At 60.0% G+C, this 111,945-nt stretch carries 115 protein-coding genes, 1 tRNA gene and 1 pseudogene (1 of these 117 only partly in view); 60 read left to right on the forward strand and 57 right to left on the reverse strand.

What is annotated here, in order from left to right:
* From DWU98_RS22280 to DWU98_RS22290, 3 genes and pseudogenes are all read left to right on the forward strand, one after another.
* A pseudogene (locus DWU98_RS22280) lies at positions 1 to 220 on the forward strand (SEL1-like repeat protein); the annotation flags it as partial.
* Entirely contained in the window at positions 201 to 620 is a 420-nt protein-coding gene (locus DWU98_RS22285; protein ID WP_230474870.1) for a hypothetical protein, read from the forward strand. The pseudogene DWU98_RS22280 and the gene DWU98_RS22285, both read left to right, overlap by 20 nt.
* On the forward strand, positions 607 to 804 hold the full coding sequence (locus DWU98_RS22290) for a hypothetical protein (protein WP_230474871.1): 198 nt from the start codon (positions 607 to 609) through the stop codon (positions 802 to 804). Before DWU98_RS22285 ends, DWU98_RS22290 begins: the two co-directional genes overlap by 14 nt.
* Before the next feature lie 346 nt (positions 805 to 1,150).
* Here the strand turns inward: DWU98_RS22290 and DWU98_RS15320 are convergent, their stop codons facing one another.
* Positions 1,151 to 1,561, reverse strand: coding sequence for a DUF302 domain-containing protein (locus tag DWU98_RS15320; protein WP_115496440.1), 411 nt, complete (start codon positions 1,559 to 1,561; stop codon positions 1,151 to 1,153).
* 14 nt (positions 1,562 to 1,575) lie between these two features.
* Positions 1,576 to 2,223: a hypothetical protein gene (locus DWU98_RS15325; protein WP_147293338.1), complete on the reverse strand. Its 648-nt coding sequence runs from the start codon at positions 2,221 to 2,223 to the stop codon at positions 1,576 to 1,578.
* Between the two features lie 187 nt (positions 2,224 to 2,410).
* Here DWU98_RS15325 and DWU98_RS15330 point away from each other — a divergent pair, with 187 nt between their 5' ends.
* The 3 genes from DWU98_RS15330 (at position 2,411) to DWU98_RS15340 (ending at position 5,511) form a co-directional block, all read left to right on the forward strand.
* Positions 2,411 to 3,409: an alpha/beta hydrolase gene (locus tag DWU98_RS15330; RefSeq protein ID WP_115496442.1), complete on the forward strand. Its 999-nt coding sequence runs from the start codon at positions 2,411 to 2,413 to the stop codon at positions 3,407 to 3,409.
* Between the two features lie 11 nt (positions 3,410 to 3,420).
* Positions 3,421 to 4,077: an antibiotic biosynthesis monooxygenase family protein gene (locus DWU98_RS15335; protein WP_158545072.1), complete on the forward strand. Its 657-nt coding sequence runs from the start codon at positions 3,421 to 3,423 to the stop codon at positions 4,075 to 4,077.
* A 99-nt stretch (positions 4,078 to 4,176) separates the two neighbouring features.
* On the forward strand, positions 4,177 to 5,511 hold the full coding sequence (locus tag DWU98_RS15340; RefSeq protein ID WP_115496595.1) for a metal-dependent hydrolase family protein: 1,335 nt from the start codon (positions 4,177 to 4,179) through the stop codon (positions 5,509 to 5,511).
* 24 nt (positions 5,512 to 5,535) lie between these two features.
* Here the strand turns inward: DWU98_RS15340 and DWU98_RS15345 are convergent, their stop codons facing one another.
* Together DWU98_RS15345 and hutU are read right to left on the reverse strand one after the other, a co-directional pair.
* On the reverse strand, positions 5,536 to 5,952 hold the full coding sequence (locus DWU98_RS15345; protein ID WP_115496444.1) for a hypothetical protein: 417 nt from the start codon (positions 5,950 to 5,952) through the stop codon (positions 5,536 to 5,538).
* 188 nt (positions 5,953 to 6,140) lie between these two features.
* Entirely contained in the window at positions 6,141 to 7,811 is a 1,671-nt protein-coding gene (gene hutU / locus DWU98_RS15350) for a urocanate hydratase (RefSeq protein WP_115496445.1), read from the reverse strand.
* A 185-nt stretch (positions 7,812 to 7,996) separates the two neighbouring features.
* Between hutU and DWU98_RS15355 the strand changes: the two genes are divergently transcribed.
* The 9 genes from DWU98_RS15355 to DWU98_RS15395 all read left to right on the forward strand — a co-directional run bounded on the left by DWU98_RS15355 (position 7,997) and on the right by DWU98_RS15395 (position 17,215).
* The gene (locus DWU98_RS15355) at positions 7,997 to 8,563 is read left to right on the forward strand and encodes a hypothetical protein (protein ID WP_115496596.1); all 567 of its coding nucleotides are present in this window, start codon (positions 7,997 to 7,999) and stop codon (positions 8,561 to 8,563) included.
* Between the two features lie 169 nt (positions 8,564 to 8,732).
* The gene (locus DWU98_RS15360; RefSeq protein WP_115496446.1) at positions 8,733 to 9,806 is read left to right on the forward strand and encodes a catalase family peroxidase; all 1,074 of its coding nucleotides are present in this window, start codon (positions 8,733 to 8,735) and stop codon (positions 9,804 to 9,806) included.
* Positions 9,806 to 10,393, forward strand: a complete 588-nt coding sequence (locus tag DWU98_RS15365) for a cytochrome b (protein WP_115496447.1) — start codon at positions 9,806 to 9,808, stop codon at positions 10,391 to 10,393. The genes DWU98_RS15360 and DWU98_RS15365 overlap by 1 nt, the downstream gene beginning before the upstream one ends.
* A gap of 98 nt (positions 10,394 to 10,491) precedes the next feature.
* On the forward strand, positions 10,492 to 12,000 hold the full coding sequence (locus DWU98_RS15370; protein ID WP_115496448.1) for an AlkA N-terminal domain-containing protein: 1,509 nt from the start codon (positions 10,492 to 10,494) through the stop codon (positions 11,998 to 12,000).
* Positions 11,997 to 12,533 (forward strand): methylated-DNA--[protein]-cysteine S-methyltransferase, encoded by a 537-nt coding sequence (locus DWU98_RS15375; protein ID WP_115496449.1) that lies wholly within the window; start codon positions 11,997 to 11,999, stop codon positions 12,531 to 12,533. The genes DWU98_RS15370 and DWU98_RS15375 overlap by 4 nt, the downstream gene beginning before the upstream one ends.
* A 105-nt stretch (positions 12,534 to 12,638) precedes the next feature.
* Positions 12,639 to 13,895 carry a TIGR03862 family flavoprotein gene (locus tag DWU98_RS15380; RefSeq protein ID WP_196239522.1) on the forward strand — a complete coding sequence of 419 codons (1,257 nt, stop codon included), beginning with the start codon at positions 12,639 to 12,641 and terminating at the stop codon, positions 13,893 to 13,895.
* A 162-nt stretch (positions 13,896 to 14,057) separates the two neighbouring features.
* A complete protein-coding gene (locus tag DWU98_RS15385; protein ID WP_115496451.1) occupies positions 14,058 to 14,795 on the forward strand; it encodes a carbonic anhydrase in 738 nt (245 codons plus the stop codon).
* 153 nt (positions 14,796 to 14,948) lie between these two features.
* On the forward strand, positions 14,949 to 16,238 hold the full coding sequence (locus tag DWU98_RS15390; RefSeq protein WP_115496452.1) for an alkaline phosphatase family protein: 1,290 nt from the start codon (positions 14,949 to 14,951) through the stop codon (positions 16,236 to 16,238).
* 74 nt (positions 16,239 to 16,312) lie between these two features.
* The gene (locus DWU98_RS15395) at positions 16,313 to 17,215 is read left to right on the forward strand and encodes a LysR family transcriptional regulator (RefSeq protein ID WP_115496453.1); all 903 of its coding nucleotides are present in this window, start codon (positions 16,313 to 16,315) and stop codon (positions 17,213 to 17,215) included.
* Positions 17,216 to 17,223: 8 nt separating this feature from the next.
* Here DWU98_RS15395 and DWU98_RS15400 read toward each other — a convergent pair whose 3' ends face one another.
* The 3 genes from DWU98_RS15400 to DWU98_RS15410 all read right to left on the reverse strand — a co-directional run bounded on the left by DWU98_RS15400 (position 17,224) and on the right by DWU98_RS15410 (position 20,562).
* Positions 17,224 to 18,477 carry an MFS transporter gene (locus DWU98_RS15400; protein ID WP_115496454.1) on the reverse strand — a complete coding sequence of 418 codons (1,254 nt, stop codon included), beginning with the start codon at positions 18,475 to 18,477 and terminating at the stop codon, positions 17,224 to 17,226.
* 104 nt (positions 18,478 to 18,581) lie between these two features.
* Positions 18,582 to 19,415, reverse strand: a complete 834-nt coding sequence (locus DWU98_RS15405) for an alpha/beta fold hydrolase (RefSeq protein ID WP_158545073.1) — start codon at positions 19,413 to 19,415, stop codon at positions 18,582 to 18,584.
* Between the two features lie 31 nt (positions 19,416 to 19,446).
* The gene (locus DWU98_RS15410; protein ID WP_115496456.1) at positions 19,447 to 20,562 is read right to left on the reverse strand and encodes an aldo/keto reductase; all 1,116 of its coding nucleotides are present in this window, start codon (positions 20,560 to 20,562) and stop codon (positions 19,447 to 19,449) included.
* A gap of 113 nt (positions 20,563 to 20,675) precedes the next feature.
* On the opposite strand from DWU98_RS15410, the gene DWU98_RS15415 reads away from it, so the two are divergent.
* Positions 20,676 to 21,617, forward strand: coding sequence for a LysR family transcriptional regulator (locus tag DWU98_RS15415; protein ID WP_115496457.1), 942 nt, complete (start codon positions 20,676 to 20,678; stop codon positions 21,615 to 21,617).
* Here DWU98_RS15415 and DWU98_RS22105 read toward each other — a convergent pair.
* Entirely contained in the window at positions 21,608 to 21,772 is a 165-nt protein-coding gene (locus DWU98_RS22105; protein ID WP_196239523.1) for a hypothetical protein, read from the reverse strand. The genes DWU98_RS15415 and DWU98_RS22105 overlap by 10 nt on opposite strands.
* Positions 21,773 to 22,202: 430 nt before the next feature.
* Entirely contained in the window at positions 22,203 to 23,573 is a 1,371-nt protein-coding gene (locus DWU98_RS15420; RefSeq protein WP_115496458.1) for a formimidoylglutamate deiminase, read from the reverse strand.
* Between the two features lie 89 nt (positions 23,574 to 23,662).
* Between DWU98_RS15420 and DWU98_RS15425 the strand changes: the two genes are divergently transcribed.
* The 3 genes from DWU98_RS15425 (at position 23,663) to hutI (ending at position 27,975) form a co-directional block, all read left to right on the forward strand.
* A complete protein-coding gene (locus DWU98_RS15425; protein ID WP_115496597.1) occupies positions 23,663 to 25,225 on the forward strand; it encodes a bifunctional GNAT family N-acetyltransferase/carbon-nitrogen hydrolase family protein in 1,563 nt (520 codons plus the stop codon).
* A 63-nt stretch (positions 25,226 to 25,288) separates the two neighbouring features.
* Complete coding sequence (locus DWU98_RS15430; RefSeq protein WP_115496459.1) at positions 25,289 to 26,758, forward strand: chloride channel protein; 1,470 nt, start codon at positions 25,289 to 25,291, stop codon at positions 26,756 to 26,758.
* The gene (gene hutI, locus DWU98_RS15435; RefSeq protein WP_115496460.1) at positions 26,755 to 27,975 is read left to right on the forward strand and encodes an imidazolonepropionase; all 1,221 of its coding nucleotides are present in this window, start codon (positions 26,755 to 26,757) and stop codon (positions 27,973 to 27,975) included. Before DWU98_RS15430 ends, hutI begins: the two co-directional genes overlap by 4 nt.
* Before the next feature lie 95 nt (positions 27,976 to 28,070).
* On the opposite strand, the gene DWU98_RS15440 is transcribed toward hutI, so the two are convergent.
* The 7 genes from DWU98_RS15440 to DWU98_RS15470 all read right to left on the reverse strand — a co-directional run bounded on the left by DWU98_RS15440 (position 28,071) and on the right by DWU98_RS15470 (position 32,767).
* On the reverse strand, positions 28,071 to 28,235 hold the full coding sequence (locus DWU98_RS15440) for a 30S ribosomal protein THX (protein ID WP_115496461.1): 165 nt from the start codon (positions 28,233 to 28,235) through the stop codon (positions 28,071 to 28,073).
* A 70-nt stretch (positions 28,236 to 28,305) separates the two neighbouring features.
* The gene (locus tag DWU98_RS15445) at positions 28,306 to 29,247 is read right to left on the reverse strand and encodes a cation diffusion facilitator family transporter (RefSeq protein WP_115496598.1); all 942 of its coding nucleotides are present in this window, start codon (positions 29,245 to 29,247) and stop codon (positions 28,306 to 28,308) included.
* 55 nt (positions 29,248 to 29,302) lie between these two features.
* Entirely contained in the window at positions 29,303 to 29,737 is a 435-nt protein-coding gene (locus DWU98_RS15450) for a MerC domain-containing protein (RefSeq protein WP_115496462.1), read from the reverse strand.
* A gap of 130 nt (positions 29,738 to 29,867) precedes the next feature.
* The gene (locus DWU98_RS15455; RefSeq protein ID WP_115496463.1) at positions 29,868 to 30,368 is read right to left on the reverse strand and encodes a transcriptional repressor; all 501 of its coding nucleotides are present in this window, start codon (positions 30,366 to 30,368) and stop codon (positions 29,868 to 29,870) included.
* Between the two features lie 4 nt (positions 30,369 to 30,372).
* Positions 30,373 to 30,642 (reverse strand): hypothetical protein, encoded by a 270-nt coding sequence (locus DWU98_RS15460; protein ID WP_115496464.1) that lies wholly within the window; start codon positions 30,640 to 30,642, stop codon positions 30,373 to 30,375.
* A 190-nt stretch (positions 30,643 to 30,832) separates the two neighbouring features.
* The gene (gene gltX / locus DWU98_RS15465; RefSeq protein WP_115496465.1) at positions 30,833 to 32,233 is read right to left on the reverse strand and encodes a glutamate--tRNA ligase; all 1,401 of its coding nucleotides are present in this window, start codon (positions 32,231 to 32,233) and stop codon (positions 30,833 to 30,835) included.
* Positions 32,234 to 32,332: 99 nt separating this feature from the next.
* Complete coding sequence (locus tag DWU98_RS15470; protein ID WP_115496466.1) at positions 32,333 to 32,767, reverse strand: DUF4399 domain-containing protein; 435 nt, start codon at positions 32,765 to 32,767, stop codon at positions 32,333 to 32,335.
* Positions 32,768 to 32,936: 169 nt separating this feature from the next.
* Here DWU98_RS15470 and DWU98_RS15475 point away from each other — a divergent pair, with 169 nt between their 5' ends.
* Entirely contained in the window at positions 32,937 to 34,097 is a 1,161-nt protein-coding gene (locus DWU98_RS15475) for a glycosyltransferase family 4 protein (RefSeq protein ID WP_115496467.1), read from the forward strand.
* On the forward strand, positions 34,066 to 34,641 hold the full coding sequence (locus tag DWU98_RS15480) for a phosphatase PAP2 family protein (protein WP_115496468.1): 576 nt from the start codon (positions 34,066 to 34,068) through the stop codon (positions 34,639 to 34,641). Before DWU98_RS15475 ends, DWU98_RS15480 begins: the two co-directional genes overlap by 32 nt.
* Before the next feature lie 409 nt (positions 34,642 to 35,050).
* Here the strand turns inward: DWU98_RS15480 and accD are convergent, their stop codons facing one another.
* The 3 genes from accD to trpB form a co-directional block, all read right to left on the reverse strand.
* The gene (gene accD / locus DWU98_RS15485) at positions 35,051 to 35,920 is read right to left on the reverse strand and encodes an acetyl-CoA carboxylase, carboxyltransferase subunit beta (RefSeq protein ID WP_115496469.1); all 870 of its coding nucleotides are present in this window, start codon (positions 35,918 to 35,920) and stop codon (positions 35,051 to 35,053) included.
* Between the two features lie 218 nt (positions 35,921 to 36,138).
* Positions 36,139 to 36,939 carry a tryptophan synthase subunit alpha gene (gene trpA, locus DWU98_RS15490; protein ID WP_115496470.1) on the reverse strand — a complete coding sequence of 267 codons (801 nt, stop codon included), beginning with the start codon at positions 36,937 to 36,939 and terminating at the stop codon, positions 36,139 to 36,141.
* Positions 36,936 to 38,147 (reverse strand): tryptophan synthase subunit beta, encoded by a 1,212-nt coding sequence (gene trpB / locus DWU98_RS15495; RefSeq protein ID WP_115496471.1) that lies wholly within the window; start codon positions 38,145 to 38,147, stop codon positions 36,936 to 36,938. Before trpB ends, trpA begins: the two co-directional genes overlap by 4 nt.
* 111 nt (positions 38,148 to 38,258) lie before the next feature.
* Between trpB and DWU98_RS15500 the strand changes: the two genes are divergently transcribed.
* Complete coding sequence (locus DWU98_RS15500) at positions 38,259 to 39,161, forward strand: LysR family transcriptional regulator (protein ID WP_115496472.1); 903 nt, start codon at positions 38,259 to 38,261, stop codon at positions 39,159 to 39,161.
* Positions 39,162 to 39,198: 37 nt separating this feature from the next.
* Here the strand turns inward: DWU98_RS15500 and DWU98_RS15505 are convergent, their stop codons facing one another.
* The 9 genes from DWU98_RS15505 to prmB all read right to left on the reverse strand — a co-directional run bounded on the left by DWU98_RS15505 (position 39,199) and on the right by prmB (position 48,303).
* The gene (locus DWU98_RS15505; RefSeq protein WP_115496473.1) at positions 39,199 to 39,828 is read right to left on the reverse strand and encodes a phosphoribosylanthranilate isomerase; all 630 of its coding nucleotides are present in this window, start codon (positions 39,826 to 39,828) and stop codon (positions 39,199 to 39,201) included.
* The gene (gene truA, locus DWU98_RS15510) at positions 39,825 to 40,592 is read right to left on the reverse strand and encodes a tRNA pseudouridine(38-40) synthase TruA (RefSeq protein ID WP_115496474.1); all 768 of its coding nucleotides are present in this window, start codon (positions 40,590 to 40,592) and stop codon (positions 39,825 to 39,827) included. The genes DWU98_RS15505 and truA overlap by 4 nt, the downstream gene beginning before the upstream one ends.
* Before the next feature lie 120 nt (positions 40,593 to 40,712).
* Positions 40,713 to 42,980 carry a motility hub landmark protein FimV gene (locus DWU98_RS15515; RefSeq protein WP_115496475.1) on the reverse strand — a complete coding sequence of 756 codons (2,268 nt, stop codon included), beginning with the start codon at positions 42,978 to 42,980 and terminating at the stop codon, positions 40,713 to 40,715.
* A gap of 169 nt (positions 42,981 to 43,149) precedes the next feature.
* Positions 43,150 to 43,428 carry a hypothetical protein gene (locus DWU98_RS15520; RefSeq protein WP_115496476.1) on the reverse strand — a complete coding sequence of 93 codons (279 nt, stop codon included), beginning with the start codon at positions 43,426 to 43,428 and terminating at the stop codon, positions 43,150 to 43,152.
* Positions 43,428 to 44,456 (reverse strand): aspartate-semialdehyde dehydrogenase, encoded by a 1,029-nt coding sequence (locus DWU98_RS15525; protein WP_115496477.1) that lies wholly within the window; start codon positions 44,454 to 44,456, stop codon positions 43,428 to 43,430. Before DWU98_RS15525 ends, DWU98_RS15520 begins: the two co-directional genes overlap by 1 nt.
* Before the next feature lie 106 nt (positions 44,457 to 44,562).
* Complete coding sequence (locus DWU98_RS15530) at positions 44,563 to 45,576, reverse strand: 2-hydroxyacid dehydrogenase (protein ID WP_115496478.1); 1,014 nt, start codon at positions 45,574 to 45,576, stop codon at positions 44,563 to 44,565.
* Between the two features lie 66 nt (positions 45,577 to 45,642).
* A complete protein-coding gene (gene aroC, locus DWU98_RS15535) occupies positions 45,643 to 46,731 on the reverse strand; it encodes a chorismate synthase (protein ID WP_115496599.1) in 1,089 nt (362 codons plus the stop codon).
* Positions 46,732 to 46,830: 99 nt separating this feature from the next.
* A complete protein-coding gene (locus tag DWU98_RS15540; RefSeq protein WP_115496479.1) occupies positions 46,831 to 47,364 on the reverse strand; it encodes a GNAT family N-acetyltransferase in 534 nt (177 codons plus the stop codon).
* Positions 47,365 to 47,376: 12 nt separating this feature from the next.
* Entirely contained in the window at positions 47,377 to 48,303 is a 927-nt protein-coding gene (gene prmB / locus DWU98_RS15545; protein WP_115496600.1) for a 50S ribosomal protein L3 N(5)-glutamine methyltransferase, read from the reverse strand.
* A 154-nt stretch (positions 48,304 to 48,457) separates the two neighbouring features.
* Here prmB and asd point away from each other — a divergent pair, with 154 nt between their 5' ends.
* A complete protein-coding gene (gene asd / locus DWU98_RS15550) occupies positions 48,458 to 49,303 on the forward strand; it encodes an archaetidylserine decarboxylase (RefSeq protein WP_115496480.1) in 846 nt (281 codons plus the stop codon).
* Positions 49,304 to 49,454: 151 nt separating this feature from the next.
* Complete coding sequence (locus DWU98_RS15555; RefSeq protein WP_115496481.1) at positions 49,455 to 49,895, forward strand: hypothetical protein; 441 nt, start codon at positions 49,455 to 49,457, stop codon at positions 49,893 to 49,895.
* Between the two features lie 40 nt (positions 49,896 to 49,935).
* Here the strand turns inward: DWU98_RS15555 and DWU98_RS15560 are convergent, their stop codons facing one another.
* Complete coding sequence (locus DWU98_RS15560) at positions 49,936 to 51,429, reverse strand: transglycosylase SLT domain-containing protein (protein WP_115496482.1); 1,494 nt, start codon at positions 51,427 to 51,429, stop codon at positions 49,936 to 49,938.
* 146 nt (positions 51,430 to 51,575) lie between these two features.
* Here DWU98_RS15560 and DWU98_RS22430 point away from each other — a divergent pair, with 146 nt between their 5' ends.
* Both DWU98_RS22430 and greB read left to right on the forward strand, forming a co-directional pair.
* On the forward strand, positions 51,576 to 51,707 hold the full coding sequence (locus DWU98_RS22430) for a hypothetical protein (protein ID WP_268990243.1): 132 nt from the start codon (positions 51,576 to 51,578) through the stop codon (positions 51,705 to 51,707).
* Positions 51,704 to 52,210, forward strand: coding sequence for a transcription elongation factor GreB (gene greB / locus DWU98_RS15565; protein ID WP_115496483.1), 507 nt, complete (start codon positions 51,704 to 51,706; stop codon positions 52,208 to 52,210). Before DWU98_RS22430 ends, greB begins: the two co-directional genes overlap by 4 nt.
* 87 nt (positions 52,211 to 52,297) lie before the next feature.
* Here the strand turns inward: greB and DWU98_RS15570 are convergent, their stop codons facing one another.
* Positions 52,298 to 53,125, reverse strand: a complete 828-nt coding sequence (locus DWU98_RS15570) for a DUF3025 domain-containing protein (RefSeq protein WP_115496484.1) — start codon at positions 53,123 to 53,125, stop codon at positions 52,298 to 52,300.
* A gap of 13 nt (positions 53,126 to 53,138) precedes the next feature.
* Complete coding sequence (gene rimO, locus DWU98_RS15575; protein WP_115496485.1) at positions 53,139 to 54,458, reverse strand: 30S ribosomal protein S12 methylthiotransferase RimO; 1,320 nt, start codon at positions 54,456 to 54,458, stop codon at positions 53,139 to 53,141.
* Between the two features lie 359 nt (positions 54,459 to 54,817).
* Between rimO and DWU98_RS15580 the strand changes: the two genes are divergently transcribed.
* The 3 genes from DWU98_RS15580 (at position 54,818) to DWU98_RS15590 (ending at position 57,099) form a co-directional block, all read left to right on the forward strand.
* Positions 54,818 to 55,618: a hypothetical protein gene (locus DWU98_RS15580; RefSeq protein WP_115496486.1), complete on the forward strand. Its 801-nt coding sequence runs from the start codon at positions 54,818 to 54,820 to the stop codon at positions 55,616 to 55,618.
* Positions 55,619 to 56,008: 390 nt separating this feature from the next.
* A complete protein-coding gene (locus DWU98_RS15585; protein WP_115496601.1) occupies positions 56,009 to 56,683 on the forward strand; it encodes a dienelactone hydrolase family protein in 675 nt (224 codons plus the stop codon).
* The gene (locus tag DWU98_RS15590; RefSeq protein WP_115496487.1) at positions 56,680 to 57,099 is read left to right on the forward strand and encodes an HIT domain-containing protein; all 420 of its coding nucleotides are present in this window, start codon (positions 56,680 to 56,682) and stop codon (positions 57,097 to 57,099) included. Before DWU98_RS15585 ends, DWU98_RS15590 begins: the two co-directional genes overlap by 4 nt.
* 73 nt (positions 57,100 to 57,172) lie before the next feature.
* Here DWU98_RS15590 and DWU98_RS15595 read toward each other — a convergent pair whose 3' ends face one another.
* The 4 genes from DWU98_RS15595 to apbC all read right to left on the reverse strand — a co-directional run bounded on the left by DWU98_RS15595 (position 57,173) and on the right by apbC (position 60,084).
* The gene (locus DWU98_RS15595; protein WP_230474872.1) at positions 57,173 to 57,694 is read right to left on the reverse strand and encodes a hypothetical protein; all 522 of its coding nucleotides are present in this window, start codon (positions 57,692 to 57,694) and stop codon (positions 57,173 to 57,175) included.
* A 92-nt stretch (positions 57,695 to 57,786) separates the two neighbouring features.
* Positions 57,787 to 58,353: a dCTP deaminase gene (gene dcd, locus DWU98_RS15600; protein ID WP_115496602.1), complete on the reverse strand. Its 567-nt coding sequence runs from the start codon at positions 58,351 to 58,353 to the stop codon at positions 57,787 to 57,789.
* A gap of 91 nt (positions 58,354 to 58,444) precedes the next feature.
* Entirely contained in the window at positions 58,445 to 58,993 is a 549-nt protein-coding gene (locus DWU98_RS15605; RefSeq protein ID WP_115496488.1) for an NADPH-dependent FMN reductase, read from the reverse strand.
* Complete coding sequence (apbC, locus tag DWU98_RS15610) at positions 58,990 to 60,084, reverse strand: iron-sulfur cluster carrier protein ApbC (RefSeq protein WP_115496489.1); 1,095 nt, start codon at positions 60,082 to 60,084, stop codon at positions 58,990 to 58,992. The genes DWU98_RS15605 and apbC overlap by 4 nt, the downstream gene beginning before the upstream one ends.
* 143 nt (positions 60,085 to 60,227) lie before the next feature.
* On the opposite strand from apbC, the gene DWU98_RS15615 reads away from it, so the two are divergent.
* The 4 genes from DWU98_RS15615 (at position 60,228) to nth (ending at position 64,364) form a co-directional block, all read left to right on the forward strand.
* Positions 60,228 to 60,674, forward strand: a complete 447-nt coding sequence (locus tag DWU98_RS15615; protein ID WP_115496490.1) for a DUF2147 domain-containing protein — start codon at positions 60,228 to 60,230, stop codon at positions 60,672 to 60,674.
* A 178-nt stretch (positions 60,675 to 60,852) separates the two neighbouring features.
* On the forward strand, positions 60,853 to 62,946 hold the full coding sequence (gene metG, locus DWU98_RS15620) for a methionine--tRNA ligase (RefSeq protein WP_115496603.1): 2,094 nt from the start codon (positions 60,853 to 60,855) through the stop codon (positions 62,944 to 62,946).
* A 180-nt stretch (positions 62,947 to 63,126) separates the two neighbouring features.
* Entirely contained in the window at positions 63,127 to 63,729 is a 603-nt protein-coding gene (locus DWU98_RS15625; protein ID WP_115496491.1) for an RnfABCDGE type electron transport complex subunit B, read from the forward strand.
* Entirely contained in the window at positions 63,726 to 64,364 is a 639-nt protein-coding gene (gene nth / locus DWU98_RS15630; RefSeq protein WP_115496492.1) for an endonuclease III, read from the forward strand. Before DWU98_RS15625 ends, nth begins: the two co-directional genes overlap by 4 nt.
* A 241-nt stretch (positions 64,365 to 64,605) precedes the next feature.
* On the opposite strand, the gene DWU98_RS15635 is transcribed toward nth, so the two are convergent.
* Positions 64,606 to 66,303 carry a hypothetical protein gene (locus DWU98_RS15635; RefSeq protein WP_115496493.1) on the reverse strand — a complete coding sequence of 566 codons (1,698 nt, stop codon included), beginning with the start codon at positions 66,301 to 66,303 and terminating at the stop codon, positions 64,606 to 64,608.
* Between the two features lie 177 nt (positions 66,304 to 66,480).
* Here DWU98_RS15635 and rnt point away from each other — a divergent pair, with 177 nt between their 5' ends.
* The 7 genes from rnt (at position 66,481) to DWU98_RS15670 (ending at position 73,781) form a co-directional block, all read left to right on the forward strand.
* Positions 66,481 to 67,140, forward strand: a complete 660-nt coding sequence (gene rnt, locus DWU98_RS15640; protein ID WP_115496494.1) for a ribonuclease T — start codon at positions 66,481 to 66,483, stop codon at positions 67,138 to 67,140.
* A 137-nt stretch (positions 67,141 to 67,277) separates the two neighbouring features.
* The gene (gene pstS / locus DWU98_RS15645; protein ID WP_425480236.1) at positions 67,278 to 68,309 is read left to right on the forward strand and encodes a phosphate ABC transporter substrate-binding protein PstS; all 1,032 of its coding nucleotides are present in this window, start codon (positions 67,278 to 67,280) and stop codon (positions 68,307 to 68,309) included.
* A 101-nt stretch (positions 68,310 to 68,410) separates the two neighbouring features.
* Positions 68,411 to 69,382, forward strand: a complete 972-nt coding sequence (pstC, locus tag DWU98_RS15650; RefSeq protein ID WP_115496496.1) for a phosphate ABC transporter permease subunit PstC — start codon at positions 68,411 to 68,413, stop codon at positions 69,380 to 69,382.
* On the forward strand, positions 69,382 to 70,248 hold the full coding sequence (pstA, locus tag DWU98_RS15655) for a phosphate ABC transporter permease PstA (protein ID WP_115496497.1): 867 nt from the start codon (positions 69,382 to 69,384) through the stop codon (positions 70,246 to 70,248). The genes pstC and pstA overlap by 1 nt, the downstream gene beginning before the upstream one ends.
* Positions 70,241 to 71,041, forward strand: coding sequence for a phosphate ABC transporter ATP-binding protein PstB (gene pstB / locus DWU98_RS15660; protein WP_115496498.1), 801 nt, complete (start codon positions 70,241 to 70,243; stop codon positions 71,039 to 71,041). The genes pstA and pstB overlap by 8 nt, the downstream gene beginning before the upstream one ends.
* A gap of 102 nt (positions 71,042 to 71,143) precedes the next feature.
* The gene (gene phoU / locus DWU98_RS15665) at positions 71,144 to 71,878 is read left to right on the forward strand and encodes a phosphate signaling complex protein PhoU (protein WP_115496499.1); all 735 of its coding nucleotides are present in this window, start codon (positions 71,144 to 71,146) and stop codon (positions 71,876 to 71,878) included.
* A 148-nt stretch (positions 71,879 to 72,026) separates the two neighbouring features.
* A complete protein-coding gene (locus DWU98_RS15670) occupies positions 72,027 to 73,781 on the forward strand; it encodes a glycosyltransferase family 39 protein (protein WP_158545074.1) in 1,755 nt (584 codons plus the stop codon).
* 81 nt (positions 73,782 to 73,862) lie between these two features.
* On the opposite strand, the gene DWU98_RS15675 is transcribed toward DWU98_RS15670, so the two are convergent.
* On the reverse strand, positions 73,863 to 74,711 hold the full coding sequence (locus DWU98_RS15675) for an SGNH/GDSL hydrolase family protein (RefSeq protein ID WP_158545075.1): 849 nt from the start codon (positions 74,709 to 74,711) through the stop codon (positions 73,863 to 73,865).
* 92 nt (positions 74,712 to 74,803) lie between these two features.
* On the reverse strand, positions 74,804 to 75,553 hold the full coding sequence (locus DWU98_RS15680) for a 3-keto-disaccharide hydrolase (RefSeq protein ID WP_115496502.1): 750 nt from the start codon (positions 75,551 to 75,553) through the stop codon (positions 74,804 to 74,806).
* Between the two features lie 209 nt (positions 75,554 to 75,762).
* Here DWU98_RS15680 and DWU98_RS15685 point away from each other — a divergent pair, with 209 nt between their 5' ends.
* Positions 75,763 to 78,087 carry an FdhF/YdeP family oxidoreductase gene (locus tag DWU98_RS15685; RefSeq protein ID WP_115496503.1) on the forward strand — a complete coding sequence of 775 codons (2,325 nt, stop codon included), beginning with the start codon at positions 75,763 to 75,765 and terminating at the stop codon, positions 78,085 to 78,087.
* A 446-nt stretch (positions 78,088 to 78,533) separates the two neighbouring features.
* The gene (locus DWU98_RS15690; RefSeq protein WP_115496504.1) at positions 78,534 to 79,424 is read left to right on the forward strand and encodes a glycosyltransferase family 2 protein; all 891 of its coding nucleotides are present in this window, start codon (positions 78,534 to 78,536) and stop codon (positions 79,422 to 79,424) included.
* Positions 79,425 to 79,454: 30 nt separating this feature from the next.
* Here the strand turns inward: DWU98_RS15690 and DWU98_RS15695 are convergent, their stop codons facing one another.
* Positions 79,455 to 79,910, reverse strand: coding sequence for a cupin domain-containing protein (locus tag DWU98_RS15695; protein ID WP_115496505.1), 456 nt, complete (start codon positions 79,908 to 79,910; stop codon positions 79,455 to 79,457).
* Positions 79,911 to 80,126: 216 nt separating this feature from the next.
* Here DWU98_RS15695 and DWU98_RS15700 point away from each other — a divergent pair, with 216 nt between their 5' ends.
* Both DWU98_RS15700 and DWU98_RS15705 read left to right on the forward strand, forming a co-directional pair.
* A complete protein-coding gene (locus DWU98_RS15700; RefSeq protein WP_115496506.1) occupies positions 80,127 to 81,065 on the forward strand; it encodes an alpha/beta hydrolase in 939 nt (312 codons plus the stop codon).
* A gap of 96 nt (positions 81,066 to 81,161) precedes the next feature.
* Positions 81,162 to 81,677 carry a hypothetical protein gene (locus tag DWU98_RS15705; RefSeq protein WP_115496507.1) on the forward strand — a complete coding sequence of 172 codons (516 nt, stop codon included), beginning with the start codon at positions 81,162 to 81,164 and terminating at the stop codon, positions 81,675 to 81,677.
* A gap of 101 nt (positions 81,678 to 81,778) precedes the next feature.
* Here DWU98_RS15705 and DWU98_RS15710 read toward each other — a convergent pair whose 3' ends face one another.
* Entirely contained in the window at positions 81,779 to 82,189 is a 411-nt protein-coding gene (locus DWU98_RS15710; protein ID WP_115496508.1) for a hemerythrin domain-containing protein, read from the reverse strand.
* A gap of 425 nt (positions 82,190 to 82,614) precedes the next feature.
* Here DWU98_RS15710 and DWU98_RS15715 point away from each other — a divergent pair, with 425 nt between their 5' ends.
* The 3 genes from DWU98_RS15715 to DWU98_RS15725 all read left to right on the forward strand — a co-directional run bounded on the left by DWU98_RS15715 (position 82,615) and on the right by DWU98_RS15725 (position 85,908).
* Entirely contained in the window at positions 82,615 to 83,055 is a 441-nt protein-coding gene (locus DWU98_RS15715; RefSeq protein WP_115496509.1) for an Sbal_3080 family lipoprotein, read from the forward strand.
* A gap of 49 nt (positions 83,056 to 83,104) precedes the next feature.
* The gene (locus DWU98_RS15720) at positions 83,105 to 84,784 is read left to right on the forward strand and encodes a carboxylesterase/lipase family protein (protein WP_230474873.1); all 1,680 of its coding nucleotides are present in this window, start codon (positions 83,105 to 83,107) and stop codon (positions 84,782 to 84,784) included.
* 869 nt (positions 84,785 to 85,653) lie between these two features.
* Positions 85,654 to 85,908 (forward strand): XAC0095 family protein, encoded by a 255-nt coding sequence (locus tag DWU98_RS15725; protein WP_115496510.1) that lies wholly within the window; start codon positions 85,654 to 85,656, stop codon positions 85,906 to 85,908.
* 117 nt (positions 85,909 to 86,025) lie between these two features.
* On the opposite strand, the gene DWU98_RS22295 is transcribed toward DWU98_RS15725, so the two are convergent.
* Entirely contained in the window at positions 86,026 to 86,253 is a 228-nt protein-coding gene (locus tag DWU98_RS22295; RefSeq protein ID WP_425480234.1) for a GDCCVxC domain-containing (seleno)protein, read from the reverse strand.
* Positions 86,254 to 86,394: 141 nt separating this feature from the next.
* Here DWU98_RS22295 and DWU98_RS15735 point away from each other — a divergent pair, with 141 nt between their 5' ends.
* A complete protein-coding gene (locus DWU98_RS15735) occupies positions 86,395 to 86,799 on the forward strand; it encodes a response regulator (RefSeq protein ID WP_115496512.1) in 405 nt (134 codons plus the stop codon).
* A gap of 14 nt (positions 86,800 to 86,813) precedes the next feature.
* Positions 86,814 to 87,065 (forward strand): hypothetical protein, encoded by a 252-nt coding sequence (locus DWU98_RS15740; protein ID WP_147293339.1) that lies wholly within the window; start codon positions 86,814 to 86,816, stop codon positions 87,063 to 87,065.
* Here DWU98_RS15740 and DWU98_RS15745 read toward each other — a convergent pair whose 3' ends face one another.
* From DWU98_RS15745 to DWU98_RS15755, 4 genes are all read right to left on the reverse strand, one after another.
* Positions 87,066 to 87,626: a hypothetical protein gene (locus DWU98_RS15745; RefSeq protein WP_115496514.1), complete on the reverse strand. Its 561-nt coding sequence runs from the start codon at positions 87,624 to 87,626 to the stop codon at positions 87,066 to 87,068.
* A 465-nt stretch (positions 87,627 to 88,091) separates the two neighbouring features.
* Positions 88,092 to 88,703: a DUF3313 domain-containing protein gene (locus DWU98_RS15750; RefSeq protein WP_158545077.1), complete on the reverse strand. Its 612-nt coding sequence runs from the start codon at positions 88,701 to 88,703 to the stop codon at positions 88,092 to 88,094.
* An 84-nt stretch (positions 88,704 to 88,787) separates the two neighbouring features.
* Complete coding sequence (locus DWU98_RS21730; protein ID WP_147293340.1) at positions 88,788 to 89,141, reverse strand: hypothetical protein; 354 nt, start codon at positions 89,139 to 89,141, stop codon at positions 88,788 to 88,790.
* 62 nt (positions 89,142 to 89,203) lie between these two features.
* Positions 89,204 to 90,037 (reverse strand): sterol desaturase family protein, encoded by an 834-nt coding sequence (locus DWU98_RS15755; RefSeq protein WP_115496516.1) that lies wholly within the window; start codon positions 90,035 to 90,037, stop codon positions 89,204 to 89,206.
* Positions 90,038 to 90,335: 298 nt separating this feature from the next.
* Between DWU98_RS15755 and DWU98_RS15760 the strand changes: the two genes are divergently transcribed.
* From DWU98_RS15760 to DWU98_RS21990, 4 genes are all read left to right on the forward strand, one after another.
* Positions 90,336 to 91,058 carry a response regulator gene (locus DWU98_RS15760; protein ID WP_484488897.1) on the forward strand — a complete coding sequence of 241 codons (723 nt, stop codon included), beginning with the start codon at positions 90,336 to 90,338 and terminating at the stop codon, positions 91,056 to 91,058.
* Positions 91,051 to 92,382: an ATP-binding protein gene (locus DWU98_RS15765; RefSeq protein WP_158545078.1), complete on the forward strand. Its 1,332-nt coding sequence runs from the start codon at positions 91,051 to 91,053 to the stop codon at positions 92,380 to 92,382. The genes DWU98_RS15760 and DWU98_RS15765 overlap by 8 nt, the downstream gene beginning before the upstream one ends.
* Before the next feature lie 135 nt (positions 92,383 to 92,517).
* Complete coding sequence (locus DWU98_RS15770; protein ID WP_115496518.1) at positions 92,518 to 92,805, forward strand: EF-hand domain-containing protein; 288 nt, start codon at positions 92,518 to 92,520, stop codon at positions 92,803 to 92,805.
* 211 nt (positions 92,806 to 93,016) lie between these two features.
* Entirely contained in the window at positions 93,017 to 93,193 is a 177-nt protein-coding gene (locus tag DWU98_RS21990; protein ID WP_158545079.1) for a hypothetical protein, read from the forward strand.
* Positions 93,194 to 93,375: 182 nt separating this feature from the next.
* Here DWU98_RS21990 and DWU98_RS15775 read toward each other — a convergent pair whose 3' ends face one another.
* On the reverse strand, positions 93,376 to 94,038 hold the full coding sequence (locus DWU98_RS15775; protein ID WP_115496519.1) for a hypothetical protein: 663 nt from the start codon (positions 94,036 to 94,038) through the stop codon (positions 93,376 to 93,378).
* Between the two features lie 336 nt (positions 94,039 to 94,374).
* Here DWU98_RS15775 and DWU98_RS15780 point away from each other — a divergent pair, with 336 nt between their 5' ends.
* Both DWU98_RS15780 and DWU98_RS15785 read left to right on the forward strand, forming a co-directional pair.
* Positions 94,375 to 96,171 (forward strand): peptide-N4-asparagine amidase, encoded by a 1,797-nt coding sequence (locus DWU98_RS15780; RefSeq protein ID WP_158545080.1) that lies wholly within the window; start codon positions 94,375 to 94,377, stop codon positions 96,169 to 96,171.
* Between the two features lie 210 nt (positions 96,172 to 96,381).
* Positions 96,382 to 97,149, forward strand: coding sequence for a hypothetical protein (locus tag DWU98_RS15785; protein ID WP_115496521.1), 768 nt, complete (start codon positions 96,382 to 96,384; stop codon positions 97,147 to 97,149).
* Between the two features lie 113 nt (positions 97,150 to 97,262).
* Here the strand turns inward: DWU98_RS15785 and DWU98_RS15790 are convergent, their stop codons facing one another.
* Entirely contained in the window at positions 97,263 to 98,222 is a 960-nt protein-coding gene (locus DWU98_RS15790) for a GlxA family transcriptional regulator (protein ID WP_115496522.1), read from the reverse strand.
* Between the two features lie 105 nt (positions 98,223 to 98,327).
* Here DWU98_RS15790 and DWU98_RS15795 point away from each other — a divergent pair, with 105 nt between their 5' ends.
* On the forward strand, positions 98,328 to 98,618 hold the full coding sequence (locus DWU98_RS15795) for a hypothetical protein (RefSeq protein ID WP_115496523.1): 291 nt from the start codon (positions 98,328 to 98,330) through the stop codon (positions 98,616 to 98,618).
* Between the two features lie 158 nt (positions 98,619 to 98,776).
* On the forward strand, positions 98,777 to 99,649 hold the full coding sequence (locus DWU98_RS15800; protein WP_115496524.1) for an NmrA family NAD(P)-binding protein: 873 nt from the start codon (positions 98,777 to 98,779) through the stop codon (positions 99,647 to 99,649).
* A gap of 269 nt (positions 99,650 to 99,918) precedes the next feature.
* Here DWU98_RS15800 and DWU98_RS21735 read toward each other — a convergent pair whose 3' ends face one another.
* The gene (locus tag DWU98_RS21735) at positions 99,919 to 100,164 is read right to left on the reverse strand and encodes a hypothetical protein (protein ID WP_147293342.1); all 246 of its coding nucleotides are present in this window, start codon (positions 100,162 to 100,164) and stop codon (positions 99,919 to 99,921) included.
* A 1,320-nt stretch (positions 100,165 to 101,484) separates the two neighbouring features.
* Between DWU98_RS21735 and DWU98_RS15810 the strand changes: the two genes are divergently transcribed.
* Positions 101,485 to 102,342: a hypothetical protein gene (locus DWU98_RS15810; protein WP_115496526.1), complete on the forward strand. Its 858-nt coding sequence runs from the start codon at positions 101,485 to 101,487 to the stop codon at positions 102,340 to 102,342.
* A 351-nt stretch (positions 102,343 to 102,693) separates the two neighbouring features.
* On the opposite strand, the gene DWU98_RS15815 is transcribed toward DWU98_RS15810, so the two are convergent.
* Entirely contained in the window at positions 102,694 to 103,656 is a 963-nt protein-coding gene (locus tag DWU98_RS15815; RefSeq protein WP_158545081.1) for a DUF2971 domain-containing protein, read from the reverse strand.
* Between the two features lie 656 nt (positions 103,657 to 104,312).
* Between DWU98_RS15815 and DWU98_RS22565 the strand changes: the two genes are divergently transcribed.
* A complete protein-coding gene (locus DWU98_RS22565; protein ID WP_425480237.1) occupies positions 104,313 to 104,507 on the forward strand; it encodes a DUF2188 domain-containing protein in 195 nt (64 codons plus the stop codon).
* Between the two features lie 320 nt (positions 104,508 to 104,827).
* On the opposite strand, the gene DWU98_RS15825 is transcribed toward DWU98_RS22565, so the two are convergent.
* The 8 genes from DWU98_RS15825 to tpiA form a co-directional block, all read right to left on the reverse strand.
* Entirely contained in the window at positions 104,828 to 106,759 is a 1,932-nt protein-coding gene (locus tag DWU98_RS15825; protein ID WP_115496529.1) for a DUF927 domain-containing protein, read from the reverse strand.
* Positions 106,756 to 107,190 carry a DNA primase gene (locus DWU98_RS15830; RefSeq protein WP_115496530.1) on the reverse strand — a complete coding sequence of 145 codons (435 nt, stop codon included), beginning with the start codon at positions 107,188 to 107,190 and terminating at the stop codon, positions 106,756 to 106,758. Before DWU98_RS15830 ends, DWU98_RS15825 begins: the two co-directional genes overlap by 4 nt.
* Positions 107,187 to 107,399 carry a helix-turn-helix transcriptional regulator gene (locus DWU98_RS15835; protein ID WP_115496531.1) on the reverse strand — a complete coding sequence of 71 codons (213 nt, stop codon included), beginning with the start codon at positions 107,397 to 107,399 and terminating at the stop codon, positions 107,187 to 107,189. The genes DWU98_RS15830 and DWU98_RS15835 overlap by 4 nt, the downstream gene beginning before the upstream one ends.
* 659 nt (positions 107,400 to 108,058) lie before the next feature.
* Positions 108,059 to 108,316, reverse strand: coding sequence for a hypothetical protein (locus DWU98_RS15845; RefSeq protein ID WP_115496533.1), 258 nt, complete (start codon positions 108,314 to 108,316; stop codon positions 108,059 to 108,061).
* A gap of 28 nt (positions 108,317 to 108,344) precedes the next feature.
* Positions 108,345 to 109,574 carry a tyrosine-type recombinase/integrase gene (locus DWU98_RS15850; RefSeq protein ID WP_115496534.1) on the reverse strand — a complete coding sequence of 410 codons (1,230 nt, stop codon included), beginning with the start codon at positions 109,572 to 109,574 and terminating at the stop codon, positions 108,345 to 108,347.
* Between the two features lie 183 nt (positions 109,575 to 109,757).
* A tRNA-Leu gene (locus tag DWU98_RS15855) sits at positions 109,758 to 109,842 on the reverse strand.
* A 15-nt stretch (positions 109,843 to 109,857) separates the two neighbouring features.
* Positions 109,858 to 110,334, reverse strand: coding sequence for a preprotein translocase subunit SecG (secG, locus tag DWU98_RS15860; RefSeq protein ID WP_115496535.1), 477 nt, complete (start codon positions 110,332 to 110,334; stop codon positions 109,858 to 109,860).
* A gap of 27 nt (positions 110,335 to 110,361) precedes the next feature.
* Complete coding sequence (gene tpiA / locus DWU98_RS15865; RefSeq protein ID WP_115496606.1) at positions 110,362 to 111,111, reverse strand: triose-phosphate isomerase; 750 nt, start codon at positions 111,109 to 111,111, stop codon at positions 110,362 to 110,364.
* A gap of 112 nt (positions 111,112 to 111,223) precedes the next feature.
* Between tpiA and DWU98_RS15870 the strand changes: the two genes are divergently transcribed.
* On the forward strand, positions 111,224 to 111,945 hold the 5' portion of the coding sequence (locus DWU98_RS15870) for an SDR family NAD(P)-dependent oxidoreductase (RefSeq protein ID WP_115496536.1). The gene runs 85 nt beyond the window's last position; only the first 722 of its 807 coding nucleotides appear in the window; its start codon is at positions 111,224 to 111,226; the stop codon falls past the right edge of the window.

A 111,945-nucleotide genomic window follows, 5' to 3' on the forward strand; every position in this document is an offset into this window, starting at 1 on the left:
AAAAACCGGCCTGCGTTGCCCGGAAAGCGGGCAATGGTGCATCCGCATCGAAGAGGGCCTGGTGCTGCACAAACGACGCTTCCGCAAGGGCGATGTACTGCCCACGTATCGCCGCTACCAACCCCGCTGGCTTAGCCTGCTGGACGATATCTTCGGCATGCGCTACCAGGACATCGAGGTTACTTGGGAGTTGGTGCGTCATGCCGATCACGCATCGTGAAAGGCCACGCATGCAAGGCGTCATCGACAGTAGCGGCCAAATTCCGGTGAAATACCCGTCCGGCACGCAGGCGTTAGGCGATGCCTTGTTTGCGCGGCCACTCGATGGCGCATGGCAAACGATTCTGCAACCGACCGCTGCCAGTTTGAACGTGCTGTGGCGCGCGAGCCTGGCGATGCCGTTCAACAGTGCTTTCGATGGGCGCTATCCGTTCTACGACACAAACGCCGATGCGTCATTCGCCGAATTGGGCCAGTACGTCAAACCCTTCACGGTATTGATCACACGACTCCTTGCCGTGGAGCTGGCCGGTGCTCGGCGCCCATTTATATGCACAAGGCGACGCCGGCTATCGCTTCGAAATCATGCCGCAACCCACGCCGAACGTGACGCACTCTGAGCTGACCATCGACAAGCAGCAGGTGGTGTACTTCAGCCAACAAGAGGCATGCTCGCTCATCGCGTGGCCGGGCGATGGGCTCAATGGCCACACCGCGCTAACGTGGCAAACGCTGGATGCCGGTGTGCGGCAGGTTTTGATCGCACAGGTGATTGGGCGTTCCTGCCCCTGCTCGCCAAGGTGAAGCCGCTCGATAGCACGCGCTATGAACTGACCTGATCGCCGCCGGATACCGAAGCGCTGCGTTATGTGCTGCGTACACAGGTCGGCGCCGGGCCGCTTGCTCTGTTAAAGCTGCGCGGCTTCACATTGCCCGAGCGTATCTTCATGTCACAGGAGCCTTCGCGTGTCGCTTGCAACAATGCTGGGCCATCCACCCTACCGCTGCCGACAGAACTGACAGCACCATGAGTTCACCGTTTGTTTTCAGGCGGTGCCTCCGCGCGGTCGCGTGCAGTACTGAGCGCTCTGCCGCAGTCCAAGGCCATGATTTCATCGAACATCATCCACCTGAGGCTAACTCGGCATGATCAAAGCTTTGCTGCCGTCAGCGTGTTCGCAACAAGCCGCTCGACCGGTGAAAGATTTGCTTCGAACGCTGGCGACAGTGCGTGCCGTTCGATCACGTATTTGGCCGTATTCATAAAGGCTTCCACGTTTCCGGCCCCGGACTCAACGATCAGCACCTTCAATGGAAGATCGATACCCGCAGCCGGGTTGGCAAGCATCAGCGGCGTACCGGCTTTGGGGCTGCCGAAGACGATGAGCGTGGTGGGTGGCATCGACAATCCCACCGCCACGGCCTCCGCTTGCTGATCGATGGTGGCAAATACCTTGATACCGTGCGCTGCGAATGCCGCATGCAACCGCTGCACGGTAACGTCGAATGAAAAGTTGCTTGCAAAACGCAGAACGCCGGAGCTTTCGGTTGAACGAGTCATTGTGCATCACCTCATCAGTGGTCGGCATGCATGCGCCGGATCCTGACCGTCGTGCCATCTTCATACGTAACCACAAAGGTCGAACCTTCGTGTGATTGCGATGTCACCGGCACCGGGTTCTCGGCGCGCGCCTCCAGAATGGCATCTTTGTTGAAGGCAGCCAGTTCCCCACTCGGCATAAGCACCATGGGTGGGCTGAACGGCTCGAAGCTCGTGTAGTAGTGACTTTGGCAGTCCGCGCAAGCGAGCGGTTCGGGAAAATGCTTCAACCAGATCCAATACTTGTTTTCATGTTGAATCAGGATGCGATTTTCGCTGTTCTGCGAGGCCGTGGCCGCACCGCTGGGATTCCACACGCGCACGATGCTGGCGCGACTGCAATCGACCGACGCGCATTCCTGCACCACGAGGTAGTCGTCATCGGCGAGGTAAGTGGGCTGCACGCTGAGTATGTCATCGGTCACCAGGGCCTGCGATGGAAACACCACGGAGGGTAGATGCGGATCCGTCCTGAAATCGCCGGAGATGAGATAACCGCCGTGATGTGATGTGTACGCCGGGGCAGTGACTTGCACGGGTGCAAGCGTGTTTTGCCCCACGACCCCACCCGGTGCGCAGATAGCGATAAATACCCATGTTTGCCTCAACATCGTCGCTTTCACGCCAGCTCCTGCCAAGACACCTCAGTGCCCGGATGGTACACGCTGCCTAGAGGCGGCGGCGAGCCGGCGGACATGGGCTGCCAGCGAGCCCGGAGCATCCGATTTGCGTGCATGTTTTGGTGAAGACCGAAACATCCCCCATCCCAGCGGACTAGCTTCACGCCAACAGCCTACTTCAGGATCACACATGCTCGCATCGCTCATGCTGGCGCTGGCTTCATCGGTTGCACTGCACGCTATTCCCGTCAACACGATCTATATCGACATGCCAGGTGCGCCCAAGCAACATCTCGCCCTGCACTGCGCACGCCCTGCTCAAGCTTCCCGCACGAGTGTGCTGTTTATTCATGGGGCGAGCTTCCCCACGATGCTGGCTTCCGGCTTCGAATTTGCACCGGGCGATTCCTGGCTCGAATACATGGCACGAAAAGGCTATGTTGCGTGCGGCCTGGATTTTCTCGGCTTTGGTGCGTCCAGCCGGCCGCCGGCAATGATGGGGCCGGCGCATGCCGCGGCACCGGTGACTGATGCAAACGAAGCCGCAAACGAAATCGCCCTTGCTGTGGATGCGTTGCGCAAAAAACAAGGCATGACGGCGGTCCACATCGTGGCGCATTCCTGGGGAACGGTAGCGGCCGCAGCTTTCGCGGCCCGTCATCCTGATGCGCTTTCGTCGCTGACGTTGTTCGGCCCGATCGTTCCGGTGAAGGCCACTGCCGACACTACGCCTCAAGCCGCCTGGTGGCCCCTTACCGCACAGCAACGCTTGGAGCAGCTGCGCTTCAAGGACGTCCTTCCGCCCGACCAGCATTTGCTCGAGCCCGCCGTGGACAACACCTGGGCGCCCTCCTTCGCCGCTTCCGTGCCCCATGTTGCGGGCGACAAGCCGGAAACATTGCGCATTCCCTACGGTCCGCTTGCTGATATCGATGCGGTTTCTGCGGGACAGTATCCCTATGACGCTCGGGACGTGATCGTTCCTGTTTTTGTGGTGTACGGCAACTACGATGACGTGGTGAACGATGCGGGTGCAACGTCTTTTCTTCAGAGGTTCACTGCCAGCCCGCTAAAGTGGCGCCTGCGCATCGACGATGGCACACACGTCATGCACTTGGAACGAAACAGGTATTCGCTCTACGAAAGCGTGAACGCTTTCATCCATGCCGCCGAAGACATGGCGCCCTGATGGTTACCACTATGCCCATCCGCTCACTGTTCGCCGTCGTTTTCGAGGTGAAGCCCAATCCTTCACACGCGGACGACTATTTGCAGATGGCTCGCAGCCTGCGCCCGGAGCTGGAGAAGATACCCGGCTTTCTGGAGAACGAACGGTTTCGCAGTCGCTCCCGCGATGGCTACCTGCTTTCCTTGTCCTTGTGGGATAACGAGAAAGCGATCGTGCATTGGCGAACGCTGGAGCAACACCATGCGGCGCAAGTGCGCGGACGGCAAGGTGTGCTCGACGATTATCGCATTCGCGTCGGTGAGGTTACGCGTGTTGCCGGCCCTTTTTCGGATCGCGATGTAGGTTGGGTTCGGCAGGATTCGACGCAAACGGGGCAAGCCACCGCCCTCACCCTCATCGATGGCCTGCTTTCATCACGTTCTTCGCTTTGGGAATCGGCTCATGCGGCGAACCCGGGTGTCGTCGACAGCGATGTGTTCGATCACCTCGATGGAGCTGGCCGCGTAGCGCTTCTGGCCGCATGGAACACCCAGGCGCAAGCGGATGATATCGCTCGTGAAGCCATCCGCCGCGACGATGCCGGCGCACGCGTCTATGCGATTCGAGTGATTCGCGATTACCGGCTGCGCGATCGCCGCGAGGCGCCCCAGTACTACCCGGCTGTCTAGCTTCTTCAGCCGTCTGTGAAGAAAGGCCTGCTTATCGGAACTGGTCCGTTCTTGCTATAAATGGGCGATCCGGCCGAAGACAAGCATGGGGGGAAAGACATGTCGAAGCATCGGTTCCAGCGCATTGCTGCGCTGTTTGGCAGCATGGCGATCGCTTGCGTGATGGGCGCGTCCGCGCTCGCCGCCGACACGACTACCGTTCCCAAACCCGTTGATCATCCTTGGCTGCTCAAGGCCGATCGCGTGTTTGATGCACGTAGCGAACAGGCTCATGCGGGCTGGGTCGTGCTGGTGCAAGGCGGCAAAATCGCCGCCGTGGGGTCCGCGTCGGATGTGCATGCGCCGCCCGGCACACAAACCATCGACCTGCCCGGCACCACACTGCTGCCTGGTCTGATCGATGCGCACTCGCACATTTTCCTGCATCCTTACAACGAAACGTTGTGGAACGATCAGGTTCTGAAAGAGACGCTCTCCTATCGCACCATCGAAGCCGTCAAACATGTGCACGACACCTTGATGGCCGGCTTCACCGCGCTGCGCGATCTGGGCACGGAAGGCGCAGGCTATTCCGACGTGGACGTGCAACATGCCATCAATGATGGCCTGATCCCTGGTCCGCACCTGTTCGTGGCCACGCGCGCGACGATTGCCGCCCATTGTTATGGCCCGGGACCGATGGGTTTTCGCACCGACATGACGATTCCGCAGGGCGGCATCCCGGTCAGCGGTGTTCCCGAGATGATCGACGCGGTGCGCGACCAGGCCGGCCATGGCGCGGACTGGATCAAGATCTATGCCGATTACCACTGCGGCAAAAGCAAGGGCTCCGTACCCACCTTCACACAGGAAGAATTGAACGCCGGCGTCGAAGCCGCCCACTCGCTGGGCCTGCCCGTTTCCGTGCACTCCACCACGGCAGAAGGCATGCGCCGTTCAGTGCTTGCCGGCGTCAACACCATCGAACATGGCTTCGGCGGGACGCCCGACGTATTCAGGCTGATGAAGCAGCACGACGTTGCCTATCTGCCCACGTTGGAAGCGGTCGCCGCATACGCCGAATACTTCCAAGGCTGGAAACCCGGTGACGCGCCGACCGCGGAAATGCAACAAGCCGCTAATGCATTCAAGTTCGCCATGCAAGCCGGCGTCACCATCGGCTGCGGCAGCGACGTGGGCGTATTCACCCACGGCACCAACTACAAAGAACTCGAATGGATGGTGCGCGACGGCATGTCACCCGCTCGCGCCCTGCTGGCCGCAACGGCCGTGGATGCGAAGATTTTGCGGCAGCAGGATAACTTCGGGCAGCTCAAGGCCGGGCTGGATGCGGACGTCATCGCTGTGCAAGGCGATCCTACCCAGGATATCAGCGCCATCGAGCACGTACCGTTTGTGATGAAAGGCGGTGCGATCTACAAGCAGCCGCAGTGAAGCTGCGTGTAGATCGTATCGGCATCAGGTTGGCAAGGACGCCAACTGCCTCTGTACCTTCACGCGAAATGGAATAACCGCCAGCAGCGCTATATTTAACGCTAAGGCAATCGGGGAAAATAGCAGCGTAGCCGCGATAATGCCGATGGTTAACACTGCCGGCAACGCGATAAGCCACCAGCGCGGCGATTTGCTGGTCCAAACGTGATGTGCGGCAACTGCATAAATAACTCCCAGCACCAATGAGCTGATCGTCGACATCAGTGAAGGCGAACTTGTAAAGAACCGCACCACGCCGACGACTGAATTGGCAAAAGCGGAATACGCCAGAACGCCGAACATGAACATCATGAGCTTGTGATCGCGCTCGCCCAGGTCACGACGCTGATTGCGCAAGGCGATTTCCGAACGTCGGCTGTCATCTACATTCAAGTTATCCATACGTGTTCCTCAAGTCCTTCAACGTGGATTCGATCGGGATTGAGGACGCCAGCCACACGCGCACCAGCAGCTGGCCGCGCAATTGGATTGCGTGGCTGTTTTTATAAATAGATCCCCTAAACCCGAATACCATTACGCCCTCTCACGAGGGCGTAATGCACACGTAGCATAGATGAGGCAATTACCCGTCACAACATGGGCAATTTCAGCCCCTGCTCCTTGGCGCACTGAACGGCGATTTCATATCCCGCATCCGCATGCCGCATCACACCGGTGCCTGGATCGTTCCACAGCACGCGCGCGATGCGCTTGTCAGCCGCTTCGCTACCATCGCACACAATCACCACACCCGAATGCTGGCTGTAACCCATGCCGACGCCACCACCGTGGTGGAAGCTTACCCAGGTCGCACCGCCGGCGGTGTTGAGCAAAGCGTTCAACAGCGGCCAATCGGAAACGGCATCGCTGCCATCTTTCATGGCTTCGGTTTCGCGGTTGGGGCTGGCGACGGAACCGGAATCCAAATGATCACGGCCGATCACGACGGGGGCTTTCAACTCGCCCTTGCGCACCATTTCGTTGAAGGCGAGACCGAGTTTGTGGCGTTGCCCCAAACCCACCCAGCAGATGCGCGCCGGCAAACCCTGGAAGCTGATGCGCTTTTGCGCCATGTCGAGCCAGTTGTGCAGGTGCGGATCGTCGGGGATCAGCTCCTTCACCTTGGCATCGGTTTTGATGATGTCTTCCGGATCGCCGGAAAGCGCGACCCAACGGAACGGCCCCACACCACGGCAGAACAGCGGGCGCACGAAGGCCGGTACGAAGCCCGGGAAATCGAACGCATTGGCACAGCCCTCGTCCTTCGCCATCTGGCGGATGTTGTTGCCGTAGTCGAACGTGGGAATGCCTTGCGCGTGGAAAGCGAGCATCGCTTCCACGTGTTTCTTCATCGATTTCTTGGCGGCATCGCGCGTGCCGTTCGGATCGCTCTTGCGGCGCTCGAACCACTGCTCCACCGTCCAGCCTTGCGGCAGATAACCGTTGACCGGATCGTGTGCGCTGGTTTGATCGGTAACGGCTTCAGGCTTCACGCCACGGCGCACGAGTTCGGGTAGCACGTCGGCAGCATTGCCGAGCAAGGCGATGGATTTCGCTTCGCCGGCCTTGGTGTATTTCTCGATGCGTGCCAATGCATCGTCGAGATCGCTCGCTTGCTCATCGACATACCGCGTCTTGAGGCGGAAATCGATGCGGCTTTGCTGGCATTCGATATTCAGGCTGCAGGCGCCGGCCAACGACGCGGCCAACGGTTGCGCACCGCCCATGCCACCGAGCCCGGCGGTGAGAATCCATTTACCCTTGAGGCTGCCGCCATAGTGTTGACGACCCATTTCAACGAAGGTTTCGTAAGTGCCTTGCACGATGCCTTGCGAGCCGATGTAGATCCATGAACCGGCCGTCATCTGGCCGTACATCATCAAGCCCTTCTTATCCAGCTCGTTGAAGTGCTCCCAGTTCGACCAGGCCGGCACGAGATTGGAGTTGGCGATCAGCACGCGCGGTGCGTCGGGGTGGGTGGGAAACACGCCCACCGGCTTACCCGATTGCACGAGCAAGGTTTCATCATCGTTGAGATCGCGCAGTGCGCGCAGGATGGCGTCGAAGCATTCCCAGTTGCGCGCGGCGCGACCAATACCACCGTAAACTACGAGTTCTGCCGGGTTTTCCGCCACGGCCGGATCCAGGTTGTTCTGGATCATGCGATACGGCGCCTCGGTAAGCCAGCTCTTGCAGGTGAGCTCCGTGCCGCGTGGGGCGTGAATGATGCGAGTGGTGTCGATGCGGGTGGGGGCGTTCATCGGGGTGCCTGCGACTGCCATGGGAAACCGTCATTATGGTCGTCCCGTTTCAAGGCCGCCAACTGCAGTGCGGCAAAAGCGCGGGCGCCAAATGCGGCGCTCAGCCGCGATTGACAGGCACGAACGCCGCGCCCAGACTCACTCGCGGAATCTGGGATGGTCGCTCCATCGACGCGGGAGGCCTTATGAGAGCGACAGGCTCGATGTACCGGACCGCCGTCATCGCTGCGCTGCTCGTCGCTACGAGCGGAGGATTGGCAGCCGACAGAAATACCCCCAGCGACGCCGAGCTCATTGCCAGCGCGATGCGTGCGGCGCCAGCAACCGTTGGAAAAGGGGCCACCATCATCGCCATGAATGCCGACGGCACCCTGCGCACGCTGCGCCAGGGCACCAACGGTTATACCTGCATGCCGGACAACCCGGCCACGCCCGGCCCCGATTCCATGTGCATGGATAAAAATGCATTGGCATGGGCCCAGGCCTATATGGCTCACAAACCGCCACCAACCGGCAAGATGGGGGTGATGTACATGCTCGAAGGCGGCACGGATGCCAGCAACACCGATCCCTACGCACCCAAACCGCTGCCGAACAATCATTGGATCAAGACCGGACCGCATTTCATGATCGTGGGTGCCGACCCTGCTTTCTACGACATGTACCCGAAGAGCCCGAACCCGGACACAAGCATGCCTTATGTGATGTGGGCGGGCACGCCGTACGAGCATTTGATGGCGCCGGTGAAATAACCGGTATCCGAAGGAACTGTCGCCCAACCGTTCCGGCATTCACGCGCGTGGCGCATGACCCGCGTAGCGCAACAGGTACTCACATGCCTGGCAGGTCGTTCTACGCCAACGATGTAACCCTCTGCCGGTGGCCTTCGAAGTAACCGGCGTTATTCCCGGAAACATACCCATGCGAACCCAACAATCGCTCTCCGCTCCAAGCCTGATGCTGCGATTTGCGCTCATAGCCATTGTGCTGATCCTTATCGTTCTCACATTCGTCTACGTTGGCGGATGGTTCGCGCCGCACCGAGTGACGGCGCAACGCATGGTCGATCAGTTGCAGACCAATGCGGGAGTGTTTTCCGGTTACCGGCGCAATCATGCCAAGGGTGTTTGCGTGGCGGGTTACTTCGACAGCAATGGACAGGCGCAGGCGTATTCGCTTGCACAAGTATTCGCGCCCGGCCGAACGCCCGTGGTGGGTCGCTTTGCGGTTCCTGTCGGCAACCCCTATGCACCCGACAGCAGTTCGCCGATTCGAAGCATGGCATTGCGTTTTACTCAAGCCAATGGCCAACAGTGGCGCACCGGCATGAACAGCATGCCGGTGTTTCCCGTTACCACACCGCAGGCATTCTTCGAACTATTGCAAGCGCAGCAGCCCGATCCTTCCACGCATAAACCCGATCCGGCAAAACTCGCTGCGTTCTTTGCCGCCCATCCGGAAACCGCCGCGTTTGGCGCGTGGGTGAAAACAGCGAAACCATCTGCCAGCTACGTGACCGAAAGCTATTGGAGCTTGAATGCGTTTGTCTTCGTCGATGCAAACGGCGTACACCATGCGGTGCGCTGGCGGATGGTGCCGGAAGCGAGCGATGCATCAACCGGCGGCAGCGATCCGAATTATCTCGATGCCGATCTCGCGCAACGGCTGGCACAAGGCCCGCAGCGCTGGCATCTGGTGATTACCCTGGCCAATCCTGGCGATCCCACCAATGATGCGACCAAAGAATGGCCATCCGATCGTCGTGAGGTCGATGCGGGCACGCTGGTACTCACCAGCACCACGCCGCAGGAAAGCGGTGCCTGTCGCGATATCAACTATGACCCGACCGTGCTGCCGCACGGCATCGAGATATCGGATGACCCCCTGCTTCCCGCGCGCTCGGCAGCGTATGCCACGTCCTATTTACGCCGCACCAGCGAAGAAGCGCATTTGCCAGGTACCGCCACACCGAAAACCTCACCGGAGGCCAACTGATGACTCGCGCTCCTGCATCCTTTGTATGGGCCGCCCGTGCGCTGCACTGGTTGATGGCGATACTGATTGTGTCGATGCTGTTCATCGGCGTGGGCATGGTGGCATCCGTCTCCGAACGCCACGCGTGGTTGATCGCCATTCACAAGCCGCTTGGCATCGCCATCCTCCTTCTTGCCATCGTGCGATTGATCGTACGTCTGCGCAATCCGCCGCCGCCCTTGCCTGATGATCTGCCTGCTATCCAAAAAATCGCTGCGTACGCATCGCACTACTTGCTCTATGCACTGATGCTGGTCATCCCGCTCGTTGGCTGGGCCATGCTGTCGGCGGGCGGCTATCCGGTGATGCTGAGTCATTCGCTGCGGCTTCCGCCGATTTTCCCTGTGAGCGCGACAGCCTTCGCGATCCTGCGTCATACGCATGCGTGGCTGGCGATGTTGTTGTTCCTCACCTTCCTCGCACACCTGGGTGCCGCGCTGTATCACGGATTGATTCGGCGCGATGGCGTGCTTTCGAGCATGACCGGTTTTGGCCGCAAACCTGAGGGGAACGTGGCAGAGCCGCCGCCTTCGCTGCCGCAGGAATAGAACGACCCTCCCCCGCATCGCGGGGAGGTTTAAAGGCGATTGGCATTGATGTCCGAAAACGGCGAGTTTTGCGCTGGCGATGATGTTAGCCTGCGTACATGCCAAATCCTCCCGCCCTCCCCGCGCTGGACCCGCAGACCTGCGAACGGGCTCGGTTGAGCCGCGACGCACGCTTCGATGGATTGTTCTTCATTGCCGTGCGCAGCACCGGCATTTATTGCAGGCCGGTGTGCCCTGCACCGTCGCCTAAGCGTGAAAACATTCGTTACTACACCACCGCCGCGGCCGCCGAAACGGCAGGTTTCCGTCCGTGCCTGCGCTGCAGGCCGGAACTGGCGCCTGGCAACGATGCATGGCAACGCGGCGATCATGTGATAACACGGGCCTTGAAGCTGATCGAAGGCGGATTACTGCAGGACCACCCCGTGGACGAGCTGGCACGACGCGTGGGCCTCGGCGCACGTCAATTACGCCGGCTGTTCGTGGAACGACTGGGCGCGCCGCCGATCGATGTGCACACCACGCGCCGCCTGTTGTTCGCCAAGCAACTGCTGACTGAAACGCGCATGCCCGTCACGGAAGTCGCGCTTGCGTCGGGGTTCGGCAGCCTGCGCCGCTTCAATGCGGCGTTTGCGCAAGCCAATCGCATGCCACCGCGCGATCTACGTCGTCAACCGCATGCAGGCAGCGCAGACTGGTTGACGCTGCGGCTGAACTATCGGCCACCTTACGATTTTGCATCGATGCTGGCGTTTCTACGCGGCCGTGCGCTGCCCGGCATCGAAGTCGTCGACGAAGAAAGTTATTCGCGCGTATTCGGCCCCACGCAATCGCCGGGCTGGTTGCGCCTGAGCGCATGGACCGGCCAAGAAAATGCGCTGCGCCTCCAACTGCATTGCCCGCAACCGGCGCAGATGCTGAATGTGGTGACGCGCATCCGCCGCATGTTCGACCTGGATGCCGATCCGCAAGCCATCGCCGATGCGCTGCATCCCGATCGACCGATGCGTGCGTTATTGCGCAAGCACCCAGGCCTTCGCCTGCCTGGAAGCTGGGATGGTTTCGAAGTAGCGGTACGCGCCATTCTCGGTCAACAAGTCAGTGTGGCGGCGGCGCGCACGCTGGCGTCGCGGATCGTGCACCGCTATGGCGAGCCATTGCCGACGGCAATCGCACCTGGCCTTGAGTGCCTATTCCCTACACCGGATGCGTTGGTTGATGCGGATCTGGGCGCTCTGGGCATTACCACGGCCCGCGCACAAAGCATCCGTGGCGTAGCGCGTGCCGTTTTGGATGGCCGCGTAGATTTTCGCGTGGAGCAATCACTGGACGAATTCGTCCAGCGCTGGGTAGCGTTGCCGGGCATCGGCGAGTGGACCGCGCATTACATGGCGATGCGCGCATTGAGTCACCCGGATGCATTTCCCGCGGCCGATCTGATTCTGCGCCGCGCCGCTTCGCAAGGTGCGGACATGCTCACCACCAAAGCCTTGACGCAACGCGCCCAAGCCTGGCGCCCGTGGCGTGCCTATGCGGTGATCCATCTGTGGCGTAGCGCCAGCTCATCCAGCAAGCCAGCAGCACCTCGAGCGAGAGTAACGGCATGACGACATCGAACGACATCATCTGGTACGACCACATGTCCACGCCAATCGGCAGCCTGTTGCTGGCGGCCGATGCCAGCGGTCTGCGTGAAGTGTGGTTTGAAACCGGCAAGCACCGTAGAGCGCCCGACCCTGCATGGAAGCACGATCCATCCAAGCTCACGTTCGCGCGCACGCAACTGGATGAGTACTTCGCCGGCACGCGCAAACACTTCAAACTGCCGCTGCATCCGCTGGGAACGAGCTTCCAGGTGACGGTATGGCAAGCACTGGCAAAGATTCCCTACGGCACCACCATCAGCTACGGCGAACTCGCACGCCGCATCGGCCAGCCGCAGGCGATGCGTGCTGTGGGTGCCGCCAATGGACGCAACCCTCTGCCGATTGTGCTGCCTTGCCATCGCGTGATCGGCAGCAATGGCAGTCTGACTGGTTTCGGCGGCGGTTTGCCGACGAAGCGCTTTTTGCTGGCGATGGAAGACCGTGTGGCACGTGGCGATCTGTTCGGCGATTGCAATGCGCTTCCATTGGCGTGATGTATTCCCGCTCCAGCGGACGTTGGGGCACCGAATGATCCCCATACGTTAAGCAACCTGGGGATGCCGTGTTTACAATGTGCCTCTTTCCCGGCGTTGCATGGCATGTCTCGCGCACAACATCTTCCCAGTCTGGCGATCATCGGCGGTGGCCCTGCGGGGCTGATGGCGGCCGAAACCGCACGTGCGCACGGTGCGGAGGTGGATGTGTATGAAGCCAAAGGTTCCGTCGGGCGCAAATTTCTGATCGCCGGCAAAGGCGGCATGAACCTTACGCACAGCGAAGCACGACCCGGCTTCGAGCAGCGCTATGGCGAGCGTGTCCATGAGGTCGCCGCATGGCTGGACGATTTCGATGCCGATGCACTGCGCGCGTGGGCACGTGAGCTGGGCGTGGAAACCTTCGTGGGGAGCTCCGGCCGCGTTTTTCCGAACGACTTGAAGGCCGCGCCGTTATTGCGCAGCTGGGTGCATCGCCTACGCGAGAGTGGTGTGCGCTTTCACGTGCATCATCGCTGGCTTGGCTGGCGCGATGATGGCGCGTTACGGTTCGCTACGTCGGATGGCGAATGCTTTGTACGCACGGACGCCGTCGTGCTCGCATTGGGCGGCGGTAGCTGGCCACAGCTTGGTTCGGATGGTGCATGGCAATCGTGGTTGACGCAGCGTGGCGTTGAGGTAGCACCGTTGCAGGCATCCAATTGCGGGTTCGACATCGCATGGAGCACGTATATGGCGACACATCACGCCGGTGCGCCGCTCAAGTCCGTGGTTGCACGCTGGTACGACACGTCCGGAACGTTGCAGCAACGCCGTGGTGAATGCGTGATGACACAAACCGGTATCGAAGGCAGCCTGATCTATGCGCTCTCGGCCGACCTGCGCAAAAGCATCGCCCGGCACGGTCACGCCGTGCTCGAACTGGATCTCGCACCGGATCGTACCGTGGAGCGCCTCGCTCACGATCTGGCCAAGCCCCACGGGCGCCGCAGCTTAGCCGAACATCTGCGTCGCCAGACGGGATTGACCGGCGTGAAGGTCGCGTTGCTGCATGAAGTGCTGGATCCGGCGCAACGCCACGATCCCGACGTCCTGGCCCGTACCATCAAGAGCCTGCCGCTACGCCTCACCCAGGCGCGCCCGCTGGCCGAGGCCATCAGCAGTGCCGGTGGCGTGCGGTTCGACGCCACGGACCGCTCGCTCATGCTGACAGCCCTGCCCGGTGTGTTTTGTGCGGGCGAAATGCTGGACTGGGAAGCACCCACCGGCGGCTATCTTTTGACGGCGTGCTTCGCCAGTGGCTACCGCGCGGGCCGCGCCGCCGCGGCGTGGCTTGAGCAGTCCGCCCGCCAGCCTCGCTAAAACACCGAGCCGGCAGCGGAAAACCCTTGCAAAGTCACGGGTTTTGCGACTAAAACGCACGCAGCATCAGCGCAGTATTTCCCCGATCGGCACTCCGCGATCGAGGTGCGTCACCTCTCGTTGAAGATCTTTCATGTTCTGGCAACTCGAAGGAGGCGAACCATGTGCGACCGTGCTTCATGTGATCATGCTTTGCATTCGCTGCAATCACGCAGACAGTTCCTGGGTATGAGCCTGGGATGGCTCGCCGTTACGGCGCTCGCTCCCACGCTGGCGTTCGCGGATAAGGCGCCACCGCAAAACGCCATTTCGCCGGATGCCGCGTTACGGCGCCTGCTCGCAGGTAACGCGCTGTACGCGGCCAACAAGCTTGATGCCAAGGATTTCTCCGTCGGCCGCGCCGCACGTGCAAAAGCGCAATACCCGATCGCCGCGATCCTTGGCTGCGCCGACTCACGCGTAGCGCCGGAGCTGGTGTTCGACCAAGGGCCGGGCGATCTGTTCGTGGTGCGCGTGGCCGGCAACTATCTGAGTGGCGACAGCCTGGCGAGCCTCGAATACGCGGTGGGAGTGCTCAAGGTGCCGTTGATCGTGGTGCTTGGCCACACCGAGTGCGGTGCGGTCAAGGCCACCATCAGCGAGATCAAACAACCTGCACCGCTGCCGGGACATATCTGGGATATCGTGGACGCCGTGCGGCCGGGCATCACCAAAGCGGTGGAAGCCGGCGGCAACGATGTCCTGGTCAATGCCATCGGCGCGAATGTCGATTACAACGTATCGCGCATCGCATCGGCACAGCCGGTGATATCCAAAGCGGTAAGCGAGGGCAGCGTGAAGGTGGTGGGCGGGGTCTATCAACTGGCCACCGGCAAGGTGCTGATGCGACAACCCGCATGAAGACCGCGCGCCATGCCGGTACGGCATGGCGCGCCTGTCTCGGAGGGTGGCAACGGGCGCGAATTCCTGCGATCGACGGTGACCTGCTGAATTAGTCATATAAGTACGTCATCATTCGCAACTGGTCATTCGAAAAAACGGATCGCGTTGCCCATGAAATGCCTGCCCCGCCTGTTGCTCTGTTCGTTCGTCGTGTTCGGCGCCGCCTGTGCCACGCATCCAGCGGCACCATCCGCACCGAGCCCGGCGCAGCAGGCGAAGGTGGCAAGCACCGCGCCACTGCTGCTCATTTCCATTGACGCCTACCGAGCCGACTACATCCATCGCGGCTTCAGCCCCACTCTCGCGCAACTGGCGGCAACAGGCGTGCATGCCGACTCGATGCAGCCTTCGTTTCCTTCGCTCACCTTTCCCAACCACTACGCCATCGTCACGGGCATGGTTCCCGATCACAACGGCATCGTGAACAACACGATGGTCGATCCTGAATTGGGCAAGTTCTCGCTGAGTGATCGCAAGGCGGTGAGTAATGGCCTGTGGTGGGACGAGGCCACGCCGCTATGGGTGACGGCCGATGAAAACGGGCTGCGTACGGCCACCATGTTCTGGCCGGGTTCGGAAGCGGATATCCAGGGTAAGCACCCGGATTATTGGAAACCCTATGACGGCAAGGTAACGCCCGATCAGCGCGTGGATCAGGTGCTCAAATGGCTGGATCTGCCGCAAGACCAGCGGCCGGGCTTCATCACCCTGTACTTCGATGCGGTCGACCATGCCGGCCATTCGTATGGGCCGGATTCGCCCGAGGTGAACCAGGCGCTTCGTGAAACCGATGAAGCGATGACGCGCCTTGTGGAGGGACTTCGCCAACGTAACCTGCTGGACGCGATCAACATCATCGTGGTGGCAGACCATGGCATGGCCAGCGTCCCGAAAGAAAACAGCGTTCTGATCGACACGCTGATGCCGATGGATGACGTGCAGGAAGTCAGCCTGGGCGTGGTGGCCGGCTTCAACCCCAAGCGCGGCCATGATTTCAACGCCATCGAGGAGAAGATGGAGCAGCCGCAGCAGCACATGCAGTGCTGGGACAAGACGCGCATACCCAAGCGCTTCAACTACGGCGCCAATGCGCGCGTGCCGCAATTGGTGTGCCTGGCCGATGTGGGCTGGCGCATCACCACCACCAAGTATCTGGCCAAGCATCCGCACGTCAGCATCGGAGAACATGGCTATGACAATGCCGATCCGCGCATGCAGGCGCTGTTCGTGGCTCACGGACCCGCGTTCCAGAGCGGCATCCGGTTTCATAGCTTTCCCAACGTGGACGTCTATCCGCTGATGGCGCACTTGCTCGGCGTCACGCCGAACTTCAGCGATGGGAAGCTTGAAGATGTGCAGGGGATGTTGAAGCCGGTGCCTGCCACCACGGCAGCGCCGTAACACCGTGTGCTCCCTCTGCCTGCCGGCAAGAGGGAGCACTTGAGCTGCGCCGCGCATGCCGCGACAGTAGCGACATGAACATCGAACTTCGTCACCTGCGCTATTTCGTCGCCGTTGCCGACACCCTGCATTTCGGCAAGGCGGCGGAACGGCTGGGCATGTCGCAGCCGCCGCTCAGCCAGCAGATTCGTCAATTGGAAGAAACCGTTGGCGCGCGCCTGCTTATGCGCACCAACCGCCGCGTGGCCCTCACCGAGCCGGGCCGGGTGTTTCTGCAGGAGGCGCGCGATATTCTGGCGCGCGTGGATCACGCCGTGGATCTTGCCCAGCGCGCGCAGCGCGGTGAGCTCGGTGAACTGCACATTGGCTTCACGCGCACCACTCCGCTTTCGCAGGATATTCCCGGCGCCATCTTTGCCTTTCGCCAGCGCTTTCCCGCCGTGCATCTGCAACTGGAGGAAATGAACTCCTTGCAGCAGATCGATGCGCTGCTCGAACGCCGATTGCACATCGGCATTCTGCGACCTGGCACGTTGCCGACAACGCTGGTTTCCAAGCGGTTGTTCCGCGATCCGCTGGTGGCCGTCATGCGCTCGGATCATCCCGCACTAAAGCGCGTGGGGGCGCGCGGAAAACTGCCTACCAAGGCGCTGGCGCAGGAACCGTTCGTGGTGTTCGCGCGCAACGCTGGCGCGGGCGTACATGAACACGTACTCACGTTGTGCCGCGAAGCGGGTTTCGCGCCGCGTATTTCGCAAGAAGCGCGCGAGGCATCCACCATCATCGGCCTGGTCGCGGCAGGTTTCGGCGTTGCCATTCTGCCGGCATCGTGTAGCCACATTAACGTGGAAGGGGTCAGCTACGTGCCGCTGATGGAAGCCAATGCGATGTCGGAAATCCATGTGGTGTATCGCGACGATGAGCGCTCGCCGCTTGTGCCACGCTTTGTTCAATTGCTCACCGCCAGCAAAAGCTAGTGCTTTGCTCACGGCATTGCACCCTTGCTCATCGGCGTGGGTGGCGTAACGAGCAGCGGCAGCGGCGGCAGGCGATACAAACGCAGCGCGATCAACAAACCCATCAGCACCAACACGCCGACGAACAGCGCGACGCCGTACCATCCATCCGCTGCATAGAACAAGCCTCCGCTCCACCCTGCAATGCTCGATCCCATGTAGTAACTGAACAGGTACATGGACGATGCCTGCGCCTTGGCGACACCGCCGCGCCGCCCTACCCAACTGCTCACGATCGAGTGCCCACCGAAGAAGCCGAAGGTGATGGCAGTGATGCCGAGAATGATCAGCCACAACGACGACATCGCCGTGCACGCCACACCCACCAGCATCAGCACGAACGCCGTCCACAGGACTTTGCGTCGACCGAGCTTGCCTGCCAGATGCCCCATCCATGCGGAACTGAACGTACCCACCAGATAGATACCGAAAATCAGGCCCACCACGCTCTGACTGAGGTTGTACGGCGCCGCCATCAAGCGATAGCCCAGATAGTTGTAGACAGTGACGAACGCGCCGAGCAGCAAGAACCCTTCCGTGAACAACCACGGCAAACCCGGGTCGCGAAACATGCCGGCGAACCGCCCAAGCAACGCGCGCCATTGCAACGCCTGCGGATGAAAGTGACGCGAAGACGGCAACGCCTTCCAAAACACCAGGCCGGACACCAGCCCGATCACGCCAACCACACCCACGCCCGCCCGCCAGCCGGCGAAATCCGCCACCACGCCGGCAATCAGGCGTCCGCTCATGCCACCTACCGCACTGCCGCTGATGTACAGCCCCATGCCGAGGCCGATCGAGTCGGCATGCATTTCTTCGGTGAGATACGTCATCGCCACCGCGGGCAAGCCGCTGAGCGCGATGCCCAGCAGTGTGCGTAGCGTGAGCAAGGCATACCAGTTCGGCATGGCTGCCGTCAGCAGCACCAGCACTGCCGACGAGAGCAGCGACGCCACCATGACGGTCTTGCGCCCCAGCGCATCGGATAGACCACCCGCAAACAACATCGCAAACGCCAGCACACCCGTCGTCAATGAAAGCGACAAAGCACTGGTAGCTGCACTTATTCCGTAGTGCCGACTGAATTGCGGCATCAGCGGTTGCACGCAATAAAGCAGGCCGAACGTGGCCAAGCCCGCCGCGAACAAGGCAAGGTTGGTACGCTTGAAAGCTGGCGTACCGTGGCGAATCAGATCATCCGGTGAATCAGGGTTGCTCATACTGGCTAGGGGGCCTGGAATGGCATATCGAATGCTTCAGAGCATAAGGCCATGCTGGTAGACGGTCGATAATGCGGCAGGTACGGCTCGATAGCCGGCATATATCAATCCCGCAAGGCAGCCTCCGATAAAGCATCGCGCACGATGCCGAGCACCTGGGCAGGCGCTTCCAGATTGGCGTGATGCCCAGCCCCCTGCGCCACGATCATGCGTGCGCGCGGCATACCGTCCCGCAGTTCTTTCGCTAGGTGATGCACTTCGATCTGGTCTTCGCGGCCAACGATCAGAACGGTCGGTGCGTCGACCTCATGCAGGCGATCGAGCGCTGCGGGTTTTGGCGTGCGTTGATCGCGTGTCGCAAACGTCCAATAGCTGATATTGCGTTTAAACAGATGCGTCGTCATCGCCTCCACATGGTTGCGTACCGCAACGTCCACATCACTTTGCGCACGACGCGGACCGTCGGTAAAAGCGCGCAATGAGCTGTCGATCAAGCCATTCACATCGAAACTTGCTAATGCCTGCCCAAACGCACGCGCTGCTGGCGTGCTATTGGCGAATCGACCCCAGTAACCAGCGCCAACGAAAATCAGCGCACTCACCCGTTCTGGATGTGCCAGCGAGAAATCCAACGCGGTTGCCGCACCACCGGAACAAGCGAGCAAGGCGGTGCGCTGTACGTTGCACGCATCCAGCACAGCGGCGAGGTCTTCATGATGCGCGTAGCGGCCAGGTTCGATCGTGGAGCGGCCAAAACCACGCGCGTCGTAACGGATGACATGATGGCTATCGGCCAGCGCGGCAAATTCATTGTTCCACTGTCCGCTGTCCACCAGGAAGCCGTGCAACATCGTGATCGGCTCGCCCTCGCCTGCTTCTTCCACATGCAGGCGAGCGTGTTCAACTTCGACCCAGTGTGATGTTGATGGGTTGGTCATGGTATTTCCCTTCAGGCTAAGCAAAGAAAAATCAGCGTGCCTTGATCTCACGTGCCTCAAGCTTGGGCACGAATACCGGCGCCGCATAACCGGCGGGCTTGTCCCCCACGGCCACGCCACCGTGGATACGTGTCTGCTGGATGTCCGCGAACATGTAATAAGGGAATGGCTTTTCCGGAGCGCTCACCGCATCGAGCCGCGCGCGCAGTTCCGTCGACAGCTCGAACGAAAGCGCCGCAAGATTGGCCTCGAGCTGTTCCAGCTTGGTGGCGCCGATAATCACGGAGGCAACCCCCGGCTGCGTGGCGACCCAATTTAAGGCGACTGCCGCCATGCTGTGACCGGCTTCCTTTGCGACCTTTTCCAGCTCCGCCACGATGTCCCAGTTCCGCTTGGTGAAGCGTTCGAACCCCGGTGCGCGGGTGACCTTGGCCAACCGTCCGTCACCCTCACCACCCTGCTGACTGGCTTTGTATTTACCCGACAACATGCCCATCGCGAGCGGGCTCCACACCGTAATGCCCAAACCGAGAGTTTGTGCCAGCGGTACGTATTCATGCTCGATGTTGCGCTCGGCCAGCGAATATTCGAGTTGCATGTTGACCAGTGGCGTCAACCCATGTGCCTCAGCAAGGGTCTGCGCGCGAGCCGCGTACCAGGCAGGAATGTCCGAAAGGCCTGCATAACGGATTTTGCCGGCACGTACCAGATCATCAAACGTGCGTACCACTTCTTCGGCCGGTGTGATGCGATCCCAGGTGTGCAGCAGATAAAGGTCGATGTAATCCGTTCGCAGGCGACGCAGCGAACCCTCCACCGCACGCATGATGTTCTTGCGCCCGTTGCCGCCCGCATTCGGATTGCCCGGTTCAGCGTTGTAAGTGAACTTGGTGCTCAACACCACGCGATCGCGCGTGCCGCTTTCCTGGATGAACTTGCCCAGCATGCTTTCGCTGGCGCCTTCGGTGTACATGTCAGCGGTGTCGATGACATTGCCGCCGGCATCCAGATAACGATCGAACATGGCACGTGCGGTGTCTTCTGCCGCACCCCAGCCCCAGTTTTCGCCGAACGTCATGGCACCAAGGGCGAGACGGCTTACGCGCAAACCGGAACGACCGAGTGTGAAGTAGTGATCGAGCGACATGGCTGAACTCCGTGATGGGTAAGGAGGAGTGCAGTCTGCACCAGTCGATCCCGTTGAAAAACCAGCCCCCACTTGATGCATTATTTAGCCAAGCTAACGAATGGGAGCCGTCCATGCGCGACCAGTACACCCTGCGTGCCTTTCGCAGCATCGCCGAGCACGGCAGCTTTACGCGTGCCGCCGCGACGCTGGACGTCACGCCATCGGCGCTCAGCCAGGCCATGCGGCAACTGGAAAATGAGCTGGGTACGCGATTGCTCCAGCGCACCACGCGCCGCGTAGGGCTTACCGAGGCGGGACAGGAAATGCTGCAGCGCATTGCGCCGGCGCTGGACGAACTGGAACTGGCCATGGATGCCATCCGCCAGCATGGTGACCGGCCGCGTGGCACCTTGCACGTAACCGTGCCGGCGGTCGTGGCGCAAACCGTGATTCAGCCCATGCTCGCCGAATTCATGGCGCGCTGGCCTGACGTGCGCCTGGATATTCGCGTAGAAGACGGCCTCACGGATTTGGTAGCCGAAGGCCTCGATGCCGGCATTCGACTTGGGGAACGTCTGCAGCGTGATATGGTGGCCGTTCCCATCAGTGGACCGATGCGCGCAGTCGTCGTCGGCGCACCAAGCTATTTCAAACGTCACGGTTATCCGAAAGATCCCAAAGATCTGCAACGCCACCATTGCATCAAGCACCGCCTCGCCAGTAGCGGTGCCATCTATCGCTGGGAATTCGCGCATCGCCATGGTGCGCACAAAGGCCGTTGGTATGAGATCGCCGTCGACGGGAACCTTACCGTCAACGACGTTCCGTTAGCCCTGCGCGCCGCTGAAGACGGCATTGGTCTGGCATGCGTGCTGGATATCTCCGCGCGTGCAGCATTGGATGCAGGGCGCCTGGAAAGCGTACTCGAGCCTTGGCTGCCACCCTTCGATGGCATGTACCTGTATTACCCGAGCCGCTTCCAGGTCCCTCCCAAGTTGCGCGTGTTCGTCGACTTTCTGCGCGAATGGGGTGCGCGCGAAGCCAACATCAAACAGCGTCACACTCAGCGGTAACGCCAATACCCACCTACCCAAACGTGCCCAGCACCCCAATAACCCGGCACCCATACGCGCGCCGGACGCGGTGCGACTACAACGCATCCCGTTTGTGCAACGACACCGCCCAGCAGCGCAAGCGCGATAAAAGCACGAGAAAGGTAACGACGCATGGTGACTCTCCCAGTGAGTGAAAACTCACGTCGGAAAACGCAAGTTCTCATCACCGCGATGACTTCGCAAAGCTGAACTGATGCCGAGGGTTCAGGCATGGCGTAAGGCGAGCGAAAGCCTTGTGTCGTGGCCTCAATGGCATGTCATGAAGCCGAAATCCCGCTCCGGTCTTCGCCGGAATGACGCCGAGCAAGGTGTCTGCATGACACGGTTGTACGCCACTTTTCGAAAATTACGATTTCTCTACGCGCCGCGCCGCGCGCTTTACCCGCTTTCTATATCACTTCCACCATGATGCGCAGCGCGCCAATGTCCAGCAGGCTTGCAGCCGGAGGCCGCCACGCAAGGTAGCGGGCAGCAGCCTTCCGATGATCCGGCTCCGGCTGCAAACCTGCTGGACATGGCGCAGGTGCATACGCGCAAATCGCGTCATGCTTGGGCCAGTCGCTCCATTGCAAGCCGGTAACGGGAAGTAATGCGCATCTCATCACGATGCCTGCCATCGCGCACCATCCACTTGCCGCCTGTCATGACATCACGAACAGGCGATACGTTTCCGGCAAATAGAAAACCATCCATCACCGAGCGCGCATTACGTGCCGTCAATGCTGGCGATGCGTGGTCGAGCATGATGAAGTCCGCACGCATGCCCGCATCAAGCGCACCCACCGGCAAGTCCGCCGCCTGCGTGCCACCCTTCAGTGCGGCGCGCCACAACGTTTCGCCCACACTGTCACCGGCATGCGCCGCGGCGACATTGCGATGACGTGTACTCAAGCGCTGGCCGTACTCGAGCCACCGCAGTTCTTCGACAGGTGACACGGAAATATGCGAATCAGAGCCGATGCCGAGCCTGCCACCGGCATGGAGATAACGCGCCAGTGGAAACAGACCATCCCCCAGATTGGCCTCAGTCGTCGGACATAGCCCTGCGACGGCACCACTTTTTGCAAGACGAAGTGTTTCCGTTTCGGTGAGATGGGTGGCATGCACCAGACACCAGCGATGATCGACTGGCGCATGATCGAACAGCCACTCCACTGGGCGTGCACCGCGTGTAGCCAGACAATCTTGCACTTCACCGATCTGCTCGGCGATATGGATATGGATCGGGCCGCTCTTCAAGGCGTCTTGCTCGATCACACTGCGCCACGCGCTTTCGGGAATGGCGCGCAGCGAATGCAGCGCCACGCCGACGCGTACGTCCTTGCTTTCATGCTTGCGCAAGTTGCCGAGCAATTGCAGATAGCTATCCACGCTGTTACCAAAACGACGCTGGCGCGGTGAGAGCGGGCGACCGTCGAACCCTCCGCTCATGTACAACACGGGCAGCAGGGTGAGCGCGATGCCCGCCTCGCGCGCCGCTTCGATCAATGCCAGCGACATGGCTTCCGGCTGCGCATAAGGTGTGCCATCGGGCTGATGATGCAGGTAATGGAATTCACATACCTGGGTGTACCCGGCCTTGAGCATTTCCACGTAGAGCTGCGCGGCAATAGCTTGCAACGTATCCGGGTCGATGCGCTCAGCGAAGCCATACATGGTTTCGCGCCAGGTCCAGAAGGAGTCATCGCCAGGACCGCGCCGTTCGGCGAGACCGACCATCGCCCGCTGGAAGGCGTGCGAATGCAGGTTCGGCATACCCGGGAGCACCCAGCCATCGAGGTATTCCGGGGAGTCTCCGGCCGCCGCAATGACGTTGCCGGTGCTGTCCACGCCAAAGGTGGCATCCGCATGCCATTGCGCACCGTTCCAAAGATGACCTGCCTCGAACTGGTAGACCGCAGCCGTATCGCTCATGAACAATCTCCGTATAACGCGCCAAGTGTAACCGGCCACAGCGGCAATACTCGCATCTGCTTCACCTTCCGTAGGAAAGGATGAAGACCATGGCTAAGAAGAATGAAAACGCGCCCCTTCTACGTTTGCGCCAGGCCGCTCCCGCAGACGTGCCGGCGCTGGTTGACCTCACCGCCCGCATCTACACCGCCGAGTGGGGCCATTCGGCGGAAATGCTCCGCTCCCAGCAGACACACTTCCCCGAAGGTCAGTTCGTGGTGGAGTACGAAGGCAACATCGTCGGCTATTGCGCGACGTTTCGCCTCGATGAATCGCTGGCACTGGCGCCGCATACATGGATGCAGATCACCGGCGGCGGCATGGCTTCGCGCCACAATCCAAATGGCAACTGGCTCTACGGCATGGAAGTGGTGGTGCATCCGGATTACCGCGGCATGCGCATCGGTCAGCGCCTGTATCAGGCACGCAAGCGTCTTTGCATGGATTTGAAGTTGCGCGGCATTACCTTCGGCGGACGCATTCCCGGGCTGGCGCGCAACATCCAGCGTTATGGCAACGCTGAAGCCTACGTGCAGGCCGTGGTGGAAGGTCACCGGCGTGATCCTACGTTGAGTTTTCAACTGGCGAACGATTTCGAGATCGTCGGTTTGCTGCGCGGCTACGTGCCCTCGGATTACGAATCGCTCGGCTACGCCGCGCACCTGGTATGGCGCAATCCTGCCCTGCTCGATCAGCCGGACATCCCCGCCGTGCCATCGCCGCGGCACCTGCCTGATTCGGTGCGCGTGGCCACTGTGCAATATCTGCAGCGACGCATCAGCTCCTTCGATGATTTTGCGACGCAGGTGGAATACTTCACCGATATCGCCGCCGATTACAGCGCCGATTTCGTCACCTTCCCCGAGTTGATCACGCTGCAGTTGTTGTCCATCGAGAACGCCGAACTTTCGCCGGTAGAATCCATCCGCAAGCTGAGCCATTACACGCCAGAGGTGAAAGCGCTCTTCAGCAGGCTCGCCATGCATTACAACATCAACATCGTGGCCGGCTCGCATCCTACGGAACAGGCCAATGGCGATATCCACAACGTCTGTTATGTATGCCTGCGCGATGGTTCGGTCCATGAGCGCGAGAAACTGCATCCCACTCCGAGCGAACGTGTCGTGTGGAACATCACCGGTGGCGACAGTGCCGCGACGATTCAAACCGATTGCGGCCCGATCGGCGTGATGATCTGTTATGACTCGGAGTTCCCGGAAGTGGCGAGACATTTAGCCGACCAGGGCGCGCTGATGCTGTTTGTTCCATTCTGCACCGATGTGCGCGAGGGTTACCTGCGGGTGCGTTATTGCGCGCAGGCGCGCGCGATCGAAAACCAGTGCTATGTGATTCTTTCCGGTAACGTAGGCAACCTGCCCGGCGTGAACAACTTCGATATCCAGTATGGGCAAAGTTGCATTCTTACACCCAGCGATTTTCTTTTCGCGCGCGATGGGGTCGCGGCCGATTCCACGCCCAACATTGAAACCGTGCTGTTCGCCGACTTGCGGCTGGACGGCCTGGCTCGTGCGCGCAATGCCGGGTCAGTGCAAAACTTGAAAGACCGGCGGTACGACCTTTATGAGACGCGCTGGCTGAGGCAATCGCGATGAGTGGTGGATTCCTTTTTCCCACGGGGAGAAGGAACGACCAGGCGGGTCTGCCATAATTGACCCATGTCCAGACCATCCGCTTTCTCATTCCGGGCCTCCAACCCACGCCTGCGTTCCGTCCTGGGGCATGAGTTCTTTGCGCCTTATCAGTGGAAACGCCGTATTGCGCTGTGGAGTGGCGCGGTGCTGGTTGCACTGGCGGCCATCCTGTTCGCGAAGGCAAGCGACTTCGCGTACAGGCTCTTCGAAAAAATGCTCACGCATGGTTTCTGGCTGCCGTTGATCATTACGCCGGTGGTCTTTGGACTACTGTCGTGGGTGACCTCGGGGCGATTGCGCGCTGCACGGGGCAGCGGCATTCCGCAGGTTATCGCCACCATCCATGTCGATGACGTCAGCTTCCGGTCGCGCATGCTCTCCCTGCCGATTGCAGCCAGCAAGATGCTACTCACCTTGCTGGCGTTGACCGTCGGCGCATCCATCGGCCGCGAAGGGCCCACCGTGCACGTCGGCGCGGGCTTGATGCACTGGCTGGGTAAGCGCTTCGGCTTTTCCGATCCCAAGTCGTTGTCGCGCTTCATTCTTGCCGGCGGTGCCGCAGGCATTGCGGCAGCGTTCAACACGCCATTGGCAGGCGTGGTGTTTGCCATCGAAGAATTGGCCGGCACGTTCGAGCACCGTTTCAGCGGCTTGCTGTTGACGGCGGTATTCGTGGGCGGCGTGGTTTCCATGGGCATTCTGGGTAACTACGCCTACTTCGGCACCGTACAGACCAGTCTGCCGCTGGGGCATGCATGGCTGGCAGTTCTTCTGTGCGGCCTCGTGTGCGGCTTGCTGGGCGGATTGTTCGCGCGACTGATTCTGCTGAGCCGGCGCGGTCCGCTGGCGATGATTGGGCGGCTACGTGAGCGCAACCCGGTGTTGTTCGCTGTCGGCTGCGGGTTGGCGTTGGCGGTCATCGGCGTGGTGTCGCATGACACGGTGTATGGCACCGGCTATGCGCAGGCACGTGCATTCGTGCAAGAGTCTGCCAGCACGCCCGGGGAGAGCTTCGGCATTCTCAAACTGCTGGCCAACGTGGTCTCGTATTGGGCAGGCATTCCGGGTGGCATTTTTTCGCCGGCGTTGGCAGTAGGTGCGGGCCTTGGCCATAACATCGCCTACTTCCTGCCCAACGCGCCGGCAGCAGCGGTGGTACTGCTGGGCATGAGCGCCTATCTGTCGGGTGTCACCGGCGCTCCGCTGACCTCTGCGGTGATCGCCATGGAACTCACCAACAATCAGGATATGGTGATCCCTATCATGGCCGTCTGCCTGCTGGCACGCGCAGCAGCGTCCATTTTTTCGCCCACGCCGGTGTACAAGGATTTCGCCGAACGCATGATCCAGGATTTCGAACGGCAACAGGCCGCGCGCGTCGAAGCAGAAAGACAAACCGCGGCACCTTCGGCCGCCGAAGAGATCGGGCCTACCAGTACTTACGGGGAACCCGTGGCACCGAACGTTGCAGATACCGGGGAATCCGAACAATGAGTTGGGACCTGCTGCTCACGCATGCATCGCTGGCCACCTTTACCGGCGATGCACCCTACGGTTGGCAGCCCGATGCTGCGGTGGCCTGTGAGGATGGACGCATCGCGTGGATCGGCTCGATGCGCGATTTGCCTGCGCACCAGGCATCCACCGCACGCGAGATGCACGATCTGGGTGGCGCACTGGTGACGCCGGGGCTGATCGACTGCCACACGCATTTGGTATTCGGTGGTGATCGTGCGCAGGAATTCGATCTGCGGCTCAATGGCGCGACTTATGAAGACATCTCACGCGCAGGCGGCGGTATCGTTTCCACCGTACGCGCCACGCGCGAGGCGAGCGAAGATGAGCTGTTCGCGCAATCGCTGCCGCGCGCTCGCGCCTTGCTGGCCGATGGCGTCACGACGCTGGAAATCAAATCGGGCTATGGTCTGGAGCTGGAAGCGGAACGGCGCATGCTGCGCGTAGCGCGCCGTATCGGTCAGACGTTGGGCGTACATGTGCAAACCAGCTTTCTGGGCTTGCACGCGCTGCCGCCCGAATACAAGGATCGTCGCGACGACTACGTTGCCCTGGTCTGCAACGAACTGCTTCCGGCGCTCGCCAACGAAGGGCTTGTGGATGCGGTCGATGCCTTTTGCGAAGGCATCGGTTTCACGCGTGCCGAAACGCAATGCGTGTTCGAGCATGCACGTCAGCTCGATCTGCGCGTGAAATTGCATGCCGAGCAGTTGTCCGATCTGAGCGGTGCAGCACTGGTGGCCGAGTTCGATGGCCTGTCGGCGGACCATCTCGAATATTTGAGCGTGTCAGGCATCGAGGCCATGGCGCGCGCAGGAACGGTAGCCGTACTGCTGCCAGGCGCGTTTTACGCCCTGCGCGAAAGCAAACTGCCGCCAGTAGCTGCCTTGCGCGCGCACGATGTACCCATCGCCATTGCCACGGATTGCAACCCTGGCACGTCGCCCCTGCTTTCCTTGCGATTGGCGGCCAACATGGCGTGCACCTTGTTCCGCCTGACGCCGGAAGAGGCCTTGCGTGGCATCACGGTGAACGCCGCGCGGGCACTGGGTTTGCCGGATCGTGGCACGCTTGCGGTCGGCATGTGTGCGGACCTGGTGGCGTGGAACGCGAAGCAGCCGGCCGAGCTTTGCTACTGGATGGGTGGCCAGCTTGTGCGGCAGGTCTGGGTAGGCGCCATGGCAGTTAGGCCGTAAGGCGAAATCCGGACATGAAAAACCCCCAGAAGCTGGACCGATGTCCAACCGCTGGGGGTTAGTCAGGCGTCACTCGTGCCTGAGCGCGAAAAGACTCAGGCCGATTTCTTCTTCGGAGCGACGGCCTTCTTCACGGCTGCCGGCTTGGTCACGGCCGACTTGGTGCCAGCCACCGCAGGTTTTACGGTGTGCGCGCGCGTGTTGCCGTAACTACCACGATAGGTCTTGCCACGGCGGGTTTTGCGGTCGCCCTTGCCCATAGGAAACTCCTTGATTCGCAATACTGTTGACGGTCCATCGTAACAGCGGCAGGCCAAAGCGCAAGCGGCCCTAGTGATGGTGGTGCCCATTGCAGCCGGGGCTTTCATCCGGGCAGTGCCCCGGATCGATCTGCACGGTGGCATGACGAATGCCAAAGCGTTCCAGCAGCGTGCTGTTCACTGCCGCCAGTGCGCGTGCGCCGGCGTCCCGATCATGCAATTCCAGATGCAAAGTGGCCATGCGCGAGCCCGATGCAAGCTGCCACACGTGCAAATGATGCACGTCGCGAATCGAGGTATCGGCGATACGCAACGCCGCTTCCACCTCATGCGGATCCATGCCCTCGGGCACACCTTCCAGCAGAATGTGCGTGGAACGTCTCAGCAATTGCCATGCGCTGCGCAAGATCAGCAGTGATACCAGCAGCGATAGCGCCGGATCGGCCCAGTTCCAACTCAGCCAACGCACCAGAAGTGCCGCCAGCACCGCGCCAACCGAACCCAGCAGATCACCCAGCACATGCAGGCTTGCCGCACTGAGGTTGACGTCATCGTGCGCATGATCGTGCAGGCTGCGCAACACAATCAGATTCACCAACAGACCGACGATTGCCACGCCGAGCATGACGCCCGACAGGATCTCTACCGGCTTAAAGAAGCGTGTGATGGCTTCATAGGCGATAAACCCCACTAGCACGAACTGCGTAAGCGCATTGACGAACCCGGCCAGCACTTCCATGCGCCCATAGCCAAACGTACGGCGCGTATCTGCCGGACGCTGCGCCATGCGTGCAGCAAACAATGCCAGCAGCAACGCACCCGCATCGACAAACATATGGCCGGCATCGGCCATCAATGCCAACGAGCCCGACCACCAGCCACCTGCGGCCTCAGCAACCATCATGCCTGCGGTCAGCGCGAAGGCGACAAACAATTTGCGCTCACGGGTGCCCGCGCCCGCGGCATGAGCGTGTTCGTGATCAGCGTGAGCGTGGCTATGCGCGTGATGCATGCCCGCCATGCTAGAAAGTGGTGCGGCCGTTACACAATTACCGCGTGGCCGCGAATCAGCCATGCGCGCAATGCGGGCCATGCACGTGGCCGAATTGGCGATCGAAGCGAAGATTTACGAAGTGAGCGCTAGCCACCAGCAGACCTCCACACGTCACCATCAGGCTATGCACGATGATCGAATAGCTTTCCGCAAAGGTGACGCCCACGATGAGCAGTGCCAGCCCCGGAAGCGCCAGCCGCAGCGGCAGCGGACGATGGTGGCGACGGTAACCGTTGACCAGGGCAAACATCGCCAGTGCGCTGGCACACAGCACGAACACCCGCTCGAACGTATGCCCGGCAAGGAAGCTCAAGCCGAGCAATGGCAGGATCGCCAGCACAAAGGGCAACGCAGCGCAGTGGATGGCGCACAGGAACGAGGCGGTTGCACCGAGCCGGTCGGCGAGGTTCCACCAGCGGGCATGCTGGAGCGGCGGCGTGGAATCCATGGGGGATGACACCCTACGAGATGAACCGAGGGGAATCGGTACGGTTTTGATACATTATAACATTCACTGAGCACACGCAAGCAGCCTCGCAACCCCAGGACGGGGGCACTTTATCGGGCAACAGTGACGGTCAGGCCTTGCGGCACTCCTTGCAAACGCCGTGCACTTCCAGCGTTTGCGCCTGCGGACGGAAGCCGAACGCCTTGGCCTGGGCCTCAATCAGCTCCGCAACACGTTCATCGCATACTTCCTGCGCGCTGGAGCAGACATCGCAGATCAGAAACGGCACCTGATGCGCCTCCGCCGGATGGTGGCAGGACACGAAGGCGTTGATCGATTCGAGCTTATGAATGAAACCGTGCTCCAGCAGGAAATCGAGCGCACGATAAACGGTAGGCGGCGCGGCATTACCGTGGCGCTCGCGCAGGTGATCGAGCAGATCGTACGCCTTTACCGGCTTGCCGGCGGCGGCGATCAGTTCCAGCACTTCCTTGCGCAGCGGCGTCAGCCGCAGGCCACGCTCTTCGCTGGCATGCTCCACCGCCGCCACGAAATCACTAGGACTTTCGTGATGGTGATGTGCATGTTTGGCCGATGTGCTGTTCAACAGGTTCACCTCGCTAATGATCATACCGCTAATGCGGCAAAGGCGGCGGCCTCGCTGATTTGGGGGTGAACAGCACGACAATCCAGCCTATCGGCCCCAGCACCAGCGCCCAGATCACGCCGGCAAGCAACCGCCCACGCCACCAGCCGAGCAAGGCGCCCACTACTACGAACACGACGTTCCACCAGAACAGCGCCATCCACGGGATCATCGCCATCAGATTGATGAAGATGTGCAGGTAGGCATCGGGGGCGCTCATGTCGACGCCCTGGGTGGCTTTGGCGATCAGTTCTTCCATGGGAGGAGGCTGTACGTTGCGGGGTGACCTATCTTGCCAGCATCCAGTCTCGCCCCACCGTTATAAGCGTCACTCTTACCAGTCGTCATTCCGGCGAAGAGCGGAATGACGACTGGCGAGATGAAGCTCCCCTGAGAAATGGAACTACCAAAAAAGTACAACAGTGCGCTTGAGCGAGAATGACGGCACGTCAACCCCTCGCCAGTGCTACCGCATCATCAATTCGCTTGAGTGAAACATCGCGCCCGGCAAGAAAGACCGTGTGATCGATGGATGGCGACACCTGCGTTCCGGTCATCGCTACACGCAAAGGTTGCGCAATCTTGCCCATGCCCAGTTCAAGCGTGGCCGCAATCTGCTCGATCACGTGATGGATGGGCTCAGGCTTCCACTCACACGCGGCCAGGAGCTCGCGCGCCAACTGCAGTACCTGCACGGCACTCTCGTTTTTCAGATGCTTGGCAACGGCCTTGTCGTCCCATTCGATGATCGGGCCGTACCAGATCTTCGCACGCTCGGCCATGTCCTTGAGCGTTTGCACGCGATCGCGCAAGGCAACGATCACATCGGCGGGTGCGGGCCCCTTGCTGATGTCCACGCCGGCGCGCGCGAGATGCCATTCGAATTCTGGCGCCAGCGTGTGCGGATCGTCCGTTTTCAAATAATGCTGGTTAAGCCACAGCAACTTTTCGGTGTCGAAACGCGAAGCGGCCTTGTTGACGTCGGCCACGTCGAACAGCGCGATCATTTCCTCGCGCGAGAAGATTTCCTGATCGCCGTGTGACCAGCCCAGACGCACCAGGTAGTTGAGGATCGCGTGCGGCAGAAAACCGTTTTCGCGATACTCCATCACGCTGACCGAGTTAGTGCGCTTGGAAAGTTTCTTGCCTTCCTTGTCCAGGATCATCGGCAAGTGCGCGAACTCCGGCACCTTGCCGCCGAGCGCGTGATAGATGTTGATCTGGCGCGGCGTGTTGTTGACATGGTCGTCGCCACGAATCACTTCGGTGATGCCCATGTCGATGTCGTCGACCACCACGGCGAAGTTGTAGGTAGGCCAGCCATCGGAACGGAAAATCACAAGATCATCCAGTTCCGCGTTCGACCATTCCACCGTGCCCTTCACCTTGTCGTCGAATACCACCGAGCCTTCCAGCGGGTTCTTGAAACGGATCACCCGGTTTGGATCATCGCGATAGGGTTCGTTGCGATCGCGGTAATAACCGTTGTAGCGGGGCTTTTCGCCGCGCGCCATGGCGGCCTCACGCATGGCCTCGATCTGATCCTTGGATTCATAGGCGTAATACGCCTTGCCTGCTGCCACCAGGTCGAGCGCAACCTGCTTGTAGCGCTCCAGGCGATGGGTTTGATAGATCGGCGCCTCATCGGCGTTCAGATCCAGCCATTGCATGGCTTCGAGAATGGCCTTCACGGCCGCGTCCGTAGAGCGCTCGCGATCAGTGTCTTCGATGCGCAACAGGAATTCACCGCCGCGGCGACGCGCCTCCAGCCAGCAATACAGCGCGGTGCGCGCGCCGCCAATGTGCAGGAAGCCGGTGGGGCTGGGGGCGAAGCGGGTGCGGACGGTCATGATCGGGGCGCGACGGCAGATGGAACGGTAAATTTTAACCGATCCCCACGCTTTTGCTCCCTCTCCCCGAAGGGAGAGGGCATTGACCAACGCATCTGGCTATTTGACGTGCACCGTGATCGGTTTGGACACCAGCGGCGGGTCGAACGGAATATGGTTCGAATCGCCCAGCTCCAATTGCAGCGTATGCGTGCCAGGCGGCAGTTTGATGGTGGCCTCGGTCTGGCCGCCGCCAAAGTGCATGTGCTGCTCATCTTTGGGAATGGGCTGGCCGGCCGCGGGCAATACCTTCACATCCACCAGCAGATGGTGATGGCCGGTGTTTTCGTGGGCGACGCCCGCAGGCGCCACACCCATGCCTCTGAGTCCAAAGCGCACAGTAAAGGTCTGCGCAACGGTGGCGCCATTTTGCGGCGAGATGATGTAGACCTCGGCGCCGGCCGGCGCTTTGGTCACGGGTAAGCCAGGCGTGTCGGCGGCGACAACGGTACCGGCCACGGCAGCTAACACAACGGCAAGCAGCAGATGTTTCATGAGCACGCTCTCCTGTCCGGACGATCCGTTCACGCAATCTAGCCCAGTTCGAGGTTCCACGACACGGCTTTCCCCGTTCGGTAACACACGTAATGGCCTTGTCACGTGGGCGCCATCCTGGCGAAACGCCGCACGTTCAAGCTGCCGCCGTACAAGACGAGGATGCGCCATGCGTATCGGCATCATCAGCGAGACGTATCCGCCTGAGATCAACGGTGTCGCGCTCACCGTGCATGGTCTGGCGACCGGTCTGGCCGCAAAGGGCCACGAGATCGATCTCATCCGCCCTCGCCAGGCGATCGGCCACGTCGACGAACCCGGCATCGATGCACTGGAAACACGTGGGGCGGCCGTGCCGCGCTACCCGGGCCTGCGCTTCGGATTACCGGCACCGCGCACGTTACGTCAGCGCTGGACGCAACGGCGCCCCGATGCGATCTACGTTGCCACCGAGGGTCCGCTTGGGCGCTCGGCGGTGCGTGCAGCGGTGCGCCTGGGCATTCCGGTCGCGACCGGTTTCCACACGCGCTTTGACACCTATGCCAACCACTACGGCGTGGGCTTTTTGACACCGGTGGTGCACGGTTACCTGCGCCGCTTTCATCAGCGCGCGAACATTACCCTGGTTCCCACCGACGCGCTTGCCGCAGAGCTGACAAGCATGGGCGTGGAGCACGCGCGGCTGCTGCGCCGCGCGGTGGATACCAAGCTGTTCCATCCTTCCAAGCGCGATATCGCCCTGCGGGAAAGCTGGGGCGTGGATGCGGATACGCCGGTGGTGCTCTACGTGGGGCGCATTGCACCGGAAAAGAATCTTGAACTGGCGGTGGAAACGTTCCGCGCCATGCAGCAGGCATCGCCGAAATCGCGCTACGTGTGGGTGGGTGATGGTCCTGCCCGCGCGGCACTGCAGGCAGCCCATCCGGATTTCATCTTCGTCGGCATGAAGCGTGACGAAACACTGGCCGCCCATTATGCCAGTGCGGATCTATTCCCATTTCCCAGCCTCAGCGAAACCTTCGGCAACGTGATTTTGGAAGCGTTCGCCGCCGGCTTGCCGGTCGTGGCCTACGCCGAAGGCGCCGCACGCGAACATCTGATCGATGGGATCAATGGGTTCCGCATCGCTTCGGGCCATGCGCACGCCTTCACCGCGGCAGCGGTGACGCTGGCCGGCGACATCGAACTGGTCCGCCATATGGGGCGCGCCGCGGCGGCGAGCGTGGAGCGGCTTTCGCCCGATGCGGTGATCCGCGAATTCGAAAACCTGCTGCGCGAACTGGTCGAGGAGAACATGCATGACCGCCATGTCACCATCGCACCTGCCTGAATCGGTCGCGCTCCCACGCCATGCGCTGGATCGGCGCATGTGCATTGCCGCCAATCGGTGGGGCGCACGTCACGCCGTTGGTTTGTTCTTCGGAATCATCAGTCGCCTGGGCGATGGCGTGTTCTGGTATGCACTGATGCTTGCGCTGGCGCTAATTGACGGCCGGCGCGGCCTTGAAGCCGCCGCGCACATGGCGGTGACGGGGCTGGTCGCACTGCTGCTTTACCGCCTTCTCAAGCGCTGGACACGCCGTCCGCGCCCATTTCGCACGTGCCCCGGCGTGATCGCCCACGTGCCGCCGCTGGATGAATTCAGCTTCCCCTCGGGACACACGCTGCAAGCGGTGGGCTTCACCATCGTGGCGCTGGCGTGGTATCCGATGCTCGCACCGTTGCTGTTGACCTTCACCGCACTGGTGGCCGCATCACGCGTGATTCTTGGCTTGCATTATCCGAGCGACGTGCTTGCCGCGATGTTTGTCGGCAGCGGCCTTGGTGCGTTGTCGCTGTGGTTGGTGCACAGTGCACCGCAATTGCTCATGTGATTATTTTTTGCGCTGAGCAATTGCTCGCCACGTTGTACTCACACGCTTTGCACTCAACGAGATAGCGCATCTATCCACAGGCTCTACCGGAAACTTTCCACAATCATTGTGGAAAAGTACGCGCAGTTGCTGCGCAAACTTTCAGCACGGTGTGCCAAGTGGTTGATCGCAAAGTAGCGAGTGTGAGTTTTCCACAGGGTTTTCAAGAAGGCATCCACATTTGCTGTGGACAAGGTGCAGCGCGGTTGCTTCATCGCGACGTCGAGGTTTTGACGAGTCGCGCAGCGGGAACGTGCTTTCGCCAGAAAATTCTCCCGTACCTCAGGATTCGACCTGCCGCAAGACCTGAATTGCCCGCACAAAAAAGCCGCCCCGAAGGCGGCATTTCGTTGCGTTCGATGCGTGTAGCTTATGCCGCGCGCGGCACCTTGCGCAGAATGTTCAACACATCCGCCAGCTTGTCGCGCATCTGGCGACGATCCACGATCATGTCGATCGCGCCGTGCTCCAGCAAAAACTCCGAACGCTGGAAGCCTTCCGGCAAGGTCTCGCGCACTGTCTGCTCGATCACGCGCGGGCCAGCGAAGCCGATCAGCGCTTTGGGTTCGCCCACGTTGATATCACCGAGCATGCCCAAGCTGGCGGAAACGCCGCCCGTGGTCGGATGCGTGAGCACGCTGATGTAGGGCACACCCGCTTCGCGCAAGCGAGCCAACGCGGCGGAGGTCTTGGCCATTTGCATGAGCGAGAACAGCGCTTCTTGCATGCGCGCGCCGCCCGTGGCGGAGAAACACACCAGTCCGCTGCGTTCGGCCAGCGCGCGCTCCGCGGCGCGGGTGAACTTCTCGCCGACGACCGAGCCCATGGATCCGCCCATGTAGGAGAACTCGAACGCCACGGCCATCAGCGGCTGGTCCTTGAGCGTGCCGCTCATCGCGACTAGCGCGTCCTTTTCACCGGTCGACTTCTGTGCAGCGGTGATGCGATCGCGGTATTTCTTGGAATCGCGGAACTTGAGCGGATCGTTGGCCTCCATGCTCGCCCACCATTCCTGTGCACTGCCTTCGTCCAGGAATGACAGCAGACGCTCGCGCGCACCGATGGCGTGATGATGCGCGCACTTGGGGCACACCATCAGGTTGCGTTCCAGCTCCGGCCTGTACAGCACAGCGCCACAGCCGCCGCATTTCTCCCATACACCTTCGGGTACCTTGCCCTTGCCTGCCGCAGGACCTTGCGTCCGCGCGCGGGGTGTCATGATTTTTTGTAGCCAATTCATTGCTTGTGCCTCAATCTGGAAACAAGCGCGGCCTTATCGGCGCGCTTGGGTCACGCGGCTACCGCGCGGCCCCTTTTTCTCTATGGAGACGTTTCCACGGAGATAAAAGGGCGAGGATGACCCGGCCTCGTACCGGTTCCTAGACCACGAAGAGCCCGGAAGCGTTCCATGTTTTTTGCCAGTCCCGATGCCTCGCCGTTCCATGGGGAGGCAAATCATCATGACGCATCCAATGCCGTGCGAATCGGGCGCAGAAAATCATCCACTCGTGCGGCGATATCCTGTGCGGTTTTCGCGCCATCCAGGCGCTCCACCAAAGCACTACCAATGACCACCGCATCGGCGAATTCACTGATGGCTTTTGCACTCTGCGCATCCTTGACGCCAAACCCCACGGCCACCGGTGCTTTTGCACGCGAACGCAACTCGGCCACGCGTGTGGCGATGTCTTGCGTGCTCAAGCGCCCCGCCCCCGTGATGCCGGCGAAGGATACATAGTACAGGAAACCTTCTGCGGCTTCGCACAACTGCGCCATACGCGCGGGTGCGGTGGTGGGCGCGGCGAGCAGGATCTGCTTCAGTCCTGCCTTGCGCAAAGGCGCCAGCACGGCGGCTTCTTCCAGCGGGCAATCCACCAGCAGCACACCATCGACACCCGCTGTCACCGCTGCCGCTGCGAAGCGCTGATAACCATGGATTTCCACCGGGTTGAGGTACCCCATCAGAACGACGGGCGTGTCTTTGTCCCGTTCGCGGAACGCAGTGACCCACGCGAGCACGTCCACAAGACCGACGCCTTTGGCAATGGCTCGTTCGCTGGCGTGCTGGATGACCGGGCCATCGGCCATCGGATCAGAAAACGGCACGCCCAGTTCGATGATGTCCGCACCCGCATCGACGAGTGCGTGCATCAAGTCCACGGCGCGCTCCGGCGCAGGATCACCTGCGGTCACGAAAGGAATCAGACCTGTGCGGCCGGCAACCTTCAGGGCGTTGAAACGGCGATCGATACGGTTCATACCTGCACTCCTTCGCGTGCAGCAATCGTATGCACGTCCTTGTCACCGCGGCCGGAAAGGTTGCATAGCACGATGCCGTCTTTCGGCAATTCGCGCGCCAGTTTTATCGCCTGCGCTACGGCATGGCTGGATTCGAGCGCGGCGAGGATACCTTCGGTACGCGCAAGCAGATGGAAGGCTTCCAAGGCCTCCTCGTCGGTGACACCGACATATTCGGCGCGACCGGCGTCTTTGAGAAACGCGTGCTCGGGGCCAACGCCAGGGTAATCCAGGCCTGCGGAAACCGAATGCGTTTCGATGATCTGGCCGTGTTCGTCACACAGCACATAGGTGCGATTGCCGTGCAGCACGCCGGGGCGACCGGCCGCCAGCGACGCCGCATGATGACCGGTGGCAATACCCTCGCCTGCGGCTTCGGCACCGACCATGCGCACGCCCTCATCATTGAGAAACTCATGAAACAGGCCGATGGCGTTGGAACCACCGCCCACGCATGCGGTAAGCACGTCCGGCAAACGGCCATATTGCTCGAGCATCTGCGCGCGCGCTTCGCGCCCTACGATGGCATTGAAGTCGCGCACCATCATCGGATACGGATGCGGGCCGGCTACGGTGCCGATGATGTAGAAGGTGTCGGCCACATGGGTGACCCAGTCACGCATCGCCTCGTTCAGCGCATCCTTCAGTGTTTTGGAACCTGATGTCACCGGCACCACTTCGGCGCCCAGCAGCTTCATGCGATAGACGTTGATCTTCTGCCGCTCGATGTCGACGGCCCCCATGTACACCACGCACTTCAAACCAAAACGCGCAGCCACCGTCGCTGTCGCCACGCCGTGCTGGCCCGCACCGGTCTCGGCGATGACGCGCGGCTTGCCCATGCGCTTGGCCACCAGGGCCTGGCCGATGGTGTTGTTGATCTTGTGGGCGCCGGTGTGATTGAGATCCTCGCGCTTGAGCAGGATGCGTGCGCCGCCCACGTGCTGGGACAAGCGCTCGGCGTGATAGATCGGGCTGGGCCGCCCCACATAATGGGTGAGGTCGCGGTCCAGCTCGGCAAGGAACTGGGGATCCTCACGCAAGCGCAGGTAGGCCTCGGTGAGTTCGGCCAGCGGGGCCATCAAGGTCTCGGCCACGTACTGGCCGCCGAAGCTGCCGAAACGCCCGCGGGCATCGGGCCATTGGCGGAAATCCTGAATGCTGGGCATTGGTTAAAAATCCTGCGAAAACATGATGGGCAGACACGCAAAATAGCGCGTATCGTTGCGGCGCAAAAGCGATATCATGGCCACAACCCGTTAGAAAAACTCACACTATTCGTGCGTGACCTGCCCTCCCTCAACGCCTTGCGAGCCTTTGAGGCCACCGCCCGTCTGGGGAGCGTCAGCCGTGCGGCTGAAGAGCTGCATGTCACGCACGGTGCGATCAGCCGGCAACTGCGCGTGCTTGAGGAGGCACTTGGGCAGGCGCTGTTCGCCCGTCACGGGCGCGGCGTGGCCCTTACCGTGATCGGGGAGGAGCTTCGCGATCGCGTGAGCAGCGCCTTTGAGCAATTGCGGGAAGGCTGGGCTCACTTGCAGCGCGGTAGCGAAAACGCCCCGTTCGTGCTCGGCTGCGCGGGCAGCCTGCTCGCCCGCTGGGTGATTCCGCGCCTGGAGCGGCTGGAACGCGACCTCCCGACGCTCAGGCTGCACCTGTCGCCCGAAGAGGATCCCCTTGCCCCCAAGCACGCCGAACCCGACGCCGCGCTCGCCGTCGCAACGCCTCCGTGGCCGCTGGGCTGGCACGTGCATGTGCTGGCGCCAGAACGCATCGGTCCGGTGGTAAGCCCACGCCACGCCGCGCTCCCACGCTTGCTGGACGGTGGGCCGGCAGCCTTGAGCGAGGAAGCTTTGCTCCATACCAGCTCTCGCCCGCAAGCGTGGCCGGCATGGGCGCAGGCCAGCGGCCTGTCGGTCGAATCGCTGCATTACGGGCAAGGCTTTACGCGGTTGTTCTATCTGCTGGAAGCGGCCGTGGCAGGGCTTGGCGTGGCGATCGCGCCAGCCCAGCTGGTGCAGGACGACATCAGCGCAGGCCGCCTGGTTGCGCCCTGGGGATTTCGGCAGACGGATGCCAGCTGGATCCTGGCGACGCACCGGCGCAACGACAGCTGCATCGACGCGGTGGCATCGTGGATGCGCAACGCGTTGCAGGAGAACGATGGGCTTTCCGGCGGTTAGCAGCGGACCGGACTATCTCCTCGTTCCAGAGCCCCCGTCACTGGGTGGCCGGACTGCCCTGTCGAACCGCCGCAATGAAGCTGCGCATTTTGGCTGGATCTTTAATGCCCGGCGCCGATTCGATACCGCTGGACACATCCACCGCCCAAGGACGCGCGATGCTGATGGCGGTCGCAACGTTGGTGGGCGTCAAGCCGCCGGCAAGAATCAGTGGCTGGGTAAGCTGGCGCGGCATCAACGACCAGTCGAAGGATTTGCCACTGCCACCGGCCTCACCAAGGCCATGGCCATCGAGCAAAAGCGCCGCAGCATGCGGATGGTCGCGCAGTTGATAGAGCGCTGCGGCACCGTCGCCCATCGCAATGGCCTTCAGATAAGGCTGGCCGAATTGCGCGCACCACTCATCGCTTTCATCGCCGTGGAATTGCAACATCGAGGGTCGAACAACGTCGACGATTTCCTGGACGAAGCTTGCTTCGTCATCCATGCATAACGCCACAGTCGTCACGAATGGCGGCATTGCCTGGACGATGGCCCGCGCCTGAGCGAGCGACACCTGCCGCTTGCTGTGCGCGGTGAGTACGACGCCGATGGCATCGGCGCCCAGTTCGGCGGCGAACAAGGCATCCTCGACGCGGGTCATGCCACAACATTTGATGCGAGTCATTCGCTGACCTCCTCAGGCAAGCCCCAACGCTTCTCGTAGCGCGGACCGATGAACGTAAGGCCCGATGCCGCCGCGGTCGGCCCGGCCACCTCGCGGTCGCGTCCTGCAAGCAGGCCCGCCACCCATTCCACCGGTTGCTCGCCACGTCCTACGGGCAACAGCGAGCCTACGATGTTACGCACCATGTGATGCAAAAAGGCATTCGCCTCGATATCCACGACAACATGCTCGCCTTCGCGCTGCACGCTCAGGTATTTCACTTCGCGGCGTGCATGCGCAGCTTGGCACGATATCGCGCGGAATGCGGAAAAGTCGTGCTCGCCGATCAAGCTCTGCGCCGCGGCATGCATGCGCTCGGCATCCAGGGGCAGACGTTCCCAGGCTACGTAGCGGGCATCCAGGGCAGGACGGATGGCGCGATTGAGAATGGTGTAGCGATACCGGCGACTGCGCGCGGAGAAACGCGCATGGAAATCATCCGGCACTGGCTGCGCCCACAGCACGGCAACCGTGGACGGAAGATTGGAGCAGGCGCCAAGCACCCAACTGCGCCTATCGCGCTGCACGTCGGTATCGAAATGCACTACTTGGCAGCGACCGTGAACACCGGCGTCGGTGCGTCCTGCGCAAGTCACCGCAATGGATTGAGCGGCCACGAACGAAAGCGCGTGCTCCAGGCTGGCTTGCACGCTGGCGCCATGACTGAGCCGCTGCCAGCCAAAGAAATCGGTGCCGTCGTATTCAATGCCTAAGGCGATGCGCATGCGTGATCTGAAAACGGCGAAGTGGATAAGGGTAGCAGGTGCCGCTTTCGAACCAGCAAACCCTAAAATACATCGGGCCGGCAATGCCGGCCCGATCGGAGAGGCGCAGACCGCTCGGCGTCAGTGGATTTTTTCCATTAACTGCCTGGCTACGTCCTTCTGCATCTGGGTACCTTCGTGCAGGACTTCCTCGAGCATGGCGCGAGCGCCATCGGGGTCGCCCATGTCCAGATACGCACGCGCAAGATCGAGCTTGGTATCGACCGGATCGTCGTGCAGTTCCTCGAATGCACCGTGATCGGTATGCGCCGCGGGTGCGGCTTCGGCCGCATCGTCGAATTTCCAGGTGGAAACCGGTTCCGGCTCTTCCGCCTGCGTCGCCGTAGTGGCGGCATCGGTACGCACAAGCGCGTCAGGATGGTGCGGCGTCAGATCGAAATCGAAATGGTACTCGCTGACCTTGGCCGGTTGCGTTGACGGGTTCTTGGCCGGTGCCATCGGCTCAGCCTCGGAGCGGCTGGCGTAGCTATCCAGATCGAAGTGGTGCGGCGCCGGATGATCGTCCTGCCCGGACGCCGTGGTCGACTCGACGAACAACGGATGGCCCGGCGCGAGATCGCGCCCCATGTGCACCACATCCTGCCATTCCGGCTCATTCGGATCGGCGATGTGCGCGTGCATGGCTTCGGCAGCCGCCTCGAAGTGCTCCACATCGCGACGGGTGTAATACAGGCTGACCAGTTCCAGATGCAGGCCGATGTCGTCGGGCTGTTCGGCGAGCTGATCGAGCAGTTCGTCCTGATCCGGGTCGGAACCCGAAGCAGGGTGCCCGTCCTCATCGGTATCCACCGTGCCGAAGCGATCAGCAAGCGAACCCTTGATCGGCGGCATCACTTTGGTGGGCTTACCACTTGATTTGCCGCGACGCGCCAACAGGCCCAGTGCGAGCAGAACGATCACGCCACCGCCCGCAGCCCAGGCCCAGGACTGCATGTACCAAGGTTGCTCTTCCGGCGCGCCAGCAGGCGCATGGTGCACAGGGTGAGCGACTGGCTTGGCGGGACCATTCAATGGCGTGGTGACCGCGGCATGCAAAGCAGTGGAAGCGCTGGCCGGCGCCGTTAAAGGCTTGGTCGGTGCGGTTGAAGCGTTGGCGAGCTCCGGCGCAGGAGCGGCAGCAGGTGTGGGCGCGGTAGCTTCGGGCGTAACCTTGGCTGGCGCTGCAGCGGCAGCGGCAGCGGGTGCATTGGCAACGGCCGCTGCCGGCGGCATGCCGGCAGTCTTGCGCGCTTGAGCGAGTTTTTTCTGTAGATCGGCGATTTCGTCGTCTTTGAGCGACAACAGACGCTGATTCTTGGTGTTGATGTCTTCGAGGTCTTTCAGGCGCGACTTGAGGTCGTTGCTTTGCTGCTGCAAGGAGGCAAGCATTTCCTGGCTGCGCTGCAATTGCTGCCGAACGGCAGCACTGCCCTTTCCATTCGTGTCGCCTGCAGTCTGACCTTCGCTGCCCGGAGGTACCAGCGCGAGACGGTCGGTATTGCTATTGGCCGTGGGTGCCACGGACGAGTTTTCACGCGTAGCACCCGCCGCCACCGCAACCGGCGCGCTGACCGCACCATTGCGCCAGTCACTGTTCTGCTCGCGTACGGCCGCGGCGGCCTGGGCAATGGCCGTCGTCAGCGCGTCATCGCGCGAAGGCACACGCAGGATGGCGCCGGCCTTTAGTGCGTTGATGTTGTCGCGATAGAAGGCGTCTGGATTGGCAGCCTTCAAGGCAAGCATCATCTGATCGGTGTTCACACCCGAAGGTGCCACTTCGGTCGCGATGTGGGAGAGCGTCTGCCCTTTCTCCACCGGCCCGAACTGACCGTTCTTCACTTCAGCGGTTGCACTGTGCGCAGGCGCGCGACGCGGAGCGGGCGCCGCTTCACTCTGCGCTGAAGCCGTCGCGGCGGGGGCCGGATGATGAGCCGGCGCGCTGCTGCTTGCCGCTTGCCCGACCTTGTTGGCCGGATCGAGCAGTATGGCGAATTCGCGTACGGTGCTGCCGGCGTTGCTGTGCACTTCCACCAGCAGATCCAGATAAGGATCGTCCACGCTGGCGCTACTGGTGACGCGGATGACCCTATGGCCGTTCTCGTTCACCAGATTGAACTGCAGGGGTATGGTGGGGCGCTGTCCGCCGACCTTGGCGAAGGCATCGTTGGACGCCAGCTGGGCGCTCAGGCTCTGGAGCTCGGCCGCCGTGGCCTGGGTCACGGGAATGTCGACCAGCAGGGGCTGTCCCAGGGCCGATTTGACGTGCGCCTGCCCCAGCTCAACGGCTGCCGCCTGGGTGCTGCCCAACGCAAGCGCCAACAGTATCGACAGCTTCAACGAACGATTCATCGCGTGCTCCCCCGAGACAACCCGGACGCTATTTAGTGAAAAGCCACCGCAGCTTGCGGCGACTTTCTCCTGAAGGTCGTCACTTTAGTTAGATAAACGTCAATCAACAATACCAGATTCGCCTGGCAGGCCCCTTTCAGAGCGTTTTTTTCGCGAGCCGTGATCGGCATCAATGCCCGGCGGGCTGGCGGCTGGGAGCATCCTGGGCCGCCTTGAGCTGTTTACGCAGCTCCGCGATGGTACGGTCTTGCTGTTGCAGTTGTTCCGCGGCCTGCTCACTGGCCGACTCCTGCTGGCTGACATCCTTCTGCAGGTGCTGCACTTCGGCCTGGTGCTGGGCCACCTGCTGGCTCACCGTTGCCGCCTGATGGGCCGTCTCGGCGGACGATTGGGCAAAGAGGTTGGAAGCCAGCAGGCAGCCCAGCAAAACCAGTCCGAAGCGTTGCATTACAGATAATCCTCGATCAGCAATTCCGCGATCTGCACCGCATTGAGCGCGGCGCCTTTGCGAATGTTGTCGGATACCACCCACATGTCGAGCCCGCGATCGTGCGAGATGTCCTCGCGAATGCGGCCCACGTAGACAGGATCCTGCCCGGCGGCATCACCCACCGGCGTGGGATAACCACCCGCCTTGCGCTCGTCCTGCACGACGATGCCGGGCGCTTGTTCCAGCAGCTCGCGCGCCTGTTCGGCGGTGATCTTGTCGCGCGTTTCGATGTGCACGGCTTCGGAGTGTCCGTAGAACACGGGCACGCGCACGGCGGTGGGATTCACCTGGATGGATTCGTCCTCCAGGATCTTGCGCGTTTCCCACACCATCTTCATTTCTTCCTTGGTGTAGCCGTTGGCCTGGAAGTCGTCGATGTGCGGAATCACGTTGAACGCGATCTGCTTGGGAAACTTCGACTTCTCCACATCCTGGAAATTGAGCAACGCGGCAGTCTGCTTGCCAAGTTCCTCCATGCCCGAACGACCGGCGCCGGAGACCGATTGATACGTGGCCACGTTGATACGCTCGATGCCCACCGCCCGATGGATCGGCGCCAACGCCACCAGCATCTGCATGGTGGAGCAATTGGGGTTGGCGATGATGCCGCGGGTGGTGTACTGCGCGATGGCATGCGGATTCACTTCGCTCACCACCAGCGGAATGTCATCCTGGTAGCGGAATTCAGAGGTGTTGTCGATCACCACCGCGCCCGCCGCCGCAGCGCGCGGTGCATGCACACGGCTTACGGAACCACCTGCGGAGAAGAAGGCGATGTCCACGCCATTGAAGTCGTAGTCGTCCAGGTTCCGCACTGTGACCTGTTTGCCGGCGAACTCCACCTTGCTGCCGGCCGAGCGCTCGCTCGCCAGCGGCACCAGCTCGCTGACCGGGAAGTCGCGCTGCGCCAGGATGCTCAGCAGCGTTTCACCCACGGCACCGGTCGCGCCTACCATGGCTACCTTGTAACTACTCTTCTTGCTCATCTCTTAGGTCACTTGTCTGGGATGGATGATCGCCGCGCCCAAACCGGGGAATCTAGCCTGCGTGGCACGCAAACAACACGGCACAGCCTCGTCAACGTGAGGCGTATCACGTTTCCGCCGCATGCTTTCCCCACGCCTCCGGATTGAGTGGCGAACGGGGATGTCCGGCATCGGGCCCGTAACCCAGCGCCGCCAGCAGATTGTCCGCCGCCAGTTGTGCCATCGCGCGGCGCGTATCGGCGCTGGCGCTGGCGATGTGCGGGCTGAGCACGGCGTTGTCGAGTTCGCGCAGGGCCGGATGCACGGCCGGCTCGCCCTCGAACACGTCGAGGCCCGCGGCGGCCACGCGACCTTCACGCAGGGCCACGGCAAGTGCGGCATCGTCGACGATGCCGCCGCGCGCGATGTTTACCAGCACGGCGGTGGACTTCATCAGGGCCAGTTCGGCAGCGCCGATAGCGTGATGGTTTTGCGCGCTGTACGGCAACACCAGCATCAGGTGATCGGCGCGTTTGAGCAATTCCGATTTCTCGACCCAGGTCGCGCAGCAATCGTGTTCCACGGTTTGCGGCAGACGCGAGCGGTTGTGATAGAGCACCGGCATACCGAAGCCGCAGGCACGGCGAGCGATCGCCTGACCGATGCGCCCCATGCCGAGAATACCCAGCGTCTTGCCGTGCACATCCACGCCCAGCCAATCATCGAAGCGCATACCCCCGCGCCAATGGCCTGCGCGCAGCCAGCGCTCGGCACTGCTAACGCGCCGAGCCGCCGCCAACAGCAACGCCCAGGCGTAATCTGCCGTGGTTTCGTTGAGCACGTCCGGCGTATTGGTCGCGAGGATGCCCGCAGCGGTTAGCGCAGGCACATCGAAATTGTTGTAGCCCACCGCAAGATTGGACACCACGCGCAATCGCTGGTTGCCAGCGATGACATTGCCGTCGATGCGGTCACTCAACGCCACGATGGCGCCGTCGACGGCGGCAAGCTTTTCACGCAGCTCCGCAGAACTGTGCTTGCGGTCTTCGGTTTCCGCATGCACATGGACGTACTGCGCCAGGTGGGCCAGTACTTCCGGAAAAAGCGGGCGGGAAACCCAGACGCTGTGTGACTTGCTCATCTCGATCAACTACCTTGGGGCGCTTACCGCCTGCATCCCTCGAAAGGCGTGCAGGTTCCTCTTCCATTAAGGAATGCGCGGTTTTATGTCACCCACGTCGCCACACTGCCCGCGATGACGCAAGGCGTGATCCATTAGCACCAGCGCCACCATCGCCTCGGCGATGGGCGTGGCGCGGATGCCGACGCAGGGGTCATGGCGCCCCTTAGTCACCACTTCGACCGGTTCACCGGCCAGGTTCACGCTGCGGCCGGGAATCAGGATGCTCGAGGTGGGCTTGAGCGCGATCGAGGCACGTACCACCTGCCCCGTACTGATGCCTCCCAGAATGCCACCGGCATGATTGGACGTAAAGCCGTCCATATGCATTTCGTCGCGGTGCTGACTGCCTCGCTGCGTGACCGCGGCGAAGCCATCGCCGATCTCCACACCCTTGACGGCATTGATCGACATCAACGCGGCGGCCAGATCGCCATCCAGCTTGCCATAGATGGGTTCACCCCAGCCGGGCGGCACGCCATCGGCATCTACATTGACGCGTGCGCCGACCGAGTCGCCGGACTTGCGCAGCGCGTCCATGTATTTCTCAAGTTCGGGCACCTGGGGCGCATGGGGCCAGAAGAACGGGTTTTCTTCCACCGCATCCCAGTCGAAACCGGCGGGAACGACGCCGCCCAGTTGCGCAAGGTAACCACGCACACGCACGCCATACCGCTCGGCCAGCCACTTCTTGGCGACCACCGCCGCCGCCACACGCATGGTGGTTTCCCGCGCGGATGACCGCCCGCCGCCGCGCGGATCGCGGATGCCGTATTTCTGCCAGTAGGTGTAATCGGCATGTCCGGGACGGAATGTCTGGGCGATGTCGCTGTAATCCTTGCTGCGCTGATCCGTATTGCGGATCAGCAGCGCGATCGGCGTGCCAGTAGTACAGCCTTCGAATACGCCGGACAGAATCTCCACCTCGTCCGCCTCGCGCCGCTGCGAGGTATGGCGGCTGCGGCCGGTAGCGCGGCGATCGAGATCCGTGCGGAATTCCTCCGCGGAGATCGGCAATCCAGGCGGACAGCCGTCGATCACGCAGCCGATGGCCGGCCCGTGGCTCTCGCCAAAAGTGGTAACGGTAAACAGCTTGCCGGTGGAATTGCTGGACACGGGGTAACCAAAGGCGCGAATGATCAGGCTGGATTGACCTTGCATCTTGCCATGCTTGGATGCCTCGCGCTTGCCGAACCCAGCGGTCGTCTTATTCCATTACCGCCATTCTCTCGCAAGCAAGGCATAAATCACCTCATCCACCCACTCGCCGTGCAACCTCAGGCTTTCACGAAAATACGCCTCCTGCCGCATGCCCAACGAGCGCAACAGGGCTACGCTAGCAAGATTGCGCGGATCGATCGATGCGTGCACGCGATGGGCACGCAGCTGACCGAACACCCAACCAAGCCATGCGCACAGCGCCTCGCGGGAGTAACCCTGGCTCTGGCAAGCGGGCGCAATGCTGATGCCGAACTCGTAGGAATCCCCTGAATCGGCTGGGATGTGCAGGCCGACATCGCCGATCAGCCGGTCATCGGTGGTCCGACGGATGGCCCGTTGCAACCAGCTATCGCGTGAATCCAACGAAACCTGTTGCTGCGCCCTGATAAACGCCAGCGCTTCCTCGCACGTAGCCGGATACCAGCCTTGGTATCGCGCCACCACGGGATCGGAGCGGTAGGCAAATAAGGCCTCCGCATCGCTTTCGTGCAGCGCGACCAGGCACAGCCTTGCCGTGGTCAGCTCCACCTGACAGAACGATCAACCGCGACGGCGCGCGGCCGCAGCCGCGTGAATGGCGTCGGCATGATCGATCAGCTCACGCCGTTCCAGCACGAACACGCCCATCGGGCCGACCTTGAACTCGATCCATACAAACGGTACGTCGGGCAACAAAGCGCTCAGCGCATGCTCGCTTTCGCCCACCTCCACGATCAACAACCCTTCTTCGGTAAGCAGATCAGCCGCTTCATCCAGGATGCGCAGGCAGATGTCCAATCCATCCTCGCCCGAGGTAAGGCCGAGCTTGGGCTCGTGGCTGTATTCACCAGGCAGCGCGGCGTATTCGTCCTCGGTGACGTAAGGCGGGTTGGATACGATCAAGTCGTACTTGCGGCCCTTCAGCGCCGAAAAGAGATCGGACCGCACCACGTCCACGCGGTCTCCCACGTGCTGAAAGGCCACATTCTCGCGCGCCAGCGACAGTGCATCCTCACTGATGTCGACGATATCGACCTGCCAGTGAGGGTTGTAGGAAGCCATGGCGATGCCGATGCAACCCGAGCCGGTGCACAGGTCCAGCGCGCGTTCCAAGTGGCGGCCATCCAGCCAGGGCGTGAACCCCGCTTCGATCAGTTCGGCAATGGGCGAACGCGGCACCAGGGCGCGGCGGTCGCTCTTGAACTTCATGCCGGCGAACCAGGTTTCACCGACGAGGTAAGCCACCGGCAGACGCTCGTTGATGCGCCGCTCGATCAGGTTGAGCACCCGCACGCGCTCTTCGGCGGTGAGTTTGCCAGCGCCGTAAGCCGGCGGAATGTCCGGCGGCAGATGCAGGCTCGCCAACACCAGATGGGTGGCTTCATCGATCGGATTGTCATGGCTATGGCCGAAGGTGAGCCCGGCCGCGGAAAAGCGGCTGGCACCGTAGCGAATGAAATCGATGATGGAGGCGAGTTCGGCGGTCACGGGAGGCAGGTCCGACTTGGGGGTTGTGAAGTATAGCGATTGCGGGTCGCGTAGCTGATGGTTCATGGCACCCTCCGCCTTCGTCAGGCGTCGCGCCGATGCGTTAGAGCCCGTCTACGGTTTCTCGGCCTGCACTGGCACTTATACTGGCGGGATGACTTTCAACGTACTCCTGCAATACATCCTCCCCCATCGGGCATTGTCGCGCGTGGTCTATTGGGCTACGCGATGGACATTCGCGCCATGGAAGAATTTTCTGATCGGCAAGGTCGTGCGCAGTTATCAGGTCGATATGACGCAGGCCGCGCAATCGGATCCGTTCGCCTATCCCCACTTCAATGCGTTCTTTACGCGCAAACTGCGCCCCGATGCCCGCCGGGCAGATGCGACGCCCGGCGCCCTGATTTCGCCGGCCGACGGCCGCATCAGCCAGGCGGGCCCCATTGTCGATGGACGCATTTTCCAGGCCAAAGGCCAGGACTACACCGCCGCCGAATTGCTTGGCGACGAGGCCGCGGCAGCGCCTTACCGAAACGGGCGCTTCGTCACCATCTACTTGTCACCGCGCGACTATCACCGTGTGCACATGCCACTGCGTGGCGTGTTGAAGGAAACAGTGCATATTCCCGGTCGAATTTTCAGCGTGGCGCCGTTCGCGGTGAACGCCATCCCCCGCCTGTTCGCACGCAATGAACGACTGGTCTGCCACTTCGAAGGCGCCCAAGGTCCCTTCGCCGTCGTGATGGTCGGCGCGATCCTGGTGTCGTCCGTCGCCACCGTGTGGGATGGACTGGTGATTCCGCCGTATGCGCCGTCGATTCGGCGCAAGTCGTTTGTCGGCCAGAACATCACGCTGGATCGCTTCGGCGAGATGGCGCGCTTCAACATGGGCTCCACCGTGATCGTGCTGCTGCCCGAAGGCGTGGCCGAACTGGACACGCTCACCTCGCAGCAGGCGATCAAGGTTGGCGAGCGATTAGGTGAACTGCATCACATTTAAGGCATCAAATCGACGATCATTGCACGCCTTCTTCGCCGCACTTTGACATTTGTCGTCATTTTGTGACGTTTTCGGCGCATCGTGGTGAGACACGCCGTTATCCTGCGTGTCCAATCCGCACGCCCGTGCGGCTTGTCCTACGAGGGGTCACATGCAGATTGTCACCCGCTTAATCGCGATGAATCGCGCCCGGCAGTTGCAGCGTCAATTCCGGCAAATCGAACGCAGCATTGCCGCTTTGCCGGTACGCACGCGTGCGCGCTTGGGGATCATGGCCCTGCGGGAAATCGGACAAGCATCCCGATGCGAGTTCCCGCATCTGTACAGCACCTCACCCGAGCAGCGTTATGTACCGTGGGGTCAGGGTACGGCGATCGGCTTCGGTCGCGCGCAATCGGACAACCCGGAGGTCGCGTTGCGCGGCATCGCGTTATGGTTGGCCGTGGCCTACCACGAAACCAAAGACTCCCCGCATCCCAGCTTGCAGCCGCAACACCGCCAACTGCTGCGGGTGTTGCGCGAACTGCGTGACGTGGGCGGTGAGCAGCCGGATGCCACGGCGCGGTGGATGCGCTCGGGTGCAGCGGCATAGCTCCCCCTAAAATCACTCAAAGGTTCGTCGGGGCGACGCCCTAACGACAACTGGGCAACTTCAGCACCTGCCCCGCTTTGATGTGGCTGAACTTGAGATTGTTCATGCGCGCAACCTGCGCTTCGCTGGCACAGCTGCCATGCCTGCGCACGATGGTCGCCAGCGTGTCGCCACGACGAACGGTGTAGCGAACGACGGGATCCGCAGCGGCTGGCGCCGGTTCCGGAAACACTGGCACCACCGCATTGTGCAGGTCACTGGCGAGGATCGGCCACGGACCATCCACGCAACGCGCGTCGTAGACCTTTTCCAATGATTTGGGAATCTGCAGTTCGGCGCCCAGCGGCTGCTCCTGCTGCGGGTCCAGGCGCGGGTTCAGATTACGCAAGGTACGGAACCAGCCGTCCGGCATGTCGTTGGGGGAGCCCAGGCAGACAGTGAGTTCTGAAAGCGAAGCCGAACGCTTGAGCGTGATGTTCGCAGTCTGGCCATCCACACGTGGAAAGCGCAGGTTGTAGCTATCCGGATGCAGGAACAGCCAGGCAGCCGCCAGCACCTCAGGTACATAGTCGCGCGTCTCCTGCGAAAGCTGTGCGTAGATGCGGGGGTCGTAGAAACTCACCGAGGTGTCCTCGCCCACCAGGCGATGCATACGCCCTTCGCCGCCGTTGTAAGCGGCCAAGGTGAGTTCGAGATTGTCGTTGAAGGACTTCAACTGCTCGTTGATGTATTCGGCATTCGCACGCGCGGAGTCAGCCGGATCAAAACGGGTGTCGAAGCCATCCTGATCGGTGAGCCCAAAACGCAGCCCCGTGGCATACATGAATTGCAATGGCCCTGCCGCGCCCGAGCGCGATACGGCGTGCACCTTGCCGCCCGATTCCTTGGCCATGATGCCGAACAACAAGGCTTCCGGCAGCCCTTGCTGCTGATACTGCGGCCACATTTCCTGGCGCAGGAACTGATAATTGACGTAGGCCTCCATCAGGTTGCCGCGCCACTGTGTGAGCCACATCTCCAGCGCAGCCTTCACCGGCCCGTTCATCGCAATCAGCTCGGAAAGCTGGTGGCCGCGCAGCAGCGTCACGCTGCGCTGCGCTTCCGGCAGGCTGCCGGCACCGGCTTGGCCGGTCAATGGCGCCAACGGCGGGCTGGTGCTGGTGTCCTCATCATCGGGCGTCTGGTCGCCAATGAAGCTGCCATCCTTCAGGCGCAGCAGATGGTCGAAAACCGAGAAAAAGCGCTGCGGATCGCATCCGGGCGTGGCGCCGCAGTGCGCGGCGGCGTCGCGCAGCTGATCGAGGGAGGCATCCAGCGTTTTCTGCGCGCCCTCCATATCCCCGGCGCGCGTCTGCTGGAGCGCGGTTTCATAGCTGCGGCTGGCCTGATCGAGCTGCCCGTAAAGAGCAACGACGGAGGCTGGCGGCGGCGGCTTGGTTGCATTGCTCTGGGTGGACGCACAGGCGGTCAGTTGCACCAAAGCCGCAACGCATGCAACCAGACGGAACGAACGAACAAGGGCACGATAAGGCATGTCGGGTTACACCGGTACTGAAGGGCGCAGCCTTAGCCCGGCTGCGCGGGCAGACTCAAAACACGTTCTTGTCGATGTCGTGCGGTTTTTGTTCGATACCGCGCAACTACACCGTTAAAATCGAGCCCCAGTCTTTGGACGCTTTCATGCCAGACATTGTCATCAAACGCAACCATTGGTTGCACAAAACGGTAATCGTCGACAGCGCCGATCGCTCGATCGCCTGTACACGCGGCCAACGCAACCCATGCCTGCTCGACGCGGCGGCATCGACATGACTCGCTGGCGCCCTCCTGCCCCGCGCTCCACCGCGATCATCACCCGCGGCGGCTTCGAAAAGCTCAAAGCCGAGCTCGATCACCTGTGGCACACCCTCCGCCCCGAGGTCGTCAAGGCATTGGCCGCTGCGGCGGCCGAGGGGGACCGTTCAGAAAATGCTGAATACACCTACCGCAAGAAGCAGCTCGGCGAGATCGATCGCCGCGTGCGCTATCTCAGCAAACGGATTCCTTCGCTAAAGGTGGCTGAGGGTGCTCCGGTCGATCAGCAGACGGTGTTCTTCGGGGCGGTGATCGAGCTGGAGAACGTTGAGAGTGGCGAGACGGCGCGCTATCGCATCGTGGGTCCGGACGAGACCGATGCCAAGCGTGGATGGATCAGCGTGGACTCGCCCATGGCGCGTGCAGTGTTGAAGAAGAAGGTGGACGACGAATTCGAGGCTGAATTGCCGGGCGGCCGGACGCGGTTTGCAGTGATTGCGGTGGAGTACCTGGCTGCATAGACGATTCGGCACCATCTAAGGGTGCGAATCCTGCCCAGGCGTCATTCCGGCATATTGGCAGGAATGACGGTTAGGCATCCGCATACATCACTGCAAATGGCTCACCGCCAACGGTAGCGGCGCGGGATAACGCCGCCCCTCACGCAACGGCTGATAACACGGCGCCTCGCGATGAAACGCCTCCTCTTCATTGGCCGGATCCCAGCCTGGAATCCCTGACAACGGCAATGGACGCAATTCCAGCGGATCACGCAGCAGACGCGCCTGCCCAATCGCATCCGCACAGCGCGCCACGGCAGTGGAGCGATCCGCGCTGTCTTCCACCCATACGGCCAGCGCCTTGCCCACCAACAGCTTGCCGGGCGTCAAAGCATGTTCGAGTAATGCGTGCCCAAACACCTCCACGGCGATGGAACCATCCAGCCATGCCGTGCGATGGCGCCAGAACAATCCGTACCAATCGTGCCGGTCCCACAGTTCCAGCAACCGCTGATCTCTCACCAAGACGATGACGCCCGCTTCATCGAAATGCGTTTGCGCGCATTGCGGACGTGAACGTTCGCGTCGCCCGACGCGGGCAATCTCCATCACCTGCTGCTGGTTGAGCGCACGCTTGAGCGCGGGATAGCGCAGCCAGACCATCGCGTTGAAGAGGTCGTGCCAGTTGGCTTGACGCGTGGCGATCAGCGCCTGCGTCGCAATGCGTTCTTCGTAATGCAGGCCGTCCTCAAGCACCTCACGCGTCTGTGCGATGAAACGCTCACCGGCATGCTGTAGCCACCGTGCATTGAGTTCGTCGATGGATGGCCACTGCAGGCCCTCAAGCCAGGGGGCGTATTCGTTCCAATGACTCAGCGGCGCATGCGTGAAGACGATCGGATCGATCGCTGCTCGCGTTGGCGCGACATAACGCATGGCCGCATGCAGATCAGTGAATGACGGACGCGTACAAGTCGTGCTCGTCTGCCGCGTCGACCGCCACGTCAACGAACTGCCCCGGCTTCAGCGCTTGGCCGTTGGCAATGCGCACGACGCCATCGATTTCCGGTGCATCGGCGGACGAACGTGCGATGGCGCCGTGTGGACCGGCTTCGTCGACCAGAACCTTAATCGTACGACCGATCTTGCGCTTGAGCTTGGCAGCAGAAATCTCCGCCTGCACCGCCATGAATTGCTCCAGGCGATCTTCTTTCAGCTCGTCCGAAACGGGATCCGGCAGCTCGTTGGCTTTGGCGCCTTCCACCGGCGAATAGGTAAATGCACCCACGCGATCCAGCTCGGCTTCGCGCAGAAAATCCAGCAATTCCTCGAACTCCGCATCGGTCTCGCCCGGAAAGCCGACGATAAACGTGCTGCGCAAGGTGAGATCCGGTACCTGCTTGCGCCAGTCCTGGATGCGCTCCAACGTTTTGTCGATGTTACCCGGGCGCTTCATCAGCTTGAGGATGCGCGGACTGGCGTGCTGGAACGGAATGTCCAGGTAAGGCAACAATTTGCCTTCCGCCATCAGGGGCATTACTTCGTCCACGTGCGGATACGGATAGACGTAATGCAAACGCGTCCAGGCGCCCAGTTCCGCCAAACCCGTGCAAAGGTCGGTCATGCGCGTGCGGTAGGCCCTCTCCCGCCAACTGCGCTCGGCGTATTTGATGTCCACGCCGTACGCACTGGTGTCCTGCGAGATCACCAGCAATTCCTTCACGCCGCCTTTCACCAATCGCTCGGCTTCGACGAGCACTTCATCCACCGGTCGCGACACCAGGTCCCCGCGCATCGAGGGAATGATGCAGAAGCTGCAGCGGTGATTGCAGCCTTCGGAAATCTTCAAATAGGCATAGTGTTTCGGCGTCAGCTTGATGCCGGTATCCGGAATGATATCCAACAGCCGATTGCGCTTGGGCGGCAATGCCGTGTGGACGGCATGCATCACGCTCGCATAATCCTGCGGACCGGTAATCGCGAGCACATCCGGATACGCGTCGCGAATCAGCTCCGAACGCTTGCCCAGGCATCCCGTGACGATCACCTTGCCGTTCTCATGCAAAGCCTCGCCGATGGCATCCAGGGATTCCTGCACGGCGGCATCGATAAACCCGCAGGTGTTGACCACCACCGCGTCAGCCGCGTCGTAGCTGGGCACGATCTCGTAACCCTCGACCTTCAGCTGAGTGAGGATGCGCTCGGAATCGACCAGGGCCTTGGGGCAGCCGAGGCTGACGAAGCCGATTTTCGGGGTGGCCTTGGACATGATCTGGGAACCGTTAAGGTATTGCCAAACCGCCAATTATAGCGGTAATCGGGGCTGATACTCTGACAGAGTCTTTAACCATTCCCCCTTAATGGCACCAGGCCTCGTTTAATGTGCTATGGCTCCTCCAGGTCTCGCACCGGAATGCGCCGCAAGACGGCCCGTAAAAACGACTTCAGGTTTGCCGGTGTTGAAGAAGTCAGCGTGGAACGGTCTTCGGATGGTCGCGCTTGCTTTGCGCAGGGTGCGAGTACCCCAGTTGCCGCCACTACTCATCAATGACTTCCTTCACGTGTTTGGAAGAACTTCGAGCAATACGCTCGGCCGGCGATGTGCGCCCTCGTAAACAGGATGCCTCTATGAAGCCCTACACGCTCGGTGCTTTTCTCCTATCTTTGGCCATTTCTGGATCAATCCTCGCAAAAGAGAGCGTAGATAATACTTACCTGAATCCTCAGCTCATCGCAGGCCAGACATATAGCAATGTATTTTCCATCTTGCGCTGGATAAAGGCGCCAGGCTTTGATGAACATGTTGGCCGCAACGGTGGCTCAGCCGACTATGCGGTACTTTCTTCGTCGCCATCAGAATGGCGCTTCAGCTCAACGTGGCGCTATGACGGTCTGCAGGGAGGCCAGGATCAGGAAGCTCTTCGCGATAATGGCCGCACTTATTGTTCCATCAAGTTAGGCGCTGTCGACACTTGCAAACCTTATCTCGAGGCAAGCGGACTGCTTTATAACCCAGCCATCTGGGGCGTACCGCCTTCGCGCATCGTCGATGGCATGACGTGGAACGTCAAGCTAAACCAAGCCTGGGAGTTGGGCGGCAAGGATGGAGTTGAAACCGTGACGGTGATACGCGTCGACAATCAGCGCGGAAGTGTGACCCTGATGCGCGAAGGCGACGCTACGGGCTTCTATGCGGAAAGCGATCCTTCAACCATCCAGCTGAGTCATGATGGCAACATGGAAACATTCGATGTCATGCCAGGCCGTTCTCATTGGAAGGGTTACACCACCTTTGTGAAAGGCGTTGTTTTTAGCGATGAACTGCTTGTGACTCGTAAAGACGTATTGCGAGCGAAGAATGGAAAAACGTTCGAAGCCACCGAGCGGCGCATCATGTTGTTGAATGCAGCCCCCTACCCGACGCTTTGATTTGCATTCCTCTATTACATCAGCCAGACCCGCAATCGATCGAGCATATATCCAGCGCACTAGGCCGCCTCAGCGATACAAATCCCATCCTGGGGCTTCGGCCGTGGTATCGACCGCTTAGCATTTGACTTCAAAGGACTTTTTACTCAACCACTCGTCCAACCGGGGAGGTTCCTTGCCTGCGTTCTTTTGCACCAAGGCGAAGTCACGATCTCCTGCCGAGCCAATATGTTTGCGCAAACACCTTCAAGCATCAGAGCGCGGAAAGACAGTCAGCGGAAAAGTGCCCATTTCATCTGGGCTGCACACTACACCAGCGCTCACCACGCACGCTGCATACTATCGTCCTTGCGTAAACTTGATTTCCAATCGCGTTCGAGGAAAAACATGATGGGCAAGCAGATCAATATCCCTACCGCAGGCACGCAATGCATCGGGGCCTACGTGGCCGAAGCCGAAGGCAAACCGAAGGGCGGTGTGGTGGTAATCCAGGAGATCTTCGGTGTCACGCCACACATCCGCAGCGTCGCCGATCGTTTCGCCGCCATGGGCTATACCGCTATCGCTCCAGCGTTTTTCGATCACCTGGAAAGCGATGTGCAGTTGGATTATTCGGATGGCGGCATGACCAAAGGTCGCCAACTGGTGGGTGAATTGGGGCTTGATCGCGCCGTGGAAGATGTCGCCAGCGCCGCCGAGGCGATCGCATCGGCCGGCAAAATCGGCACGGTGGGTTATTGCTGGGGCGGAACGGTGGCGTTTCTGTCAGCCATCCGGCTCGGGCTGCCTTCGGTGAGTTACTACGGTGGGCGCAATGTGCCGTTTCTGGAGGAGAAGCTCAAAGCCCCGGTGATGTTCCATTTCGGCGAGGACGACACATCCATTCCGCCTGACATGGTTGCCAAGCATCGCCAGATGCTTCCACAGATGGACGTCTATACGTATTCTGGCGCGGGCCATGCGTTCAATCGCGACGTCGACCCAAGTCACTATCATCAGGCGAGCGCGGAGTTGGCACTGAAACGCACGATAGCCTTCTTCGATAAATACCTGGCCGGCACATGAGCGGCGGCTTCGTGCTCGACTCTCGACTGGAAGCGGATACGCGACATCTCACCTCCCTACCCTTGTGCGACGTGCGGCTCATGAACGACGCACGTTTTCCGTGGCTGGTGTTGGTGCCACGTCAACCGCAACTGGTCGAACTGCTGGATCTGTCAGATGAGGCGAGTGCGACCCTGTGGAAGGAAATCCGCCATATCGCCGCCGTACTGCGCGAGATCGTGCCGTGCGACAAGATCAATATCGGCGCGCTCGGCAATATCGTGCGGCAGCTTCACATACACATCGTCGCGCGCAAGGAAGGCGATGCGGCGTGGCCTGGGCCCGTGTGGGGCAGCGGTCGCGCGCAACCCTATGGTGCTGATGATCTGCACTCGCTCGCGGAGCGCCTCAAACGTGCTATGGACGTATCAGGTTGAACTCACGCCGCAAGCAGATAAAACAAAAGCGCCCGCGAACCGCGGGCGCTTTTGTTTCGACGCATCAAAACAATCAGTGGCCGCCGCCACCCTGGGACGAATCATCCGAAGACTGATCGCCATACGACTTGCCGGCCGCGTCCTTGTTGGTGTCGCTGCTCGGTGCAGAGGCTGGGGCATGGTAATCCTCCAGCGCGCGCGCCTTGGTCTCGACCGGGTTGATGCGCGCGAGCTTGCCGCCGTCGTCGTAATAGGCGACAAAGCCGTAATCGAGTTCCAGGCGCGCCATGTACTGCAGGTGCTGCTTGCGGATCTTCGAATCATCGCTGGGCAGCAGCAGCACGGTCTTGGGAAGCTTGCCCGTGTCCTTCAGGTAAGAGAAGTGGCTGCCCGCATCAAGCGCGGAAACCACGGCACCATCAATCAGGAACTGACCACTCTTGTAAGCCTTCATGGTCATGTCGAACTGGTTTTGTACCTGCGTGGTTCCCACCGTGTCCTTGGTCGCATTGCGATGGCAACCGCCAAGCACCAGCAAGCTGCCGAGCAGAAGTACGGCCGCGCCGCGGGTCGACAGTGTGGAAAGACGGATCATGCGGATCTCCTGCAAATATCAGTGTAGCCAGGCGAAGTGTAGCGCCGCCGGGAAAAGGTGGATGACATCAATACGTGTAGTACATGGCGCATTCAGGTCCGCGGCAAGGTGACGCCTTGCTGGCCCTGGTACTTGCCGCCGCGGTCCTTGTAGCTGGTTTCGCACTCTTCGTCGGACTCGAAAAACAGCATCTGGGCCACGCCTTCATTGGCATAAATCTTGGCGGGCAGCGGCGTGGTGTTGGAGAACTCCAGCGTCACGTGGCCTTCCCATTCCGGCTCCAGCGGCGTCACGTTCACGATGATGCCGCAACGGGCGTAGGTGCTCTTGCCCAGGCACACGGTAAGAACCTGCCGTGGAATACGAAAATATTCCACGGTCCGGGCGAGTGCAAAGGAATTGGGCGGGATGATGCACACATCCGCTTGCACATCGACGAAGCTGGTCGGATCGAAAGCCTTCGGATCGACGATGGTGGAGTTGATGTTGGTGAAGATCTTGAACTCGCGTGCGCAGCGCACGTCGTAGCCATAGCTGGAAGTACCGTACGAAATCAGCCTGTTGCCGTCGCGCAACTTGACCTGCCCGGCCTCGAACGGCTCGATCATGCCGTGCTGTTCCGCCATGCGGCGGATCCACTTGTCGGATTTGATGCTCACGCGGACTCCGGTGCTCCCAGCCGCGCCCGGTGGGTCCAGGCGCAAAGCGACAAAAATACATGGTTGGCGGGTGTATTCGCCAGAGTGCCGCTCAAGCCGCTCCGGCCAATGCCGCCTGCAGACAGCTCAGCACCGTCTCAAGTTCTACCCGGCGCGCCGGATCGGCAAGAATCTGCTCCGGTGTGCAGCCTGCCCCGGGCAACGCCACGGGCATCGGTTCGGGCGCCAGCAAGCGTGCCGACATGGTGCGCAAGATTTCGCACAAGGCGTCCTGTGCATGGTACGAACCGCGCGCAGACGCATTGATCAGGAGCACCGGTTTGTCGGGAAATTCCAGGCTACCGACCAGCCAGTCGAGCAGATTCTTGAACGCGCCGGGCACGCCATGGGCGTATTCCGGACAAGCGATCAGCAACGCATCGCTGTGTCCGACCGCAGCACGCAATGCCTGCACGCCGCCCGGCAGCCCGACGGCGTCATCGTCCGGATTGAACAGCGGCAACGCACCCAGGCCCGTGTAAAGCGCCAGCGAAAGATCGGCCGGTGCCATCACCCGCGCCGCCATCAGCACGGCGGTGTTGGACGAAATACGACGCAGGCTTCCGGAAAAACACAGCACGCGCCTTACGGCGGTGCTCATGCCGCCGGCTGACCCTGCACAATGATCTTGCCCAGGCCCAGCGATTTATTGCGCGGCTGGCGCGCGAGCCGACCGGCCGTGTTGCGCGCGATCTCGCGGTAACGGGCGGCAAGATCGGAATCGGGCATGGCCGCCACCGTGGGGTTGCCGCCATCGGCCTGTTCGCGGATGCGGATATCCAGCGGCAGCGAACCCAGGTAAGGCACCTGATACTGCGCCGCCATGCGGCCGCCGCCACCTTCGCCAAAGATGTGCTCCTCATGGCCGCAGTGCGTGCACACGTGCGTGGCCATATTCTCGATAATACCGAGCACCGGCACGTCCACCTTCTCGAACATCTTGAGCGCCTTGCGCGCATCCAGCAGCGCGATGTCCTGCGGTGTGGTCACGATCACCGCGCCCGCCACCGGCACCTTCTGCGACAGCGTGAGCTGGATATCGCCGGTGCCTGGCGGCAGATCGATGATCAGGTAATCGAGTACGTCCCAGCGCGTGTCGCCCAGCAGCTGCATCATGGCCTGGGTGACCATGGGGCCGCGCCAGATCATCGGCGTTTCTTCATCGACCAGGAAACCGATCGACATCGCCTGCAGGCCATGGGCGGTCATCGGGATGATGGTCTTGCCATCGGGCGATTCCGGACGGCCGTGAATGCCGAGCATGCGGGGCTGGCTGGGGCCGTAAATATCCGCATCCAGAATGCCGACCTTGGCCCCTTCCGCGGCCAAGGCCAGCGCGAGATTGACCGCCACCGTGGATTTGCCCACGCCCCCTTTGCCAGAGGCGACCGCAATGATGTTCTTCACATTGGGCAGTGGCGCCAGCGTGCCCTGCACCTTGTGCGCATGGATACGGCTGGACAAGGAAACGACCGCCGATTCGATCGCCGCATCGGTCTCCAACGCACGCTTCGCCTGCTCGGCCAGCATGTTGCCGGCATCGGCTGCCGGATAGCCGAGCTGGATATCCACCGACACCCGGCCGCCGTCCACGCCTATGGCGCGAATCGACTCGACCAAAGGGGCACCGGTATGAGGGTCGATAAGGTCGCCGAGAATCTGGCGCACCAGGGTTTCGTTCACCTGCGTCATGGGAAAAGGGGCTGTGGTCGGAACAGCCATTATGCCAGCAGGGGCGATGAGCCACCGTGGCAAGCATGTTTGCGCATTGCAGCTTGACCGCCCCCGTTGCCGCTCGGCACGCTGATCCATACGCCAACGTAGGGAGCATTGCCATGAACCGTCTGTCGCAGTTTGCCGTCTTCGCCTGTCTGTTGCTGGGTTCGGCCGTTGCCTGGGCCGCCAACGACACGCCGGTGGGCACATGGCGGCAGGTGGACGACGTGACCGGCAAGCCCAAATCCGTCATCCAGATCACCGAAAACAACGGCCAGCTCCAGGGCAAAGTGCTGCAAGTGCTGCTCTCCGACGACGGTCCGCATCCGACCTGCAAGGAATGCAGCGGCGCGCGCAAAGATCAGCCGATCGAAGGCATGGTCATCATGTGGGGCGTCAGCAAGGACGGCGACGTGTGGGATGGCGGCAAGATCCTCGATCCGAAGAACGGCAAGATCTACAGCGTCAAACTCACCATGGCCGATGGCGGGCAGAAGCTTGATGTGCACGGCTACATCGGCTTTTCGTTGCTGGGTCGCAGCCAAGTGTGGGAGCGCATGCCATAGCAGGAGGCGCGGCAACGCGCTGGCTTTGATTTGATCGGGTCCAAACGCAGCACTTCGTCATGTCGATTCGCACCGAAGTGCCGCGCGCGTACACCTCCATGGCGCCCAAGGCTGCGGTTTCTCGGCCCAACACATCGGGCATGCCATAATGCATGGCTCTCCAGCCAGCGTAGCCATCATGCCCCGCCGACTACTCGTTACCCACGCCCTGCCCTACGCCAATGGCCCGCTGCACTTGGGCCATATGCTGGGCTACATCCAGACCGACATCTGGGTCCGCGCGCAGCGAATGATGGGCAACGAGGTGTATTTCGTAGCGGCCGACGATGCCCACGGCACACCGATCATGCTTGCTGCCGAAAAGGCGGCCATGTCGCCGGAAGCGTTTATCGACGGCATTCGCGCCAGCCATGAAGCCGACTTCGCCGGCTTCCATTTCAGTTACGACAACTACTACACCACGCATTCGCACGAGAACCACGAGCTGGCGTCGCAGATCTACACGCGCCTGCGCGACGGCGGCTATATCGCCAAACGCAGCATCCAGCAGTTGTTCGACCCCGAAAAACTGATGTTTCTGCCGGACCGCTACATCAAGGGTACGTGTCCCAAGTGCGGTACGCCGGATCAGTACGGCGACAACTGTGAAAACTGCGGCGCCACCTACGCACCGACGGATCTGATCCATCCCTATTCGGTGGTCTCCGGTGCCACGCCCGTGCTGCGCGATTCGGAACATTACTTCTTCGAACTGGGCAAGTTCGAAGCGCTGCTGCGCGACTGGTTCGCCGGCAACCTCACCCATGGCAAACCCGTCGCCAACCCTGGTGTCGTCGCCAAGCTCAAGGAATGGCTGGACGGCGGCCTGAAGGATTGGGACATCTCGCGCGATGCACCGTACTTCGGCTTCCCGATTCCCGATGCGCCAGGCAAGTTCTTCTACGTCTGGCTGGATGCACCGGTGGGCTATCTGGCCAGCTTCAAGAACCTGTGCGATCGCACGGGCGTGAAGTTCGATGATTTCCTGAAGCCGGACAGCAACGCGGAAATGCATCACTTCATCGGCAAGGACATCATCAATTTTCACGGCCTGTTCTGGCCGGCGATGCTGCACGGTGCAAAGCTTCGTACACCGACCGCGCTGCACGTGAACGGTTACCTCACCGTCAACGGCGCGAAGATGTCCAAGTCGCGCGGCACCTTCATCCAGGCGCGCACGTATCTGGATGTCGGGCTGAATCCTGAGTTCCTGCGCTATTACTTCGCCACGATGCTGAGCGACGCGCCGGTGGATGTGGACCTTGATTTGAAGGCGTTCGAAGAACGCGTCAACTCGCATCTGATTGGCAAATGGGTCAACATCGCCAGCCGCACGGCCGGCTTCGTGCACAAATTCTTCGATGGTCGTCTGGCTGCGAATTTCTCGCCCGAACAAGGCGAATTGTGGCGCGTGCTGATCTCGCACTACGACGACATCCCGGCGTTGTATGAGAGCGGCGAATTTGCCGAAGTGATGCGCCGGTTCGTGCTCATGGCCGATCTGGTCAATGGCCACATCGCCACCAAGGCGCCATGGGTGATGGCAAAGGATGAGGCGCAGCGCGACGAATTGCATCGCGTGTGCTCGTTCTCGCTCGCTGCATTCCGCCTGCTCGGCGGACTGCTCAAGCCGGTGTTGCCAGCCACCGTGGAAGCGGCGGAAACATTCCTGGACGCACCCATCGCCGATTTCGATGCCGCGTGCGCCACCCTGCACAACCATACCATCCGAGCCTTCGAACCGCTGCTGTCACGCATCGATCCCAAGCGTATCGAAGCGATGATCGAAGCGTCGAAGGAATCGCTCGGTTCCGCGCCGGAACCCGAAACCAAACCTGCCCCCAAGAAGAAAGACAGCACGCCCATGACTGACGCCGCATCACCCTCCACTGAAGCCGCCGCCACCATCGGCATGGACGAATTCGCCAAGCTCGACCTGCGCATCGGCGAGGTCCTGGTGTGCCAATTCGTGGAAGGCTCGGACAAGCTGCTGCGCTTTGAGCTGGATGCCGGTCCGCTCGGCAAGCGACAGATCTTCTCCGGCATTCGCGCCGCTTATGGCGAGCCGGAAAAGCTGGTGGGCCGCAATGTGGTGTTCATTGCCAACCTTGCGCCGCGCAAGATGCGCTTTGGTATATCAGAAGGCATGATTCTTTCGGCTGGCGATGGCGGGAGCGATCTGTTTCTCCTGGATGCGGATCAGGGCGCCAAACCAGGCGCGACGGTACGTTGAGCCAGCACGCACTGTCATGCTTAACTTCGCCGAACGTCATTCCGGCGCAGGCCGGAATCCAGTTTCAACATGCGTCCGAAGGACACACTTTTTTTCTTGAGTGCTGCGTAGGGCCTGTTTGTATTGGATTCCGGCCTGCGCCGGAATGACGGTGAGGCGAGATCGAACATTCCCTAAACCATGAACACCCTCGCCGACCGCATCGACGCCCTGCTGCCGCAAACGCAATGCGAACAATGCGGCTACCACGGCTGCCGCCCCTATGCGGAAGCGATCGCCAAGGGTGACGCGCCGATCAACCAATGCCCGCCCGGCGGCAGCGAAGGTATCGTCCAGCTCGCCGCCCTGCTCGGTTGTGCGCCGCTGCCGTTGAATCCCGAAAACGGCGTTGAAAAACCCCGCACGCTGGCGCGCATCGTGGAAGCCGATTGCATCGGCTGCACCAAATGCATCCAGGTGTGTCCCGTCGACGCCATCGTCGGTGCGAACAAGCTGATGCATACCGTCATCGCCGATGATTGCACCGGTTGCGAACGGTGCGTACCTGCCTGCCCCGTCGATTGCATCGTGCTTGAACCGATGCCGCTCGCGCAGGCCGACGATCCCGCTCACGCCGATGCCGCACGCCATCACTTCCAGCGCCGCGAAACACGCGTTGCTGCTCAGCAGGTGCAACGCGCGGCAGAGTTGGCAGCACGCAAAGCGCAGGTGCACAGCCCGAGCCAAAGCGTGCTCGATGCCCTCGCCCGCATCAAAGAAAAAAAACAGGAGCCCGGTCAGTGAAAAAAGCGGATGTAGTCGAACTGTTCACACGGCTGCGCGAACTCAATCCGCATCCCACGACCGAGCTGGTCTACAGCACACCTTTCGAACTGTTGGTTGCAGTCGTGCTTTCCGCACAAGCCACCGATGTCGGCGTGAACAAGGCCACGCGCAAGCTGTATCCCGTCGCCAACACGCCACAGGCGATCCTCGACATGGGTGAGGAAAAGCTTAAGCGTTATATCAGCACCATCGGCTTGTTCAACGCCAAGGCGAAGAACGTCATCGCGCTGTGCCGCATCCTCGTCGAACACTACGATGGTGAAGTGCCGGATCATCGCGAAGCGCTCGAGGCGCTACCGGGTGTCGGACGAAAAACCGCCAATGTGGTGCTTAATACAGCGTTCGGCCACGCCACCATTGCCGTCGATACGCATATCTTCCGCGTTGCCAATCGCACTGGCCTTGCACCTGGCAAAGATGTGCGGGCGGTCGAGGATAAGCTCGAAAAAATTGTGCCGCCTGAATTCAAGCAGGATGCGCATCATTGGCTGATCCTGCATGGACGTTACGTTTGCAAGGCACGCAAGCCGGATTGCCCGCAGTGCGTGATTCGCGATCTGTGTCGGTACAAGGACAAGACACCGGCGAGGTGATGTTTGCCTGTCTCTTCGCACAGCGATCTACAGATCGTGTCATCGAGCCGAATCCTGCGCTCGTCATTCCGGCGAAGGTGGAATGACAGTGAGGTGAGTTGAACGCTTGCGGCGAGTCGTATGGGTGATTCGTTTCTTTCCAATAACCCAAAAAAGTAAACGGCGGGCAAAGCCCGCCGTTTTTCCATCCCTGGGTACAACTCCCTTACGATAAAAGTCGCAACCAACTCTTTCCCGCGGATCAGAACGGGTAGTAGCGGAAGCTGGTGAAGAACATGTTGTCCGGAGCGGTCGGTGCATTGCCCTTGGCATCCGTGAACAGCTGACGCGTGACATGCGAGAACTGCGTACCGAACTGCACGCGGCCGAACTTGCCCTGGTAGAACTTCCACCAGAAACCGATGGTCTGCTCGGCGACCTGACGGGTCTGGCCCGTACAATCGCTGGCTGCACCGTAGACCAAGCATTGGCTGTTGTTGTAGCCGAGCGCCGCGGCGCCATAGCCGAACGGCAAGCCGTTCGCACCGGTGCCAAGGTAGCTGTCTTCCTGCTCGCGGCCGCCCGCAGCGTACACATCCAGGGAGTCCGACGCATGCCAGGTCAACGTGGCGAGCGCCATGTTTTCCTTCAGCGGCCGCGGAGCGCCCGACGAGGTGTAGGTGATGTCGTTCAAGCCAGCCGTACCGTAACGGCCGATGCCCTTGCCATCCATACCCGAAAGCTGCAGGTCGAGCACCTTGGGAACCAGCGGCAGCACCATGCCGAAACCGAAACCACCACCATGCGCGGTTTGGTTGCTCGTCGCTGCGGGGCCACCATCGGCAGCCGTCGGCGTGACGCGGGTGGTGAACTGACGCGAGATGCCGAACAGTTCGTAGTGGCCCCAACCTGGATCCGCTGCGAACTTCACGATGACGTCCGGAATTTCGTTAAGCGACACGGAGTTGAGCGTGTCGTAGAGGCTGCCAGCCTGGACCGTAGCCGTCGTCGACGAATAGCCCTTGCTGCCTGCACCGGCCACAGAGCCGATACCTGCCGTCTGCGGATTTTCCACCGAGACGCCCAACCACCACTTCTTGTCCCAGTCCTTGACGATGCGCAGCTGGGTCTGGCGAGCCCAGGTGAAGCCCACGGCGTACTGTGCGTCGATGGTCGGCGGCAACACTTCCTTGGTCGGGGTGATACCGACGCTATCGAGCGTCAGCAGCGACCACGCCTGACCACCCAGCAGATGCAGGCCGTAGTCGTTCCAATCGATGTTGGTCCACAACTGACGGATGCGCATGTTGAACGAGTTGCTCTCGTTCATGTTCGCCGTCTGGGCGCCACCGAGGAAATCCGTCTCGTAGTAGCCGGTCACATGGGTCGAATCGTTGATGTCGCCTTCTGCCTTGATGCTCAGGCGGCTCTGGCGCGCGCTGTAGAGGAACTGGTCGTTTCTCGCATTGGTGACCGGGTAGGAGGTGGTCGCTCCGGTGCCCGTGTTGATCGGCGCGGTGCTCGTACCACCTTCGAACGGAATGGCGGTGAACTTGGTGGCCACGTCATCGGCGGTGTCGCGCGAACGGTACGCCGTTTCAGCCGCCAGGAAGCCGCCGAAGGTCCACTTCACGCCACCGGTGCCGCCCAGGGTATCGCCCAGATGGGTGGCAGCCTGCTGCTGCGCCTGAGCGACCTGTGCTTGCGTGGCCTGCACTTGTGCCTGCGTGGCCTGCACGGACTGCACGGTCTGCTGTTGCGCCTGTTGCTGGGCCTGCTGCTGCGACTCCAGATCCTGGACCTTCTGCTCCAGCGCGGCGATCTCCTGCTGCATTTGCTGCAACTCGGCCGCGCTTACGGTCACTTTTTTGTTGGACGATGTCTGAGCTGACACAGTTGCTGTAACGCTGGTCAGGCCCAAACCGGCAGCGATCGCCACCGTGAGCATCTTGGAACGCATGTAGTTGTCTCCGCTTGATCAAAAGGAACCGCGCGGCATCCCAGTGCTTCCCCTGGAGCGTCCTGCGGGTTGTGCGAATGATCGAAGCGGAGCTTTACCGTTAGATGGATGTTATGTGACAGAACGAAGACACACCATACGGTTCGTCACGCAGGTATCGGCTGATATGCTTGTCAGATGGAGCAACTGAATAACAGCCTCGCGACGCGCATGGCCGACCGTTTTCGCGGCTTTCTGCCGGTGATCGTTGACGTGGAGACCGGTGGGTTCGATGCCGATAAAGATGCACTGCTGGAAATCGCGGCCGTCACCATCGGCATGGATCAGGAAGGCAACCTCTATCCTCATCCGGTGGTCTCCACGCACGTGGAGCCATTTTCCGGTGCGAACATCGATCCGCGCGCGCTGGAAATCACCGGTATCGATCCCGATAGCCCGCTGCGCGGCGCATTGAACGAGCGCGCGGCGCTTGACCACATTTTCCAGGCGGTGCGCCTTGCCGTGCGTGCCGATGAATGCCAGCGCGCCGTCCTCGTCGGCCACAACGCGGCCTTCGACTTAGGCTTTATCAATGCCGCGGTGCGCCGCGTGGCGCATAAGCGCAACCCTTTTCACCCCTTCAGTTGCTTTGACACGGCAAGCCTGAGCGGCCTGCTCTACGGGCAGACGGTGCTCAGCAAGGCAGTGCTCGCCGCGGGCTACACCTTCGATTCGCGCGAGGCGCATTCGGCGGTGTATGACGCCGAGCGCACCGCGCTGCTGTTCTGCCGCATCGTCAATCGCCTGCGTTCGCTGGAAGTGCTGGAACTGGAGCGCGTGGGTGCTGCGCTGCCCTGAAAGCAGCCTTTTTCCACAAGTTTTTGCGATTGTCATCAAGATGACACATTCATCTCATCTCATTGCAACACATAACCTCTGCAATACACGGGTCGCAGGCATTTGCTAGCCACATCCCGTCCAAAGGAGCCACTGTGTTGACCTCATTCAAACTTCCGTCTCGCCTCGGCACGCTCGCCGTTGTGATCGCCGCCGCCCTGTTCGGCACGACGGTTCAAGCCACCGATATCACCGGTGCGGGCTCCAGCTTCGTGTATCCGGTCATTTCCAAGTGGTCGGCGGCCTACGCTGAAAAGACCGGCAATCACGTCAACTATCAGTCGATCGGCTCCGGCGGTGGCATCGCGCAGATCAAGGCCGGCACGGTGGATTTCGGTGCTTCGGACATGCCGCTCAAGCCCGAAGACCTGGCCAAGTTCGGCCTGGGCCAGTTCCCTGACGTGATCGGCGGCATCGTTCCGGCCTTCAACGTGGCCGGCGTTGCGCCGGGCTCGCTGGTGCTGGATGGCCCCACGCTGGCGGCCATCTATCTGGGTACCATCACCACCTGGAATGATCCGGCCATCGCTAAGCTGAACCCCGGTGCACATCTGCCGTCTTCGAAGATTTTCGTGGTGCATCGTTCGGATGGTTCGGGCACCAGCTTCAACTTTACCGATTACCTGTCCAAGGTGAGCCCGACATGGAAGTCGAAGGTGGGTGAAGGTACCGCCGTGCAATGGCCGACCGGTATCGGCGGTAAGGGCAACGAGGGTGTATCCGCTTATATCAAGCAGATCCCGAACTCGATCGGCTATGTGGAATATGCCTACGCGGTGCAGAACCATCTTGGCTACGCCAAGATGAAGAACGCCGCCGGCAATGTGGTCGAGCCGACCATCGCCAGCTTCCAGGCCGCCGCCAACACGGCCGACTGGAAGAGCGCCAAGGATTTCAACCTGCTGATGACCAATGCGCCGGGCGCCCAGGCGTGGCCGATCACCGCCACTTCGTGGGTGATCATGTACAAGACACCGAAGAACGCGGCCAACGCCAAGGTAACCTTCGACTTCTTCAAGTATGCCTATGAGCACGGCCAGGATGCGGCCCGCGCGCTCGACTACGTACCGCTGCCCGATGCGCTGGTGCAGCAGATCGAGACCTACTGGTCCAGCGAATACAAGATGTAAGCTGCGTGCTGTCGCAAAGACAGCAGCAGTGACCTGCGACGCGCGCAACGTCTCGTTGCGCGCGTCGTGCTGATTGAAACCGATTGCGGAAAACATCACGCATGTCTGCCCTAAGTGCCGAACCGCTCCCCCGCGATACCGAACAACGTTCGCGCACCGATGCCCGTCACGATTTCGTGTTTCGACTTCTGCTTCGCTTCTGCGCCCTGCTGGTGCTGGCAGCGTTACTGGGCGCTGCACTCTCCACCCTGTGGGGTGGCCGCGAGGTGTTGTTCAAGGACGGGCTGCACTTTCTGTTCAGTTCCGACTGGAATCCGGTCAATGATCAATATGGTGCGCTTGCCCCCATCGTCGGCACGCTGGTCACTTCACTCATCGCGTTGCTTCTGGCTGTACCGGTAAGCTTCGGCATCGCCCTCTTCCTCACCGAGATCGCGCCCAACTGGATGCGCGGACCGGTCAGCTCGGCGATCGAACTCCTGGCTGCGATTCCTTCGATCATCTACGGCATGTGGGGCCTGTTTATATTCGTACCCTTCATGGCCAGCATCGAGCCGACGCTCAGCGACACACTCGGCAACATTCCGCTTATCGGCGCGTTGTTCCAGGGGCCGCCGCTCGGGCTCGGCTTGCTCACGGCCGGCATTGTGCTGGCGGTGATGATTCTTCCGTTCATATCGTCCGTCATGCGCGAAGTGTTCCGCACGGTGCCGGCGCGGTTGAAAGAATCCTCCTATGCACTGGGTTCCACCACCTGGGAAGTGGTGTGGAACATCGTGCTGCCATACACCCGCTCGGCGGTGATCGGTGGCATTTTCCTGGGGCTCGGGCGTGCGCTTGGCGAGACCATGGCGGTCACCTTCGTGCTGGGTAATTCCTACAACCTCACCGCGTCGCTGCTGATGCCGGGCACCTCGATTTCCTCAAGCATCGCCAATGAATTCAACGAAGCGGTGGGCCTGCATCGTTCCGCGCTGATCGCGCTGGGCTTCCTGCTGTTCGTGGTGACCTTCATCGTGCTGCTGATCGCGCGCTTCATGCTGCGTCAGTTGGCGCGCAAGGAGGGTCGCTGATGTCCGCCGTGTATGCACGCCGCCGTATCGTCAACATCATCGCATTGACGCTGAGCGGGTTCGCCACGCTCATCGGCCTGTTTTTTCTCGTGTGGATTCTCTGGATCACCTTGCAGAACGGCCTTCCCGCATTGAAGCTGACGCTGTTCACCAAGATCACCGCCTATGCCGACACCGGCGGCCTGGCCAATGCGATGGTCGGCAGCTTGATCATGGATCTGATGGCGCTTTTGATCTGCGCCCCGATTGGTGTGCTGGCCGGTACGTACCTGGCCGAGTACGCCAGCTCCACCCGGCTGGGTGCATCGATTCGCTTTCTCAACGACATTCTGTTGTCGGCACCGTCCATCGTATTGGGCTTGTTCGTGTATGTGATCATCGTGATTCCCACGACCGAACTTACCGGCGGGCGCATCAGCTTCTCCGGTTTTGCCGGCAGCGTGGCGTTGGCATTGATCGGCCTGCCGGTGATCGTGCGCACCACCGACGAAATGCTGCAGCTCGTGCCAGGCACGCTGCGCGAAGCGGCGTTGTCCCTCGGCATACCGCAGTGGAAGCTCACGCTGCAGGTGCTGATGCGCGCGGCGTTCTCGGGCATTCTCACCGGTGTGCTGCTGGCGCTGGCGCGCCTGGCCGGTGAAACCGCGCCGTTGCTGTTCACCGCGTTCGGCAACAACTTCATGACGGTGCATCCGCTGGACAAGATGGCCAGCATGCCGGTCACCATCTATCAGTACACCAACGATCCCAATCCGGCGCTGCATGCGATCGCCTGGGCGGGTGCGCTGCTGATCACTCTGTTCGTGCTGGCGCTGAGCCTGCTGACCCGCATCATGTTTTCGCGCAAGAAGGTGAGTTATGAATGACCTCGCCGCCGCTTCTGCGGCCGCATTGACCGACGCCTCGCCCGCCAAGCTGAAGGTGCGCGACGTGCACTTCTACTACCACGGATACCATGCGCTCAAAGGCATCAACATGGATATCCCGGAGAAGCAGGTCACCGCGATCATCGGCCCCTCCGGCTGCGGCAAGTCGACCTTGCTGCGTATCTTCAATCGCATCTACGCGATCTATCCGAAGCTGGAAGCCAAGGGTTCGATCGAACTGGACGGCGAGAACATTCTTGATCCGAGCTATTCGATGAACCGCCTGCGCACCAAGGTGGGCATGGTGTTTCAGAAGCCGGTGCCGTTTCCGATGACCATTTTCGAAAACGTGGCCTATGGCATTCGCCACCATGAAAAACTGTCGCGTGCGGACATGGACATGCGCGTCGAGCAGGCCCTGCGCAGCGCCGCCTTGTGGGATGAAGTGAAGGACAAGCTAAAGCAGAGCGCGCTCGGTCTCTCCGGCGGTCAGCAGCAGCGCTTGTGCATCGCGCGCGGCATTGCGCTGCGTCCGGAAGTGCTACTGCTGGACGAACCCACTTCCGCGCTGGACCCGATCGCCACCGGCCGCATCGAACAGCTTGTGGAAGAACTCAAACACGAGTACACCATCGTCATTGTCACCCACAACATGCAGCAGGCTGCGCGCGTTTCCGACCGCACGGCCTTCATGTACCTGGGCGAACTGATCGAGTTCGACAATACGGAAAAGATCTTCACCAAGCCCGGCAAGAAGCAGACCGAGGATTACATCACCGGCAGGTTTGGTTGATCCCCCAATAGCTCCTTCTCCCCTGCGGGGAGAGGGTTGGGGTGAGGGGCCAACCTCGCACGATATCTCCTCCCCCATTACCGAAATGCAAGAGGCCATCCCATGAGCGGCAGCAGCAAGGAACACATCATCAAGAGCTACGACGACGAACTGGTGCGCCTCACCGGCGAACTGGTGCGCATGGGCGAGCTGGCGGTGAGCCAATTGGAGGCAGCCATCGACGTGGTGGATCGCCGCGACGAGCGCGCCGCCCAGCATGTCGTCAACAACGACGACGCCATCGACCAACTGGAGCAGGAAATCAGCCACGACGTCGTGCGCCTGCTGGCCCTGCGCGCACCCATCGCAGGCGACCTGCGCAACGTCTTCGCGGCACTGCGCATTGCGGCGGACATCGAGCGCATCGGCGACTACGCCGCCAACGTCGCCAAACGCTCCATCCCGCTTTCGATGGCCGCACCACTGACGCCTACCGGCGGCCTTGCGCACCTGGCCGAGCTGGCCGCCGGTGAAGTGCGCGACGTGTTGCGTGCTTACCGCGACCGCGATGCGGATCTGGCCATGAAGGTGTGGCACGAAGACGTGGAATTGGATGAAGCCTATACCGGCTACTTCCGCGAGTTGCTCACCTACATGATGGAAGACCCGCGCGTGATCACGCCGTGCACCCATCTGCTGTTCATGGCCAAGAACATCGAGCGCATCGGCGACCACGCCACCAACATCGCCGAGAACGTGTGGTTCCTGGTCAAGGGCGAACCGCTCAATGTCCAGCGCGACAAGCGCGACCTCACCTCCAATCCCGAGCCGGTGAAGCTGGGCGATCGGCCAACCTGAACTCCTTAAATAGCGTCCCGTTTCCACGACGCGCCATTCCCCCTCTCCTGCACGCAGGGGAGGGGGCAGACAATCGAGAGTCCCCTCGTGCAATTCCTATCGGGCTTCGCGTACGCTCACCCGATCTATGCACCCACGGGCTCATGCAGTGACACCGCTCCAAGCCGCTGACACCACCACAGCCAACCGCAGCAGCGCCCGCTTCGGCTGGCCCGGCGCACTGTACGCACTCATCGCACTGACCAGCTGCGTATTCGCCTTCATCGGCCTGTCCAGCAGCAGTTTCTGGGCGGATGAGCTGTATACGATGCAGGTGGTGGATCATCATCTGGGCTTGGGCGAAGTGTTCCGGCGCGTGCTGGCCGATGTTCATCCTCCGCTGTACGACTTTTTTCTCTACGCCTGGATTGAACTGGCCGGTACGCGTGAATGGGTGGTACGCCTGCCCAGCGCACTGTTGGCGGTGCTGAGCGTGGCTGTATTCGCGTTGAGTACGCGACGCCGGCTCAGCGCGACAGCCATCGCTTTTGCCTGCGCCGTCGCGGCCACGTCCACTTTCTGGTACGAGCAGGCGCAGAACGCACGCAATTACGGGCTGGCAATATTCCTTTCATCGTTGCTGCTTGGCACGGCCATGCAGTTTCGACAGTACGCATCGGAACGGCGGTTTCCCGCAGGCACATGGGCGTGGCTCACCCTTTTTGGCATCGCGGCCAGCCAGGTGCATCCGTACATGCTGCTTACGGTGGGTGTATTGCTGCTCTATCTGCTGGCGACATCCCCGACATGGCCACAGCGTGTGGCGATATGCGTATCCGGTGCGCTGGTGCTGGGGCTTTACATCGGCCTGCTATGGCTGATGACGCATACCGCCAAGCATGATTTCCACGACACGTGGTACAGCAACAAGCCGTCGTTCTTCGCATCGCATCTGCGTCGAGCGATCTTCCATTTCATGAGCCGGCAGATGCTGCTGGTTGTGGTTGTCATGTTGCTGGTGAGGTGGCGGCAGCGGCGTTCTTCTGACGCACATGCCGATGTCGACGCAGCCATCGGCGAATGGACCACCCGACTTTGCGGCGTGGTGTGCGTGGGCGTTATCGTCAGCGGCATTGCCGTGTCGTTGCTGATCGCGCCATCGTTCTCGTATCGCAATGTGCTGGTTTGTGCGCCATTCGGCTGGTTTCTGCTCGCCAGACTCTACGATGCAGCAGGCCCCCGCGTCGGTACGCGTGCGGGCACGATGGCAGCGGCCATCATCGTCCTGCTGCTGAGTTGGCCGGCGCTCCTGCTCATGCGGGGACGGCTATTGCCATCCAATGAACCGTGGCGGGCTTCCGCAGCCTATGTGCAGGGGTTGCCAGGCTGCCAAGGTGTCACGTTGCCGGTCATCACCTTTCCGGGCACGTACGGCTTGGGCATGACGTCGGGGGTGCATACCATGGTCGAGCACAACTATTACGGCTATTACCTGCCCGCCTCCTATCACCCTTATGCCTACTTGCCGGATGAATGGATCCATCACGCTATCCAATCGTCGCAAGCAGAAAGCAACGGGTGCCCGGTGATCGGCTGGGGTTTGCATGACATGTCTACCGAGGCGCGCGCGTTGGAACTGGCCAAGCAGCTTGCAAGCCAGCCTGGATTCGCCAGCCATCAGGTGGTGGTGCAAACGTTCCTGGCTTATCAGTTGGGTTGGTTGCGATGGAAACCGGAGCCGAATGCATTCGTGTTTTTGCGTGCGACGCCGGCTGTGCTCGCCACACCTGCATCGTTGCCGATGGGAACCGCCGTGGATCGCGCGCATTCGCTCGGTGAGCGGTTGCTGGTCAGTTTCAATCCATCGGCTGCACCGGAAGCTACGTACACGATTCGCCGATTATCCGCGCCGCTAAAGCATTAGCGCGTGCTCCAACCCCACGACATACAGCCCCCCCCTGCACACAGGGGAGGGAGCAGATAGGCGCTCATCAGGCGCAGACGATTATTCCGCCTTGGCAATTGCCTGCTTCGCCAATCGGCTCATGATGGCGTAACCGGCCGCGTTAGGATGCACGCCGTCCACTGACAGGTTCGCTTTGAAGCCGCGATGGCCATCATCCAGCGGCGTGAAGTAATCCACGTACACCAAGTCTTCCTTCTGCGCATAACCCTTGATCCATGCATTAAGCGCACGAATGTTTTCGACGGCTTCGATCGTCGGCCGCCAGGGATATTTCGCGGCAGGCGTAAGCGCGGCAAGAATCACGCGAATGTGATTCGCACGCGCCATGTCCACCATGCTTTGAATGTTGTTCTCGATCGTTTCGAGCGTGACAGGTCCGGTATTGCCGGCAATGTCGTTGGTACCCGCGAGAATGTGCACCACCGCGGGATGCAGATTGATCACATCCGCACGAAAACGCAGCAGCATCTGCGACGTGGTTTGCCCGCTGACGCCACGGTCGATCACATCGTTGGTAAAAAGCGACGGATCGCCCGAGCCCCAGCTTTCGGTGATGGAATCGCCGAAAAAGATCACCCTGTGGTTCGTGGCCGGCGCAAGCGTGGTATTGGGATGGGCGTAATGGCAAAGACCGCCAAAATCCTGCTCCATGCGCTGCTGCGCCCAGGCTTTGGACGCTGCGGCCAGCGCGGTTTTCGCATCGCGCCGGGCAGCAGGCCCTGGCGCCAGCGGCGGCGGCATCAACACCGCGCAAGGGTCTTTCACCACGCCCACGGGTTCGGCCGGCACATCGGCATGGAAAGAGGACGTCGGCGCCATCTGCGCCATGACCACGCCACTTGCCAGCACCATGCCTGCGACAAGAGAAAGTGAAGCCTTGATCGACATGTTTTCAGATCTCCTCGCCACCCATTTGGACGGCCGAACCATACAACACTTCCCAGTGGCGCTCCGTCATCGCCACCTGCACCGACCGGCAATCAGAGCTGCTTGATCTTGATATCCCTGAACCACAGGTGGATCGGCACCTCGCCCTTGTCTTCGGTGCCCTGCAGCGAGATATGCCCCTGATGGAAGGTTGCAAAGTCCGGCCACGCGGTGAATTTGGTATGCGCGACCAGGCGCTTCCAGTCGTCGGTCCACAGATGGGTGTCGATCACCTTGTGCCCGTTCTGGAAGAATTGCACGTGGCCATGATCGGCGATGATTTCGAACTGGTTCCACTGCCCTGCTTCGTTTACCCATTCCACATCGGAAGAAATAATGTCGAACAGATCGCCGGAGCGTTCGTTCAAAACGCGGCTGTCCGGCTTGGTGCAGGCCAGATCGGCGATCTGCATTTCCGGGCCGGTTTCATAGGTGTTGGCGTACTTGGGTGACTCGTGCACGTAAAACATGACGCCGCTATCGGCGCACGGGCTCATTTTCCACGACAGTTTCAGATCGAAGTTGCCGTACTCGGCGTTGGTGACCAGATCCTGGAAATCGGCGGCCGGATCGTTCGGGCGCTTTTCCAGCAGGATGGCGCCATCACGCACGCTCCAATCCTTTCCGGGCCCCTTTTGCAGGTAGGAATGCCATCCGTTGAGGCTGCTGCCATCGAACAGCAACTGCCAGCCCTGGGATTTTTCCTGTGCGCTAAGCGTGTTGTGCTGCTGAGCATGAACCAGACCACACAACAGCAGTCCGGCGACAGCCACGGCACCTTGTGCCTTTTGCTTGTGAAGCATTGCTTGCTACCTCATGGCCATGAGTTTTAGATCGATCTAAACTACGCCCCAAAAAAAGGCGTTCCATGTTGGGACGCCTATTCACTTCGGTCTTGCACCCGTTCGACCTGAACAGTAATACCTTTCCCTGGTACGCAACATATGACCATAGTCATGCAGGGGCAGGCACGGAAGCCATCGATCCACCTTTTCACTGCGGGAGCGCCGTCATGAGCGAAAAAAACAAAGTCCCTGGCGTAAGCACCTATAACGGCCCCGCTGGCGGCTGGGGCGCACTGCGCGCCGTGGCCAAAGCCATCCGTGGACAGATGGCCGTCGGTCGCGACACCTCCGCGCTGCTGCGCGTCAATCAACCCACAGGGTTCGACTGCCCGGGCTGCGCGTGGCCGGACCCGAAGTCCACCAGCTCTTTCGAATTTTGCGAAAACGGCGCCAAGGCCGTTTCGTGGGAAGCGACATCCAAGCGCGTGCGGCCGGAATTCTTTGCGGCCAATACGGTGACCTCGCTATGGGGCCTGAGCGATTACGCGCTGGAAAGCCTCGGCCGCATCACGCATCCCATGGCGTACGACGCCACAACCGACACCTATGTCGCAATCACATGGAGCGAGGCAATGGACCGCATCGGCCAGGCATTGCGCGCGCTGCCTGATCCGCGCATGGCCGAGTTCTACACCTCCGGACGCGCCTCCAACGAAGCGGCGTTTCTCTATCAGATTTTCGTGCGCGAATACGGTTCGAGCAATTTCCCCGATTGCTCGAACATGTGCCATGAAGCCACCAGCGTGGGCTTGCCACAATCGATCGGTGTCGGCAAGGGCACGGTGTTGCTCGAGGATTTCGATCACTGCGATGCGGTGTTCTGCATCGGTCATAACCCGGGCACGAATCATCCACGCATGCTCGCCACCTTGCGCGAGGTGTCCAAGCGTAATGTGCCGATCATCGCGATCAACCCCCTGCCCGAGCGCGGACTCGAGCGTTTCACCGATCCACAAGTACCCATCGAGATGGTGGCGAACCTTGCCACGCCTATCGCGTCCACCTATTACCAGATCAAATCCGGCGGTGACCTGGCGCTTTTGAAAGGCATGATGAAATGGCTATTCGAGGAAGATCGGAACGCCATCGATCATGGCCATGCCGGCGTCCTCGACCATGATTTCATCCGCGAACACACCACCGGCATCGACGCACTGAAAGCCGATGTGGAAAGCACGACGTGGGATGTCATCGTCGCCAAAACAGGCTTGTCGCGCGAGGAGATCGAAGCCGTCGCCAAGACATACAGCCAGGCCAAGCGCGTCATCGTCTGCTACGGCATGGGCATCACCCAGCATGCGCATGGCACGGAGAACGTGCAGCAAATCGCCAATCTGCTATTGCTACGCGGCAATATTGGCCGCGAAGGCGCCGGCATTTGCCCGCTACGCGGACACTCGAACGTGCAAGGCAATCGCACGGTCGGCATTACTGAAAAACCGAACGACGCGCTGATTCTCGGCATCGAGCGCGCGTTCGGCTTCACCGCGCCGAAGGAACACGGCCATGATGCCGTGCGCGCCATCCAGGCCATTGGCGAGGGTCACTCCAAAGCGCTGATCAGCCTTGGCGGCAACCTTGCCGTGGCAATGTCCGATCCACAGGCCACGTTCGCCGCCATGCGCACCCTCGATCTTGCCGTGCACATCACCACCAAGCTCAATCGCTCGCAACTGATCATCGGCAAGCAATCCATCATCCTGCCTTGCCTGGGCAGAACCGAGCTGGACATTCAAGCCGAAGGGCAACAGTCGATCACCGTGGAAGATTCCATGTCGATGGTGCACGCCTCCGCGGGCCAACTACCGCCTGCGTCCGAACACCTGCGCTCCGAGCCGTGGATCATCGCGCACATCGCCAAGGCCACCCTTCCCGCCACGCGTGTCGATTGGGATGCGCTGGTGGCGAACTACGATCGCATCCGCGACAAGATCGAGATCGTGTATCCCGATTTCTTCGACTACAACCAGCGCATCCGCGAGCCCGGCGGGTTCAGGCTTTACATTGCCGCATCCGAGCGCAAGTGGGCGACAGCAGATGGCAAAGCGCATTTTCTTCTCGCACGCGGTGTCAGTGAAGACCCGAACCTTCCCTCCCAACACCTCACCCTCACCACGGTCCGCTCGCACGATCAGTACAACACCACCATCTATAGCTTGAACGATCGCTATCGCGGTGTAACCGGTCGACGCGACATCGTCTTCGTCAACCCAGACGACCTGAAAGCGAATGGACTGCAGCATGGCGACCGCATCGATGTAGAAGTGGTCGGACCCAATGCTGTCGACCATCAAGGTAATACGCGAAGCGTGCGCGGCTTTGTGGCCGTCAGTTATCCGATAGCCGCCGGCACGGTCGCGATTTACTTTCCTGAAGGCAATTGCCTGGTGGGGCTCGACAGCTTCGATCCTGAATCGGGAACGCCTACGTACAAGTCGGTGCCTGTTTCATTGCAGCGGTCGCGCGCGAAAGCGCCGGCCGTTGATGCGTGATGGTTTAGCTGTCGCGCATCCCAAGATTTCTCATTATGCCCCACCGTTATTCCCGTGGCGCGCGAAAGTGCGCCTCCTTAGACGCGTATTGCTCCAGCGTCACCCAGATTGTGCGAAATGACGACCTATAGCGAAACCCAACCACCCATTGAGCTTCACAAACACCATTGCATAAAAATGACAACACACCGTAACGAGCAGTCGCGCGCGCATGCACACTGTCACTGCGTACATCTAAATGAACAGATCGCGCACAGCGCGCATCCGTATTCATTCACAACACATCATCTAGATGCGCTCTTCATTTCGATCTCACTAATCCTGGCGTACAAAACTTCGGCACCCGAGCAAGCGCTGGCCACACAATTATCACAACAACCGCGCACACGCCGCTAAAGACAGGCCGCACTCGTGGAGCTAACGGCACCGCCCACGGATTCCACGCCATGCATGAAACCATAACCGCACCAAGCGAGCTGAATAAATCCAACGACAACGGCGCTGCTATAAAGCGCGCTGCGGTGAGCGTTGTAGTTCCATGCTTTCGTTGCATGAAAACTATCGACGCGGCCATCGCGTCTGTCGCAAACCAGACATTACCGCCTGCCGAAGTGCTGCTGATCGAAGACGGCAGCGGTGACGGAACGCTGGATGCCCTGCATCGCATCGCCGCCACTTACAAGAGCGGTTGGATCAAAGTGATCGCCATGCCTGACAACGGTGGCCCCTCACGCGCGCGCAATACCGGCTGGGGGCATGCCAAACAGCCCTACATCGCCTTTCTCGACTCCGACGACAGATGGGCGCCGCGCAAGCTGGAGTTGCAAATGGCTGCGCTGGATGCGGACCCTACCATCGCATTGATTGCGCATAAAATGCTTGTGCGCCCGCGTAACACCCCCTTCTCCGAGCTGCAGGAACCTATACAGACAGAGATCATCGGACGTGGTCGCCTGCTGTTCCACAACCCCTTCCCCACCACATCGGTGATGGTGCGTCGGGACCTGCCATTCCGCTTCGACGAAAATATCTGGTATTCCGAAGATTATTTCCTGTGGTCGCAGATCCGCTTTGCCGGCCATCGCTGCGCCAAAGTCAATCAGGTTCTGGCGCTGTGGACCAAGCGCATCGAGGGTGAGCGAGGGCTCAGCGATAATGTTCTGGCGGTCCACAATGCACGACGCATCATGCGACGCCGACTTATGCAAGAAGGCTTCATCAGCCCGCCCGAATACCTGTTTTCGCTCGCGGTCGGGGTGCTATCGCGCCTGCGTCGCAAGCTCAACATGGCAATGCATCCAGAAAGATACGCGGCGTACCGATCCCAACCTGGCTGATGGCGAACGAGTCGCCACCGCGCCGCAACTTTACAGTTTCACATGCACTTCGTTTTCGCCGGCGATATAAAGCCGTAGCCCTTTGCGTGGGTAATCGCACACATCATGTTCCAACCGCTGCCCTGACACGAGGCATACCAGCGGCTCGCTCCCTGTGTTGACCATGACGTGCGCCGGCCCCCTTCGCGCGAAACCGAGAAAATCCCCAGGCCCAATGCTGCATACCTGCTCCCCGATCTGCGCTTCGCCGCGGCCGGAAAGCACATAAGCAAACTCTTCTTCGTAAAGATGCCGGTGATATTCCGACGACTCGTGGCCAGGCATGATCGTGATGATATAAACACCCAGTTGCGTCAATCCGACACTATCGCCCAGGGACTTCTTATGCCGCACAGCGTTGGGGTTGAGGTCATGCACCGAGATGCTGGCGCTCATGGCTTCAATATCAACAGCGGTGAGTAATTGGCTTGGCTGCTTCAACGTCATGCACCTCATCATTTTTCATCTAATCGATGTTAGCACTGCTCTAGAGCATTCGTCTTACTCCGCTTTCAGACACGTGCAACCTGCTTGCCCAAAAAAATCCACCTGACAGCCCGTTGCCGGCCAGATCGGGTGTGCAGGATAGATAGAGGGGTTATCTCTCATTTATTGCATTGATCGCGCAAGCCATCTTAGCGTGCACCAAACCGGAGGGGCGTCATGAAACGGTGGGCCATTGTTTTGTGTTTGCTGATTGCATCTGGAACCTTGCATGCGAAAACCGACGCTTGGCAGCCTTCGGTCGGGCACACGCAGATGCCGATATGGCCCGGCACACCTCCTGACGCGCAACCCATGCCAGGACCGGAGAGCATGACGGTGTCAGCTCGCCTCCTGGCAGGCAAACCGGCGACAGCGGTGACCAATGTCACTCGGCCCACGATCACGGTGTACACGCCCAAGGGCAAGAACACCGGCGCCGCAGTCGTGGTATTTCCCGGCGGCGGTTTCCAGATACTGGCCATCGACCTCGAAGGCACCGAGGCATGCGACTGGCTCAACTCCAAGGGCATCACGTGCGTGCTGTTGAAATATCGCGTCCCGAGCAAACCCTACCTATGGCGATGCGATTGCCGTCCCCACAATCTCGAGCTGTCGGTACCTTCGTTGGAGGATGCTCAACGAGCACTGCGGCTGGTGCGCTTTCACGCCGCGCAATGGCATATTGATCCGCACAAAGTTGGCGTGCTCGGCTTCTCCGCAGGCGGATATCTGGTAGCCGAGACAAGTACAAATTTTAAGCGCAACTTATATTCGCCGGTAGATGCCGCCGATAAAGAAAGCAGCCGCCCTGATTTTGCGGTCGCGGTTTATCCCGGGCACCTGGTGCATGACGATGGCACGTTCAATGCCAACCTTCCGGTGTCCCGCCAAACGCCGCCCACCTTTTTAGTGCAGGCAGAAGACGACACTACCGATGGCGTGAACCAATCGCTGGCTTACTACGTCGCGCTGAAAAACGCGGACGTGCCGGTGGAGATGCATCTTTACGCGCATGGCGGCCACGCATTCGGATTGCGACCAACGGCGCTTCCCATTACTGCATGGCCTCAACTGGTCGATACGTGGCTTCGTACTATCGGCATTGTGGGGAGCTGAGACATCCTTTTGCCCGCATGGCTCGGGAACTTCACATCCCGAACCGGGTCTCCATGACGTGCGCCTGAGTCCAGGCAGCGTCAACAGGGGAAATCCATGAGGGTACGTCCATGCAAGGTATTTGCCGTCATCGTCGGCGGCCTCATTGCCTTTCAGGTCAATGCAGCTGATGTGGCCACGCCCGCCACGAACGATCGTGACGTATCCGCGCTCCACCACCTATGGAATAGCTATCAACAAGCCGTGGCGAGAAAGGATGCCAAGGCGATGCTCGACATGTACGCCAGCCCTGACGCTCCCGTGCTCAGCGCCCTCGCCAGTCAATCGTATGCAGTGATAAAAGCAGCGAACAAACAACCCATACCGCGTACATTTCCCTCCACTGCAAAGGATGACGTGGTAGGAGAAATCAAGCTGCCACCGGATCAAACGAAAAATCTTCGCATTGAAACCGATGGCGAAATTGGGACCATTACGTGGGATTACTCGGCCAAAGTGGGTCATGGCCAAGTCGTCTGGTCGGTGGTGCATACCAACGACGGATGGAAAATCGCCTCCGCGCTGTTCTCAATGAATGTGCCGGCTGCTGATGCCACGAATGGCGTGAACTAGCTTCGCCCTTTCACAGGCTGTACGTCACCAAATAAAGCCCTGAAAAAGCGGTCAAGGCATAAATACCGTGACCGCCTTTTCTTTTGCATGGCAAACCTGACCTAAACCTGTTCGGCCAACGGATACAGTTCCTTGTTTTCACGCTGCACGCGCAAGTGCAGTGCCTTGAACACATTATTCGCATCGGAGCGAAAACCGTCCGGGTCCTTGCTGATTTTGGCCGCCAGGTTCCAGCGCGCTGTAAAAGCCATGTAGACCTGCGCCAGATCGCCCATCTCCTCTTGGAACTGCTTGCCGGTTTGGGCGATGTGCGGGTCTGTGGCGTGGACCAGTGCCGGATACAACACGCGATCTTCCGCAGCCAGATGCAACTTGATCGCCGCGCTCATCGCAACCAGCTGTTGCAGAATGGTCTGCGCATGGTCTTGCACGCCGGCATGCACCAGGTCGCGCAGTTCGGTAACTGCGACCATCAAATCCGCATGCTCGCGTTTGAAGTGGTCGATATTCATATCCTCTCCCTGTAGCCCGATTGGCCCCCACGTGGCTATCGGCAGCAAGCCTGGAAGGCTTGAGAGGCAGGCGGCGGCCGGCCACCGTCACAGAGAACCCCAGGACAGGCCCCGCTTGTACCCCTCCGTGAAGGCCCGGGAAATGGCGGCTGCGCACCGCTGCGCCGCGGCAATCCCGATAACTTACGCGTTGACATCGCCAAGGTGGAAGTCAATCGTTACCCCAAATACTTGCATAAGCATCGCAAGCTGGTTCTTATAGGCCACCCGTACTTAGCAGGGAAGTCATGGTGCGTCTTTACCGTTGTGTCGCGACGAAGCAAAAACTCGATTCGACAGACGATCAGCAAATACGTAATTCGCGAATGAATGGAACGAGCAAATAGCCACTATCGCTCACCGACTCATCAAACAGGGAAAGTCACATGCTGAAAATGCTGATACGGTTAGCAGGCACTTCGACAGTAGTGCTGCTCTGCGCATGCGCGAGCCCACCCTTGAAGCCAAAAGGCTCAAACGAGGTGATGAAGCGGGTCTGCATTCACACCAATCCGGACGTAAGGGTCGACGACTTCGTCGCAGTGATGCAGGATGGGTTCAAGCGCCACGGTGTCGCATCCCATGTGTACGACACACCTCCAGACACGTGCAATTTCATCGTCGATTACACCGCCGAACGCTCGTGGGACCATCACCCGCCCTATCTTTCACACGCCGAGATCCGTATTACCGAACACGGGCAGTTGATTGCTTCGGCGGTATATAAGGTCAACCCATTCATGTTCCCCCGAATAGACCAATGGAGCGGCACGAAGGCGAAAATCGACCCGCTCATGGACCAGCTCTTTGTGGGCTTCCATCACTGAGAACCGGCAGCAAATGAGTCCTACGTCTGGCATTCGGCGCATCATGGGGATGCGCATCAGGATCGAACACGTTATTCCGCTGGCCGCTGATCGTACGCATGGCCAGCGCCGTCTCACCGCCCACATGGTGATCATCATGCTTACAGCTTTAACCCGGCCGCGCAGTCTCCTTCTTGCGTTGGCCGCCACGCTCGCTACTGCACCCGCACTTGCCGACAACACCGCTCCCGTCGCAACCGTCGATGCCGGCCACCTCTCGGGTATTCACGATGCCACCACCGGCCTCAACGAATTCCAGGGTATTCCCTACGCCACGCCACCGCTCGGTCCGCTGCGCTGGAAACCGCCGCAATCCGTCGCACACTGGACCGCCGTGCGCAAGGCCGATCATTTCGGCCCGCGTTGCATGCAGCGCGGTCTTTATAGCGACATGGTGTTTCGTTCCGACGGTATGAGTGAGGACTGCCTGTACCTCAACGTGTGGACGCCCGCGCACAGCGCCAACGAAAAGCTGCCAGTGCTGGTGTATTTCTACGGCGGCGGTTTTAACGGTGGCGACGGTTCCGAGCTGCGCTATGACGGCGCCAGCCTCGCGCAACGCGGCATCGTGACGGTTACGGTGAACTACCGGCTGGATGTGTTCGGCTTCCTGGCGTTGCCCGCCCTTGCCGCCGAATCGCCCCACCACGCCACCGGCAATTACGGCCTGCTCGACCAGACCGCCGCATTGCGTTGGGTCCAGCGCAACATCGCTGCATTCGGCGGCGATCCGGGCCAGGTCACCATCGGCGGCGAATCGGCCGGCTCCATGTCGGTGTCTGCACTCATGGCGTCGCCCTTGTCCAAAGATTTGATGCAGCGTGCGATTGGCGAAAGCGGCGGCATGCTCGGCAATCTCAAGCCAAAACCGCTGGCCGAAGCGGAACATAACGGAGAGGTATTTGAGCAACACGCCGGTGCGCACTCGCTGCAGCAGTTGCGTGCGATGGACGCGAACACACTGCTCAAAGCCAGCGGCGAAAACGGCGTGCATGTTTCCCGCCCCACCATCGACGGCTATTTCCTGCCGCAATCACCCGAAGCCATCTATAAAGCCGGCAAGCAAGCACATATTCCGCTACTGGTCGGCTCCAATTCGTGGGAGGCCGGTTATACCGATATCCTCGGCGACAAAGCAGCCACGCCCGCCAACTATCGCGCCGCCTTGCAACAACGCTTTGGCGCGCATGCAAGCGAAGCGCTGAAACGCTACCCCGGCACGAACGAAGCCGACATCAAGGCATCCGCCACCGCCTTAGCCAGCGATCACTTCATCGCCTTCTCCACCTGGCGCTGGATGAACCTGCATCGCCAGACCGGCCACGCGCCGGTGTATTACTACTATTTCATCCAGGCCCGCCCCGCCAAACGCGACGGCAGCGCCGGCCCGGATGCCGGCGCCGTGCACAGCAGCGACATCGAATTTGCGCTGGGCAACTTGCCCGGCAACCACGTCTATGCGTGGACCGACGCCGACTACCGCGTCTCCTCCGTGATGGAAGGCTACTGGGAACACTTCATCAAGACCGGCAACCCGAACGGTGCAAACCTACCGCAGTGGCCCGCGGCCGAAAGCAAGGATGGCGGTTTATTGCGTCAGGTGATCGGCGCGGACACGCACACGCGCGTCGATCACAACGCGGCGCGTTATGAATTTCTGCAAAAGATTAAACCTGATGCGCACCTTTGATAGCGCGGCGCGTCTTCCTGCAGAGTAATGAGGCAGTGATCACGCGCCACCGCCCCAGACCCAGCTGTGTACATTCAGTTCCCGACGACAGCGACTCAACATCGTCTATGGCACGCTTTCTACAAGCATCCATGGATTTTTTATCGTCATCAACAATGCCGTATGTATATTTGCAATAGATAATAAATTCACTACTTATATCTTTATGCATGCTTTCGATAGGAGAAATCTTGTATCAGTGTGAAGTTTGGACGACGAATGGTTGCCATACAGATCCCGCGTAAAGCAGCACGAGAAGACGTCGCTGATTCGGCGAGGATGGCGGCTTATTGCGCCATGCGATCGGTGGATACGCACACGCTCGTCGAGAACAACGCGGCGCGTTATGAGTTTATGCAAGCGTTCAAACCGAACGCGCATCTTTGATAGCGCGATGCGTTGGGTGGGTGACCACGCTCGTCAGCCTTATCGGCAACGCAGAATCCGCGTCCCCTGACAGATCAGCGGCGCGATTTGTGCGATGGTCCTGTCGTCGGGTGTGCCCATCCGTCTTTGATGAACACGGCACACCCGACATGAGTGAAGCGCGGATCGCCGGAGTTACAGCTCAGACGATCCGCTGGCCACAACCAACTGAATAGAGAGTTGACCATGGTTCTCCCGATCATACGGCAAGCACGCACCCGCGTGCCCCCGCCACGCCGATTTTTACTAACGCTTCACCGCCACGCATGCTGCGTGGTGTCGGGCCACTCAGGGCTTTCGTAGAAACGGAATCGGATCCTTCCGCTTTTACATGCAGGGTTTTTCCTGCAAGCCCCTCACGCCACGTGCAATACGTGGCGTGACTTAACGACATGGAGTGCCCCATGAACACCCCTCGCGACCTTTTCTACGAAGGCAACCACCTGCTATCCCATGACCACTACCTCGAACTGTGCGACATCCGCGACAAACTCTTGCTGATGGCCCAACTCGCCGGCAGTAGCACGTCCTTGAACGACCCCCACGCCATGCTCTACATCCGCCGCGCACTGCTCGGCGAAATGCTTGGCAATCTCAGCTTTCAGCTCAACCTTGCTTTGTTTGCGTTGGAACGCGCTGACACGCAGGGATCGAAGTAACCCGAACCGAATTGCGCTCACGGAGCTATCCCAAGCTCGTTATTCACCGTCTCACCCACATCAACGAATGGGGCTACTTCGCGCTATGGTGAATACAGAAGGAGCGCTCTGGCTTAGCTATCCACCGCAGCAGGACCGCTGCTGCTGGACCGGCGGACACGGAACGCTGCCATAGGAACAAAACACACAGCAATCGCCCGGCTTGGGTCGAAGCAAGGTATGGCATGCCAAACATTCGTAGAAGAACTGACACGCATTGGTCGGCATGGTTTCGGCCGCCTGATGCCCGCATTCCGGACAGGTCAGCACGCTGTTCAATACCAGGTCCATCGCCGCTCCCTTCATACATGCAATACAAATCGGAACAGAGGGTAAGACTGCACGTTCATCAGGCCCGCACAGCCCATTAACTCACAAGGTTATTACATCGCCGTCACGCCTGTTGTCGGCAATGTAGTGCGCCCGCTGCGAACTGTAGAGGTAAGCATGGCTACAAAGAAGCTCACAGGTAAAGTTGTCCTCCTGGTGGAAGACGACTACTTGGTGGCCGATGCCCTGCGAGCGGCACTCGAAGAGGAAGGTATGCAGGTGGCAGGTCCCTACCCCAGTATCTCCAGTGCCACCCGCGCGCTGGATAACGAGGAACGGATCGATGCGGCGCTACTGGATGTGCATCTGAACAACGAACGCGTATTTCCACTGGCCGATCGCCTGGTTGATGAAGGGATTCCAGCGATCTTCGTTACGGGCTATGGGAGCGAGACCTTCCCCGAGCGCTTCGCAGACCTTCCGCGCTTAAGCAAACCAGTGCACTACAAAGAGTTATTCGCTTGCATCGCCGAGCTGATCAGCTCGAACGCCAAGCAAAAGGGGCACGCTGAAAAGGAGTAGTGGCAGAGGCAGCCATGTCGGTTGACGGTGCCAACATGCGCCGCTGCGACGGCAGCCGTCGAGAAAGCCCTGCCTTGTTGATCTCGATCATCGCCATGGCGTTCTCGCGCGGGATTCAATGCTCGACTACTTTGCGCGCAGTGAACTCGATGCGGCCCTACCATCTCGTCGAGATCGGCTGGCCTGAGGCCCGCTCTTTCGCGAACCTCAATGGCCTTGGCTGGTTGCGGCTCGGGCGGGTGGCGCGGACCGCACGGTTGTCGTAATTACTTGCCTTCAGGCGAAGACTCCGCAGGCATGACTCCTGCCGTGAGTTGGAACGCACACGGTTGTACTTTTCCGCCCGTGCCCGCGCTCGGATCGGACGTGCCAAGCGCGCAGTGACCCACTAGGTTATTGCCCGTCAGTCGCCAATAGCCACGCAAGACCGGTCCTTCGGAAGCCAGCGTGAAATAGACGTTTGCGTGGCCGTCAGCCTGCGTTTTCGTATGAAGGGTGACATTCATGAAAACCTGCGCGGCTTCAGGCTTTCCGTTGACCACGGCGGGTGATTTGGTCCAACTCTTGACGCTTTGCCAAAGCAGGTTATTGACGGCAGGTGGCAACCGCTGCCAATGCTGGATATCACGCACTTGCCCTCTGGTATCCACCAAAACCACCAAAGGCACATTCATGGTCATATCGGACTGATTTGGGGCGGCCGTGCTGCTTTCCATCGACTGCGGCGTGCCGGAAGGATGTCCCAATGAAGCGCCGTCCGCGGCAGCATTGGTTCCAAGCAGCAGAGATACAGCCATGCTCAACAAAACTACATTTGCGCGGTACATGTCCTTAACTCCTGGCAAATGAATTGGGGAATGGTGCGTTGCCTGTTTACTCCTTAAAAATCGGGACTGTCAAGTAAATGAGGATTTACTCATATTTCGCCGTGCAATGGGGTGTTTGTTTTTCTATTTCGCAAAAACAAACGGCGCCTTGGGGAATTCATATTCTATCAAAGACAAATTTTCGACTCGCAAAAACTGCGATATGCGGTGGCGATCTGAGACAGTAAAAAAACATAAAAAACCAAAACAGAGACACCTTCACTCGTGGAAGTCGCAGGCGGACATGGACATTTCCGGTTTCGCGTTTGACAGACACATGAGCTATGGGCCATCCGTTGCCGGATTGAGCACGAACAAGCAGTACAACTGGTAACGGCAACGGTTGCTGCAAAAAACCATTGATTTTCTTTTAGCGATGGCGGAATCGATACATTCCATAACCCATCCGCCGACGATCTCCCGCCTTTACTCAAGCTGCGTCAACAATGCCTCGGCACCCTTTTTGATGCCCGTTTCCGCGGCGCTCAAGCTGCCCAGGCTGGCGGGGATATTTTCTGCCGCCGGGTATTGCTTTGCGACAAACGCCCGCAGCAATCGGTTGCTTTGACTGTCATAGATTTCCACCGCATACGTTACGGATCCGAGCGACTTGGAAGGTTTATCGGCGGCGCTCTTCAACGTGCCCAGTACCGCACCCACCGGCAGGATTTGCTTGACCGTGCTCAGCACCGGCACGCTGGTTGAAGCGCCGGTCAAGGTGAGATGGATCCTTAGGGTGGCAGGACCGGCCATCGATGTCAGCACATACCTCTGACCGAGTGTTTGACCGAATTGCGTCTGCATGTAATCGGCAAGCTGCTGGCGCTCGGTGGCGCTCAACGTGCCGAACTGCTGATCGTCGCCGTTGTACACCGTTACCGTATCGAGCATGACTTGCGTATACCTGGCCAACTGCGCATCCGGCGCCGAGTAATAGAGCGGGACGTGTTTGTCTTGGCTATGCATGTTCGGGGCCAGCTGTGCGGTGGAATCCAGGCTTTGATAGTGAACCGGCGTGGTGCCCACACAGCCAGCCATGCCAATCATGCAAAGCACAGGAAACACGCACCGCAGCACATTTCTTTTCATCATTGACGTAATCATTGACGATTCCATCCCTGCTTAATGCACGTAGTAATACGTGGCGGGCATATAGACGGTAGCGGGCGCATAGACCACCCTCGTCGTGGGATAGGTGGTGACCACGGGTGTTGCATACACCACTCGTACCGTCGGCGGCGGCGGTGGGGCGATCACTTTAACGGTTGCCGTCGAAGGGACGCTTCGCACCACCACACTGGTGTAGCAACAGGATGCGGGGTAGATGACATAAGGCCCGGTGGTACGCACCGTGGTGACGCTGTAGCTCGGTGCGGCCGAATGGGTAACTACGACAGCGGCGGCGTGAGCGGAAGAAAAACAGGTGCCGATTCCAACGGCCAATAACATTGCCAATACGTAAGGTGTCTTGTTCATGATGAGGAGTTCTCGTAGGTAGGGGAAAAATCGCGCGGTAACACCGCGATGGATAAGCAGGCTTACGGACGGCCTAGCGCGATGCGTGCGGCCGCGTACCAGTTAGGTGCACGTCGCAGGTCGATCAGCAGGCGACGCCATTCGCCGAACAGCAGCCCAAGCGGGTTGTTCGTGCCAAGCGGGTGGTCAAGGCCATAGCGCAAGGGTTCGTCTTTGCGTTCGGCGGCGAAGGTGCCGAACATCCGATCGAAAATAATCAACGCGCCGCCATAGTTCTTGTCGATGTAAGGCGCATTGGACGCGTGATGAACGCGGTGATGCGCAGGCGTATTGAGAATCCATTCGAGCGGACCTAAGTTGATTCGCGCCTCGGTGTGCAGGAAGAACTGGAAGCGAAGATCCAGCGCCAGCAGGATGATGACCATGCGCGGATCGAAGCCCAGCATCATCACCGGCAAATACACCAGCCAACCGGCGGAGATCAGGTTCGTCCATCCCAGGCGAACGGCCGAGAGCAACGTCATCTCTTCGGGCGTGTGATGCACGGCATGACTGGCCCATAGCCAGCGCACTTCATGGCTCAGGCGGTGGTACCAGTAATAGGCGAATTCCACGACGAAGAAGCCGATGACCCACACTCGCCAGTCGTGCATCGAGAAATGCCACGGCGCGAAATGCCAGGCCAGCGCAAACACGGGGGCGAGAATCAGCGCGGTCAGGGCATCGGTCAGTGTGTGGCCCATGGCAATGAGCAACGTGCTTCCCGAGCTACGAAAGTTGTAACCCTTGCCGATCACGAATAGACGCCACAGCATTTCGACCACCACGGTGATCAAGGCAAGTGGCAGAAACCCGGGTATATGGACCGTTCGGAAATGATGAAGGATGGGCTGCATGACGAAACTCTGAGTGGGGATGATGGTGCGCTGGAGATCCTGCGCTTGGGTCGAAAGCTTGGTCCCGACTCGTAACCTGGCGATGTCTGCCCGCGTCGACTTTGTAACAACCTGTTACAGCACACAGGTATTTGTTTTTACGTGGAAAATAGGCGCCCATGCGACGGCGAAGACGGTAGCCAGGTCGATGGCGGCACCCCCCGGCATGACGATCGTATTCACGCGCACGCTCGCAGCCTGGGCCGCGGCACGCGGGTGCATAATGGCCGCGCCGTACCACTGGCGAGGAGCCATGTCCGTGAACGAGCGCCCCCCGCGCGTCATCGTGCTGGACGATGATGCTGAATTACGCAGCATGCTGCGCCGCTACCTGACCGATAACGGCTTCCAGGTGCAGGCCATCGATAGCGCCGAGCAGCTTGATCGTCTATTGCAGCGCGAACCGTTCGACGCTCTGGTGCTGGATTTGATGATGCCGGGCGAGGACGGGCTTTCGATCTGTCGCCGCTTGCGCGCGAGCGGGCAGACCATTCCCATTCTTATGCTGACCGCGCGCGGCGATTCGGTCGATCGCATTATCGGCCTGGAAATGGGCGCGGACGATTACCTGCCCAAGACGTCCGAACCACGCGAGCTGGTCGCCCGGTTGAATGCAATGCGGCGACGCCAGCAGATGCTGCACAGCACGGAAGTTTGGGGTAACGACGAAGTCACCCAATTCGGCCCGTTCACACTCAACATTTCACGCATGGAGCTGCAACGTGATGGCCAATCGATTCCGCTCACCAATATGGAATTCCAATTGCTGCGTGTGTTTGCCGCCAATCCGCGCCGGCCGATGAGCCGTGATCACCTGCAGGACAAGGTCAAGGGGAAAGATTACGAGGCGATGGACCGCGCGCTGGATGTGCAGATCTCGCGTCTGCGCCGCAAGATCGAAGACGATCCCGCCGCGCCGCGTTATATACGCACAGTGTGGGGCGTCGGCTATATGTTCACGCCGGACGGCGGCAATGCGTAAGTTGCGCTGGTGGCCGCGTTCGCTGTTCGGCCGCAACCTGCTGCTGCTGTTGGGGCTTATTGCGATCGCGCAGATGTCCACGATCGTCCTTTATGTATTGCTGCAGCGCCCTCGCGTGATGGAGGTGGCGCAGTTGGTCGCCACCCAGGTGAACATGCTCGATGCTGCGCTATCGCAGGTGCACGCGACGGATCGTGACGCCTACGTGGCGCGCCTGAACCGCCTCGGCGTGCTCAGCGCCCAGCTTGCCGAACCGCCACCGGAAGATTTTGCATACCGCACTCCGCTGGCGAAGCTGTTCATTCGCGAAGTGCGGCGAAACTTGTCCAAGGGCATCACCCTGCGCATGACCAGCGTTCCGCGCTTGAGTATCTGGGTACACCTGAACATCAGTGGTGAGCGTTACTGGATACGGTTTCCTATCAACGCGTTGGTTCCTTATCGCTGGCTGACTTCCGCGCTGGCCTTGTGGTTTTCTCTGGCGCTGTCGGCCGCGCTTGGCGCGCTGTTGATTCAGCGGCGCATCAATCGTCCACTGCGCGACATCGCCGATGCTGCACAGAATGTCGGCGCCGGCGGGCGACCTGCACGCTTGCCTATCTATGGTGCAAGCGAACTGGCCGTATTGGCGAAACAGTTCAATGCCATGCTGGATAACCTGGAAGAGATGGAGTCGAGCCGCACCGTCATGCTCGCCGGCATCTCGCACGACATCCGCTCGCCGCTGGCCAAGCTGCGGCTCACCTTGGCGATGGACAAGCACGCCAGCGAACTGCCCGTGGGCCAGTACATCGACCAGATCGATGCCATCATCGGTCAATTCATCGACTTCGGTCGCGTGGGTAGCGATGAGCGCATCGTCGAGGACGATTTGAATGTACTGGTCGAAGAGTTGGCCGCCGGGTTTGCCAAACGAGGCCATGTTTTCGCATTGAAGCTCGAACCGCTGCCGGCATGGCCATTGCGGCCGGTCGCCATGATGCGCCTGGTGCAGAATCTGATGGAAAACGCAGTGAAGTACGCCGGGGTCGGCCTGGAAGTACACACCTATATGGAGCGCGACAGCCTGGTGCTGGCCGTGCTCGACGCGGGTCCCGGCCTGGTGGAAGGCGATGAAACACGCTTGCTTCAGCCGTTCACGCGAGGCGACATCGGGCGCTCCAACACCAGCGGTTCGGGGCTCGGGCTGGCCATTGTCGATCGCGTTGCGCGCCTGCACGGAGCCCGGCTGCAGTTGCGTCGCCGCCAACCCAGGGGCATGGAGGCTCGGGTGGTGTTTTCACCCGTCGCATCGACGGCTGCCACCTCCTCCGCAGCGCTGTAACAACCTGAAACATTTTCGCCCGCGCGGGCAATATTCACCCAACATCTCATGCGTAGCATGTCTTTCGTCGGCCGAGCTTCCTCGCCGGCGCGGCCCCATTCGCGGTCGCTTTCCCCACTTTATAGGTACTTATTTATGCGCAAGATCCATTCCGTTTTCCTGGTTGCGCTGCTGCTGCCCGTCATCGCGACGGCCGCGCCGCAAACGTCCCCCGATTCTCCGCGCGCGCAGCAGATGATGCGGATGCTGGAGCAGCGGTTCGCTGCCGCCGATACCAATCACGACGGCAAACTGACCCTGGCCGAGGCGCAAGCAGGCATGCCGCGCGTAGCGCAGCATTTTGCCGATATCGACACGAATCATCAGGGTTACATCACGCTCGATCAGATCAAGCTTTTTATGGCCAGCCGCGCCGGCGGCTGAGCTCATGCACGACGGTTAGTGCACGCTTTTTGGCAAGACGGCATCAACACCTCCCCTCCCCCGCACCCGGTGCCGTCTTGCCCCCTTTTATAACCACCCGCACACGATGCGGGTGTTTTTTTGTGCAGCGAGATAAAAGTCTGCATGCGAAAAACAGCCGCAGGATTATCTGGCGCTTTTGCGTAACGGCACACTCGATGACGGGGTTTCAATGGATGAGTTAAGCCTGCAAGGCATCCACTATCTCGGCGTTTTCCGAGCTGCTACGCCCTGTAACGGGAGGGATTTCAAAAAGCATGTCGTTAACGACCGCCTGAGCGTGCGCTGGTTCTTCACCGTCACCCCGGCATTCGCCTGTACAACGGTGATGCAGGGAATGACACCTTGAGAAACGTAAGGACTCCTCGGCATCAAATCAGCCTTTGGTAATCCGGACGACCTCATCAATAACATGTCACCGCGATAGCGACTGATGCGCTGCTCGATCAAGCGATTCGCCAATGACAATACCGGTTACACAGCAAAGCCCCGGTCCACGCTATTGGCGGACCGGGGCCTCCTCGCTTTTCCTCAGTTGCAGCTGACCGCTGAACCGCTGGCGTTGGTGCAGCTCGCGGTGTGCGTGATGCCTTGCCCTGGCGTGGAAACAGTGCTGCCATTGTAGGATCCGCCACTGGCATTGGTCGCGCTGGTGTTACGCGTCGTCGCACCATTGTTGCTGCTCACCGCGGTGTTGTAGCTGCCGTTCGGCCCACTGCCGTTGCGACTGTAACCCTGGCCTTGCGTATACGTGCCGCTATGGCTGTACGTCTGCCCGTCTGCATTGGTCGCCGTGGCGGTGTGCGTGGTCACGCCGTTGGACGTGCTGGTGGAGGTTTCATAGCTACCACGCTGCCCGCTGCCGCTGGACTGGCTACTGCCGGACCAGGTGCCGTTGGTGCCACGCGAATACGCGCCATTGCTCGAAAAATTACCGCCGGAGGAAGTATGGCCGGAATTGGAAAAATTGGCTTGGGCCGAACCATTGGGGTTGCTGCTATAGCTGTTGTGGCCGCTGTAACTGCCACCATTCACACCATTTGCCCAATGGCGGCCTTGATGGGTCGTGGCATTGCCTGACCAAGTCGTGTAGCCACCGCCGCCCGCACTGCCGCGCGGACCATAACCACCCGCGCCGTGGAAGCGCGTTTGTGCCGGTGCGCTGGTGGCCACGGCCAGGGCAGCGACCAACACGGCCCCTGCTAACAATTTCAAGGTTGGTAATACTCGCATCTCATATTCTCCTGCCAAAAAAGGGACGTCGACATGACAGGTCCCGACGAGGAGCGATTCTGGATGGCGGATTTAAATGAGTTATGTAGGAAACGAGGGCAAATGTAAGAACGTGTTACCGCGAAGCGTTGCGCGTACGGGAGAACTTGTCGCCTTTGCTCGTCATTCCGGCCTGCGCCAGAATAACGAGTAAAAACGGGCGAAACCTCAGCCTATGTGCTGCTCTTCCGCTCGCCAGAAGACCCCATCCAGTGCATGCTTGCGGCTACCGTTCCAAGCCATCGCAGGATGATCGACATGCACCATCTGGTTCGCCCAGGCTTTACCCTTACCCTTGCACTCGCGCTGCCCAGTGCGCTCATCGCCGCGCAGACATCGCCTGCCGTGGGCGGCCGCGGCGTTGCCATTGCCGATGCGCCGATACCGCGCCCTGCCGGTACAGCTTGCATTGCCACGCTGTATTCCGATGTCGCGTTCGACGATCATGGCGATGCCACCTCGCGCGCGGCGAAACCCCGCGAGTGGACCTACACGCCACCTGCGCAATGCGCCGGGCCGTGGTCGAAAGTGGTGCTGGAAGCGGATTTCTCGGTGACCGCCGGGCGGCAATACGACCGCACGGTCAGTCTATGGCTCAAGGGTGTGAATCTTTTCTACGGCACTACGCAGGAACCCAGTGCCAAGGTCAGCCCGCACTGGCACGTCGAGCGCGACGTGACCGATTACGCCGGCTTGTTTCATGACGGCGGACACGGCCAGACCATCCTCAACAACTGGATTGATGCCACCCGTGCCGGCGTGATCCACGGCAGTGCGCAATTGGTGTTTTATCCGGCCACAGCGGACAGCAACGCTGCGTTGCCTGCCGATCTGGCCATCGGTCTGGTCGGTGACAACAACGGGCATCCAGTAGACGTGCAGAACGGGAATGAAACGCTCTCGCGCACGCTCACCCTGCCGCGCAATGTCGAGCGCGTGGCGCTGGATTTGATTGCGCAAAGCCAAGCCGTGGACGAGCAATGGTACATGTGCATCGACGATGCCGACATGCAACCCACGCGCGAATTTTCGCTCGGACCACCAAATGCGGGCGATCCACTGGAACAGTGCCCCGGCGGTAACTTCCGCGAGGTGGCCGTAAGCATCGACGGCCAGCCGGCAGGCCACGCGCCGGTTTATCCGTGGACCTACACCGGTGGCGTGGACCCCAATCTATGGCGGCCCACCACGGACATCCAGACGCTCAACTTCACGCCGTATCGCGTGAACCTTACGCCCTTTGCCGCGCTGCTGGACGATGGCAAGCCACACACTGTGGCGGTGCGTGTGCTGGATGCACACGACTTCTTCAGCCTCGCCGCCAACCTGCTCGTTTGGCGCGACCAACAACGCGACGTGCTCACTGGCAAGCTCACCCAAAACACGCTTGCCACGCAGCAGACTGACCCGCCACCACAGGTGCAGCGCCACTTCAAACACGGTACCGGCGGCACGTTGCAGGGCGAAGTCGATACGCTGCAAAAAAGCCATTACATCATCACCGGCGAACTGCAAACCTCGCACGGAAAAATCGTCACCCGCGTCGAACAACACGCGGATTTTGATAACCGCCAAAGCTTCGATCATCCGTCGAAAGATACCTACAGCCAGCGCATTGCCATGCACACGCAAGTGACCGACGACGTACGCACCACCACCGATGCCGGTACCACCCAGCACACGCATCACCTCGAATACCCGCTGCTCATCGACATCCGCAAACAGGTTCACGCAAACGGCGACTTCACCGCGGACATCACCCTGCAGCAGGGCTACCTGAGCAAACGCCAGCGCACGGAGAACGGCCACGTAAGCTTCTGGTCCACGCTCGACAACCATCTCGTCAGCCACAGCAATACCGACTTCAACGCCGGCGGCACGGGCATCACCGGTTCGCGCGGACAACACGGTCAACAGTCGTACCGCTTCAGCGATTCGCTTGGCAGTTGCTACGCGCAGCAGGTGGAAACACGCGACCAGGCTGTCGTCGCCGTCGAGTCGGGCCACGGTTGCCCGAATCAGGCCAACCATTTGGACGGCCATTCGCAGCTTTGACCCGAACGCTGCGCGTATTTGGATTCAAAAAGAAAGCGGCGTGCACGCTCACCGGATGAAACGTGCACTCCGCCATGCCCACGCGATCTGGACCAGGCAAACCTGGCGTCGAAGATGCGCTCGACGTGCTGAATATCCACAAACGAATACCACCTGACCTGTCCGTGCTGTCCGCTACTGTTGGGTCTTCCACATACCTAGGCAGACCTCATGGACACGCGCACACTCTCGTCCTCATCGCTCGTGACGACGCAGATCGCCCATCCTCCAAACAACAACACGTCGTTAGCTGACACGTCGACAGCGACACCGATACAGCCGGCCAGCATCGAGCACGGCACGCCACTTCATGCGTTCTTCAAGGACGAATCCGTTCAACCGTTGTCCACAGCGGAACGCGGTCGCGTCGTGACAGCGCTCAAAACGGGGATTGCGTGGGTCAAGCAAGCCATTGCTGCCCTGTCCAAACCCTTTTCGAAAGAGACGAAGGAGCTCGTGTCTGAACTCATCCCTGGCAGCCTTGAGAATCCGTCCGATCGGAAGATGCTCGAAAACCAGTTGAGCCACACCCTGGATGGCATGCAGACGATGCTCGACCGGCAAGCATCGAACGTGGGTAGCTCGGCAGAGATGCCTGGCTACAACGCCCTGACCAACCGGAAAACCGGCCAGATGCATATCTCAAGCGAATACCTATCTGACGCAAGCGATGGAAGCCTCGCCGCCACCCTCGTCCACGAAGCGTCGCATGCGTACGCCAATACGGACGACAACTGGGTGGTCGCTCCGCATACGCCGTCAAAGTGGGAATCCTTCAAGAGCATGTTCTCAAGCACTGCTCCACCCAAATTCGATCGAGCGGCGGCGCCCGGCAAAGAGCAGGCGTCCTATACGGCCCCAAACGCGATGGACAATGCCTACACGGTGCAATATACGACCGAGGTATTGGCGGGGCGTCCTTATGACTCGTTAGAGTAGTTTTCAGTTCAAACGGCCGCGTACCTTCCGCAGTGTCGAAGGTACACGGTCGAATTACCTTCGCCCTGTAATCAGGCATGACTCATGCAGAACGCATTGCCCGCGTGTTGCGCTCAACGCAAGTCCGCGCGAAGTTCCCTGACCCCTCGCCCCAATCGTTGACGCAGCAAAGACCGTAACGTTGCACCATCGGCATAACCTACTTCGGCGGCAATCTCTTCGAGATCGACGCCTCCTTGAACGAGTGACCGCGCATGCTCGACGCGTAAGTCCTGAAAATAATCCAAGGGTGATTTGCCAAGAACGCTCTGACAGCGACGCTGCAACGTGCGTGCGCTGACGGCCAAGGCACTGGCCGCCTGCTGCAGTGAAAAACCTTCCTTGAGGTGTTCTCTTGCCCACCGCTCGAAACGCACGATGAGCGGATCGGCCTGAGCCAAATGGTTGGGAATGATGTAGGGCGCCTGCGAAGATCGAATATCGGCGAGCAGGTAGCGCGAGACCATCTGGGAGAGGTCCGGGCTGGCCTTGCGGATCAGCCAGAGAGCAAGGTCGAGATGTCCCATGGCCGCACCCGTAGTCACCAACCTTCCCGATGACACGAGCATGCGCGACTCATCGAGCGAAACGTTCGGATAGCGTTGACGAAACAGCGGAGCGAGCCACCAGGTTGTGGTGGCTTCGTGCCCGTCAAGCAGGCCGGTTTCCGCCAAAAGAAACGAACCGATGCAAGAACTGGCGATATGCGCGCCTTTGCCGTGCCATGCCAGAAGGTGTTTGACCGCCTGCTTGACGTCTTTTCGCTCAAGCGCCGGGATGAGCGATTCCGGTGTTGATGTCGTCAAGGCCGGAACGATTATCCAATCCGGCTTTGCAACGGACGCGGCCTCTTGTGCCGGTATGAGAAACCCCTGCCCCGTGCGGACGCGTTTGCGCACGCCAACGATGGAAACCTCGAACAGCGCCGTCTTGCTCCTGCGCTGGGCAAATCGGTTGGCGATCGCCAAGGCGTCCAAAGTCACGGTAAGGCCCGTATCGAAGAGCCCATCCAGAGCCAGGATGGAAATGCGCATGGCGTAAATGACCCTAAAGTTGTCATTTACGACTATACCGCCTGATGGCTTCGAAGACTAGATTTGTGTCCGTCGCACCTGTCCACATTCAACAAGGAGTCACCCATGAAAGTCTTCGCCATTGGCACAGCCAGCGCCGCCCTGACCCCCGAACAGCTCCAGAAGCACATGCCCCACGAAGTGCCCGCTACGCTGAAGCTCTACCTCGACGGTAAAGTCGAACAATTCTGGTTCCGTGAGAAGGTCGGACCGATCTTCTTGATGAACGTCGACTCAGTCGAGCAAGCCAAAGCCACGCTGGATTCGCTGACCCTGGTGGCCGAAAAGCTCATGACGTACGAACTGATGCCGGTCGGCCCACTGATCCCGCTCGGCCGTCTGATTCAAGGGCAGTAAACCGTTTAAATCCGGCTCATTCCACCTTTGAGCCTTCGGCGTGTGGCGTCGGCGCCGTCAGGTCTTCCACCACCCTGATCGCTGGCGCCACTAGCCCCATCACAACGCGCCCTGAGCGATCTGCTTCAGGGCATTCGAACGCAGGAGTCACCGCCGATATGACCACCCCTATCCTCATTGCCGGTGCCACGGGTACTACCGGCGGCATCGCGGCCAAACTCCTTTTGGAAAACGGCCTTCCGGTTCGCGCACTCGTGCGGAGCGACGATGAACGCGCTCAGAAGCTCAAAACGCTCGGCGCCGAAATCGTCACCGCCGATCTCCTCGATTTCCGGGCGATCCGACGCGCGTTCGTGGGGATAAAGCGAGCCTACTTCGTTTACCCAATGCGGCCCGGTCTAACCGAGGCCACCGCGATTTACGCGCAGGCCGCGTCGGAAGCCGGCGCTGAGTTCATCGTCAACATGTCTCAGCGTACAGCTCGGGCTGACGCCCGTAGCAACTCGGCGCTGGAGCACTGGCTCGCGGAGCGCATCTTCGATCACTTCGGCGTTCCTGTCGTCCACCTACATCCGACCATCTTCGATGAATGGTTGCTCTACATGCGAAAAGGGATCAGCAACGGCCACTACGCTGTTCCATTCGGCACCACCGGCAAGTTCGCATCGGTGTCAGGCCTGGACCTTGGTCGGGTAATCGCGGCCATTCTCACCCATCCCGAAGGTCACGCCGGACAAACCTACGAACTTTTTGGTCCGGAAGAGCTGCCTGCGCTTCAGATCGCGGAAATCGTCGGCCGGACGCTCGGTAAATCCGTCCAATACACACGCGTCTCCGGCGAGCAATGGATCAAGAACATCCGTGATGCGGATGTTGAAATCCCCTTCCTTGCCCAGCACATCAATGGCGTCGCACAGCAGCAGCAGGATGGCGAGATGGCGGGAACCAACAATGTGATCGAGCGAATCACGGGACGCAAACCAGAATCGGTAGCCGAGTTCGTCGAGCGGAATCGCTCAGCATGGCGATAAGTGCCACAGGCACAATGAAAATGACGCTATTTCAAATCTTCCTTGCTCTCGCTACCGGCCACCCTCGCGGCGTTGTTACCCGCCGCAGCCTTTCTCACGAGGCGAGCCGATCCTTTCGAGGAAGGAGACGCTGGAAGAGGTGGCCATCCGGATCGGCCGTAGTGAAGCCAAGTCACGGTTGCGCGAATGCTGCGCCATGAGGCTATCGAGCACCACATGCACACAGCTTCCCCGTGTTCTGTCATGTCGCCACAGAACAGCCCACGACGCTATTTCATCACCAGGACAGGCATCTTTCGCTCCGCCTCAATATCCATCTCCCATAGCTCGCGACGGGCACCTTCCTCCAGAAGTTCAGGAGGTGATGCGCGGGGCGAGTCCAATTGATCCATATGATCGAGAAGGATGAGTTGAGCACGTACGCGCGAAATAACTCGCGCGCTACGAGGTTCCGAATAGATTGCATGCTTTCGCATGCTTTGCATAACAAGGTCAAAATAGGCGTTCAAGTTCATACGAATGTCATCCTCATATGGGTGTTTCTCGCAGCTGCGCTAGCCATCTTTGAGTGACCGACAGAGGTCGCCTACGCGCCACGTCTTAAAGCACCATTGAGGCATACATGACGCCCAATGCGGTGATTTTCCATCGCCCGTCATCACGTACAACCATGCCTTTTTGTTGCAAGTGGAGCATCCGCTCTGCCGTCATGAGTTCACGATCCCAACTGATGCAAAATCGCCCCATGAGTGCGCGCATGATCCGGCACTCTGAAGGCGATAGATGTACGTTGGGAATGGCCAAGATTCAGATGAGCCTCGCGGACTCGAAAAAGAGAGCCACACACGACAAATCCAGCGTCCGTCTTTAAACCGTTAGCGCCGGCTCTTTTTCCATTTTGACTGAGGTGCCAGTGGCGGATGTCCAGGATGACCAGGTTCGCGCCCACCAAACGAGGTCCGTGAGTAGACAATATCAACGTCATGCCTGGTGTTGTCCTGTGTATCGAAATCGGGCGCATAAATACTGTGGATCTGCGCCAGCGACAGGTGCGGTGGCATACGCGACATAGGCATAAGGGATGGCCTCTGTAAATGAGCTATCACACGAGAGGTGATAAACGGGCCTTGCGTAGAGCAGGACCATGGCACAGAGGCGAGGGTTTAGGTTCGCAAGCTGAGGTAGCGGATGCGTTCCGACCGCTGCGTATGCAGCATGCGCGTATACAGGTTAAGTGGGCGTGATCCAACCCAGCGAAGCGTTGCGGCTGATCAGGTGTCCATGATGCGACCAGGACACCTTATAACGCACAGTGACTCCGTCATCGGAAGTAGTCTCTTCTGCGTTCGAGTTCTTCAACCAACTTGTTGGCACGATCCGACGCTCGCTTGGCTTGATCGAGTTCACTCATGATTTTGAATATAGGTGCGGAAAAATCGTGGGCTTCCGTGAAACGAGCTGACACAAAAAAAACCGTTAAGTAGCGGGTTTCTTTAGGCTTCTGAGACGTTCTGACACGTCCTGAAGCATGGTGTTGGTGCCAAGGGGGGCGCCGCATAGCGCGTATAAGATACTGATAAGAAAAGGTTATGACTTTTCGGTTTTTCATCCTGCCCCCAGTCATGCCCCCAAATGTTGCGCGCTTGGTCCTCCTCAGTAGCCCAACCGATAGTCACGTTCGGGTCTTCCATGAAGACCCGAACGTTATCGACCAGAACTTCGGCCAGCGCCAGTGACAGCTTTTTGTAAACTGACCTCTTCAGGGAATTAAGGGGAATCCATGAAAGACGGCCAAGTTCTGAATCTCGATAGGTGCCCTCATTGCGGCGTCGCCCATGCAAAGCGAGGACGGGCTATTCGCCGCGCTCGAACAATTGCAGGCAATTCGCGAGTCAAAGCGCGGGAAAACCAGACAAGGAGAAAATGGCGTGGCGTATTCAGCAGACAATGCGGCAAAGTTGGAAGAGCAGGCGCACGCCTGCGTCCGAATGCTCCTAGAAGTGCGAATGCGCTTGCTGATGGAAACCGAACCATCATTGCGGATCGAAAAGGCGAAGGAATACCTTAAATTTGGCGTTGCGCGACGCATCTCGACGATTGAACGTTGCATTGAAAACGTCTTTACGCTTTTCCCGACCAATACGACGCGTCCGCTAGCTAGCGAGACTATAGAAGACGTCAAGATAAACATTCAGGCCCACACAATGAACGTAACTGGCGTTCTCGACAACTGGGCGCACGTTTTTTGCGCCGAAACAGGTGCCAACGTCAAACCGGAGTCTGTCGGCTTATTTAAAGAAGCCACTAAGAAATTACTTCCCGAAAGGCTTGCTGCTTACCTGCGAGACTCGAAGATTTCCGAATGGCACAAGCAATACGCAAAGGACTATCGCGATTCTTTGGCCCATCGAATTCCGCTCTACGTTCCACCCGCTCAAATGACAGCAGAAGAACAGCAGGCATTCAACGATGCCGATCGGAAGCTGTGGGACGCCATAAAACGGCATGACTTCAACGAAGTTGAACGATTTGAACGGGAAAAGGACAGTATTGGTACTCCTGCGTTTTTCGCAATACATGCCTTTGGCGAGGCGGCGCCGATCAAATTTCACCCGCAAATGTTAGCCGACGCAATGACGCTCTCTGAACTCAGCAAACACTGTATGGCCGAAATTCCGCTTGCTCCACAGTAATTTGACTATTGGCAATCGTTCTCGATGAACGCCGACGCCCAACAAAGCTAGGCCAGCGTCGGAATACAATTTGAACCGGAACCGCAACAAGAACTACTACTCGCGTGCCTCTGGCGACATGTCGAAGCAACTGACGGCGAAGCCGCATTCTTTTCCTTTGCGATCGTCACACACGAACCGCCGCTCTAAGTTGCTGCGGCCTGGCACGATCGCTGTGTGATCGCGATCAAGCCCTACAACCTAGACGCATGGCTAGACCCGCGTGCACACAAGCTGGCAGACATGAAGGCGATACTTGATGATCCTGTAGGCGCCTATTATCAGCATGAGCTTACTAGCAACTAGCTGTGCTCACGCGCGATATGGAATACCTGAAACACGCACAGCCATTCGAAGCTTTGGCTTATTGGCCAACATCAGCATTCTTTCGATGGCCAATTGATTGAGCCTTCCAGCCAAAGATGGCCCAAGCAAGACGGAGTGCGCCAGTTTTTCCAAAGTCAACTCGGGATCTTTGAATCCGGGATGCGGGCCGATTTTTAGCTTTAACTTTGGTTGCGCGCCGCGATCGGTAATGAAATATCCGATCATGTCGTGAAAAAGCCCGTCTTTGTCACGGTCCCCCATGTATGCGAGTCGCCACTCTCTTTCTTCACTGAACCCGTTGTGCTTTGTGAACAACGAAAACAGCTTTAGCCTTTCCATGAACCAGCCGCTAGCTAAGTACACCTGATCGTCCGGCGGGTTATGCGCGCGAATTATCTCTGCGAGTGAATTTACCTGTGCCGTGATGTGAGCCGTTCGCTCAGCCTGAGACAGGTAAACAATGGGAGCTAATACGAACGGCGTGTCTTCGCGAGCATTGATGTATTGCGTATCAAAAATCAGGGCGACACCGCTTCCGTTCCCGCCATACCCGCGCCACATCGACAATATGCCGTCCCTTTCATTCGCATCGTCGTGACGACAAAAGCACGCAACGTATGTACTTGCTGCTTCCATATGCGTGTACTGGATGTAGCGCGAATTGAAATCTTCTATCAATTTTGCGCGCCTCGCATCGGACCCACATGCAGCCATGATGTTCTCATTGCTGAGGAACAATCGTTGTCCCTGCTCAAGGCCCCAGCGCATTTCCTCGCTGTCGTTCATTAGAAGCGGGTGCGAAAACCACATTTCGTTGTTCATGACGATCTTTTCGAGCACCGGCAACGTGGTGTAGTGAGCCAATAACGGGCGAAGTTTCGGGTAGGCGGTCGACTCGTCGAAGTCTCGCCACAGTTCGGTCCTACAAGCATCAGAGAAATCAGTCATCGTCATTCCAATGTGATTACTTCGTCGGACGGCTTACCCACCAGCATAGACGCAAAAAATCCGCCGGGGCTGGCGGGTTTTGCATAGGTCAACGGGGCGGCCAATCTTCTGTCGGGTGGCGCTTTTTTATGCCGGTTACGCATGAAATTTCATTTATTTCAATAAGATAGATTCAAGCAGGTATAAACAACAAATGGAATTTCTAAGGCCACGCACAACGCGAATTCTGGGGTGTCGAGGACCCCGCCCTGCATACCCCCTCGGGAAGGACCCGGCGAAAAAGGGCTAAATCGCGGCGCTACTTGTTTCGCGGCAGTATGGATTTTTGAAGTCAGTGGATAGGCTTCCAGCATAGTCGCCAGGCGACCTCACACCACTTATCCACCGGCTTATCCACAAATTATTGGGTTGACCGGGCCTTTTGACCCCGATATGTTGGGGGTGTGGGCAAAAAATAACCACTTGCCGGTTGCAGCCGGACAAGTGGTCGGTGCCCACAAAACCCACGGCGCAGAGCGCGTATGGGAATCGAGCGGGGTCAACTGCACGATATCCGTACGTTCGACGGAGTGTCAAATCGAACTGCTCGCCAGGCCTGGCCGCCGTGGACCTTCAATCTCACGTGTGGAGCAGTTTGTATGGCTAAAAAGCATGAGATGTATGTTGAACGTCGCGAGCAAGGCGACTATGCGGTCCGGCGCCCGGGAGCCTCACGGGCAAGTACCGTTGAGCCAACCCAGGCGAAAGCCATCGCATGGGCAACTGAACATGGGGCGAAACATCCCTTAGTCGAACGGGTACGCCACACATCCGTGGGCCACCCTGATAAATGGCGTTCAAGCGGTAAGTAAGCGTTAGCGGCACTCATGACCCGGCATCCTTCGCGACGCCGGGTCATGTCATTAGCGATAACAATAATGAGGCGTGCTTAGAAGGTAGCGCTGCAACGTCGCGTGTGTTGGTTGAAGCGCCATCCTAAGAGGGATAATGCCTCATGCTTAAGAACCAACTTCTTTCCATTTATCGCACTGGTCTAGCCCTTCCTTTTTCTTGCCGGGACAGCCGGGACAACCGGGACACGTTGAGGCCCAAGAGCTAGCCTGTCCCGGTAGCCCGACAAGCTCTCGGGACAGCCGGGACAAATAGCGATCTCCAAACACCGTTATGGCGCTTAAGCTCCGGCCCACAGTGTCGAAGTGACCACGTAAACGCGCACGCTACGCCCGTCGGGTAGGCGCTCCTTGCGCGTTGCCTCGCCATTGCTACCGGGTAACAACGCACCTGCCTCCATTAATGTCTTAGCGACAGCAGCAGGATCAAAGCCGGTGCACACCTCACGTCGAAAAGCTTCGCGCTCAATGTAGAACACAGGACCGGCATCGGTACGCTTACGGAAGCCGGCGCGATTGATAGTGCGGGGAGCGTCATCCATCACGCTCCAGTCAGTAAACCGGGATTCACCGTGCGCTGATAGGAATGCCCGCACCTGCTCCAGCATGGCGGTTGGCTCCGAAGCGCCATCCGTGCCGCGTGCTGCCAGCCATGCGGAGAAACACGCTTGAGCCGCCCGTGTTGCTTCGCCCGTGCGCCAGCCGGTGAGCTGATAGTAGGTTGCCAATTCACCGGCTACACCCAGCAGCGCGAAACGCTCGGCAACACGCCGAACCTGTCCAGTGGTATTCGGACCAACAAGATTGGCAAAAATTACTTTTTGCGACTCCGCCAACGTCTTGCGAACTTTCCCTTGATCGGCCACCAAAGCCCGCAGGAATGCAGGCAGCGCGTGCCCGTAGTGCGTGGCGCTGGCGGCCTTCAATTCGTCCGCGAGTAAACCCGGTGCCACGTCGTCGGACAGCGCATTGAAAATACCGCACCCTGCGCCAGCATCGGCGGGTAAATCGATTACACGCACCTCTTGCCCTGCACGCACCTTGCCACCCGACTGTGTAACCAAATCGCCTAAACCGATCTCACCAGCGGAAAGGAACAAAACGCGCCACGTTGTTAGCGCTCGCGGTGAGCCATCGCGTGCGGCTCGCCCCTTGCCTTGCCCGTTTGCCAGCAGATAAGCCACCGCACCCGCATGCTTAGGCTCAAGCTGACCGATCTCGTCCAGAACCAGCAGCAAGTCAGAGTGCATCGCGGCGATGCCCTCAAGGGCATTGTCAGTGTTTCGCCAAGTTCGTAGAAAGCTCGGAGACCCGTATAGAGATGTAGCTACAGACAGCGCCGTGCTCTTACCGGTACTGCTTGCACCACGCAGATGGAAGCCGCCGCCATCCATGCCTAGCAAGCCAAGACACGGCCCCGCAAAGCCAGCGCAAATAGAAAGAACTAATCTTGAATGTCCAACGCAGCGCGCCGCCACCTGCTCCCGCCACCCCTCAAGCGTGCCACCCTGCCCCAGCGCAACACCATCCAGGCTCGCAGACTGGAATAGCACCGACTCGCCGTCGGCCTCGCCAAAGGTCTCGCGTGGCAACACAAACACGTCACCATGCCAGCCGGTACGGGTTACACAACGCGCTGCCGCTTTCGGTTTTTCGGTCTGGATGTAATCCGCGAGTTTGCCCCGATCCTTCGTATTTGAAGTAATCGTCAGCCCTTCGCGCAGCAGTTCGCCACGCAATTCCTCGCCACCGCCCGCCAGCATCTGCATTGGCATGCACCAGCGATGTTCGCGCCCGTCGCGATCAGGGAACACGAGCAAGCGCCCCCATTCACCACCCTGCATGTCACGAGTATCGGCGGCCACGCGCAACGGCGAGCAAATCCAGCGAGACGGCGCATAACCCGTGATCTCCCCGCTACCGTCGCGGGCTACATCAATCCAATAGACGCCCGCCGCACGAGTAGCATCGTCGCATTCCACCAGTTCAAAGTGCGGCCTTAGCTCACCGTTGTCCCGCTTGTCCCGCTCGGCTGATTTAGAACCGGGACGGTCCGAAGCCTTGGTGCGCAATGTGTCCCGAGTGTCCCGGCTGTCCCGGGCATTTTTTGCAAGGGTCTGCACCGGAGCTAGCCGATCCAACAAGTCCAGATCGGCAATAGCCTGCTTATCTATCTCACGGACGTGTCGAGAAAGCGTCTCCATACCATTCATCGCAACGCCTCCCGTGCCTGGGTAATGCGCCGGGCGGCCAACCTAACACGCATTACATCATTCCCGGGTAACGGGTTACCTGCCTGCATGTCATTCGCGGCGATCAAAACCACCGTGGCCTCACGATCCAGCACACCTAAGGCTGCGCCCCACCCGTTATGCTTGAATGCTTCGGTCGTCCCTTTGCGGCCTTCAGGGCTGGTGTCTTTGATCCGTCCGGGGAACAGATCTGCCATCTGTAAACCTAGCGCATGAAGGATGCCTGGGGTGTCGTTGCATGCGAAGCAATGGAGCATTACACGCCCATCATCGGCTTCAACGACAGAGAGAGACCCACGCGCTTTGTTGTGACCGTTGGGGCAGTCTGCCCGCCAGCCACTGCCTTGTTTTCGCACCCCGTTGAGCCGAGCCAGCAATAGGGCGGCGCTCATGCGCCAACCCCTGACTGCGACTCAGCAAACGCCAGCACTTCGGCAGTTCGCCACGCCGTCACGCGACTGGATAGTTTGATCGGCTTGGGAGCTTTACCAGCACTCACCCATTCCCACCAAGTAGAGCGGGAGATGGGTAACAAACCAATCTTGTTCGCCTTACGATTGGTGTAAATGTCGGCAGCACGAACGTAAACGGGTAGCGTCATACCGTGCCCCCTGCTCGCTTTGTCATGTAGCAGTGAATCTCACTCCACAAAATGAATGTCTCGCCGTGTGGCGCTTGATGTGCCTCTATCTCCCCATTGCGGATCATGTCGCACAGCTTCAGTGGGCGAACACTTATATAAGTGGCCGCATCCTTGAGCTTGCAGTATGACCCGCCGTGATCGTTCATCTGTTTCATGCTGTTGATATTCCTACAGAGACACACCGGCCGGCACATTGCTGGCGCTTTCTTTATGGTGATCTCTCATGAGCGTTTCCTCGGTGGGTTGTTATTGAGCACTTTGTCGTCCCGCGTGAACCTGCATAGTCCGACAGCGACCCCATAATCAGAGATCGGTAACCGCAGCGTCATTGCAGAAAGTTTCCAAGTGAATCATCCAGCCACGCAGTCGGCGTTCCCATTGCGGAAATGTCTGCATCGGTGCGTTGCTGGACTTCATCGGTTAGGACGAAGTTAGGATCGCGGATAGCTTAGATGCCCTCCATTGCGGAGATGTTCGCTTTTTCGACAGCCCAATGAAGTAGTTAGCTAATGCGCTCATTGGGAGTAACGTACCCACGTAGCGAACCTGATCGCCAAAAAATGACGGGCCACCTCGCGGCAGCCCTAATGGATTGATTCTGATTTAGTACTAGACGACTAGAACGTAGCAGGCTGGAGGATTGCACGCTCAGCAAACATCAATCCTCGTCGCAAAGCGCGCTCGGCCTCATCCAACCAAGTCAACGCATCAGCTTCCGCCAATCGTTCAATCTCATTACGATCAAATGCTTCTACGGCGGCATCGTGTTGTGCTGCCACGCGCAGCTCAATGTCAGTTAACAGCGATCGCGCCGCCAATCTCAGCGCATGCAGCTGTTGTGTAAGGTCCGCTGGTTCTATCGTTTGCATCTGCATGTTTGTTCCCTTCCTTCGTTCCTGGCAATCAGCCAGCCTTGCTTTTGAATGCAACGACTTGGCCACCCGTGCGCAGGCCGTCTAAATAATCGGCCCACGCCTGCATCATCCGTTTGCGATCCTCTAGATATTTCGCGGCGTAGTTGTAAGCGCCTTTGACCTCATTAGACTCGGCGTGCGCTAGTTGGCGCTCGATAGCGCGTTCATCCCAACCCATTTCGTTCAAACGACTGGATGCCATCGCACGAAAGCCGTGACCGGTCATCGTGTCGCCGTCATAACCAAGACCGCGCAAGGCCATGTTTACTGTGTTCTCGCTCATTTGGCGGCTAGCGCCGCGCAAGCTTGGGAATACATAGCGCCCATGCCCGGTGAGCGGATGCAGGTCGCGCAGGATCGCAATGGCTTGCGCGGATAGCGGCACAAGGTGATCTGCTTTCATCTTCATGCGCGCGGCGGGAATACGCCACATTGCGTCGTCGAAGTCGATTTCCGACCAGTCCGCACCGCGCAGCTCGCCTGGGCGTACGAACACCAGCGGTGCCAGCTTCAGCGCAGCGTGGGTAACGGGCTGACCGGTAAAGCCGTCGATATCGCGCAACAGCTGACCGATTTTCGCTGGATCAGTGATGGCGGCATGGTGCTTGTGTTTCACCCGCTTGATAGCGCCTCGCAGCGCAGCGGTTGGATCGTTATCAACCTTGCCTTCCAGAATGGCGAACCGGAAAACCTGCCCTGCTTTGATCTTGGCACGGCGCGCAGTTTCCTGTTTGCCCGCAGCTTCTATCTTACGTAGGGCATCTAGCAGCACGCGTGGCGTGATTGCAGCCAATGGCAAGCAGCCGATTTCAGGAAATAAAAACGTCTCGAACAACCAACGATTTTTGTTCGCGGTTACTTCAGCGACTCGTTCGTGCTCACGAGTCATCCATTCTCGGGTGACGGCTTCGAAGGTGTCAGCGGCGGCTTGATTGGCTTCGGCTCGCTGGCGCTTGGCTTCCTGCCTTTCGGCACTAGGGTCTATGCCCTGTGCAATGAGCTTCCTGGCTTCGTCCCGCCTCTCGCGAGCTTCACTAAGGCTGGTATCAGGGTAGCCACCTAGCGCCAGCCGCTTTTCCCTGCCATCCACCCGGTACTTGAGGCGGAACAGCTTCCCGCCTGATGGGGACACTTCCAGATACATCCCCTTTTCGTCGTACAGCCGATATGGCTTGTCCGCAGGCTTAGCCTGCTTGATGTCGAGAACGGTCAGGGGCATGGGGGCATTCCTTGCACAGGACTAACGCAATTTCTTGCACTGCCCCCAAGTCTGCCCCCACAGAGGGGTGGATTGCAATGGATGCCCCCGGATTGATTCGGACAGCGGGCAATAAAAAACCCGCCTAAGTAGCGGGTTTTTATCGTCTTTTTGGTCTGGTCTGGACCGTATCAGACTGCTTAATGGTGCCCAAGGGGGGACTCGAACCCCCACGACTTACGTCGCTACCACCTCAAGGTAGTGCGTCTACCAATTCCGCCACCTGGGCTGGTGTCTTTCGATTTTAGTGCTTGCTCGTTGCTGCTGCCGGGGCCGTGGGGGCCGGGACTTCACCCTGCTGCGCCTTGGCCGGTGCCGGCTGGGCGGCGGGTACTTCGCCGTTGTTGGCCGGAGCAGTGGGCGCTGGCACAGCCGCCTGAGGTTTGGCCGGCGCGGCGGGCTGCGCATTTTGCGTTGTCGCGGGCTTGTTGCCAAGGGCCGCCATCACCCCGAGGTCGTTGTTGGCCTGCTGCTGATGGATGGCGCTGCCGTTGGCCTTCAAGTAGATGCCCATGCCGAGGCTGATCACGAAGAACAGCGCCGCGAGCACGGCGGTGGAGCGCGACAGGAAGTTGGCTGAGCCGCGGGCACCGAACACCGTGGCGGATGCGCCGGCACCGAAACCGGAGCCCGCGTCGGCGCCAGCGCCGCGCTGCATGAGGATCAGCACGATCATCGCTGCAGCGATCAGGATGTAGAACACGCTGAAGATGACGAACATGAGGTCTCGCGTAAGGTTCGGTGTCGCTCAACGAGCGGCGTTGCAGATGGCGAGGAATTCGGACGCTACGAGGGACGCGCCCCCGATCAAACCGCCGTCCACATCCGGCTGCGCGAAAAGCTCCGCAGCGTTGGCCGCCTTGACGCTGCCGCCATAAAGCAGCCGGGTCAGACGGGCAATCATAGCATCCTCCTGCGCCAATTGGCTACGGATGAACGCATGCATTTCCTGGGCTTGCTGGGGGGTGGCGGTGCGGCCTGTGCCAATGGCCCAGACCGGTTCGTAGGAGATCACGGCGGTGTCGAAACTGGCGATGCCATTGAGCGCAAGCACGGCCGCAAGCTGGCGTTTGACGACCTCCATATTCTCCCCGGCCTCGCGCTGCTCCAGGCTCTCGCCCACGCACAGAATGGGGGTGAGACCAGCGGCACGGACGGCCGCGAATTTGCGCGCCACTTGCTCGTTACTTTCGCTGTGGTAGTGGCGGCGCTCGGAATGACCAACCAGCCCCCATCGGCAGCCCACGTCGGCCACCATCGATGCCGATACTTCGCCGGTATAGGCGCCCTGCCCCTGATGCTCGCTTACGTCCTGCGCACCGAAGCCAATGCTTGTGGCGCCGAACTTATCCACCAGCGGGGCGAGATAGGGATACGGCGGAATCACCAGCACGTCGATGCCTTCAGGCTTGGCGCGGGCGATTTCGTCCACCAGGGCTTCTGCCATGGAGCGGCTGCCGTGCATTTTCCAATTCCCAGCGACAAGCTTTTTGCGCATGGCGTGAAGCATCCGTTGCAATAAAGCTGGCAAGCTTAGCTATGGTCAAAAGGCGCAGCAACGCGCCTGCTGAACGCATTTTTATTTATATCGATCTAGGTAGGAAGAACACATGACGCAAGCCCGCCCGCTCAGCCTGATCACCGGCGCCTCCGCCGGCATTGGTGCCGCTTTCGCCCATGCGCTTGCCACACGTGGACATGATCTGGTGCTTACGGCGCGGCGCACGGATCGCCTGGACGCCCTGGCGCAGGAACTGAGCCATCAACACGGTATTCACGCGACGGCGATCACCTGCGACCTGGCCGACCCAGACGGTGCGGAACAACTCTGCGCGACGCTGGCAGCGCGTGGTTTGCACGTGGACTGGTTGATCAACAACGCAGGCTACGGCGTACCCGGCCGGTTCGATCAAAACGATTGGCAGGTGCACGCGGATTTTCTGCGTGTGCTGGTGACCGCGCCCACGGAGCTGGCGTGGCGATTGATTGGCGGTATGCGGGAACGGCGCTATGGACGCATCGTCAATGTCGCGTCGCTGGCAGGCCATGTGCCGGGCACGGCGGGTCATACGCTGTATGCGGCGAGCAAGGCGTACATGATCAAGTTTTCACAATCGCTTGCGTTGGAGAACCAGCACCTGGGTGTGCATGCATGCGCGCTTTGCCCGGGATTTACGCGCTCTGAGTTTCACGATGTCACCGGTACGCGACCGCTGGTGAGCAAGATGCCGGATTTCATGTGGCAGGACGCGAGTGCGGTGGTGCAGGAAGGTATCGAAGCGGTGGAGCGCGGTGACGCGGTACATGTAACGGGGCGCTTTAATCGCGCGGT

This window comes from Dyella monticola (assembly GCF_003363155.1).
GTDB lineage: Bacteria > Pseudomonadota > Gammaproteobacteria > Xanthomonadales > Rhodanobacteraceae > Dyella_B > Dyella_B monticola.

Coding starts and splice junctions, on each gene's coding strand:
- DWU98_RS22285 (WP_230474870.1), top strand. CDS start 201: ATGCCGATCACGCATCGTGAAAGGCCACGCATGCAAGGCGTCATCGAC.
- DWU98_RS15320 (WP_115496440.1), bottom strand. CDS start 1,561: ATGACTCGTTCAACCGAAAGCTCCGGCGTTCTGCGTTTTGCAAGCAAC.
- DWU98_RS15330 (WP_115496442.1), top strand. CDS start 2,411: ATGCTCGCATCGCTCATGCTGGCGCTGGCTTCATCGGTTGCACTGCAC.
- DWU98_RS15335 (WP_158545072.1), top strand. CDS start 3,421: ATGCCCATCCGCTCACTGTTCGCCGTCGTTTTCGAGGTGAAGCCCAAT.
- DWU98_RS15340 (WP_115496595.1), top strand. CDS start 4,177: ATGTCGAAGCATCGGTTCCAGCGCATTGCTGCGCTGTTTGGCAGCATG.
- DWU98_RS15345 (WP_115496444.1), bottom strand. CDS start 5,952: ATGGATAACTTGAATGTAGATGACAGCCGACGTTCGGAAATCGCCTTG.
- hutU (WP_115496445.1), bottom strand. CDS start 7,811: ATGAACGCCCCCACCCGCATCGACACCACTCGCATCATTCACGCCCCA.
- DWU98_RS15355 (WP_115496596.1), top strand. CDS start 7,997: ATGAGAGCGACAGGCTCGATGTACCGGACCGCCGTCATCGCTGCGCTG.
- DWU98_RS15360 (WP_115496446.1), top strand. CDS start 8,733: ATGCGAACCCAACAATCGCTCTCCGCTCCAAGCCTGATGCTGCGATTT.
- DWU98_RS15365 (WP_115496447.1), top strand. CDS start 9,806: ATGACTCGCGCTCCTGCATCCTTTGTATGGGCCGCCCGTGCGCTGCAC.
- DWU98_RS15370 (WP_115496448.1), top strand. CDS start 10,492: ATGCCAAATCCTCCCGCCCTCCCCGCGCTGGACCCGCAGACCTGCGAA.
- DWU98_RS15375 (WP_115496449.1), top strand. CDS start 11,997: ATGACGACATCGAACGACATCATCTGGTACGACCACATGTCCACGCCA.
- DWU98_RS15380 (WP_196239522.1), top strand. CDS start 12,639: ATGTCTCGCGCACAACATCTTCCCAGTCTGGCGATCATCGGCGGTGGC.
- DWU98_RS15385 (WP_115496451.1), top strand. CDS start 14,058: ATGTGCGACCGTGCTTCATGTGATCATGCTTTGCATTCGCTGCAATCA.
- DWU98_RS15390 (WP_115496452.1), top strand. CDS start 14,949: ATGAAATGCCTGCCCCGCCTGTTGCTCTGTTCGTTCGTCGTGTTCGGC.
- DWU98_RS15395 (WP_115496453.1), top strand. CDS start 16,313: ATGAACATCGAACTTCGTCACCTGCGCTATTTCGTCGCCGTTGCCGAC.
- DWU98_RS15400 (WP_115496454.1), bottom strand. CDS start 18,477: ATGAGCAACCCTGATTCACCGGATGATCTGATTCGCCACGGTACGCCA.
- DWU98_RS15405 (WP_158545073.1), bottom strand. CDS start 19,415: ATGACCAACCCATCAACATCACACTGGGTCGAAGTTGAACACGCTCGC.
- DWU98_RS15410 (WP_115496456.1), bottom strand. CDS start 20,562: ATGTCGCTCGATCACTACTTCACACTCGGTCGTTCCGGTTTGCGCGTA.
- DWU98_RS15415 (WP_115496457.1), top strand. CDS start 20,676: ATGCGCGACCAGTACACCCTGCGTGCCTTTCGCAGCATCGCCGAGCAC.
- DWU98_RS22105 (WP_196239523.1), bottom strand. CDS start 21,772: ATGCGTCGTTACCTTTCTCGTGCTTTTATCGCGCTTGCGCTGCTGGGC.
- DWU98_RS15420 (WP_115496458.1), bottom strand. CDS start 23,573: ATGAGCGATACGGCTGCGGTCTACCAGTTCGAGGCAGGTCATCTTTGG.
- DWU98_RS15425 (WP_115496597.1), top strand. CDS start 23,663: ATGGCTAAGAAGAATGAAAACGCGCCCCTTCTACGTTTGCGCCAGGCC.
- DWU98_RS15430 (WP_115496459.1), top strand. CDS start 25,289: ATGTCCAGACCATCCGCTTTCTCATTCCGGGCCTCCAACCCACGCCTG.
- hutI (WP_115496460.1), top strand. CDS start 26,755: ATGAGTTGGGACCTGCTGCTCACGCATGCATCGCTGGCCACCTTTACC.
- DWU98_RS15440 (WP_115496461.1), bottom strand. CDS start 28,235: ATGGGCAAGGGCGACCGCAAAACCCGCCGTGGCAAGACCTATCGTGGT.
- DWU98_RS15445 (WP_115496598.1), bottom strand. CDS start 29,247: ATGCATCACGCGCATAGCCACGCTCACGCTGATCACGAACACGCTCAT.
- DWU98_RS15450 (WP_115496462.1), bottom strand. CDS start 29,737: ATGGATTCCACGCCGCCGCTCCAGCATGCCCGCTGGTGGAACCTCGCC.
- DWU98_RS15455 (WP_115496463.1), bottom strand. CDS start 30,368: ATGATCATTAGCGAGGTGAACCTGTTGAACAGCACATCGGCCAAACAT.
- DWU98_RS15460 (WP_115496464.1), bottom strand. CDS start 30,642: ATGGAAGAACTGATCGCCAAAGCCACCCAGGGCGTCGACATGAGCGCC.
- gltX (WP_115496465.1), bottom strand. CDS start 32,233: ATGACCGTCCGCACCCGCTTCGCCCCCAGCCCCACCGGCTTCCTGCAC.
- DWU98_RS15470 (WP_115496466.1), bottom strand. CDS start 32,767: ATGAAACATCTGCTGCTTGCCGTTGTGTTAGCTGCCGTGGCCGGTACC.
- DWU98_RS15475 (WP_115496467.1), top strand. CDS start 32,937: ATGCGTATCGGCATCATCAGCGAGACGTATCCGCCTGAGATCAACGGT.
- DWU98_RS15480 (WP_115496468.1), top strand. CDS start 34,066: ATGACCGCCATGTCACCATCGCACCTGCCTGAATCGGTCGCGCTCCCA.
- accD (WP_115496469.1), bottom strand. CDS start 35,920: ATGAATTGGCTACAAAAAATCATGACACCCCGCGCGCGGACGCAAGGT.
- trpA (WP_115496470.1), bottom strand. CDS start 36,939: ATGAACCGTATCGATCGCCGTTTCAACGCCCTGAAGGTTGCCGGCCGC.
- trpB (WP_115496471.1), bottom strand. CDS start 38,147: ATGCCCAGCATTCAGGATTTCCGCCAATGGCCCGATGCCCGCGGGCGT.
- DWU98_RS15505 (WP_115496473.1), bottom strand. CDS start 39,828: ATGACTCGCATCAAATGTTGTGGCATGACCCGCGTCGAGGATGCCTTG.
- truA (WP_115496474.1), bottom strand. CDS start 40,592: ATGCGCATCGCCTTAGGCATTGAATACGACGGCACCGATTTCTTTGGC.
- DWU98_RS15515 (WP_115496475.1), bottom strand. CDS start 42,980: ATGAATCGTTCGTTGAAGCTGTCGATACTGTTGGCGCTTGCGTTGGGC.
- DWU98_RS15520 (WP_115496476.1), bottom strand. CDS start 43,428: ATGCAACGCTTCGGACTGGTTTTGCTGGGCTGCCTGCTGGCTTCCAAC.
- DWU98_RS15525 (WP_115496477.1), bottom strand. CDS start 44,456: ATGAGCAAGAAGAGTAGTTACAAGGTAGCCATGGTAGGCGCGACCGGT.
- DWU98_RS15530 (WP_115496478.1), bottom strand. CDS start 45,576: ATGAGCAAGTCACACAGCGTCTGGGTTTCCCGCCCGCTTTTTCCGGAA.
- asd (WP_115496480.1), top strand. CDS start 48,458: ATGACTTTCAACGTACTCCTGCAATACATCCTCCCCCATCGGGCATTG.
- DWU98_RS15555 (WP_115496481.1), top strand. CDS start 49,455: ATGCAGATTGTCACCCGCTTAATCGCGATGAATCGCGCCCGGCAGTTG.
- DWU98_RS15560 (WP_115496482.1), bottom strand. CDS start 51,429: ATGCCTTATCGTGCCCTTGTTCGTTCGTTCCGTCTGGTTGCATGCGTT.
- DWU98_RS22430 (WP_268990243.1), top strand. CDS start 51,576: ATGCCAGACATTGTCATCAAACGCAACCATTGGTTGCACAAAACGGTA.
- greB (WP_115496483.1), top strand. CDS start 51,704: ATGACTCGCTGGCGCCCTCCTGCCCCGCGCTCCACCGCGATCATCACC.
- DWU98_RS15570 (WP_115496484.1), bottom strand. CDS start 53,125: ATGCGTTATGTCGCGCCAACGCGAGCAGCGATCGATCCGATCGTCTTC.
- rimO (WP_115496485.1), bottom strand. CDS start 54,458: ATGTCCAAGGCCACCCCGAAAATCGGCTTCGTCAGCCTCGGCTGCCCC.
- DWU98_RS15580 (WP_115496486.1), top strand. CDS start 54,818: ATGAAGCCCTACACGCTCGGTGCTTTTCTCCTATCTTTGGCCATTTCT.
- DWU98_RS15585 (WP_115496601.1), top strand. CDS start 56,009: ATGGGCAAGCAGATCAATATCCCTACCGCAGGCACGCAATGCATCGGG.
- DWU98_RS15590 (WP_115496487.1), top strand. CDS start 56,680: ATGAGCGGCGGCTTCGTGCTCGACTCTCGACTGGAAGCGGATACGCGA.
- DWU98_RS15595 (WP_230474872.1), bottom strand. CDS start 57,694: ATGATCCGTCTTTCCACACTGTCGACCCGCGGCGCGGCCGTACTTCTG.
- DWU98_RS15605 (WP_115496488.1), bottom strand. CDS start 58,993: ATGAGCACCGCCGTAAGGCGCGTGCTGTGTTTTTCCGGAAGCCTGCGT.
- apbC (WP_115496489.1), bottom strand. CDS start 60,084: ATGACGCAGGTGAACGAAACCCTGGTGCGCCAGATTCTCGGCGACCTT.
- DWU98_RS15615 (WP_115496490.1), top strand. CDS start 60,228: ATGAACCGTCTGTCGCAGTTTGCCGTCTTCGCCTGTCTGTTGCTGGGT.
- metG (WP_115496603.1), top strand. CDS start 60,853: ATGCCCCGCCGACTACTCGTTACCCACGCCCTGCCCTACGCCAATGGC.
- DWU98_RS15625 (WP_115496491.1), top strand. CDS start 63,127: ATGAACACCCTCGCCGACCGCATCGACGCCCTGCTGCCGCAAACGCAA.
- DWU98_RS15635 (WP_115496493.1), bottom strand. CDS start 66,303: ATGCGTTCCAAGATGCTCACGGTGGCGATCGCTGCCGGTTTGGGCCTG.
- rnt (WP_115496494.1), top strand. CDS start 66,481: ATGGAGCAACTGAATAACAGCCTCGCGACGCGCATGGCCGACCGTTTT.
- pstC (WP_115496496.1), top strand. CDS start 68,411: ATGTCTGCCCTAAGTGCCGAACCGCTCCCCCGCGATACCGAACAACGT.
- pstA (WP_115496497.1), top strand. CDS start 69,382: ATGTCCGCCGTGTATGCACGCCGCCGTATCGTCAACATCATCGCATTG.
- pstB (WP_115496498.1), top strand. CDS start 70,241: ATGAATGACCTCGCCGCCGCTTCTGCGGCCGCATTGACCGACGCCTCG.
- phoU (WP_115496499.1), top strand. CDS start 71,144: ATGAGCGGCAGCAGCAAGGAACACATCATCAAGAGCTACGACGACGAA.
- DWU98_RS15675 (WP_158545075.1), bottom strand. CDS start 74,711: ATGTCGATCAAGGCTTCACTTTCTCTTGTCGCAGGCATGGTGCTGGCA.
- DWU98_RS15680 (WP_115496502.1), bottom strand. CDS start 75,553: ATGCTTCACAAGCAAAAGGCACAAGGTGCCGTGGCTGTCGCCGGACTG.
- DWU98_RS15685 (WP_115496503.1), top strand. CDS start 75,763: ATGAGCGAAAAAAACAAAGTCCCTGGCGTAAGCACCTATAACGGCCCC.
- DWU98_RS15690 (WP_115496504.1), top strand. CDS start 78,534: ATGCATGAAACCATAACCGCACCAAGCGAGCTGAATAAATCCAACGAC.
- DWU98_RS15695 (WP_115496505.1), bottom strand. CDS start 79,910: ATGACGTTGAAGCAGCCAAGCCAATTACTCACCGCTGTTGATATTGAA.
- DWU98_RS15700 (WP_115496506.1), top strand. CDS start 80,127: ATGAAACGGTGGGCCATTGTTTTGTGTTTGCTGATTGCATCTGGAACC.
- DWU98_RS15705 (WP_115496507.1), top strand. CDS start 81,162: ATGAGGGTACGTCCATGCAAGGTATTTGCCGTCATCGTCGGCGGCCTC.
- DWU98_RS15710 (WP_115496508.1), bottom strand. CDS start 82,189: ATGAATATCGACCACTTCAAACGCGAGCATGCGGATTTGATGGTCGCA.
- DWU98_RS15715 (WP_115496509.1), top strand. CDS start 82,615: ATGCTGAAAATGCTGATACGGTTAGCAGGCACTTCGACAGTAGTGCTG.
- DWU98_RS15720 (WP_230474873.1), top strand. CDS start 83,105: ATGCGCATCAGGATCGAACACGTTATTCCGCTGGCCGCTGATCGTACG.
- DWU98_RS15725 (WP_115496510.1), top strand. CDS start 85,654: ATGAACACCCCTCGCGACCTTTTCTACGAAGGCAACCACCTGCTATCC.
- DWU98_RS22295 (WP_425480234.1), bottom strand. CDS start 86,253: ATGAAGGGAGCGGCGATGGACCTGGTATTGAACAGCGTGCTGACCTGT.
- DWU98_RS15735 (WP_115496512.1), top strand. CDS start 86,395: ATGGCTACAAAGAAGCTCACAGGTAAAGTTGTCCTCCTGGTGGAAGAC.
- DWU98_RS15740 (WP_147293339.1), top strand. CDS start 86,814: ATGTCGGTTGACGGTGCCAACATGCGCCGCTGCGACGGCAGCCGTCGA.
- DWU98_RS15745 (WP_115496514.1), bottom strand. CDS start 87,626: ATGTACCGCGCAAATGTAGTTTTGTTGAGCATGGCTGTATCTCTGCTG.
- DWU98_RS15750 (WP_158545077.1), bottom strand. CDS start 88,703: ATGGCTGGCTGTGTGGGCACCACGCCGGTTCACTATCAAAGCCTGGAT.
- DWU98_RS21730 (WP_147293340.1), bottom strand. CDS start 89,141: ATGAACAAGACACCTTACGTATTGGCAATGTTATTGGCCGTTGGAATC.
- DWU98_RS15755 (WP_115496516.1), bottom strand. CDS start 90,037: ATGCAGCCCATCCTTCATCATTTCCGAACGGTCCATATACCCGGGTTT.
- DWU98_RS15765 (WP_158545078.1), top strand. CDS start 91,051: ATGCGTAAGTTGCGCTGGTGGCCGCGTTCGCTGTTCGGCCGCAACCTG.
- DWU98_RS15770 (WP_115496518.1), top strand. CDS start 92,518: ATGCGCAAGATCCATTCCGTTTTCCTGGTTGCGCTGCTGCTGCCCGTC.
- DWU98_RS21990 (WP_158545079.1), top strand. CDS start 93,017: ATGGATGAGTTAAGCCTGCAAGGCATCCACTATCTCGGCGTTTTCCGA.
- DWU98_RS15780 (WP_158545080.1), top strand. CDS start 94,375: ATGCACCATCTGGTTCGCCCAGGCTTTACCCTTACCCTTGCACTCGCG.
- DWU98_RS15785 (WP_115496521.1), top strand. CDS start 96,382: ATGGACACGCGCACACTCTCGTCCTCATCGCTCGTGACGACGCAGATC.
- DWU98_RS15790 (WP_115496522.1), bottom strand. CDS start 98,222: ATGCGCATTTCCATCCTGGCTCTGGATGGGCTCTTCGATACGGGCCTT.
- DWU98_RS15795 (WP_115496523.1), top strand. CDS start 98,328: ATGAAAGTCTTCGCCATTGGCACAGCCAGCGCCGCCCTGACCCCCGAA.
- DWU98_RS15800 (WP_115496524.1), top strand. CDS start 98,777: ATGACCACCCCTATCCTCATTGCCGGTGCCACGGGTACTACCGGCGGC.
- DWU98_RS21735 (WP_147293342.1), bottom strand. CDS start 100,164: ATGAACTTGAACGCCTATTTTGACCTTGTTATGCAAAGCATGCGAAAG.
- DWU98_RS15810 (WP_115496526.1), top strand. CDS start 101,485: ATGCAAAGCGAGGACGGGCTATTCGCCGCGCTCGAACAATTGCAGGCA.
- DWU98_RS15815 (WP_158545081.1), bottom strand. CDS start 103,656: ATGACTGATTTCTCTGATGCTTGTAGGACCGAACTGTGGCGAGACTTC.
- DWU98_RS22565 (WP_425480237.1), top strand. CDS start 104,313: ATGTATGTTGAACGTCGCGAGCAAGGCGACTATGCGGTCCGGCGCCCG.
- DWU98_RS15825 (WP_115496529.1), bottom strand. CDS start 106,759: ATGAATGGTATGGAGACGCTTTCTCGACACGTCCGTGAGATAGATAAG.
- DWU98_RS15830 (WP_115496530.1), bottom strand. CDS start 107,190: ATGAGCGCCGCCCTATTGCTGGCTCGGCTCAACGGGGTGCGAAAACAA.
- DWU98_RS15835 (WP_115496531.1), bottom strand. CDS start 107,399: ATGACGCTACCCGTTTACGTTCGTGCTGCCGACATTTACACCAATCGT.
- DWU98_RS15845 (WP_115496533.1), bottom strand. CDS start 108,316: ATGCAGATGCAAACGATAGAACCAGCGGACCTTACACAACAGCTGCAT.
- DWU98_RS15850 (WP_115496534.1), bottom strand. CDS start 109,574: ATGCCCCTGACCGTTCTCGACATCAAGCAGGCTAAGCCTGCGGACAAG.
- secG (WP_115496535.1), bottom strand. CDS start 110,334: ATGTTCGTCATCTTCAGCGTGTTCTACATCCTGATCGCTGCAGCGATG.
- tpiA (WP_115496606.1), bottom strand. CDS start 111,111: ATGCGCAAAAAGCTTGTCGCTGGGAATTGGAAAATGCACGGCAGCCGC.